Annotated in this window: 75 protein-coding genes, 3 tRNA genes and 1 riboswitch; of the genes, 51 read left to right on the top strand and 27 right to left on the bottom strand. The window is 52.4% G+C overall.

All coding sequences use genetic code 11. The annotated features are described in order from the left end of the window. The first annotated feature begins 286 nt into the window (after nucleotides 1-286). From metA to aceK, 4 genes are all read left to right on the top strand, one after another. A complete protein-coding gene (metA, locus tag BUB06_RS19985; protein WP_010309261.1) occupies nucleotides 287-1,216 on the top strand; it encodes a homoserine O-acetyltransferase MetA in 930 nt (309 codons plus the stop codon). 284 nt (nucleotides 1,217-1,500) lie between these two features. Then, on the top strand, nucleotides 1,501-3,099 hold the full coding sequence (gene aceB / locus BUB06_RS19980) for a malate synthase A (protein WP_039475718.1): 1,599 nt from the start codon (nucleotides 1,501-1,503) through the stop codon (nucleotides 3,097-3,099). 31 nt (nucleotides 3,100-3,130) lie between these two features. Beyond that, nucleotides 3,131-4,438, top strand: coding sequence for an isocitrate lyase (gene aceA / locus BUB06_RS19975; RefSeq protein ID WP_039475722.1), 1,308 nt, complete (start codon nucleotides 3,131-3,133; stop codon nucleotides 4,436-4,438). Between the two features lie 48 nt (nucleotides 4,439-4,486). Further along, a complete protein-coding gene (gene aceK / locus BUB06_RS19970; protein ID WP_039475724.1) occupies nucleotides 4,487-6,262 on the top strand; it encodes a bifunctional isocitrate dehydrogenase kinase/phosphatase in 1,776 nt (591 codons plus the stop codon). Between the two features lie 343 nt (nucleotides 6,263-6,605). Here aceK and iclR read toward each other — a convergent pair whose 3' ends face one another. Beyond that, a complete protein-coding gene (iclR, locus tag BUB06_RS19965) occupies nucleotides 6,606-7,436 on the bottom strand; it encodes a glyoxylate bypass operon transcriptional repressor IclR (RefSeq protein ID WP_039475727.1) in 831 nt (276 codons plus the stop codon). A gap of 385 nt (nucleotides 7,437-7,821) precedes the next feature. Between iclR and metH the strand changes: the two genes are divergently transcribed. The 3 genes from metH (at nucleotide 7,822) to foxA (ending at nucleotide 15,281) form a co-directional block, all read left to right on the top strand. After that, nucleotides 7,822-11,505: a methionine synthase gene (metH, locus tag BUB06_RS19960; protein ID WP_039475729.1), complete on the top strand. Its 3,684-nt coding sequence runs from the start codon at nucleotides 7,822-7,824 to the stop codon at nucleotides 11,503-11,505. Nucleotides 11,506-12,017: 512 nt separating this feature from the next. Beyond that, nucleotides 12,018-12,974: a helix-turn-helix transcriptional regulator gene (locus BUB06_RS19955; RefSeq protein ID WP_039475732.1), complete on the top strand. Its 957-nt coding sequence runs from the start codon at nucleotides 12,018-12,020 to the stop codon at nucleotides 12,972-12,974. Between the two features lie 204 nt (nucleotides 12,975-13,178). Then, nucleotides 13,179-15,281: a ferrioxamine B receptor FoxA gene (foxA, locus tag BUB06_RS19950; protein WP_039475735.1), complete on the top strand. Its 2,103-nt coding sequence runs from the start codon at nucleotides 13,179-13,181 to the stop codon at nucleotides 15,279-15,281. A 70-nt stretch (nucleotides 15,282-15,351) separates the two neighbouring features. On the opposite strand, the gene BUB06_RS19945 is transcribed toward foxA, so the two are convergent. Beyond that, nucleotides 15,352-16,806 (bottom strand): DASS family sodium-coupled anion symporter, encoded by a 1,455-nt coding sequence (locus BUB06_RS19945; protein WP_039475738.1) that lies wholly within the window; start codon nucleotides 16,804-16,806, stop codon nucleotides 15,352-15,354. A 306-nt stretch (nucleotides 16,807-17,112) separates the two neighbouring features. Between BUB06_RS19945 and BUB06_RS19940 the strand changes: the two genes are divergently transcribed. Beyond that, on the top strand, nucleotides 17,113-18,759 hold the full coding sequence (locus BUB06_RS19940; RefSeq protein ID WP_039475825.1) for a Na/Pi cotransporter family protein: 1,647 nt from the start codon (nucleotides 17,113-17,115) through the stop codon (nucleotides 18,757-18,759). Between the two features lie 42 nt (nucleotides 18,760-18,801). On the opposite strand, the gene lysC is transcribed toward BUB06_RS19940, so the two are convergent. Beyond that, nucleotides 18,802-20,178 carry a lysine-sensitive aspartokinase 3 gene (lysC, locus tag BUB06_RS19935; RefSeq protein WP_010295540.1) on the bottom strand — a complete coding sequence of 459 codons (1,377 nt, stop codon included), beginning with the start codon at nucleotides 20,176-20,178 and terminating at the stop codon, nucleotides 18,802-18,804. Nucleotides 20,179-20,293: 115 nt separating this feature from the next. Continuing rightward, nucleotides 20,294-20,486, bottom strand: a riboswitch (Lysine riboswitch). Nucleotides 20,487-20,687: 201 nt separating this feature from the next. Between lysC and pgi the strand changes: the two genes are divergently transcribed. After that, nucleotides 20,688-22,337 carry a glucose-6-phosphate isomerase gene (gene pgi / locus BUB06_RS19930; RefSeq protein WP_039475742.1) on the top strand — a complete coding sequence of 550 codons (1,650 nt, stop codon included), beginning with the start codon at nucleotides 20,688-20,690 and terminating at the stop codon, nucleotides 22,335-22,337. 43 nt (nucleotides 22,338-22,380) lie between these two features. Then, nucleotides 22,381-22,728, top strand: a complete 348-nt coding sequence (locus tag BUB06_RS19925) for a DUF4156 domain-containing protein (protein ID WP_015841893.1) — start codon at nucleotides 22,381-22,383, stop codon at nucleotides 22,726-22,728. A 62-nt stretch (nucleotides 22,729-22,790) separates the two neighbouring features. Here the strand turns inward: BUB06_RS19925 and epmB are convergent, their stop codons facing one another. Continuing rightward, entirely contained in the window at nucleotides 22,791-23,843 is a 1,053-nt protein-coding gene (epmB, locus tag BUB06_RS19920) for an EF-P beta-lysylation protein EpmB (protein ID WP_039317627.1), read from the bottom strand. Nucleotides 23,844-23,884: 41 nt separating this feature from the next. On the opposite strand from epmB, the gene efp reads away from it, so the two are divergent. The 3 genes from efp (at nucleotide 23,885) to BUB06_RS19905 (ending at nucleotide 25,155) form a co-directional block, all read left to right on the top strand. Further along, entirely contained in the window at nucleotides 23,885-24,451 is a 567-nt protein-coding gene (efp, locus tag BUB06_RS19915) for an elongation factor P (RefSeq protein WP_010295533.1), read from the top strand. 183 nt (nucleotides 24,452-24,634) lie between these two features. Continuing rightward, nucleotides 24,635-24,766: an entericidin A/B family lipoprotein gene (locus BUB06_RS19910; RefSeq protein WP_005972977.1), complete on the top strand. Its 132-nt coding sequence runs from the start codon at nucleotides 24,635-24,637 to the stop codon at nucleotides 24,764-24,766. A 140-nt stretch (nucleotides 24,767-24,906) separates the two neighbouring features. Continuing rightward, nucleotides 24,907-25,155, top strand: a complete 249-nt coding sequence (locus tag BUB06_RS19905; protein WP_080726811.1) for a DMT family protein — start codon at nucleotides 24,907-24,909, stop codon at nucleotides 25,153-25,155. Here the strand turns inward: BUB06_RS19905 and BUB06_RS19900 are convergent. The 5 genes from BUB06_RS19900 to frdA all read right to left on the bottom strand — a co-directional run bounded on the left by BUB06_RS19900 (nucleotide 25,149) and on the right by frdA (nucleotide 29,161). Next, nucleotides 25,149-25,733, bottom strand: a complete 585-nt coding sequence (locus BUB06_RS19900; RefSeq protein WP_039475747.1) for a lipocalin family protein — start codon at nucleotides 25,731-25,733, stop codon at nucleotides 25,149-25,151. The genes BUB06_RS19905 and BUB06_RS19900 overlap by 7 nt on opposite strands. 121 nt (nucleotides 25,734-25,854) lie before the next feature. Further along, entirely contained in the window at nucleotides 25,855-26,211 is a 357-nt protein-coding gene (gene frdD, locus BUB06_RS19895; protein WP_005972985.1) for a fumarate reductase subunit FrdD, read from the bottom strand. Between the two features lie 14 nt (nucleotides 26,212-26,225). Next, the gene (gene frdC / locus BUB06_RS19890) at nucleotides 26,226-26,621 is read right to left on the bottom strand and encodes a fumarate reductase subunit FrdC (protein WP_010295522.1); all 396 of its coding nucleotides are present in this window, start codon (nucleotides 26,619-26,621) and stop codon (nucleotides 26,226-26,228) included. Nucleotides 26,622-26,634: 13 nt separating this feature from the next. Continuing rightward, a complete protein-coding gene (locus BUB06_RS19885; RefSeq protein WP_010295519.1) occupies nucleotides 26,635-27,372 on the bottom strand; it encodes a succinate dehydrogenase/fumarate reductase iron-sulfur subunit in 738 nt (245 codons plus the stop codon). Continuing rightward, nucleotides 27,365-29,161: a fumarate reductase (quinol) flavoprotein subunit gene (frdA, locus tag BUB06_RS19880; protein ID WP_039475749.1), complete on the bottom strand. Its 1,797-nt coding sequence runs from the start codon at nucleotides 29,159-29,161 to the stop codon at nucleotides 27,365-27,367. The genes BUB06_RS19885 and frdA overlap by 8 nt, the downstream gene beginning before the upstream one ends. Before the next feature lie 474 nt (nucleotides 29,162-29,635). On the opposite strand from frdA, the gene epmA reads away from it, so the two are divergent. Beyond that, nucleotides 29,636-30,613 carry an elongation factor P--(R)-beta-lysine ligase gene (epmA, locus tag BUB06_RS19875; RefSeq protein WP_010295515.1) on the top strand — a complete coding sequence of 326 codons (978 nt, stop codon included), beginning with the start codon at nucleotides 29,636-29,638 and terminating at the stop codon, nucleotides 30,611-30,613. Nucleotides 30,614-30,664: 51 nt separating this feature from the next. On the opposite strand, the gene mscM is transcribed toward epmA, so the two are convergent. The 3 genes from mscM to rsgA all read right to left on the bottom strand — a co-directional run bounded on the left by mscM (nucleotide 30,665) and on the right by rsgA (nucleotide 36,271). Further along, the gene (gene mscM / locus BUB06_RS19870) at nucleotides 30,665-33,988 is read right to left on the bottom strand and encodes a miniconductance mechanosensitive channel MscM (RefSeq protein ID WP_039475751.1); all 3,324 of its coding nucleotides are present in this window, start codon (nucleotides 33,986-33,988) and stop codon (nucleotides 30,665-30,667) included. 57 nt (nucleotides 33,989-34,045) lie between these two features. Then, on the bottom strand, nucleotides 34,046-35,074 hold the full coding sequence (asd, locus tag BUB06_RS19865) for an archaetidylserine decarboxylase (protein ID WP_039475754.1): 1,029 nt from the start codon (nucleotides 35,072-35,074) through the stop codon (nucleotides 34,046-34,048). 147 nt (nucleotides 35,075-35,221) lie between these two features. After that, entirely contained in the window at nucleotides 35,222-36,271 is a 1,050-nt protein-coding gene (gene rsgA, locus BUB06_RS19860) for a small ribosomal subunit biogenesis GTPase RsgA (RefSeq protein WP_010295503.1), read from the bottom strand. A gap of 183 nt (nucleotides 36,272-36,454) precedes the next feature. Here rsgA and orn point away from each other — a divergent pair, with 183 nt between their 5' ends. From orn to BUB06_RS19840, 4 genes are all read left to right on the top strand, one after another. Continuing rightward, nucleotides 36,455-36,997, top strand: a complete 543-nt coding sequence (orn, locus tag BUB06_RS19855; protein WP_010283124.1) for an oligoribonuclease — start codon at nucleotides 36,455-36,457, stop codon at nucleotides 36,995-36,997. 216 nt (nucleotides 36,998-37,213) lie between these two features. Further along, nucleotides 37,214-37,289 (top strand) — tRNA-Gly (locus tag BUB06_RS19850). Between the two features lie 76 nt (nucleotides 37,290-37,365). Continuing rightward, nucleotides 37,366-37,441 (top strand) — tRNA-Gly (locus BUB06_RS19845). A gap of 472 nt (nucleotides 37,442-37,913) precedes the next feature. Next, a complete protein-coding gene (locus tag BUB06_RS19840) occupies nucleotides 37,914-38,459 on the top strand; it encodes a hypothetical protein (protein WP_010295501.1) in 546 nt (181 codons plus the stop codon). 94 nt (nucleotides 38,460-38,553) lie between these two features. On the opposite strand, the gene BUB06_RS19835 is transcribed toward BUB06_RS19840, so the two are convergent. After that, the gene (locus BUB06_RS19835) at nucleotides 38,554-39,159 is read right to left on the bottom strand and encodes a hypothetical protein (protein ID WP_048329389.1); all 606 of its coding nucleotides are present in this window, start codon (nucleotides 39,157-39,159) and stop codon (nucleotides 38,554-38,556) included. Between the two features lie 149 nt (nucleotides 39,160-39,308). Between BUB06_RS19835 and BUB06_RS19830 the strand changes: the two genes are divergently transcribed. After that, the gene (locus BUB06_RS19830; protein ID WP_072013047.1) at nucleotides 39,309-40,541 is read left to right on the top strand and encodes an MFS transporter; all 1,233 of its coding nucleotides are present in this window, start codon (nucleotides 39,309-39,311) and stop codon (nucleotides 40,539-40,541) included. After that, nucleotides 40,538-41,233 (top strand): YjjG family noncanonical pyrimidine nucleotidase, encoded by a 696-nt coding sequence (locus BUB06_RS19825; RefSeq protein ID WP_010295494.1) that lies wholly within the window; start codon nucleotides 40,538-40,540, stop codon nucleotides 41,231-41,233. Before BUB06_RS19830 ends, BUB06_RS19825 begins: the two co-directional genes overlap by 4 nt. 87 nt (nucleotides 41,234-41,320) lie before the next feature. Here BUB06_RS19825 and BUB06_RS19820 read toward each other — a convergent pair whose 3' ends face one another. Beyond that, nucleotides 41,321-42,976, bottom strand: coding sequence for a DUF1963 domain-containing protein (locus tag BUB06_RS19820; RefSeq protein WP_039475759.1), 1,656 nt, complete (start codon nucleotides 42,974-42,976; stop codon nucleotides 41,321-41,323). Nucleotides 42,977-43,313: 337 nt separating this feature from the next. On the opposite strand from BUB06_RS19820, the gene BUB06_RS19815 reads away from it, so the two are divergent. The 3 genes from BUB06_RS19815 to BUB06_RS19805 are packed head-to-tail and all read left to right on the top strand — an operon-like array spanning nucleotide 43,314 to nucleotide 45,928. Continuing rightward, nucleotides 43,314-44,333, top strand: a complete 1,020-nt coding sequence (locus BUB06_RS19815; protein WP_039475761.1) for an ABC transporter substrate-binding protein — start codon at nucleotides 43,314-43,316, stop codon at nucleotides 44,331-44,333. A gap of 15 nt (nucleotides 44,334-44,348) precedes the next feature. Continuing rightward, on the top strand, nucleotides 44,349-45,113 hold the full coding sequence (locus tag BUB06_RS19810) for an ABC transporter permease (protein WP_039475763.1): 765 nt from the start codon (nucleotides 44,349-44,351) through the stop codon (nucleotides 45,111-45,113). Beyond that, a complete protein-coding gene (locus BUB06_RS19805) occupies nucleotides 45,110-45,928 on the top strand; it encodes an ABC transporter ATP-binding protein (RefSeq protein ID WP_039475767.1) in 819 nt (272 codons plus the stop codon). Before BUB06_RS19810 ends, BUB06_RS19805 begins: the two co-directional genes overlap by 4 nt. A 71-nt stretch (nucleotides 45,929-45,999) precedes the next feature. On the opposite strand, the gene BUB06_RS19800 is transcribed toward BUB06_RS19805, so the two are convergent. Both BUB06_RS19800 and BUB06_RS19795 read right to left on the bottom strand, forming a co-directional pair. Next, entirely contained in the window at nucleotides 46,000-47,166 is a 1,167-nt protein-coding gene (locus BUB06_RS19800) for an MFS transporter (protein WP_039475770.1), read from the bottom strand. 18 nt (nucleotides 47,167-47,184) lie between these two features. Further along, nucleotides 47,185-48,069, bottom strand: a complete 885-nt coding sequence (locus BUB06_RS19795; protein WP_039475833.1) for a LysR substrate-binding domain-containing protein — start codon at nucleotides 48,067-48,069, stop codon at nucleotides 47,185-47,187. A 251-nt stretch (nucleotides 48,070-48,320) separates the two neighbouring features. Between BUB06_RS19795 and BUB06_RS19790 the strand changes: the two genes are divergently transcribed. From BUB06_RS19790 to ahpF, 13 genes are all read left to right on the top strand, one after another. Then, the gene (locus tag BUB06_RS19790; protein ID WP_039475772.1) at nucleotides 48,321-48,938 is read left to right on the top strand and encodes a LysE family translocator; all 618 of its coding nucleotides are present in this window, start codon (nucleotides 48,321-48,323) and stop codon (nucleotides 48,936-48,938) included. A gap of 139 nt (nucleotides 48,939-49,077) precedes the next feature. Beyond that, nucleotides 49,078-50,127, top strand: a complete 1,050-nt coding sequence (locus tag BUB06_RS19785; protein ID WP_039475775.1) for an NAD(P)-dependent alcohol dehydrogenase — start codon at nucleotides 49,078-49,080, stop codon at nucleotides 50,125-50,127. A 384-nt stretch (nucleotides 50,128-50,511) separates the two neighbouring features. Then, nucleotides 50,512-52,218 carry a DUF6138 family protein gene (locus BUB06_RS19780; protein ID WP_039475778.1) on the top strand — a complete coding sequence of 569 codons (1,707 nt, stop codon included), beginning with the start codon at nucleotides 50,512-50,514 and terminating at the stop codon, nucleotides 52,216-52,218. Nucleotides 52,219-52,287: 69 nt separating this feature from the next. Next, nucleotides 52,288-53,214, top strand: a complete 927-nt coding sequence (locus BUB06_RS19775; RefSeq protein ID WP_039475780.1) for a D-2-hydroxyacid dehydrogenase — start codon at nucleotides 52,288-52,290, stop codon at nucleotides 53,212-53,214. Between the two features lie 223 nt (nucleotides 53,215-53,437). Further along, nucleotides 53,438-54,913 (top strand): hypothetical protein, encoded by a 1,476-nt coding sequence (locus tag BUB06_RS19770; protein ID WP_039475782.1) that lies wholly within the window; start codon nucleotides 53,438-53,440, stop codon nucleotides 54,911-54,913. Nucleotides 54,914-55,212: 299 nt separating this feature from the next. Continuing rightward, a tRNA-Gly gene (locus BUB06_RS19765) sits at nucleotides 55,213-55,288 on the top strand. Between the two features lie 296 nt (nucleotides 55,289-55,584). Beyond that, nucleotides 55,585-56,286, top strand: coding sequence for an ABC transporter ATP-binding protein (locus tag BUB06_RS19760; RefSeq protein WP_039475785.1), 702 nt, complete (start codon nucleotides 55,585-55,587; stop codon nucleotides 56,284-56,286). Continuing rightward, nucleotides 56,279-57,526, top strand: coding sequence for an ABC transporter permease (locus BUB06_RS19755; RefSeq protein ID WP_039475789.1), 1,248 nt, complete (start codon nucleotides 56,279-56,281; stop codon nucleotides 57,524-57,526). The genes BUB06_RS19760 and BUB06_RS19755 overlap by 8 nt, the downstream gene beginning before the upstream one ends. Further along, nucleotides 57,519-58,985, top strand: coding sequence for a TolC family protein (locus BUB06_RS19750; RefSeq protein WP_039475792.1), 1,467 nt, complete (start codon nucleotides 57,519-57,521; stop codon nucleotides 58,983-58,985). The genes BUB06_RS19755 and BUB06_RS19750 overlap by 8 nt, the downstream gene beginning before the upstream one ends. Continuing rightward, a complete protein-coding gene (locus BUB06_RS19745; RefSeq protein ID WP_039475794.1) occupies nucleotides 58,978-60,246 on the top strand; it encodes an HlyD family secretion protein in 1,269 nt (422 codons plus the stop codon). Before BUB06_RS19750 ends, BUB06_RS19745 begins: the two co-directional genes overlap by 8 nt. Nucleotides 60,247-60,403: 157 nt before the next feature. Further along, a complete protein-coding gene (locus BUB06_RS19740) occupies nucleotides 60,404-62,068 on the top strand; it encodes a DUF4153 domain-containing protein (protein WP_039475796.1) in 1,665 nt (554 codons plus the stop codon). A gap of 94 nt (nucleotides 62,069-62,162) precedes the next feature. Next, entirely contained in the window at nucleotides 62,163-62,726 is a 564-nt protein-coding gene (ahpC, locus tag BUB06_RS19735; RefSeq protein WP_039475798.1) for an alkyl hydroperoxide reductase subunit C, read from the top strand. 143 nt (nucleotides 62,727-62,869) lie between these two features. Beyond that, nucleotides 62,870-64,432: an alkyl hydroperoxide reductase subunit F gene (gene ahpF, locus BUB06_RS19730; protein ID WP_039475800.1), complete on the top strand. Its 1,563-nt coding sequence runs from the start codon at nucleotides 62,870-62,872 to the stop codon at nucleotides 64,430-64,432. A 527-nt stretch (nucleotides 64,433-64,959) separates the two neighbouring features. Here ahpF and queG read toward each other — a convergent pair. Continuing rightward, a complete protein-coding gene (gene queG, locus BUB06_RS19725; RefSeq protein WP_039475802.1) occupies nucleotides 64,960-66,099 on the bottom strand; it encodes a tRNA epoxyqueuosine(34) reductase QueG in 1,140 nt (379 codons plus the stop codon). 142 nt (nucleotides 66,100-66,241) lie between these two features. On the opposite strand from queG, the gene nnr reads away from it, so the two are divergent. From nnr to BUB06_RS19670, 11 genes are all read left to right on the top strand, one after another. Then, entirely contained in the window at nucleotides 66,242-67,810 is a 1,569-nt protein-coding gene (nnr, locus tag BUB06_RS19720) for a bifunctional ADP-dependent NAD(P)H-hydrate dehydratase/NAD(P)H-hydrate epimerase (protein WP_039475803.1), read from the top strand. Between the two features lie 5 nt (nucleotides 67,811-67,815). Further along, nucleotides 67,816-68,298 (top strand): tRNA (adenosine(37)-N6)-threonylcarbamoyltransferase complex ATPase subunit type 1 TsaE, encoded by a 483-nt coding sequence (tsaE, locus tag BUB06_RS19715; protein ID WP_039475805.1) that lies wholly within the window; start codon nucleotides 67,816-67,818, stop codon nucleotides 68,296-68,298. Then, nucleotides 68,295-69,983, top strand: coding sequence for an N-acetylmuramoyl-L-alanine amidase AmiB (gene amiB, locus BUB06_RS19710; RefSeq protein WP_039475807.1), 1,689 nt, complete (start codon nucleotides 68,295-68,297; stop codon nucleotides 69,981-69,983). The genes tsaE and amiB overlap by 4 nt, the downstream gene beginning before the upstream one ends. Before the next feature lie 51 nt (nucleotides 69,984-70,034). Then, nucleotides 70,035-72,044 carry a DNA mismatch repair endonuclease MutL gene (gene mutL / locus BUB06_RS19705; protein WP_039475809.1) on the top strand — a complete coding sequence of 670 codons (2,010 nt, stop codon included), beginning with the start codon at nucleotides 70,035-70,037 and terminating at the stop codon, nucleotides 72,042-72,044. After that, nucleotides 72,037-72,978 carry a tRNA (adenosine(37)-N6)-dimethylallyltransferase MiaA gene (gene miaA, locus BUB06_RS19700; RefSeq protein WP_039475812.1) on the top strand — a complete coding sequence of 314 codons (942 nt, stop codon included), beginning with the start codon at nucleotides 72,037-72,039 and terminating at the stop codon, nucleotides 72,976-72,978. The genes mutL and miaA overlap by 8 nt, the downstream gene beginning before the upstream one ends. A gap of 113 nt (nucleotides 72,979-73,091) precedes the next feature. Then, on the top strand, nucleotides 73,092-73,391 hold the full coding sequence (hfq, locus tag BUB06_RS19695) for an RNA chaperone Hfq (protein ID WP_010285823.1): 300 nt from the start codon (nucleotides 73,092-73,094) through the stop codon (nucleotides 73,389-73,391). Between the two features lie 94 nt (nucleotides 73,392-73,485). Next, complete coding sequence (gene hflX / locus BUB06_RS19690; RefSeq protein WP_010295442.1) at nucleotides 73,486-74,766, top strand: ribosome rescue GTPase HflX; 1,281 nt, start codon at nucleotides 73,486-73,488, stop codon at nucleotides 74,764-74,766. 96 nt (nucleotides 74,767-74,862) lie between these two features. Then, nucleotides 74,863-76,122 carry an FtsH protease activity modulator HflK gene (hflK, locus tag BUB06_RS19685; RefSeq protein ID WP_010295440.1) on the top strand — a complete coding sequence of 420 codons (1,260 nt, stop codon included), beginning with the start codon at nucleotides 74,863-74,865 and terminating at the stop codon, nucleotides 76,120-76,122. Between the two features lie 3 nt (nucleotides 76,123-76,125). Continuing rightward, nucleotides 76,126-77,121, top strand: a complete 996-nt coding sequence (gene hflC, locus BUB06_RS19680; RefSeq protein WP_010295438.1) for a protease modulator HflC — start codon at nucleotides 76,126-76,128, stop codon at nucleotides 77,119-77,121. A gap of 125 nt (nucleotides 77,122-77,246) precedes the next feature. Then, entirely contained in the window at nucleotides 77,247-77,447 is a 201-nt protein-coding gene (locus BUB06_RS19675; protein WP_039475814.1) for a DUF2065 family protein, read from the top strand. 99 nt (nucleotides 77,448-77,546) lie between these two features. Further along, a complete protein-coding gene (locus BUB06_RS19670) occupies nucleotides 77,547-78,845 on the top strand; it encodes an adenylosuccinate synthase (protein ID WP_010295433.1) in 1,299 nt (432 codons plus the stop codon). A gap of 109 nt (nucleotides 78,846-78,954) precedes the next feature. Here the strand turns inward: BUB06_RS19670 and mpl are convergent, their stop codons facing one another. Further along, on the bottom strand, nucleotides 78,955-80,340 hold the full coding sequence (gene mpl, locus BUB06_RS19665; RefSeq protein ID WP_010295430.1) for a UDP-N-acetylmuramate:L-alanyl-gamma-D-glutamyl-meso-diaminopimelate ligase: 1,386 nt from the start codon (nucleotides 80,338-80,340) through the stop codon (nucleotides 78,955-78,957). 169 nt (nucleotides 80,341-80,509) lie between these two features. On the opposite strand from mpl, the gene fbp reads away from it, so the two are divergent. Beyond that, nucleotides 80,510-81,514 (top strand): class 1 fructose-bisphosphatase, encoded by a 1,005-nt coding sequence (gene fbp, locus BUB06_RS19660; RefSeq protein ID WP_010285800.1) that lies wholly within the window; start codon nucleotides 80,510-80,512, stop codon nucleotides 81,512-81,514. A gap of 81 nt (nucleotides 81,515-81,595) precedes the next feature. On the opposite strand, the gene ruvX is transcribed toward fbp, so the two are convergent. From ruvX to metK, 7 genes are all read right to left on the bottom strand, one after another. Beyond that, the gene (ruvX, locus tag BUB06_RS19655; RefSeq protein ID WP_010295429.1) at nucleotides 81,596-82,015 is read right to left on the bottom strand and encodes a Holliday junction resolvase RuvX; all 420 of its coding nucleotides are present in this window, start codon (nucleotides 82,013-82,015) and stop codon (nucleotides 81,596-81,598) included. Next, nucleotides 82,015-82,578: a YqgE/AlgH family protein gene (locus BUB06_RS19650; RefSeq protein ID WP_010295428.1), complete on the bottom strand. Its 564-nt coding sequence runs from the start codon at nucleotides 82,576-82,578 to the stop codon at nucleotides 82,015-82,017. Before BUB06_RS19650 ends, ruvX begins: the two co-directional genes overlap by 1 nt. An 83-nt stretch (nucleotides 82,579-82,661) precedes the next feature. Beyond that, nucleotides 82,662-83,621 carry a glutathione synthase gene (gene gshB, locus BUB06_RS19645; RefSeq protein WP_010285797.1) on the bottom strand — a complete coding sequence of 320 codons (960 nt, stop codon included), beginning with the start codon at nucleotides 83,619-83,621 and terminating at the stop codon, nucleotides 82,662-82,664. Nucleotides 83,622-83,632: 11 nt separating this feature from the next. After that, complete coding sequence (gene rsmE, locus BUB06_RS19640) at nucleotides 83,633-84,367, bottom strand: 16S rRNA (uracil(1498)-N(3))-methyltransferase (protein WP_010295427.1); 735 nt, start codon at nucleotides 84,365-84,367, stop codon at nucleotides 83,633-83,635. A 117-nt stretch (nucleotides 84,368-84,484) separates the two neighbouring features. After that, entirely contained in the window at nucleotides 84,485-85,183 is a 699-nt protein-coding gene (gene endA, locus BUB06_RS19635; protein WP_010295426.1) for a deoxyribonuclease I, read from the bottom strand. 96 nt (nucleotides 85,184-85,279) lie between these two features. Next, nucleotides 85,280-85,792 carry a SprT family zinc-dependent metalloprotease gene (locus tag BUB06_RS19630; protein ID WP_039475818.1) on the bottom strand — a complete coding sequence of 171 codons (513 nt, stop codon included), beginning with the start codon at nucleotides 85,790-85,792 and terminating at the stop codon, nucleotides 85,280-85,282. 123 nt (nucleotides 85,793-85,915) lie between these two features. After that, a complete protein-coding gene (gene metK, locus BUB06_RS19625) occupies nucleotides 85,916-87,067 on the bottom strand; it encodes a methionine adenosyltransferase (RefSeq protein WP_010295424.1) in 1,152 nt (383 codons plus the stop codon). Between the two features lie 558 nt (nucleotides 87,068-87,625). On the opposite strand from metK, the gene BUB06_RS22175 reads away from it, so the two are divergent. Next, nucleotides 87,626-87,784, top strand: coding sequence for a hypothetical protein (locus BUB06_RS22175; protein ID WP_165572335.1), 159 nt, complete (start codon nucleotides 87,626-87,628; stop codon nucleotides 87,782-87,784). Beyond that, entirely contained in the window at nucleotides 87,777-89,759 is a 1,983-nt protein-coding gene (gene speA, locus BUB06_RS19620) for a biosynthetic arginine decarboxylase (RefSeq protein WP_039475820.1), read from the top strand. Before BUB06_RS22175 ends, speA begins: the two co-directional genes overlap by 8 nt. A gap of 57 nt (nucleotides 89,760-89,816) precedes the next feature. On the opposite strand, the gene BUB06_RS19615 is transcribed toward speA, so the two are convergent. Then, a complete protein-coding gene (locus BUB06_RS19615) occupies nucleotides 89,817-90,362 on the bottom strand; it encodes a helix-turn-helix transcriptional regulator (RefSeq protein ID WP_010295421.1) in 546 nt (181 codons plus the stop codon). Between the two features lie 674 nt (nucleotides 90,363-91,036). Continuing rightward, nucleotides 91,037-91,789: a metalloprotease LoiP gene (gene loiP, locus BUB06_RS19610; RefSeq protein WP_039283589.1), complete on the bottom strand. Its 753-nt coding sequence runs from the start codon at nucleotides 91,787-91,789 to the stop codon at nucleotides 91,037-91,039. Between the two features lie 411 nt (nucleotides 91,790-92,200). Between loiP and BUB06_RS19605 the strand changes: the two genes are divergently transcribed. Then, nucleotides 92,201-92,376 (top strand): hypothetical protein (locus BUB06_RS19605; protein ID WP_175552176.1); only part of this gene is annotated, 176 nt, incomplete at its 3' end.

Below are 92,376 nucleotides of genomic sequence, written 5' to 3'. Positions count from 1 at the left end.
TGGTAGTGTGGGGCTTCCCCATGTGAGAGTAGGGAACTGCCAGGCATCAACTACGTGGAAAGCCCCTGTCGAAAGACAGGGGCTTTTTGCTATGGCTGTTCCCCTGAGTGATTCCTATGCGCTTGAACGTATTCAGCAGAAGTCGTGCTGATGGTATGCAGCGTGTTGTGTCTCGTGAAACATTTTCACCTTATGCGTTGAGCGCTCGACATTAGTACAAAAACTCGCTATCTTCGGGCATCTGGATGTCTAAACGTTTAAACGTATGCTTTGAGGATATAAGGTTATGCCAATTCGGGTTCCTGATGAGTTACCAGCCGTTAATTTTCTGCGTAATGAGAACGTCTTTGTGATGACGTCCTCGCGTGCTAAAACGCAGGAAATTCGCCCCCTCAAAGTGCTGGTTCTGAACCTGATGCCTAAAAAGATCGAGACTGAAAACCAGTTTCTACGCTTGTTATCCAATTCTCCCTTACAGATCGATATCCAACTGCTACGCATTGATAGCCGTGAATCAAAGAATACGCCAACCGAGCATTTGAATAACTTCTACTGCAATTTCGACGATATTCAGGACGAAAATTTTGATGGCTTGATTGTGACCGGTGCACCGTTGGGATTGGTCGATTTCTGTGATGTTGTCTATTGGCCGCAGATCGCACGTGTCATCGAGTGGGCAAAAGAGCATGTTACCTCCACATTATTCGTGTGTTGGGCTGTACAGGCTGCTCTCAATATCCTCTACGGCATTCCCAAGATGACCCGTAAGGAAAAGCTATCTGGTGTTTACTCGCATCACACGTTGCAACCTCACGCTTTGCTGACCCGCGGCTTTGACGAAACATTCCTGGCTCCACATTCGCGCTATGCAGATTTTCCGGTTGATGTGATTCGGGAGCATACGGATTTGGATATTCTGGTCGAGTCGGAGCAGGCTGGTGCTTACCTGTTTGCCAGTAAAGATAAACGTCTGGCGTTCGTTACCGGGCATCCAGAGTATGATGTCTTGACGCTCGCAGGAGAGTTTTTCCGTGATTGTGACGCTGGGCTGGATCCGACTGTTCCGGTTAACTATTTCCCCGATGACAATCCTGAGCTGGAACCGAAAGCGAGCTGGCGTAGCCACGGTCATCTGCTTTTTGTTAACTGGCTGAATTACTATGTTTACCAGATTACGCCTTACGATTTACGTAGGATGAACCCTACGCTGGACTAGCTCATCCCAATTCTTTTCTCTGAGGCACCTTTAAGGGTGCCTTTCTTTTTTTCTGCTGAACCATTCCATTCTCATTATTTGGTGAAAGTCATTTCTCTTCTTTTTTTATTTTAATCTTCATTTTTATCAAAATCTTACTTTTGTTTTTACATAAAAATGGAAATTGTTTTTGATTTTGTTTTTTCTTGTATTACGCTTAATTCTGTCGGCTAAGAAATGTACATACTGATTTGCCGATCTGGCGGTTGTTGATAAATGAAGCGGAATCTGAAAAGGAACCACGAATGATGCAGCAGACGATAAACAGAGAATTGGCGTTTAGTCAGCGTTTTGGCGAAGGTGAGAAGCAAATTCTTACGGAAGAAGCGATTGATTTCTTAACGGAGCTGGTCGCACATTTCACGCCAGCACGTAATCAATTACTCGCCGAACGGCAGGTACAACAGCGTAATATCGATCAGGGTAAGTTACCTGATTTTATTTCAGAAACAGCTTCCATTTGTGAAAAGGCATGGACAATACGCGGCATTCCCGATGACCTTCAAGATCGTCGCGTTGAAATTACCGGTCCGGTCGAACGCAAGATGGTGATCAACGCATTGAATGCCAACGTGAAAGTTTTCATGGCGGACTTTGAGGATTCGTTGTCACCAAGTTGGGAAAAAGTGATCGACGGGCAAATCAACTTGCGTGATGCCGTGCGCGGTACGATTTCCTACATCAATGAAACTGGAAAGATCTACCAGCTGAAACCCAATCCTGCCGTGTTGATTTGTCGTGTACGCGGTTTGCATTTGCCCGAGAAACACGTGTCCTGGCAGGGGGAAGCGATTCCCGGCAGTCTGTTTGACTTCGCGCTGTATTTTTTCCACAACTATCAGGAACTGCTGAAGAAAGGGAGTGGCCCTTATTTCTATCTGCCAAAGACGCAGTCATGGCAGGAAGCGGCCTGGTGGAACGATGTCTTCTGCTACACGGAAGATCGTTTTGATCTGCCGCGCGGGACGATCAAAGCAACGGTGTTGATTGAAACGTTGCCCGCCGTTTTTCAGATGGACGAGATCCTCTACCACCTACGCGATCATATTGTTGGGCTGAACTGTGGCCGCTGGGATTACATCTTCAGTTATATCAAAACATTAAAGAACCACAGCGATCGCGTTCTACCCGATCGTCAGTCGGTGACGATGGAAAAACCCTTCCTTAGCGCTTATTCGCGGCTGTTGATCAAAACCTGTCACCGTCGCGGTGCATTCGCCATGGGCGGGATGGCGGCGTTCATTCCGAGTAAGGATGCGGAACGCAATAATTGGGTGTTGGATAAGGTACGTAAAGACAAAGAGCTGGAAGCTCACAATGGCCATGACGGCACCTGGGTGGCCCATCCGGGGCTGGCCGATGCAGTGATGGAGGTGTTCAATCGGGCGTTAGGTGAGCGTAAAAATCAGCTCGATATCAGCCGTGAACATGATGCGCCTATTCGTGCAGAAGAGCTGCTAGAGCCTTGTCCGGGAGAGCGAACGGAAGTGGGGATGCGCGCGAATATCCGCGTTGCAGTGCAGTACATCGAAGCATGGATATCCGGTAATGGCTGCGTCCCGATTTATGGACTGATGGAAGATGCGGCGACGGCAGAAATTTCTCGCACGTCAATCTGGCAGTGGATTCGCCACGGCAAGACGTTGAGCGATGGTCGTGTGATCACCAAAGCGCTGTTCCGCCAAATGCTGGCCGAAGAGATGTTTGTGATTCAAGAGGAGCTCGGTGATGCCCGTTTCAGCGGAGGGCGCTTTGATGAAGCCGCTCGGCTGATGGAAAAAATTACCACGCAAGATGAGCTGATCGACTTCCTGACGCTACCCGGCTACGCATTGCTTGATTAATCCTGACTGATAATAAAAAGGAACCTCTGCTATGACGACCTCTCGTACCCAACAAGTCCAGCATATCGAAAAAGAGTGGAAAACCGCCCGCTGGGAAGGTATTACGCGCCCCTACAGCGCAGAAGATGTGATTAATCTACGGGGATCGGTGAACCCGGAATGCACGCTCGCGCAGCTCGGTGCGGCGAGGTTATGGAATCTGCTGCATGGTGATTCTCGCAAAGGCTACGTTAACTGCCTTGGCGCGCTGACGGGTGGGCAGGCTTTACAGCAGGCGAAAGCGGGTATTGAAGCGATTTATCTTTCCGGCTGGCAGGTGGCGGCGGATGCCAATCTGGCGTCCAGCATGTATCCCGATCAGTCGCTCTACCCAGCGAATTCCGTACCCGCGGTGATTGAACGCATCAACAACACCTTCCGGCGCGCCGATCAGATTCAGTGGGCGAACCGCATTGAACCGGGTGATAAGCGTTATACCGATTACTTTCTGCCGATTGTTGCGGATGCGGAGGCTGGATTTGGCGGCGTGCTTAATGCGTTTGAGCTGATGAAGTCGATGATTGAAGCGGGCGCGGCGGCGGTTCACTTTGAAGATCAACTGGCATCGGCGAAGAAATGTGGCCATATGGGCGGCAAAGTACTGGTGCCGACTCAGGAAGCCGTTCAGAAGCTGGTTGCAGCGCGTCTGGCTGCGGATGTTTTGGGGGTGCCCACCTTGCTGGTCGCGCGAACCGATGCGGATGCGGCAGATTTGTTGACCTCCGACTGCGATGAGTATGACCGTGATTTCATCACCGGAGAGCGCACGGTGGAAGGCTTTTACCGTACGCGTGCCGGGATCGAGCAGGCGATCAGCCGGGGTCTGGCGTATGCGCCTTATGCCGATTTGGTGTGGTGCGAAACTTCAACGCCGGATTTATCGCTGGCGCGTCGTTTTGCCGAGGCCATCCATGCGAAATTCCCCGGTAAGCTGCTGGCGTACAACTGCTCGCCTTCCTTTAACTGGAAGAAGAATCTCGATGACAGCACGATTGCGCGTTTTCAGGATGAGCTGTCGGCAATGGGCTACAAATACCAATTTATTACGCTGGCTGGCATCCACAGCATGTGGTTCAACATGTTTGATCTGGCGCATGCCTATGCACAGGGCGAGGGGATGAGGCACTACGTAGAAAAAGTACAACAGCCTGAATTTGAAGCGATTAAAGACGGTTATACCTTCTCATCGCATCAGCAGGAGGTCGGTACTGGCTACTTTGATAAGGTGACGAACATTATTCAAGGAGGCGAGTCTTCGGTGACGGCGCTGACGGGATCGACGGAAGAACAGCAGTTCTGATCCTGCCCGGTCAGCGTTTGGCTGGCCGGGTCTCATCTGGAGATCATGATGACGCGTGACCTTGAAAAGCTGGTGGCGCAAACGATCCTGCAAGGGTTTGATGCGCAATATGGACGTTTTCTCGAAGTGACGGCGGGTGCACAGCAGCGCTTTGAACAGGCTGACTGGCCCGCCGTACAACAGGCAATGAAACAGCGTATTCATTTATACGATCACCACGTTGGTCTGGTGGTCGAACAGCTGCGCTGTATTACCGGCATTCGCTGCGATGATGCGGATTTTTTGGCTCGCGTGAAGCATATCTACACCCGTTTATTGCCGGATTATCCGCGTTTTGAGATTGCAGAGAGTTTCTTTAATTCCGTCTACTGTCGGCTGTTTAACCATCGGGAACTGGCGCCTGACAAACTGTTTGTTTTCAGTTCTCAGCCTGAACAGCGATTTCGTGAGATTCCCCGGCCTATCGCCAAGACGTTTGTGCCCACTGACGGCTGGCAGAGCATGCTGGAAAAGCTGCTGGGTGACGTGCCGCTGCGTTTACCGTGGGAAGATTTGCCGCGTGATATTGGCTATATCACGGCGTATTTACAGCGCACTTTCTCAACGGAGCAGCTTGCGCACGCGACGTTACAGGTGGCGAATGAGCTGTTTTATCGTAACAAAGCGGCCTGGCTGGTGGGCAAACTGTCGCTCCCTGACGGTGTTTTCCCGTTCCTGCTGCCGATTCACCACAACGAACGCGGTGCGTTATTTATTGATACCTGCTTAACCAGCCAGGCCGATGCCAGCATTGTGTTCGGTTTCGCCCGCTCTTACTTCATGGTGTATGCTCCGCTGCCGTCTGCGCTGGTGGCCTGGCTGCGTGACATTTTACCGGGGAAGACGACAGCGGAGCTTTATCTGGCCATCGGCTGCCAGAAGCACAGTAAAACTGAGTATTACCGTGAATATCTGCACTACATTGCCGAATCAAAAGAGCAGTTTATTATCGCTCCCGGCGTGAAAGGTATGGTGATGCTGGTGTTTACGCTGCCTTCCTTCGATCGCGTATTTAAAGTCATCAAAGATCGTTTTGCGCCGCAGAAAGAGGTGAGCGCCGAGCGGGTTATGGCGTGCTATCAACTGGTGAAAGAGCACGATCGTGTGGGGCGCATGGCGGATACGCAGGAATATGAAAACTTCGTCATCGATAAGCACCGCATCAGCCCGGAACTGCTGGATGAACTCTGGCGGGAGGTGCCGGAAAAACTGGAGGATCTGGGCGATCAGTTGGTGATCCGACATTTGTATATGGAACGCCGGATGACGCCGCTGAACCTTTATTTGGAACAGGCAAACGCACAGCAACTGCACGATGTGATTGAAGAATACGGGAATGCCATCAAACAGCTGGCTGCGGCAAATATTTTCCCCGGCGACATGCTATTCAAGAATTTCGGCGTCACGCGTCATGGGCGAGTCGTCTTTTATGACTACGATGAAATTTGCTACATGACTGAGGTGAATTTCCGCAAAATACCGCCGCCGCGTCACCCAGAGGACGAACTGGCCGCAGAGCCGTGGTACAGCGTTGCACCGAATGATGTGTTTCCCGAAGAGTTTCCCCATTTCCTGTGCAGTGACCGTCACATTCGTACGCTGTTTGAGGAAATGCACGGCGATTTGTTTTGTGCGGACTACTGGCGAGCACTGCAGCAGCGTATTAGGGAAGGGCACATTGAGGATGTTTACGCCTACCGACGCCGCAAGCGTTTCAGTCAGCGTGTTGAGCCGCTATACACTACTACTGAGAATGATTCTGGCCTTTGCCATTATCCGGCGTAAAAAATTATGCTGAGGAGATAGCAGGCTTCGGATGAGCCGCAGGACGCGGCGAAAGCTTGCGCCACGTCGGACAAAACGTCAACGACGTTTTGAACAGCACTTGTGCTGGCCCGAAGGGCGAGGCCCATTTATGGGGCGAGTAAACGTGTCGCAAGCGGTCCGTTAAGCCTGATACCGACGAAGGCACCGCGTCAGCGGCATAATTCCCGCCGAAAGCCTGGGTACACAGGGCGGCGGCGACTGAGCGCCCTGTGTCGGGCGCGTGCTACGAGGTAGCATGAAATAACGGTATTATTGCGCACGAAACCTTCCCACAGTCTGCATAAACATGCGGCTAAAAGGCTCATAACCCGCTGTATTCCTGCATGACCTGCTTAGCGGCTTTGATCACCAGCGCGCCGAGTTCTGTGACACGGTCGTCCGTGATGCGCGACACAGGGCCAGAGATGGAAATGGCGGCGAAGGCTTCATGATGTTCATCCAGAATACAGGCTGCGATACAGCGTAGCCCCAGCGCGTGCTCTTCGTCATCAAACGAATAGCCCTGCTTGCGAATCAGAGACAGGTTTTCTTTCAGGGCTTGTGGCGAGCTAAATGTGTGTGGCGTATAGCCATGCAGCCCTTTCTTGTGCAGCAGTTGAGTGACCTGAGCATCGGGTAAATGCGCCAGAAACGCTTTCCCAGCCCCCGAAGCATGCATCGGCAATTTACCGCCGATGGGGGCGGACATGCGCATCAGCGCCGTACATTGAACCTGATCGATGATGATCGCCTGGCTATCTGTCTGATCGAGCACGGCCAGATTGACGGTTTCGCCAGAATCTTCCATTAGCTTGCGTAGTATCGGATGCACAATGGCCAGCAGGTTGCGGCTTTGCAGAAAGCTGCTGCCGACGATAAACGCGTGTGAAGCAATCGTCCACAGCCCCAAGTCGCCAACCTGACGCACAAAGCCCTGTTGCTGCATGGTGGTGAGCAGGCGGTGGGTCGTGGAATTCGGTAAACCGGCCTGTTGAGCGAGATCGGTTAGCGCCACGCTGCCGTTTGCTTTGGCGATATATTCAAGCAGCGTCAGGCCACGGGTCAGCGACTGAACCTGCCCGGTTGGCTGCGCGGTGGTGCCCGTACTGGCTCTGGGTTTCTTCCCGCGTTTGGTTGGCTCTGGTGGCGTCATGGCGTCGATTCCTTTTTAGGGTTATGGAATTGATTTTCGTTTTTTTACCACAGAATGCAACTCTTCTTTCTCTGCGCTTTTTATCGGCGAATGATCTGAAAAAGTCTCATGCTACACGGCGTTAGCGTGCTCATAACTTATGCTAGGATATACCCGTCATACTCCAAGCTACATGTGCGTTGGCAATACTCGGCTCTCTGAGCCTCGCTCTGAAGAGCCGCCGCAAGCGACGTTCAAATCGGCTTAGCCGATTTGTCCTTACTCACCCCAGTCACTTACTTATGTAAGCTCCTGGGGATTCGTGCGGTTGCCGCCTGCATGCAACTCGGATTATTTTGGGTATAGACACTACATATCGTATTTATTGGCCGGGGATGGGGTTCGCGTGAGTAATCGGGTAGACGAATTGCGGCGTCAGTTGGCGCAACGCATTATGGTACTGGATGGTGGTATGGGAACCATGATCCAGGGTTATCGCCTGCAGGAAGCAGATTACCGCGGTGAGCGCTTTGCTGACTGGCCGAGCGATGTGAAAGGAAATAACGATCTGCTAGTGCTGACCAAGCCGCAGGTGATTAGTGAAATCCATGACGCCTATCTGGAAGCCGGTGCCGACATTCTCGAAACCAACACCTTCAACGCCACCACCATTGCGATGGCGGACTATGATATGGAAGCGCTGTCGGCGGAAATTAACACCGTTGCCGCACAGCTCGCGCGTGCCAGCGCGGACAAATGGACTGCCTTAACGCCGGATAAGCCGCGCTATGTTGCCGGAGTGCTTGGTCCGACGAACCGCACCGCGTCGATCTCCCCCGATGTTAACGATCCCGCGTTTCGTAACGTGAGTTTTGATCAACTGGTGGAAGCGTATCGCGAATCGACACGTGCCTTGATCGCAGGCGGTGTTGATCTGATCATGATCGAAACCATTTTCGATACCTTGAATGCTAAAGCGGCGAGTTTCGCCGTCGAAAGTGAATTTGAAGCGTTAGGGATCGTACTGCCCGTGATGATTTCCGGCACGATCACGGATGCGTCAGGGCGTACGCTGTCCGGTCAAACGACGGAAGCCTTTTACAACTCCCTGCGTCACTCCCGTCCGCTTTCCTTCGGCCTGAACTGTGCATTGGGGCCGGATGAGCTGCGCCAGTATGTCGCCGAACTATCACGTATTTCAGAATGCTATGTGAGCGCACACCCGAATGCGGGGCTGCCTAATGCCTTTGGGGAATACGATCTGGATCCGGCTGATATGGCGAAACATATCGGCGAATGGGCGCGATCCGGTTTCCTGAATATCGTGGGCGGCTGCTGTGGATCGACGCCTGCGCACATTGCCGCTATGGCGAAAGTGGTGGAAGGCGTGCCGCCGCGTAAGCTGCCGGAGATCCCAGTGGCTTGCCGTTTATCTGGCCTGGAACCGCTGAATATCGATGCCAACACGCTGTTTGTTAACGTCGGGGAGCGGACAAACGTCACCGGCTCCGCACGTTTTAAACGTCTGATCAAAGAAGAGAAATACAACGAAGCGCTAGATGTCGCCCGCCAGCAGGTGGAAAGCGGCGCGCAGATCATCGATATCAACATGGATGAAGGCATGCTGGATGCGGAAGCGGCAATGATCCGCTTCCTGAATCTGATTGCCGGTGAACCTGATATCGCCCGTGTGCCGATCATGATCGACTCCTCAAAATGGGATGTGGTTGAGAAAGGGCTTAAATGCATTCAGGGCAAAGGGATTGTTAACTCAATCTCCATGAAGGAAGGCGTTGAGGCCTTTATCCATCACGCTAAGCTGGTGCGGCGCTATGGCGCCGCCGTGGTAGTGATGGCCTTCGATGAAGTCGGGCAGGCAGACACCCGTGCGCGCAAAATTGAAATTTGTAGCCGGGCGTATCGCATCCTGACGGAAGAAGTCGGTTTCCCGCCGGAAGACATTATTTTCGACCCGAATATTTTCGCCGTAGCAACGGGGATCGATGAGCACAACAACTACGCGGTGGATTTCATCGAAGCCTGTGCGGACATCAAGGCGCAACTGCCGCATGCGATGATCTCTGGCGGCGTCTCCAACGTGTCGTTCTCATTCCGTGGTAACGATCTGGTCCGTGAGGCGATCCACGCCGTCTTCCTGTATTACGCGATCCGCAATGGGATGGACATGGGGATCGTGAACGCCAGCCAGTTGGCGATCTATGACGATCTGCCTGTTGAACTGCGCGATGCGGTTGAAGACGTGATCCTTAACCGCCGCAGCGATGCCACCGAGCGCATGCTCGATCTGGCCGAGAAATATCGCGGCAGCAAAACGGAAGATGAAGGTAGCAAAACGCAGGCGGAGTGGCGCGGCTGGGACGTGAAGAAACGTCTGGAGTATTCGCTGGTTAAAGGCATTACTGAGTTTATCGAGCTGGATACCGAAGAAGCGCGCCAGCAGGCGACACGGCCGATCGAGGTGATCGAAGGCCCGCTGATGGATGGCATGAACGTGGTCGGCGATCTGTTCGGTGCAGGCAAAATGTTTTTGCCGCAGGTCGTGAAATCCGCCCGCGTCATGAAGCAGGCCGTGGCCTACCTCGAACCCTATATTGAAGCCAGTAAAGACAAAGGCTCGTCCGCCGGGAAAATCCTGCTGGCGACCGTAAAAGGTGATGTCCACGATATCGGCAAGAATATCGTCGGTGTGGTGCTGCAATGTAACAACTACGAAATTATCGATCTGGGCGTGATGGTACCGACGGATAAAATCCTGAAGACCGCGCGCGAAGAGAATGTCGATATCATCGGGCTGTCCGGGCTGATTACGCCGTCGTTGGATGAAATGGTCAACGTGGCGAAAGAGATGGAGCGTCAGGGCTTTACGCTGCCGCTGCTGATTGGCGGCGCGACGACCTCTAAAGCGCATACCGCTGTGAAGATTGAACAGAACTATAGCGGTCCGACGGTTTATGTGCAGAATGCCTCGCGCTCTGTCGGCGTGGTGTCGGCCCTGCTGTCCAGTACGCAGTATGACGACTTTGTTGCGCGTACTCGTAAAGAGTATGAAACCGTGCGTATTCAGCACGCGCGTAAAAAACCGAGAACACCGCCCGTGACGCTGGAAGCAGCTCGCGCTAACGCCTCCGATTTAGATTGGGAAAACTACACGCCGCCGGTTGCGCATCGTCTGGGTGTCCAGGAAGTAACGGCCAGCATTGAAACGCTGCGCAACTACATCGACTGGACGCCATTCTTCATGACCTGGTCGCTGGCGGGGAAATATCCTCGCATTCTGGAAGATGAGGTGGTGGGCGAGGAAGCGAAGCGCCTGTTTGCCGATGCCAACGTGATGCTGGACGACTTATCCGCACGTGGCGCACTGAATCCTCGCGGCGTGGTGGGGCTCTTCCCGGCGAACCGCGTGGGTGATGACGTGGTGATTTATACCGATGAACGGCGTGAAACGGTGCTGTCAGTGAGCCACCATTTGCGTCAACAGACGGAAAAAACCGACTTCCCGAACTACTGCCTGTCTGATTTTGTGGCACCGAAATCCAGCGGTAAACCGGATTATCTGGGAGCCTTTGCTGTGACCGGCGGGCTGGAAGAAGATACGTTGGCCGATCTGTGGGAAGCTCAACACGATGATTACAACAAGATCATGGTGAAAGCGATCTCTGACCGTCTGGCGGAAGCCTTTGCGGAATATCTACATGAGCGTGTGCGTAAGGTGTACTGGGGTTATGCGCCGAATGAGAACCTCAGTAATGAACTGCTGATCCGCGAGAACTATCAAGGCATCCGTCCTGCACCGGGCTATCCGGCTTGTCCAGACCACACGGAGAAAGTGCAAATCTGGCAGTTGCTGGATGTGGAAAAGCATACCGGCATGAAGCTCACTGAATCCTATGCCATGTGGCCGGGTGCGTCGGTATCCGGCTGGTATTTCAGCCATCCTGACAGCAAATATTTCGCCGTCGCGCAAATCCAACACGATCAGGTGGAAGATTACGCGGTACGTAAAGGGATGAGCGTGAGTGAAGTTGAGCGCTGGCTGGCGCCGAATTTGGGCTATGATGCGGATTAAGGAATTGAGTAAGTGACTTACTGATATTGTTGTCTGAATTATGTATTGCAGGGGGGCGTTTCGTGCGTGATAAGCCACATTTTTCTCTGTGACACTAGCGCCACGCCCGACATAGGGCAGCTCAAACGCCGCTTGCCCTATGTACCCAGGCTATTGGCTGAAATCCTGCCGCTACGCGGTGCCTTCGGAATCATTGAACGCTTATCGAGCCGCCAGTGACGCGTTCCCTACGCGGCACTGGCTTTCGCGACGTCCTGTCGCTCACTCGGCGTTCACTGATACCTCAGCATGATTTCTGATGCCAGCCAAAGAACCTTCCCTACGCTAGCTAAGGTGTTCAGGATTTAGAATGCATTTCAATGAGAATAGTTATCAGTCTTATTGATGCGCTCGCTACGCAATGATAAGGTGAATAACGATCTCTGTAGCGAATACGTCGCTGCGTCACGTCATTTCCACTAACCGCAGGCCTGATTCTGGGCGTTAAACAGGATGAGGGTATCTTCCCGCTCATGCTAAAACGACTCTTTTCCATTGAGGATTTCTTCGACATCGGTGAACGTTACGGGATTGATTACCACTTCCCGCAGCTGTCGTCCTGTCGTGAGCGCGCGAAAGAAAAGCGTATCGTGGTGCAGGGCGATGTCGAAGAGATGACGCTGTCCTCTGGGATTTGCCTGACAAATTCTAACGTGCGCGTGTTGCAGCCTTACGAATCGACGTCTTTGCACTGCTGTCCGTTCTATACGCTAGTGGTGCTGGAAGGTCGTGTCGCGCTGAGTCTGAACGGCAAGGAATTTGTTGTGCGCTCAGGTATGGCATTCAGCACCCGGCTGGGTGACCCGTTAGTCATGAACGCCAGCCACCTTGCGGACTGTCACCTTCGTACCGTGTCGCTGGGTATTTTTCCCACCACTTTCGCTTTGGATCCGCTGTTGGGCTCGCTGCTGAACGAGTGGGAACAGGGCGGTAATCCGACGTTTTTATGGCAGGTTCCCGGCTATTTATTATCTGGGTTGCAGCACGCGCTGGAAAACACCGTGCCGGGATTATCGCGCCAACTGATGCTGGAAGGTGTGATGCTACAGTTGCTAGGGCAAGGTCTGTCATTCGGGCAACGTGGGGGAGAACGGCGCGTATTGCCGCCGCCCGGCGAACAGGATCGGCTGGAGAACGTTCGGCGACTTCTGGCGCAACAGCCTGAAAAAGAGTACACCCTCAATGAACTGGCGCAGATGGCCGCGATGAGCACCAGTAGCCTGCGTACCAAGTTCCGTCAGGCGTATGGTCATTCAGTTTTTGACTACCTGCGCGATTGTCGGCTGGAACTGGCTCGGCGCTATCTGGTGCAGGGATACAGCGTTCAGCAGACGGCCTGGATGTCGGGTTACCAGCACGCCACCAACTTTGCCACGGCTTTCCGGCGGCGTTACGGTATGGCGCCGAGCGATGTGCGCATGGTCAGCTAACGTTTCCTTCCTTATCAACATCAATCCATATCAACTCATTGACCCTTTACGCCTGACTTTTCCACGGTGCTGCTAGTCTGGCGTTTTCTCGCTGAGTTCCCGTTTTGTCATTGCGCATACGTAAGCTGTCACTGCGCATAGCTATCGCCAGACCGAAAACGGTAATAATTCTTATTTACAATAATAAGGTCTGTGGAGATTCCCATGTTCAGAAAAACGCGGCTGGCGCTGGTAGTTGGCTGTTTCACCAGTGGATTGACGGTGTCGGCACTCGCGCAGGATACGCCATCTTCTTCTCAGGGCGAGACGCTAGTCGTGACGTCTCAAACACAACGTGGTGCAACCAAGCTGGAAACGCCCGATATTGAGACTCCTCAGGCCGTTTCTATCATTACGCGCGACCAGATTCAGGAGCAGGGTGCGACCAGCGTTCGTCAGGCGGTCGGTTATACGCCGGGCGTGTATAACAACCAAATCGGCGCGTCCAACCGCTTTGACTACATGGTGCTGCGCGGCTTTTCCGATGGCAGTCTCGATAACGTCTATCTCGACGGGCTGAAGATGATGGGGGATACCAACTCCCATAGCTCACTGGTTATCGATCCCTGGTTCCTCGACAGCATTGAAGTGGTCAGAGGCCCGGCGTCTGTACTCTACGGACGTTCTTCTCCGGGCGGGATTGTGGCGCTGAATTCCCGTCAGCCGTCGTTCGATCGCAGCGGGCAGATCAAACTGTTCGCAGGCAATAATGCGCAGCGTGGTGCGGCGTTTGACGTTACCGGCCCGCTGGATGATGACGAACGTTTTGCGTTCCGCCTAGGCGGGATGGTGCGTGAGGCGGATACCCAATTTGGGCCGCTGAAAGAAGAGCGCTATGCGATTGCGCCTAGCCTGCTGTGGCGGATTTCCGACAAAACTCGTCTGGAATTTATGGCTTACCTGCAACGCGATCCTGAGGGCGGTAGCCATTCGGGTTTACCGTATGAAGGCACCGTGGTGGCGCATAACGGGCAGAAAATCTCGAACACCTTCTATGAAGGGGAAGAGAATTATGAGAAATACGACCGTAAGCAAAACATGGTGGGATACAACTTTGAGCATGGTTTTGATAACGGCTGGGCGGTGCGTCAAAAAGTGCGTTATCTGCGTACCAAAGTGCACTTGGATCAGGTGTACGCCTATGGTTGGACGCAGCCGAACGCCGACACGCTGACCCGTTACTACTCAGGTTCCCGCGAGTCGCTGTCTGCGTTAACGTTAGATAATCAGCTCGATGGCAGCGTGGATACCGGTGCGGTGAACCACCGTCTGCTGGTGGGAATCGACTATCAGCAGCGTAATAATAATGTGGACTGGCCTTCGGGCTCCTTCCCAGCGATCGATGCGTTTAATCCCGTTTACGGCTCCGGTCCAACGGCCATGTCCGGTACGCTGGAAAAGCACAAGCTGCAACAGACGGGCATCTATCTACAAGATCAAATGAGCTGGGAGCGCTGGCGCTTAACGCTGGGCGGTCGTCACGATCGGGTAAAAGTGACTCACGTTAACCATACCAACGGCACGCACAGCGAGTTGGATAAAAACAACTTTAGCTCGCGTGCTGCCTTACTCTACCTGTTTGATAATGGTTTTGCGCCGTATGTCAGCTATTCCACGGCTTTTACGCCGACCAGCTTCGCCGATGATAACGGCAACGTACTGGAGCCGATGAAAGGCAAGCAGTGGGAAGCCGGGATGAAATATCAGCCTGAAGGTTCTCAGGATCAGTACAGCCTGTCGGTATTCCGTATCAATCAAAAGAACGTGGCGACCAAAGTGCAGCCTAACGATCCTTACCGCTCCGTGGGGGAAATCGAGTCTGAAGGGGTGGAACTGGAGGCAGTGAGCCATATTACCGACAATCTGCGTCTGCAAGTGGCCTATACCTATACGGATATTCGCTATAAGAAAAGCAGCGTAGCCGAGCAAGGAAAACGTGCGGTGTACGCGCCGCGCAATCAGGCCAGCGCCTGGGCCAGCTATGATGTCAAAAGCGGTCCGCTGGACGGCCTGACGCTTGGTTCTGGTGTGCGTTACGTGAACGGTGTGACTTCCGATCGCGCCAATACTCACACGCTGCCTTCTTATACGCTGGTGGATATGGCGGTGGGATACGATCTCTCGAAGGTCGGTCTGAAAGGGCTGAGTGCGCAGCTTAACGTCAACAACCTGACCGACAAACGCTACGTGGCGGCCTGCAACTCGCTGGAGTTCTGCTACTTCGGTGCCGAGCGCAGTGTCGTCGGCAGCGTCTCTTATTCGTTCTGATCGCGTGTTTTGCAGCAATAAAACGAAAGCCGGGTTTCCCCGGCTTTTTCACATCATGATTCGCTAACCATTAATACAGGCCAATCGCTTTCCACCACAATAGGCCGGCGCTCATGAAGATCGCCTGATTCACCAGACTGACGACGAAACCGGTGCGCCACCATACGGCGGTGGGCACGTAACCTGCGCCGAACAGGATTGGGCCGCGCGCGTGGGTATATTGCGTCAGTGAACAGTACAGGCTGCTGGTAAACGCCAGCATGAACGCCATTGGCACCGCTGGAATGTTCAGGTTGATCCCGACACCGAGGAATACGGCAAAAAGCGCGGCGATCTGTGCATTGCCGCTGGCGAAGAAATAGTGAGTGTAGAAATAAGCGGCGTTCAGCAGCAACAGCACCAATACCCAACTGGTTCCCTGCATTAAATGACCGATATTGCTGCCGATGAGATCGCCAAACCAGTTGGTGAAGCCGAGCTTTTTCAACTGATTTGCCATCATCAATAGGGCGGCGAACCAAATCAGCGTATCCCAGGCTCCTTTCTCACTCTTCACGTCTTCCCAGCTCAGTACGCCGGTTAACAGTAGGAAAGACAGACCGACGAACGAGGCCGTCGTGGCATCCACGCCTAGTTTATCGCCAAAAATCCACAGCACCAGCAGCAGGACAACGGTGAATGCCATCAGCCATTCACCGCGGCTCATGTGGCCCATCTTTGCCAGTTCGGCGACGGCCAGTTTTGGTGCATCCGGCGTATGGCGAATTTCCGGTTTGGTTAGCCAGTAGACGAGCAGCGGGACAACTGCCAGAGAGATTAAACAAGGCACGAGCGCCGCCAGAAACCAGCTTCCCCAGGTAATGGTTACGCCCGCATTGGCTGCGAGTTTCACCGCCAGCAGGTTGCCGGTGTAAGCGGTCATAAACAGCGCCGCCGTCACGTCGTTAACGTTACCGATGCAGGTAATCAGAAAGGTGCCAATCTTACTGCGCGAGGCATCTTCCGGTTTGGAATCGAAGCTGCGCGATAGCGAATCGGCAATGGGATAAATAATCCCGCCGCAGCGTGCGGTGTTGCTCGGCATCGCGGGGGAAAGCACCAGATCGGCAAAAGCCAGCCCGTAAGCCAGACCCAGCGTGCGTTTTCCCAACATGCGGATCATCTGCAAGGCGATGCGGCGACCCAGCCCCGTTTTGATAAAGCCACGTGCGATCATGAAGGCGACAACAATCAGCCAGATCAGCGAGCTGTTCAGGTCGCTGAGTGCCGTTTGTATCGCGCCGCTGGCCGTTTTATCCCCTGCGGCGTATGTCAGCGCAAAGAGCGTGATACTGATAATACCGATGGCCCCAATCGGGAGAACATTCGCGACAATACACACGATCGTGGCCACGAAAATGACGGCGGAGTGCCAGGCGGCGGGGCTTAGGCCGGTTGGGGGCTCCATGTGCCAAAAAAAAGCGGCGATGGCGAGAATAATGATTAGCGGGAGCCAGTTCAGTCCATATGAGGTTTTCGTCTTCATCCATTTTCCTTACTCGAGAGCAGCAAGATTCTGCAGAGTTATAACCCATAAGAGTTATAGGGATAAAAAGAGCATAGCGCTAACCGGGGAAGGTGTGAGGCAAAATTATCGGCTTATTGATTTGGATTCTGTTTTTTAAATATTGTCAGTTAATTAATTTTTATCAGTCCTTGATCGCTGGGCGATTTTGCTTTGACGCGGGCCGCCTCGCAGTACGGTCTGCCAACATCTGGTAAGATGGTCATTCATTACGTCATCAACACGTTTTATTTCATCAACACACGTTTAGCTGGAGGCGCGGACTTTTTGTTAACACTGCTGAATCTCCTTTCTGCGATTGCGTTACTGGTATGGGGCACTCACATTGTCCGTACCGGTATCATGCGGGTTTATGGCACCCAGTTACGGCGGGTTCTCAGCGATAGCGTTGAGAAAAAACCGTTGGCTTTTATGGCTGGCATCGGCGTCACTGCGCTGGTGCAGAGCAGCAATGCGACCGCGTTGCTGACGACCTCTTTTGTCTCACAGGGGCTGGTGGCATTAACGCCTGCGCTGGTGATTATTCTCGGGGCGGATGTCGGTACGGCACTGATGGTGCGAATTCTGACGTTCGACCTGTCCTGGCTTTCTCCGCTGCTGATTTTTCTGGGCGTGATATTTTTCCTCAGCCGTAAGCAGACGCGGGGGGGGCAGGTTGGTCGCGTGGCGATTGGGCTTGGGCTCATTTTGCTGGCGTTGGAAATGATTGTCGTGGCCGCGGCTCCTATCACGCAAACGTCGGGCGTGAAGGTACTGTTTTCCTCGTTGACGGGCGACGTCATGCTGGATGCACTGGCTGGCGCGCTGTTCGCGGTGATTACCTATTCCAGTCTGGCAGCCGTGCTGCTGACGGCAACCTTGACGGCAAGCGGTGTGATCTCGCTGGAAGTGGCGATGTGCCTGGTCATTGGTGCCAATCTGGGCAGCGGATTACTGACGATGATGAGCACCTCGACGCAGAATGCGGCAGGCCGACGCGTCGCGCTCGGTAGCATGCTGTTTAAGCTGATAGGCTGTTTGGTTGTGCTGCCGCTGGTTGAACCGCTTTCGCGCTGGCTGACGCGCATTCCGTTAAGCGCCGAAGAGCTGGTTATCTACTTCCACCTGTTCTACAACCTGATTCGTTGCCTGCTGCTGATCCCGCTTACCGGCGTGGTGGCGCGACTGTCCTGCGCGATGATTGCTGACTCGCCGCAGGTCGATCTCCAGATGAAACCGCGCCATCTGGACACCAGCTCGCTGGATACGCCAGCGCTGGCGCTGACCAACGCCGCACGAGAAACGCTGCGTATTGGCGATGTGCTGGAGCAGATGCTGCGTTTGTACCGTGAAGTCTTACAGGGCGACCATATGCAGCGGCGGGAGATTCGTCGACTCGATGATGATGTCGATATCCTTTACACCGCGATTAAGCTCTATCTGGCGCAGATTCAGAAAGACGGATTGGATGAGCGGGATTCCCGGCGTTGGGCTGAGGTGATCGAGGTGGCGCTGAATCTGGAACAGGCGGGAGACATTATCGAACGCATGGCAGATGACATTGCTAATCATTCCTCTGGCGTACGCATGGCGTTTTCCGCGCAGGGGCTGGAAGAGTTGAACCACCTGCATGAACAACTGCTGGCGAATTTGCGTCTGGGACTGTCGGTTTTCCTGTCGGAGGATGTCACCAGCGCAAAACGCCTGCGCCGTGCCAAGCACCGCTTCCGCATTATGAATCGCCGTTATGCCCATGCGCATGTCGATCGCTTACATCAGCACAACGTACAGAGTCTGGAAACCAGTTCGCTCCATTTAAGCTTGCTTGGAGACATGAACCGACTGAATTCACTGTTCTGTGCAGTAGCGTATAACGTCTTGATTGTGCAACAGGATGGGGAAGAGGAACGCGAAGAATCTCCGCTGACGTTGTGACAGAATCTTGTGGGGGTGTTTCCCCCACAAGATAGAAATAGCTTACTCGAACAGGCTGCGGTGCAGCGTTTGCACCACACGCTCGGCGTCATCACCCGGTACCAGGAAGCACAGGTTGTTGCTGCTGGCGCCGTAGCAGATCAGGCGAATACGGAAGGGTTCCAGTACGCCAAATACTTCCTTCCCGACGCCACAGGCCTGAGACAGATTGTTGCCGATCAGTGCGACCAGCGACAGATTCTCTTCAACCTCAACCCGACACAGCGATGACAGCTCAGTCAGCAAGGCGCTGGATAGCAGGCTGTCGCCCGTAGAGGTGGAGCCGGTTGTGTCGAGTGTCAGCGCGACGTTGACTTCTGACGTGGTGATCAGGTCAACGGAGATGTTGTGACGCGCCAGAATGCTGAACACTTCGGCCAGAAAACCGCGTGCGTGCAGCATGTTCAGGCTATACAGCTTAAGCAGCGTTTGTTTACGGCGCAGCGCCAGCGCGCGGAACAGCGGCGGATTTTCAGTTTTATTGCACACCAGCGTACCGCCAGCGGCCGGATCTTTGCTGGAACCGACAAACACAGGAATATCGCTACGCACCGCAGGCAGCAGCGTAGCTGGGTGCAGGACTTTTGCACCAAATGTCGCCATTTCGGCGGCTTCTTCAAACATGATTTGGTCGATGCGTTTTGCAGTCGGCACCACGCGTGGATCGGTGGTGTAGATGCCGGGAACATCGGTCCAGATATCAATCCGGCTGACGTTGAGCGCTTCGCCCAGCAGTGCCGCCGTATAATCGCTACCGCCGCGACCCAACGTGGTCGTGCGACCTTTCGCTTCGCTGCCGATAAAGCCTTGAGTGATCACCAGACCTTGCTCAAGACGCGGCTGCAACTGGCTGCGAGTCAGTTCACCTAAAACCTCGAAGTCTGGCTGTGCACGGCCAAAGTGATCGTCGGTACGCATGATTTTGCGCACATCGAACCATTCTGCAACGACATCACGCTGGCGCAGAATCTCGACAAACAGCAGGGTAGACATGAGTTCGCCGTGGCTGACCAGTTCATCGGTCAGGGCGTTAGATGTCGCGAGTGCCGCCGCTTCAGACAGCGTGGTGACGCTGTCCAGCATGCGATCAATCTCATCGCGAATCACGCTTTGGTTGGTCAGTTTGTCGATGATGGCGTATTGGATTTGGCGGATTTTCGCCAGATGCTCGGCACGCGTTTCGGGCGTTTGACCTTCCGCGAGCGCGACCAGTAAATTGGTGATACCTGCCGACGCCGACAGCACCACAACGCGCACATTCGGGTTGGATAACACCACATCGGCACTGCGATTCATGGCGTCAAAGTCCGCCACGCTGGTGCCGCCAAATTTGGCAATAACGGTAGAGTTCGCGTTTGCGGATACTTCAATTGCAGACATGTCAAAAAACCTCGTGTCAGGGGGTAGGCTGTTTTCAGTAAACAGCATTCCATTAATCAGCCTTGGCACAGGGGGAGAGCAAAAGTAGGGGGCAGGCGTAGAAAATCACTACGATACACCCAGAAGCGCTCCACCTTGCTGGACGTCCGTCAGGACTAATCCGGTGACAACCCAGAGGATTCAGCCTCTGTAGTCGATAGGGTGAAAGCCGTATTTCACCGCATCTCGGCGTCGCTCCCCCTCGGATATCATCAGCGGATTACGGTTCCTCCGATATCTTACCTGGGCGACGCGCCTCTTCTGGCTTGCACACCGAGTGTGCAAGTACGGTGTTAGAAATAACGGGTTATGCCGTTTCTGTCAATAAACAATCTGCCTGCAAACGACAAGCTGTCAGTAAACGACAGGGCATAAACCGCTTTTAGCAAGAAAAGGGATCTCAATCGGGATTTTAAGGGATACAATCGATTCAGTCACTTTGAACTCATGCTTAGAGAGAAAGTCGCATTATGAAAAATATTAATCCAAGCCAAACTGCCGCCTGGCAGGCATTACAAACCCATTTTGATACGATGAAAGAGGTGCAAATCAGCGAGCTGTTTGCACAAGATAGCGATCGTTTCGCGCATTTTTCCGCGACGTTCGACGATCAGATGCTGGTGGATTTCTCCAAAAACCGCATCACGGCAGAAACGATGGAAAAACTGCACGCGCTGGCACGGGAAACCGACCTGTCTGCGGCGATTCAGTCCATGTTTGCTGGTGAGAAAATCAACCGTACGGAAGACCGCGCGGTTCTGCACGTTGCCCTGCGTAACCGCAGCAACACGCCGATTCTGGTGGATGGCAAAGATGTGATGCCGGAAGTCAACGCGGTGCTGGCGAAGATGAAAGATTTCAGCGAGCGCGTGATTGGCGGTGAGTGGAAAGGCTATACCGGCAAAACAATTACCGACGTGGTTAACATCGGTATCGGCGGCTCCGATCTGGGCCCGTTCATGGTAACGGAAGCGCTGAAGCCTTATAAAAATCACCTCAATATGCACTTTGTCTCCAACGTTGACGGCACGCATATCGCTGAAACGTTGAAGCCGCTGAACCCAGAAACCACGCTGTTCCTCGTCGCGTCGAAAACGTTCACCACGCAGGAAACCATGACCAACGCGCACAGCGCTCGCGACTGGTTCCTGAAAACGGCGCAGGACGATAAACACGTTGCCAAGCACTTTGCTGCGCTGTCCACCAACGCGAAAGCCGTCGGCGAATTTGGTATCGATACCGACAACATGTTCGAATTCTGGGACTGGGTTGGCGGACGCTACTCCCTGTGGTCGGCGATTGGCCTGTCGATCATTCTCTCTCTGGGCTTTGAGAACTTTGAGAAACTGCTCAGCGGTGCGCACGCGATGGACAAGCACTTTGCTTCCACGCCAGCGGAGAAAAATCTGCCCGTGCTGCTGGCGCTGATCGGCATTTGGTACAACAATTTCTTCGGTGCCGAAACGGAAGCGATTCTGCCGTACGACCAATACATGCACCGCTTTGCCGCCTATTTCCAACAGGGAAATATGGAATCCAACGGGAAATCTGCCGATCGCAACGGCAATCCAGTGGATTACCAGACCGGGCCGATTATCTGGGGTGAACCAGGTACGAATGGTCAGCATGCCTTCTACCAATTGATCCATCAGGGCACCAAGCTGGTCCCGTGTGATTTCATTGCGCCGGCGGTTAGCCATAACCCATTAAGCGATCATCACAGCAAGCTGTTGTCGAACTTCTTTGCACAGACGGAAGCGCTGGCGTTCGGTAAGAGCCGTGAGGTGGTGGAAGCGGAATTTGCGGCGGCAGGCAAAAGTGCAAAAGAGGTGGAACACGTCGCGCCGTTTAAAGTATTTGAAGGCAATCGCCCGACCAACTCTATCCTGCTGCGTGAAATCACCCCGTACAGCCTGGGTGCGTTGATTGCGCTGTATGAGCACAAGATCTTCACTCAGGGCGCGATCCTGAACATCTTCACATTCGATCAGTGGGGCGTGGAGTTAGGGAAACAACTGGCGAACCGTATTCTGCCAGAGCTGGAAAATGACAGTACGATCGACAGCCATGACAGTTCTACCAACGGACTGATCAACCGCTTCAAGGCGTGGCGTAACTAATCGGGCCTGTGCCCTTTGGTTTTTCAATCGCAAGGAGGAAGACATGCAGGTTCGTATTTTGTTGGGACTAGCCGCGGCAGTGTTGCTGGCGGGATGCAGCAGTAGCAGTAGCCAACTCAGCGCCGCCGGGCAGGCCGTGACGTTCACGGATACCAAGCCAGGCAGCGAATGTCAGCTGTTGGGGCAGGCTAGCGGTAGCCAGTCTAACTGGCTGGCAGGCAACCATAGCGACGGCAGTTCTATGCGCGGTGCGGCAAACGATCTGCGTAATAAAGCGGCGGCGATGGGGGGCAATACGGTCTATGGCGCAACCAGTCCGAGTGAGACCTTCTGGTCAAGCTTTGCTCCGCTGGACAGCAAGATGAACGGCAGCGTCTACAAATGTCCTTAAGCTAAAGAAAAACCCGGTGAGAGTGGAGCAATCCGCTCTCACCGCATTATTTACTCACTCAGTTAACGTAATAGCCCAGCGTCATCCTGATGCTGCTTCATCCCTAAATCCAGCGGCGTTTTGCTGGCTTCCCCACCGATTTCCCGCGCCAGACGGGGCACCAGATAGCCGGATACCTTCTTCAGCAGCGCTTTAACTAAGATGCGCGCCTCGTTGTCATCTACCAGAAAATGCGCGGCACCCTGAACCTTATCCAGTACGTGCAGGTAATAAGGCAGAATGCCTGCGTCAAATAGCGCATTGCTGAGTCGGGCAAGTGTCTCTGCGTTGTCATTCACCCCGCGTAGCAGCACGCTTTGGTTGAGCAGCGTCACGCCTGCGCGGCGCAAACGCGCCATACTTTGTGTTAAATCAGGATCAATTTCCTGCGGGTGGTTAATATGCGTCACCAGCAGCACCTGAAGCGAACTGCGTGACAGGCGATCGCACAGTGCGTCGGTAATGCGCGCAGGGATCACCACAGGCAAACGGCTGTGAATGCGCAGGCGTTTCAGATGTGGGATGTGTTCCAGCTCGGTGATCAGCCAGTCCAGCTCGTGGTCTTTGGCCATCAGCGGGTCGCCACCGGAAAAAATAATTTCATCCAGTTCTGGGTGCTGGCGGATATAATCCAGCGCCTGACGCCAGTTTGCCTTGTTGCCCTGATTATCTTGATAGGGGAAATGACGGCGGAAGCAGTAGCGGCAGTTTACCGCACAGCCGCCTTTAACTAGCAGCAGGGCGCGGTTGTGATATTTGTGCAGTAGCCCCGGGACGACGCTGTGTTGCTCATCAAGCGGGTCATGAGTGAAGCCTGGGGTGGCGATAAACTCTTCACGCGCGGTCAATACCTGTAGCAGCAACGGATCGTCAGGATTGCCTTTTTGCATCCGTGCAGCGAATGCTCGCGGTACACGCAGCGCAAAAAGCCTGCGTGCATCACTGCCTTGCCGGAGTTTAGCGTGATCGTTCAGAGCCAAAAGTTGCAGTAATTCATCAGGATCGGTAATTACGTCCGCAAGTTGCTGCAACCAATCTTCTCTGGAAGGTATATTTAGGGTTACAATGTGTGCCATTTTTTGGCTTCGTACCAGTATTAAAATTGTAGAGGGCCTTTATGGCGACTTATTCTAGCAACGATTTCCGTTCCGGTCTTAAAATCATATTCGAAGGCGAGCCGTATGCCGTCGAATCCAGTGAGTTTGTTAAGCCGGGTAAAGGCCAGGCTTTTGCTCGCGTAAAAATGCGTCGCCTGTTGACGGGCTCTCGCGTTGAAAAAACCTTCAAGTCTACCGATTCTGCAGAAGGCGCAGATGTCGTTGATACCAACATGAACTACCTGTACAACGACGGTGAGTTCTACCACTTCATGCACCCTGAGACGTTTGAACAGCATCAGGTTGAAGAGAAGACTGTTGGTGATGCGGCAAAATGGCTGCAAGACAACGCCGAATGTATCGTTACCCTGTGGGATGGTCGTCCTATCGCTGTTCAGCCACCGAATTTCATCGAAGCTGAAATCACCGATACCGATCCAGGCCTGAAAGGCGACACTGCCGGTACCGGCGGTAAACCAGCAACGCTGAGCACTGGCGCAGTCGTTAAAGTACCATTGTTCGTGCAGATCGGCGAAGTTGTCAAAGTTGACACGCGTTCTGGCGAATACGTATCACGCGTTAAGTAATTAATGCGAAAAAGGCCGCCTTCTGTGAGGGCGGCCTTTTTAATTCGTTTTTTCTCACTCAAGTATTCCCCCTGTTTTGCTCCTCGTTCGAAAAAACCTCCACAAGAATTAAAATTGGCTACGCTTAAAAAGCAGTCACTTTCGTACCGTTGAAATCCTACTCTCATAAAGAAGGAATCGAGTATGTTGAAGAAAGCGTTTGTTGCCATTTTCTCTCTGGTTATTCTCTCTGCGGTGGTTGGGTGCAATACCACCCGAGGCGTTGGGCAAGATGTTGAAGCGGGTGGGAAGGCTATTCAGCGCAGCGCCCAATAGCCCAACGTGGGAAATAAATCGTAATAACTTTTCCGAGTGGAAGAAAATGCCGTGATGGTGTTTTCTTCCCTACGGAGAGATAACGTGAAAGTGGATCACTCGGAGAGGTAATTATATTGCCTCTTTTCATTACTGCCGGCATGCTGACGTTGAGTAATATATTTATGACGTTTGCCTGGTATGGGCATCTACGCTATTTCAGTGGCCGAACCTGGATAATTGCTGCGTTGATCGGTTGGGGGATCGCATTATTTGAATACCTCTTGCAGGTGCCAGCAAATCGGATTGGTTATCAGGTTGCCTCTGCCGGCCAATTGAAAATATTGCAGGAAGTGATCAGCCTTTCCGTATTTATCCCATTGTTGCGGTCGATATGCTCCGATTACTGATTGACCCAGATAAGTGCCTCTGTCGGGAAGCCGTAGCGTTTGGCTGTGGCGACCAGTTTTTCGCGTGTCGCCGCATCCAACGTTGGCGTGCGTGAGAGAATCCACAGGTAATCACGGTTCGGCCCGCAAATCAGGGCGTAGCGGTAGTCGTCGTCCAGTTCAATAATGTTGTAACCGCCATAGAACGGCCCGAAGAACGACACTTTTAGTGCGCCCCGCTGAGGTGAACCCGTGAAATACGCTTTCCCGATGCTTTCTTTCCATTCCTGTTTTTCGACGTTAAAGCCACGATTGATCACCTTGATGCCGCCGTCATCCCGCGGGCTGTAGGTTGCCGTCACACGTTCCATATTGCGTTCAAAGCGGTGGTCGAGGCGGGCGATCTCATACCATGTGCCGAGGTAGCGATTAACGTCAAAATTTTCCACGACGGTGACGTTATCGGGCGGCGTCACGCTACAGGCAACAGAAAAGAGTGCGACCAGCGCGGCAATGCACGTTTTCCCGCATCGTCTGATTTTGAAGAGAAGGTTTTTGAATAACGTGGTGTTAAAGCGAATAGCGTTAAAGGGCATCATATTGACATCTCATCGTTTTCATCTCTGTTCCAGTGTAGACGATGGATGTGGTCAGGTGGGGAAAATAAAACGGCCTGCAATATTGTGCAGGCCATTAAGCATTACATTTATAGCGCTGTATCTACAGCGTAACCACACCGATAACGGTAACCACGGTCAGGATTGCCGCCAGACCGTAGAACACCCACTTCCCGGCAGGAACGTGGATTTTCAGGTCATGCATCGCATGGTGGATACGGTGCAGGCCACACCAGAGCGGCAGCACAATCATCAGCAGTAAAAAGACGCGACCGATGAAGCTCTGGCTGAACGCGGCGATGCGCTCATAGGTTAACGCGTCCGGGAACAAGCCCAGAGGCAGCATCACACCGACCAGCAGGATGATCACCGGAGCGAAGAACGCGCTCCACATCCCACCAGCGCCGAACAGGCCCCAGAAAGGCGGTTCGTCAGAACGTTTTGGCGTTGGGTTAATCACATTATTTCTCCTGTTCAGAATAGTAAGGCGATCGCCAGAACGGCTACGGTTACCACCACGGTGACAGCCCACAGCCCTTTAATGATCGGCTCTGGCCCCATTTTTTCATCTTTAATCACGATGATGCTGGCCTTCGGTGCCAGTTCAAACCAGGTTTTGGTATGCAGCGCAGCAGCGAGCAGAGCAACGATATTAATCAGCAGTACCAGCGGGTTTTGCAGGAAGCTGACGAAGTTTGCCCAGCCTTCCGGCCCATTTTTCAGCGCGAAAACGCCAAACATCAGTACGATGCTGAACCAGACGGCAGGGACAGCAGTCCCTTCACGCAACATATAAAAGCGGTAGAACCCCAGCTTTTTCCACCAGGTCGGCGACATACCGCGAACATACGCTTTACGTTTAGATGTCATCATTGTCCCTCCCTTATTGTGGTTTCAGCATCGCGATCATGAAGTCTTTCGCACTTTCGACTTTGCCTTGCTGAATAGCTGCGGCAGGGTCGACGTGCTTCGGACACACTTCTGAGCAGTAGCCCACAAACGTACAGGTCCAGACGCCATTATTCCCGTTCAACTGCGCCATACGCTCTTTCTTGCCATGATCGCGGTTGTCTAGGTTATAACGGTGCGCCAGCGTAATTGCCGCCGGGCCGATGAACTCAGGGTTCAGGCCGAACTGCGGGCATGCCGCATAGCACAGACCACAGTTAATACAGCCGGAGAACTGGTGATACTTCGCCATTTGCGCCGGAGTCTGTTTGTTCGGGCCGTCAGCCGGTTTACGATCGTTGCCGATGATATATGGCTTGATGGCTTCCAGACTCTCGATAAAGTGGGTCATATCGACCACTAAATCGCGCTCGATGGGGAAGTTGCCCAGCGCTTCGACCTTCAGACCGTTCGTGTATTCACGCAGAAAGGTTTTACAGGCCAGTTTAGGGACGTTATTCACCATCATGCCGCAGGAACCACAGATCGCCATACGGCAGGACCAGCGGTAGGAGAGGTCCGGTGCCAGGTTATCTTTGATATAACCCAGCGCATCCAGCAGGGATGTCTGCGTGTTGTACGGGACATCGAACGTCTCAAAATACGGTTCGTTGTCCTGCTCAGGGTTATAGCGCATGACTTCCATTTTCAGGGTTTTGATCATCTCAGCCATTCGCCTGCTCCTTCTTGCTGCCTTCCTGCGTATCACCTTCTGCACCGTATACGCGTTTGGCCGGTGGAAGTTTGGTAATCTTCACATCGCTATACTCCAGATGAGGTGCGCCTTCCGGGTTATAGAACGCCAGCGTATGCTTCAGGAAGTTAACGTCATCACGCTCGGTGCAACCTTCATCCAGACGCTGGTGTGCGCCGCGGGATTCTTTACGGTTGATCGCCGAGTGCGCCATACATTCCGCCACATCCAGGCTATGGCCCAGCTCAACGGTGTACAGCAGGTCGGTGTTGAACACGCTGGAGCGGTCGGTGATTTTCACGCGTTTGAAGCGTTCTTTCAGCTCTGCCATCTTATCGACGGTTTTCTGCATCAGATCAGTGGTGCGGTAAATACCACAGCCTTCTTCCATCGACATGCCCATTTCGTCGCGGATTTTCGCCCAGCTTTCGGTGCCTTCCTGATTCATCAGGTCATGCAGACGCTGTTCGATGTCGCGCGTCTGTGCATCCAGCGCCGTGCCGTTGGCCGGTGCCGCCGCCTGTGCGCGCTGTACGGCATGCTCACCCGCAACGCGACCGAAGACCACCAATTCGGCCAGCGAGTTGGAACCGAGACGGTTCGCACCGTGCAGGCCAACCGAGGAACATTCGCCGACGGCAAATAGACCTTTGATGCGGGTTTCGCAGTTTTGATCGGTTTCAATGCCGCCCATCGTATAGTGCGCGGTAGGACGGATAGGAATCGGCTCTTTCACTGGATCGACGCCGACATAGGCTTTTGCCAGTTCACAGATGAACGGCAGACGTTCCAGAAGCTTCTTCTCGCCGAGGTGGCGCAGATCGAGGTAAACCACGTCGCCCAACGGGGTTGAGACGGTGCGGCCTGCACGCCATTCATGCCAGAACGCCTGCGAGACTTTATCGCGCGGCCCCAGCTCCATGTATTTGTTTTTCGGTTCGCCGAGCGGCGTTTCCGGGCCCATGCCGTAGTCTTGCAGGTAACGGTAGCCGTCTTTGTTGACCATGATGCCGCCTTCGCCGCGACAGCCTTCGGTCATCAGGATACCGGAGCCGGGCAAACCGGTCGGATGATATTGAACGAATTCCATATCACGCAGCGGAACGCCGTGGCGGAATGCCATGCCCATGCCATCACCCGTGACGATGCCGCCGTTGGTGTTGTAACGGTACACGCGACCTGCGCCGCCTGTCGCCAGCACCACGGCGTTAGCGCGGATCTGAATCAGCGAACCTTCCATCATATTGATGGCAACGAGACCACGCGCCTGGCCGTCATCGACCAGAACGTCGAGGACAAAGTGCTCGTCGAAACGTTGAATTTGCGGATATTTAAGGGAGGTTTGGAACAGGGTATGTAGCATGTGGAAGCCGGTCTTATCGGCGGCAAACCAAGTGCGTTCGATCTTCATTCCGCCAAAGCGACGCACGTTGACAGAACCATCCGGTTTACGGCTCCAGGGGCAGCCCCACTGTTCCAGTTGAATCATCTCTTCGGGGCACTGTTTGACGAAGTGCTCAACAACGTCTTGTTCACATAGCCAGTCGCCACCGGAAACGGTGTCGTTGAAGTGATAATCGAAGCTATCGTGTTCCTGAGTCACTGCTGCTGACCCACCTTCTGCCGCCACGGTATGGCTACGCATTGGGTAGACTTTTGAGATCAGCGCAATTTTCAGTTGAGGGTTAGCTTCCGCGGCAGCAATTGCTGCTCGTAGGCCAGCACCTCCGGCCCCGATAATGGCTAAATCGGCATTAAAGGTTTGCAATGCATTCCTCCAGTTACTTAAGTTAATTAAGTTAAAATAAAAAAATAATATCTATTCGTTTCTGTCTTTATATCCGAGCTTAATATCAAACCCGCTAAAAATTATGTGATAGATGTATAAAGAATAGATAAACCTATAATTTTTGTGTGGGAATGATTATACCGAATTATGGGTAGATGAAATTTGATGTGATCCTGCATTTTGTGGTTTTTTCAGCAGGTCGTGTATTTATTGATAAAAACGTGATCGAAAGGCTTATTTAGGGGGAAATAATGCTTTTATTTCTTTAATAACCCTTTTGAGGTGGATATAAGAAAATGATCCACTGGATATAATTGACGGCTGCTATCCTGACCGCGCCTTCTTAGAGGGTAGATCATGCGTTGCTGAAAAGCGCGTCTGGCCTTTTTTCTGCTGGAAATTTGGGCTGATGCGGGTAGACTGCACCCCCTGTTTGACTTTGGAGTAAGAACCATGAGCGAGACGACAAGTTGGCAACCTAGTGCTTCTGTCGCTAATTTGTTGAAACGAGCGTCGATCATTGCTGCTGTCCGACGTTTCTTCACCGATCGTGGTGTACTGGAGGTCGAAACGCCCGCGATGAGTCAGGCTACGGTAACGGATGTTTTCTTATACCCGTTCCAGACCCGCTTCGTTGGCCCTGGTGCTGCGGATGGCATGACGCTGTATTTGATGACCAGCCCGGAATACCACATGAAGCGCCTGCTGGCTGCTGGCAGTGGACCAATATTTCAGCTGTGCCGCAGTTTCCGCAATGAAGAATCAGGCCGACACCACAACCCAGAATTCACGATGCTGGAATGGTATCGCCCTCACTATGATATGTACCGCCTGATGAATGAGGTCGATGACCTGTTGCAGCAGGTTCTGGATTGTGAAAGCGCGGAAATGCTCTCCTATCAGCAGGCGTTTTTACGCCATCTGGAGATCGACCCTCTGTCTGTTGATAAAGCGCAACTGCGCGAAGCGGCAGAAAAACTCGGGCTGGGCGATATCGCCTGCCGTGAAGACGATCGCGATTCGCTGGTGCAGATGCTGTTCACCTTTGGCGTTGAGCCGCATATCGGGCGTGACAAACCCGCGTTTGTCTACCATTTCCCGGCAACGCAGGCCTCGCTGGCTGAGATCAGTTCGGAAGACCATCGCGTCGCCGAACGTTTTGAAGTCTATTTCAAGGGGATCGAGCTGGCGAACGGCTTCCGTGAATTGACCGATGCCGATGAGCAACGTCAGCGCTTTGAGCAGGATAACCGCAAACGTGCCGCGCGTGATTTGCCACAGCAGCCGATTGATGAAAACCTGCTGGCGGCGCTGAAACACGGTCTGCCGGAGTGTGCCGGTGTGGCGTTAGGTGTGGATCGTTTGATCATGCTGGCGCTGAATGCCGAGAGGCTGAGTGATGTGATCGCGTTCTCCGTCGATCGCGCATAATCCGTTTTAAGTCGGGCGGTGCCACATCTGGCCGTCGCCCGTTTTCCCTTCTTATAAACTGCCCGGCGTCCGCTGCCGCGGCGTCAGCGTTTTTCCACTGCGCGACAGATTGTCCATTTTCACCTGGAACGGTGGGAAAGGAAGCTCCAGATTGTGTTTGCGGTAGTTTTCCAGAATCAGCTGATGCAGTTCGTGGCGCAGCGGCATACGGTGCCCCATTTCGGCGGCGAACACGCGCAGTTCGAAAATCTGAATCCCCTGTTGCAGGTCAACGAGGAAGGCTTCGGGCTCTGGCGTATCCAGAATCAGCGAACAACGCTTCACTGCATCCATCAGCAGTTCCGTGACTTCCTGACTGTTCGCGTTCGCCGGAGCAGGCACCGTCATCACCACACGCGTGACTGAATCCGACAGCGACCAGTTGATAAACTGCTCGGTGATAAAGGCCTTGTTCGGCACGATGATCTCTTTGCGATCCCAGTCTGAAATGGTGGTGGCGCGGGTGTTAATTCGCATGACGCTACCCGTGAGATCGCGGATTGTGACCGTATCGCCGATGCGGATCGGTTTCTCGAAGAGGATGATCAGGCCGGAGATAAAGTTGGCAAAGATCTCCTGTAAACCAAACCCTAGCCCTACACCCAGTGCAGCAACCAGCCATTGCAGTTTCGACCATTCGATCCCGATCAGCGAGAAGCCCATCAGGCAGCCGATCAGCATCAGAATATATTTGCTGATGGTGGTAATGGCGTACCCGCTGCCCGGCGACAGATCCAGATGCTGTAGGATCGCCAGTTCCAGCAGGGCGGGCAGGTTACGTACCAGCTGTGCGGTAATAATGAAGATCAAAATCGCGATCAGTACCGATCCTAGCGTAATTGCCTGCACGCTCTCCACGCCCTTCACCGTGCTGGAGACATCCCACAGGCTGATATTTTCCAGAAATGCGAAGGCGGAATGAATTTCCGACCATAGTGCGATAACGGAAACCAGTGCGATCAGCGTCAGAATGGAGCGTACTAACTGCAGGGACTTGGCGCTGATGGCATCCAGATCGACGACGGGTTCTTCCACCGCTTCCGAACTGCTTTCATGGGACGACGCAGACGGCGTGTCTTCTTCACCTTTGGCGCGCTGCGCCAGAATTTCCGAACGTCGCTGTTTGGCGCGGTCGAAGGCGATGCGGCGGCGCTGAATTAACATCCAACGGCGAATAATGTGGTAAACCACCAGCAGGAAGAACCAGATAGAAACGGAGGTTTCCAGACGGGCTAACAGCGCCTGTGCGGTTGCCAGATAGCCGATGCAGGAGGCCAGCGCAGCAACGAGCGGCATGGCGATCAGGATGTTCCACATCGCACGGTTAACGGAGTTTTCCCCCGAGCCTTCTTTATCCAGATACAGCGGGATACCTGCGCGTTTTAATCCGGTTGTGACCAAACTCAACGCCATACAGAGCAAGATGAAGCAGAGCCGCCCGAGCGTGCTAGAGAACTCGCGATCGTTGAGCTTATCGAACGTAATCAGCGCCATAATCAGCGGCACGATAAAGGCGATGGAGAGACGATAGTAGCGCATCGCTCTGGCTACGCGCTCCGGCGACCAGCGGAAGTGGACAATGAACAGCCCCTGCGGATGCGAGAATGAGGCGCTGATCATCACCAGCCACATCAACGGCACGGTGGCGGTTACGCTATCGCCGATGGCGACAGCAATCGGGTAAGGCCAGGCGTTTTGCAGCCCGTATCCCAACGCGGCCCAGAGCACCGGCAGCGGCAGGGCGGTAAGGATGGACCAGAACACGGTACGCAGCGTCAGCATAAAGTGATCGAGCGTGACTTTGCCGACGCGGCTGCTGGCGCGCTCCATAAACGCATGATAGTGACGACGTGAGCTGATACTGAAGCCAACCAGCAGCAGTGCGCCCAGCAGCGGCAGCACGGTTTCCTGACTGGTCACCATCATGACCAGCGCGCTACCCAGCTGCGTCAGCGTATCCAGTGACAGCAGACGCGTCAGATCCTGTACCAGTTTGAGCGGATAGGCGAACGTTACGGGATCGACATCCGCCACCCAGAACAGGTCGCGATGGGCTGCTTCCCGTGTTTCGGTTAGCGCATCCGCCAATTGGTTATTGGCAACTTTGAGTTTGGTCAGTTCCAGTATCTGTGAATCGCAGCCGGAGATCAGTGAAGTCAGCAGGTCGCGCTGGGTACGCATCTGATCGGCCAGAATACGCTGCTGTGCGCTGGTCAGCGGATCGCCGTTATCCTGCTTGGCATTATCAAGATCTTGCGGTTTGTTGATCAGGTCTTCAAAGTGCAAGCGCTGTACGCGCAGCTGCGCCATGTCGCTATCCAACAACTGGGGCTTGGGCATTTCCGGCAGGCGGGCTATCTGTGCCCGTAACGTTTCACCCAATATCGGTGAGACGCCGAGCCATTGTGCCTGCTCGCGAATGGTGCTCAGCGCCTGACGAACCTGAATGGTGTGCGTGGCAGCCTGACGCTGCTGAGAGGCGATAAGATCCATCCGCTGCGCTTGTTGATTCAGCGCGACGGAGAGCTCGCGGTTAACCTGTAGCTGCTTGCTGATGACGCTGGGTAAATCGCCACTTTGTTCCGCGAGCAGCTCTGTGCGCTCTAATGCCTGTTCGGCTTCGCGCTGGCGCATATTGTTGAGTCTGCTGCGTAAATCCTGTTGCAGCAGATCCAGCCTATCGTGGCGCTTTTTATACAGTTCGACACGTAGCCGGGACAGCTCCTGACGATTGCTGGCTGACAGCTGTGCCAGTTCTAGCTCGTCGACCCGGCTTTTGCGCAGGGCGGATTCGGCTTGAAGCGCGACGAGCTGCGCTTGCCCCAGCGGGGTAGCAGGCGTACCGAGAGACTGAATACGGCGTTCCGCCTCGCTTTGCATGCGGCTGGCTTCAGTTTGCTGCTGCGGAAGCTGGCTCAGTGAGTCGCTGATTTCACGCAGCCGATCCTGTTCTTGCTGGAGCTGGCGAGCCTGTTCCAACAGCTGGCTGCTGGTTTGCAGTAGCTGCTGTTCGAGATCGTTGCTAGAGAGACTTTCTGAAATAGACGAGGGTTTGCCATCTTCGGCATTAAGCTGGCGGCGCAGTTCCTGAACTAGCTTGGGGAAATCATCGATAACGCGCTGATACTGTGTGGCGCGCTCCAGTGACTCTTTGCGATCCTGCAGGGTGTTCAGTGCAGCCTGATATTCCTCAACGATTTTCGCCTGATCGGCTGCACCTTTGTTGGCTTCCGCCTGCTGTAGCTGCTGGCGTAACTGCGCCTCATTGGGCGCAGTGGCAGCCAACGTAGCCGTTGATAATAAACATCCCAAAAGAAAAGTCAGAATCAGACGCACGTTAGCTACCTTTATTACAAACAACACTCTTACAAGCGACGAAAGTCGGACGTTATTTTACGGCGCGTCGGGTTTGTGGCCCGTCTGGCCGGCTGCATCAGTTGCAGGATGTTGTCCCTCAACTTGAACAGGCTCAGACGTTGCCGCGACAGGCGATGGTGCGGCATCGTTTTCTTCCAACTCGGTTCCTTCCGGGAAAACAACGGGCGCTTGTTCATCCTGACGGATTTCGGCAAACGGTTCGCCCATACGCGTCACGCTCATCGTATTCAGGTGTGCAGCAAACTGGAGATTATTGCCTGCGGCAAACAGGTTAATCACGGTTGAACCCAGCTTGAAGCGACCCATTTCCTCGCCTTTCGCCAGCACGACTGCACCTTCTTCACCCGCCTGTGGGTAAGTCCAACGCTTGATGATGCCTTCACGCGGTGGCGTCACTACGCCTGACCACACGGTTTCGATGCTGCCGACAATGGTTGCACCGACCAGAATCTGTGCCACTGGGCCGAATTCAGTATCAAACAGGCAGATGACACGTTCGTTACGTGCAAACAGATTCGGCACGTTATCGGCCGTCAGCAGATTGACGGAGAACAGGTCACCCGGCACATAAATCATCTCGCGCAGCACGCCATCGCACGGCATGTGGAGGCGGTGATAATCACGTGGAGAAAGATAAATGGTGGCAAACAGGCCGTCGCGGAACAGATCGGCCATCACATAGTTGCCAGCCAGCAGCGCTTCCAGCGTGTAGTCGTGGTTCTTCGCCTGAATCAGCTTGCCGTCGGTAATGGGGCCAAACTGCGACAGGACACCGTCAGCAGGCTGCACCAGACGGTGCGCATGAGGATCGACAGGGCGAATGCCTGGGCGCAGCGGGCGAACGAAAAATTCGTTAAACGTGCGGTAGGAGGCGGTATCCGGCTGCTGTGCTTCCTGCATGTTGACGTTGTATTGGCGGACAAACAGATCGATCACCAGCTTGGTGAGTTTTCCCGCACGCTTATTTGCTCCCCAGCCCGCTAAGCGGGTCAGCCAGATCTTGGGAAGCCAATACTGTAATTTGATTTTGATATTATCCAGCACTGTGAGCCTCTTGGATTAATAGTGCGCCATAAAACAAGCTTTCTGGGGAACACGCTTAGCTTAGCGCTGTCAGCGGTAGCCCAGAGAGAATAAGCGGATTCACTTATCCTCAAAGGGGGCGCATTGTAGCGACGGTTATGATAAATGTCAGTTATCTGTATCCGAAAAGCCTTTACGCGTTTTTACTTGCGCCATGCTTTCCAGAATCCGGTGATAGTTATCAAAGCGCTCTGTGGCAATCTCTCCGCGCGCAAGTGCGGCATTGATCGCGCAGCCTGGATCGTTTTCATGTTTACAGTCGCGGAACTTACACGAGCCGATGTGTTTACGTAACTCAATGAAACCACTCGTCACCTGTTCAGGCTCCAGATGCCACAGACCAAATTCCCGTACGCCCGGTGAGTCGATCACGTCGCCGCCGTGTGGGAAGTGATAAAGCCGAGAGGCGGTGGTGGTGTGTTGCCCCAATCCTGAGTTATCAGAAACCTCATTCACCAGAATGCGTTCTTCACCCAGTGCGAGCAGCGCATTAAGCAGGCTGGATTTCCCGACACCTGACTGCCCGGCGAAAATACTGATACGGTCAGTGAGTGCCTGCTCCAGTTCAGGGATACCCTGTTGAGTATGGCTGGAAACCATCAGCACGCGATAGTCGAGGGCGCGGTAGATATCCATTTGTTTATCAACAAACTGGCGGGATTTGTCATCCAGCAGGTCAATTTTGTTCAGCACGATCAGCGGATCTATCTCCAGCGTTTCGCAGGCGACCAGATAGCGATCGATAATGTTCAGCGACAGCTCAGGCAAGATCGCTGAAACGATCACGATCTGATCGATATTGGCGGCGATCGGTTTAATGCCATCGTAATAGTCGGGGCGAGTCAGGACGGAATGGCGAGGGTGAACGGCTTCCACGATCCCGCTGATGCCAGCGAGTGATTCATGGCCGGGGCGCCAGACGACGCGGTCGCCCGTGACCAGCGATGAAATGGTCCGACGAATGTTGCAGCGGTGCACCACGCCATCGGTGGCTTCCACATCGGCGTGCATACCGAATCGGCTGATGATAATACCTTCCTGCGCATCGCCCAGTTGGCTATCTTCCCATTCGACTTTGCTTTCCGTTTTTTTCAGGCGACGCTGGTGGTTTGCGCTAACCCGACGCTGCTGACCTTTCGACAGTTTCTTTTTGCTCACTGAGCCTCACTTAAGACGATTTATCGTTCACGACAGCGGATTGTCGCTCGCCGCGTTTGAACAGACTATAATACACCCTATTTGATTTTAATTAACTGATACCACCTTATCGGTATCAGCATTGAGATTGATACTGGTATCCTTGCCTCGACGACAGGGCACAATGCAACAGGAATTCCCACGATGGTAGATGAAAATAACCTGATCTGGATCGATCTCGAGATGACCGGTCTGAACCCGGATCACGATCGCATCATTGAGATCGCAACGCTGGTGACGGATGCAAACTTAAATGTGTTGGCCGAAGGACCGGTAATGGCGGTGCACCAGTCAGATAGCCAACTGGCACTGATGGATGACTGGAATGTGCGTACGCACGGTGCCAGCGGCCTGACGGATCGCGTCAAAGCCAGCACCACGGATGAACGCGCTGCCGAGTTGGAAACGCTGGCGTTTCTACAAAAATGGGTACCAGCGGGTAAATCGCCGATCTGTGGCAACAGCATCGGCCAGGATCGCCGCTTCCTGTTCCGCTATATGCCAGAGCTGGAAGCTTACTTCCACTATCGCTATCTGGATGTCAGCACACTCAAAGAACTGGCGCGACGCTGGAAGCCGGAAATCCTGACGGGCTTTAAGAAGCAAGGCACGCATCAGGCGATGGACGACATTCGCGAATCCCTGGCGGAACTGGCCTATTACCGTGAGAACTTTCTGCGACTGTAGTCGGTGATGCGAAACGGGCAGGGCGTGATGTCCAGCGATCTGCTGCTATTTACGCCATAACGTCTGTTTTCTCAGCGCATTGTTTTTTTTATCAGCAGTCAGACGGTTTTTCATTTTTGGGGGCTTGCGGTTAAACGGATTTCTCGTATAATGCGCACCCCATACCGATGAAGAATTTCAATTAAAGAACTTCAACATCGTGTAAAGATTTCCCGGGCGGGAATAGCTCAGTTGGTAGAGCACGACCTTGCCAAGGTCGGGGTCGCGAGTTCGAGTCTCGTTTCCCGCTCCAAGTTTTATTACTGTTTGTCACCATACAGGCAGTGTGCAGTAATCAGACGCAATGCCTGTTAGTGTCTGTCCGATATGCGGGAATAGCTCAGTTGGTAGAGCACGACCTTGCCAAGGTCGGGGTCGCGAGTTCGAGTCTCGTTTCCCGCTCCAATCTTTTAGTCTCTTTCTCTGATTCATTCTCCTTCTCCTTCTCCTTCTCTTTTTGATGCATGAAACTCGTTAAACGCTTTCTGCCTTCTTTATCGCGTAAGAAACACATGCTGTGCGCTGAATGATGCCTCTGGGTTGTGCCTTGATCGTTGATATCGTAGATAAATCATTTTATTAAATACTTAGCTTGGTTATATTTATTCTGATTCCTTTCTCTATTTTATTTTTTGTATCGATTGTATTTTGACGTAATATCAAAATTTGACTATGTTTATAACCAGAATGCATTTATAAAAATCACATCATTAAAATGACGAAAATTTTTATTGATTTTTCAGTGATTTTTTCTATTCGATTCTATCTGGGAAATATTATTTAAATTCCATGAGCAATTCCGATTATTTATTTAATAAATAACGGGTTTTTATCATGGATCATATGGTTATCCCTACAGATAAAAGAGGATGGAACAATGAATGCAATGAATAGCGCTATTTTACACGTTGTAGCAACGGCGACGCTGGTGATGAGTGGTTTTGCCCAAGCTGATGACATGGCAAAAGCACATACCGGAAAAGATCAAGTTGAATTAAAACATATTCATGCTGTCCTGCAAAATGGAACGCCCAGCCCGCAGCACGATGCGATGTGTGAGAAACAGCTGAATATGCCTGAATCCAAATACGTTGGCATGAAAGTAACAACAGAATATAACATTAATACCCAGTCAATGATGATGTCAGCAAAATCCATGTTCCCTTCGCCACACAGTACGCAACCCATGGAATTAACTGCCGACCTATCCCCTCTCGGTTTAGCTGATAGCTACTCATTTGGCGCGTTTAAACCTAGTTCCTTACCTAATGCTTATATTATTTTCTCTGTTGATAAAAAAATGAAAAACCCGGTGAGCACTTTTATGGTTATTAATGAAAGTGAAACGTATAACTGTGTTATTAGCAGCTCAATGCATGGGGTAAGCAAAGAGGCAATGAAAAGCCTTGAAATGAAGAAATAGTCATTTTTTATTTTCTATCGTAAATTGCAGGCGGTTGTCTGCAATTTACGTTTATACAACAGGGGGCGAACTTCACCATAGACATATAAAACGTTCAAGCCGACAGAAAGTTAACGAGTCGGCAAAACGCATGAGGTTTGCCTCTGGGGATCGGTTTTGAAAGCAGTAAACGATGGTCATAGGCGATCAGCGTTTTTTTCACGGCATTCGTTGAAACGTTACGAAATAGTGCCGATTTACTAAAATCGCTCTCAACAGTGACAAGCGAATATTGTCCTTTTGTACTCCACTGGTTGAAGCGAACGACGACGGAGTCCCTTAATATAACGGCACCTTCTTTCTTATCCTCTGAAAAATAAAATTCAAAAACAGGTTCAGCAATCCCATCAGCTAAACAAACGGCCTTATAGCATTTCAAAAGAGAAATAAGGCTCGCTCCCCGTCCTATGGAGAGACCGCTTCCGGCATTCTCATCGAGATAAAAATAGCGTTTAAAAACAACACTCAGTTTTTTATTATGGTAACCAACAGCATAGTCCTTCTCATAAAAATGAAAGTCGGTCGGATCGCCGACTAACTCGTACTCTTGAGAAACCAGTTCTATCGGCGAAAAATCCTTAAGCCCAAAAATGTCTGGATGCCGAATAGTGGATTCTTTTAAGTACCTAATAAAGAGAGTAAAGAAAGAGATTTTCAACATTGTTTGCCCACCACGTATTGCCCCCTGAGCACAATGTTACCTGTTTGTATAAGAATGTGATGGTATCATCTCTGTTCAGATGGCCAAATTTAGTGTGTTACTCCATTCCGTGTGTTACGACAGGCCAGCGTTACAGGTAAATAATTATTTTGAGTGCAAATCGAATCCAAACCCCGTCTCTCCCCGTGTTAAAGCTCCTCGCACTTGCGACAGCCGCGTTTCTGACCTTACTGACTGAGATCATGCCGGCAGGGCTTCTCAGTTCGATCGCAACGGGTCTTGATGTCTCTGAAAGTCTGGCCGGCCAGTTCATCACGGCGTTTGCTCTGGGGGCGTTGTTATCTGCGATCCCCGCGACAGCGCTGACGCGAGGACTGAGACGCAAGCCTCTGTTGCTCGTGGCGATTAGCGGATTTGCTGTTGTTAATGCGGTGACCGCCGTTTCAGACAACTACGTTTTATCACTGGCTGCCCGCTTTGTCGCTGGCCTGTTCGGCGGTGTGGTCTGGTCGATGCTGGCCGGGTACGCATCCCGTATGGTTCCCAGGTGGTTACTCGGGCGTGCAATCGCGATTGTCGGTGCAGGCTCTACGGCTGCGCTGGTCCTCGGCGTACCGATTGGCGGCCTTCTCGGCTCGGCGATTGGCTGGCAGGGCGCCTTTGGGCTCGTGTCAGTTGTCGCGGTGCTCCTTGTCGTCTGGATCGCGCTCTTTGCTCCCGATTTCCCAGGTGAATCAGCCGATAAACGGCTATCGCTGCCTCAGGTTGCTGCCAAGCGTGGCGTCGGGGCGACACTTGCGTTGATCCTCACCTACATCGTCACGCACAACATTCTGTATATTTACATCGAGCCTTTCCTCGTGGCTTCCGCCATGGGGGACTGGCTCAACGGCGTGCTGTTTATTTTCGGCGCAGGGGCGGTGTTTGGCCTTGTACTGTCAGGCATTATCGTCGATGGAAATCTCAAGCGTCTCGGCCCTGCTGAGGTGTTATTATTCGCCGCTGCGACGCTCCTTCTGGGCCTTTGGTCCGATGTACAGGCCATTCTGATTCTGGCAGTCTTTATGTGGGGCATCTCCTTTGGGGGATTCTCCGTCGTCACGCAAACGGCAATGACTCACCTTTCCTCTGATGCCGTGGACGTCGCACAATCGATGTCGACCACATCGTGGAACACCGCGGTGGCCTCAGGGGGCGTCATCGGAGGATTGCTCCTCAGCGGCGCAGGCCCGGGCGCGTTTCCGTGGGTGATGATTGGGCTATTGACGCTATCATTCCTCGTCGTGCTTCTGGGGGTTAACCGCGCGCTGACAGCAGCTAAGCCAGCGCAGTCCGTCCCTGTCAGAAGCGATTCCTTGATGCAGAGTAACCAACACTTATGAAATACCGCCATTTCCTGTTTGACCTTGACGACACGCTGTTGGACTTCAAAGCCTCCGAGCGTCTTTCGTTCGCGCGTACGCTGACGAACCTTGGTGTCGATATTGAAAATACGACCCTGTTCGCAGATTATCAGCGCGAGAATTCCCAGCTATGGAGCGAGTTTGAGAAAGGGGAAATCACCAAAGATCTCCTGAAAGTAGAACGATTCCGTCGCACTTTTTCTCTTCATGGCATCGATATCGATCCTCACAAAGCGAGCAATCTCTATCTGGAGTGCCTGCCTGAGACCGTGGTGCTGGTAGATGGCGCGGTTCAGATCTGTGAAGCGCTTGCCGAGATCGGTGAAGTTGGCATTATTACCAACGGCATCGAGTATGTGCAGGCGAAGCGAGTGGCGAACTCAGGTCTGGCAGATTGGCTCTCGTTTGTCGCTACCTCTGAAGCCTGCGGCTTCGCCAAGCCGGATGCGCGTTTCTTCGAGTTCTCAGCCAGCAAATTCAGCTCGTTCAAAAAAGCCGAGGCGGTCATTGTAGGCGATAGGCTCGATGCCGATATTCTTGGGGCGAACCTGTACGGCATAGACAGTTGCTGGTTCAATGCAGGTGGGGCCGCCAACGATTCGGACATCGCGCCAACCTATGAGGCTGCAACACTACAAGATGTCTTCACGCAGATCAGCGCCAGGTCTTGAGCCTGTACCACGCAACATCGACGACAATCACCATCATCAACTCGCTTTGGGTTGTCGTCGTACTTACCTGCTAATCAGCGCAAATTCTCAGTAATCGCAGACCATGAATATCCGATCGAAGCGTTGGGCTGCAAGGTCGGTACGATGGATGATGAAATTCAGCGTGCCTTCATCCCACTGAAATTGTCCATCCAGGCAGACCTGAAACAGCACCAGCCAGTCCTGCGCTTCGCCGCCCAATTTCTGTGCTGCCTGTAATTCTGGTAATTCATGCTGGCTGAAGCCACAGCCGTTGATTCGGGCAATACCCTGATACTCGGGCAATGGGACATCAGGCGGAAAGTTAGATGGCAGCATGTCCTTTTCGATCATCCAGGTGAATTGCTCTTTAGTCACTTTACTATCAGGCAACAGATTGAATGCGCCCAGCTGCCGTAACTGCCAGGCGTAATATTGTGCGAAGCCGAGATGGGATAACGCATCGTCGTATGCATCATCGTCCAACTCTACCTGCTGTTCCAGACTCAGGCGCGAGCAGAGTATCGAGCCAAGATGGGGGTTTTGACGCAATGCGTAAAAACTGGGTACGGTGACGCTGGCTCTGGGATGCAGTGTAAAGGCAGGCTTTTGCCCGAGCGTCTTCTCATCATTGAAAGCAAGGTCTGCAAAGCGCGTGCCGCTACACAGGCTTGCGACATCCTGCACATAAATTACCTTTCCTCTGGTCGTTAAAGGGCTGCTTCCACATTCCAGAAAGAAGAATAATGTGCCTTCGCGCGGTAAGTAATCTTGCAACGGTGCCAAAGCGCGGCAGTCTATCTGTGCAATAAATTCCAGCGGTACACGATAGGTCTGCGTAACGTCGTCCCAGGGGAAAATGCACACGTCTTTTTCGTCTTCACCTTCTTGCCAGCACTCCTCGTATTCGAGCAAGGTGTCTTCGGTGGTGCTGACGCAAGGGTAGGGGATATCGATAGGTAAATCCGGCAGGCCGCCCAGCCGATGATTGCCCAGCGCCGTGTGGTCGTCTTCTGCACCATGATAGAAATCGATACTACTGCGTAAGGTACCAGCCACGGCATCGGCGATGGGGGTGATGGCGTCAGCCGAGAGCAACGTGTTTATGAGATATTGTCGCTGCGGAGAATGCTCCGCCAGCAACGGGTGCAGGGCAGGATCTTGCATTATAGGGGGATAGGCTGGTGTCTCTGCGATGTTTACCTGCTTTGCTTTCATCTCGTTGTCTTGTGCGGTATCAGTCTCTGCCTCTGCTCCCTTCGCTTTTAGGTGGCTGTGCAATGCCGTTTCTGGTGTTGCAGTGACAATTCGCAAGCTGCGCAGCGCAGTTTCTATTGTGATGAAGTGCTCTTGTTGCTGTTCCTGCGGGCAGTATCCCCCAGCGAAAAGGCAAACTGTGTCAGTTAAGCGGATAAACGCGAACATGTATGAGAAGCCGTAAACCCCTTCGGCCGTCATTAACAATGCGCTGTAGTTTTCAAGGGCTAACGTTTTTTCTTCAAGCCAGGTGAGCTTTCCATAGATTTTTCCGCAGAAGGTGCGATATCGCTCGGACTGTCCCGTTTCTGTTTTGTGTAGCAATTCCCTGTCGACCGGATAAATATCCAGCACGACGAGACTGTCATCAGTGGAATACTGGCCGAGAGCACCTTGCCCGATTTGCTCAACGGAAGTGAAATTCGGGGGGAAATCGATGGATAAAACGTCCGTGTGCATGATTGGCATGGCGGTCCCTAACGTAGAAAAGAATATCGCCTCTGATGTGGTTTTTTATGATGCCACATTTGTCTGCTTCAGCAAGAAGACGATGTACTGACGGCTCGTCACTCTGCATCACTCGCAATGCATTTTTGTAACGTTTTGCTTTTTTTTGGTGCGCTAACGCTGCCGGAACAGCGTATTTACTGGGGTTTTACGGCGTCGATAAACATGGCACGGCCTGTGCTTAGTCTTACATACCATCTTGTGTACAAGATGGGGCGACTCAGGCAATCGACCTGATCGGTTTTTTCAGGCTGGTGGTTATCGGCTGTTGTTAGCTCACCGTTGAAGGGGGAATACAATGAAAAATAACAATGACAAGATCGATCGTAAACGCAGGCAGTTAATGCAATGGTCAGCGATTAGCGCGAGTGCGTTGACGCTAAGCAGCTTGCTGCCGGGAATGGCTTTTGCTGCCGAAGGTGAAGAAATCCGCATTGGTTACTGGCCGATTGTGGGCGGTTTGCCTTTATATGTGGGCGTTGAGCGGGGCTTTTTCAAAGAGGCTGGGTTGAATGTGCGAGCGGTGAAATTCGCCAGCCCGCAACAGATTGTCGAGGGGATGATCACGGGCCGTATACACGGATGCGCCAACGGTACGGCCACCGGCGCATTGGGATTAGGGGCGATTACCTCACCCGGCCTGTTCAAGATCATTTGCTCGAATCCTTCTAATCATCAGATGGTATTGGATGAATTTCTGGTGCCGTTAAACAGCGATGTAAAAAGTATCGCGGAGCTGAAAGGCAAACGTATCGCCTGTGGGCCGGGTATTCAGAATGTGGTGATGACCAAAATCATTCTGGAGAAAAATGGCTTTACGGCGGACGAGCTGCGCGTGACGGAATTGCCAGTCGGGCAGCACGTGGCTGCGCTGGCTGCTGGTCAGATTGACGGCGTTTATACGCTGGAACCGACGGGAACGGTGGGGCGGCTGAAAGGGCTGTCGCGGACCTTGGAAACGGGCGTGATCTCACGCTATGTGCTGGGTAACTCCGATGCGCCGTGGTTTGGTGGTGCAGCGGCGTTAAATAGCGGTTTTATTGAAAGTCGTGCGGCGGATGCCAAACGCTTCACGCAGGCCTATGCCAAATCGGTGCAGTTTATTCAACAGAACGCGGAGGCCGCTCGCGAACACATCACGGGTTACACCAGCATTGAGGCCGAACTGAGTAAAGAAGTGCCTTTGCCGGGGTTTGTCATGTACGACGAGCTAAAAGGCGACAATCTGGCGTGGTTCCAGAAGTTTTATGACGTGTTCACCGAAAGAAAAATCTTCCGGCAGCCGGTAGATGTCAGCAGCCTGATTTATCAGCCTTAATGGAGGGGCTCGATTATGCGCCAGCATTGGACGTCTAAATTATTACCCGCTGTCGGCCCGATTTTGCTGTTTCTCTTTTGGCAATTGGCTGTCAGCGCGAAATGGCTGAACCCCATTTTATTACCCTCGCCGGTCGAAACGTTGAGCTATATGTTCCAGTCTTTCGCGGATGCCAGCATGCGGACGGATATCGGCGCGACGCTATACCGTACGCTCGCCGCATTTGGTTTTGCCGCACTAATTGGCGTGCCGCTCGGCGTTATTCTGGGCAGTAATGAAAAAATCTACCGTAGTCTGGAGTTTCTGATCGATTTCTTCCGCTCTACGCCGTCGTCAGCGCTGATTCCGTTGTTTTTGCTGATTTTTGGCATAACCGACGCGAATAAGATTGCCATTTCGGCTTTTGCCGCCGTGCTGGTGATTCTGTTCAACAGCGCCTATGGCGTGATGAATGCAAAGAAAACCCGTCTGATGGCGGCGCAGGTTATGGGGATTTCCCGCTGGCATATTTTTAAAGACATCATGCTGCTGGAAAGTCTGGCGCAAACCTTTGTCGGCCTGCGCACCGGTGTGTCGATGGCGTTGGTGATCGTGATTGTCGCGGAGATGTTTATTGGTTCGGAAACGGGGTTGGGGCACCGCATCATTGATGCGCAGCAGGTGTTCAACATTCGGGATATGTATGCCTCTATCCTGATTACGGGCGCACTGGGGTATCTGCTTAACGTATTGTTTTTGTTGGTAGAAAAACGAATTGTTCACTGGAGTGGCAAAGCATGATGACACCTCGTACCGCACAAGTGGAAAAACCGGATACCGCGTTGCCGCCTTATCCGGCACCGAACACCCACGTCACCATTCGCGGCTTGAACAAGTCGTTTGCGGGTCAGCCGCTCTATACCGATCTGAATCTGGATTTACCGCGTGGCAAGATCGTGTCTATTTTCGGGCCGAATGGCTGTGGTAAATCGACGCTGATGAACATGATTGCTGGGCTGATTCCCGTTGATAGTGGCGACATCCTGTTTGATGGCAAAACGCTGTCAGAAACCAAGATTGGGTATGTATTTCAAAACTATCGTGATGCGCTTTTTCCCTGGATGAGCGCCTGGAAGAATATTGCTTATCCGCTGGTGCGTAGCGGGATGAGCAAACACGATGTGCAGACGCGGATGGATGAACTGATCGCGATGTTTGATATTCGCTTCGATCTTCAGCGTTATCCGTATGAGCTTTCAGGTGGACAGCAGCAGACGGTCTGTATCATGCGGGCGCTGGCGACGGGGCCGGAGGTGATGTTTTTGGATGAGCCGTTCTCCGCGCTGGATTTTGAAATGACGCTGTTCATCCGCGACAAGCTGCAAGAGGTTCAGTTGGCGACCGGCGTGACGATGGTCATCGTGTCACATGATTTAGAAGATGCGGTGTTTCTGGCGGATGAAATCCTGCTGCTGACGCGTCGGCCAACGACGGTGTCGGAGATTATTCCGTTTGATTTAGCGCGTCCACGTGGTGCGGAGGCGATGAGCGATCCTGAGTTTATTCGCGTCAAGGCGCACACGCTGGAGGTCTTCAAACGCGAAATGGCCGCATAAGCAGCCCATCTGCCGTATCTATTTCAGGCTCATCAAGCCGTCGCTGGCTTGGTGAGGCCTGATGCCTACATTCACTCTTCACCCAGCGAACGCGATACGCGTTCTTTTCTTAATACGCCCTGTATGCCAACAAACAGCACGCCGGTTAGCAACAAGATGGCGATGAGACCGTCGTAACCGTAAAACGTGATGGCTGCGCCAGAGAACAGCGGCCCGCTGATACTGCCCGCAGACCACACCAGCCCCAGAAGTGAATTCATCACAATGAGCCGCTGACCAGCAAATTTCTGACCTGCCCGCACCAGAGACAGCGTGTAAAGCCCGCCTGCCGCTGCGCCCAGTACGATACAGACGGGAACCAGAAGGGAAGGGGAGGAAAATGAGAAGGTGATCAATACCAGCATCACACAGAACAGAATGCCGCAGCTGATGTGGGTTTTGATGATGCCGCATTTGTCTGCCAGCCAGCCAATCGGCGTCTGAAAGACGGCATCGCCCAGAAAAATGAGTGTGACTAGTAATATCGCAGATTTTTCGTCTAAGCCCTGTTCCATACCGTAAAGCGGAAAGAGCGCAAGTATGCTGGCATCGAAGAAGGAGAAGCAGAGCACGCCAGAGGCGATTGCCGGGAGAAAAGGAATAAGATCTCGATAAGACGTCGAGGACTGTTCATCCGCTCGAACCATACTGGCGCAGTTCCTTAGCATGAACGCACACGCGGCGGATATCGCGCAAATCAGCCATAGCGCATAGGTTTGCACCGACTCACCAGCGGCAATAAGCAGCGGCCCTATTAGCTGACACCCTGTGAAAACGGCGGCATACAGCCCCGTCAGCGTCGCTTTGTGTTTGTCTGAAGCCCGGCTGGTGACCCAGGTTTCTCCCAGCACCACCAAAACCCCCGAGGCCAGCCCGGTTAACAGGCGAGGTAAAATAAGCGAGACAGGGTGTGACAGCAGGAATGAGGCAACGGTTGAGGCCGCCAGAATAATCAGGCTGCCTGATAACAGATAGCTAGCGTGCAGGTGGCGGCTGAGCCACGGCGTAACGAAGGAGGAGAGCATCATCCCCGCCGCCGGAAGAGCCGCCAGAATACCGAGCGTCGCCGTGCTGTGCCCGTGCTCGGCCAGCTTCAAGCTGATCAGCGGTAGCGTGTACCCTGTCACCAATCCCACGAGTGAGGCGGCGATAATCATGTACAGTGTCGTGAAATTGGATTCACGGGCATGTGCTGTCATTGTACTTCCAGTGTGGGTTTAACAAGCATTTTCGACCCCGGAAAGGCCGGTGGACACTTCCTGCATTAGCCAGGTATGAAATCGTACATACTTTTCATTTTGCTCAAGGGGGATGGGCGATAACAGATAATAAGCAGACCCATCCCGTGCAAATCCATAGGGTGCATGCAGTTGCCCGTTTGCAATCTCGTCCTGCACCATCAGGAAAGACGCCATTGCGATGCCTAATCCCGAAACGGCGGCCTGAATACACAGATAAAAGTGCTCATAGTCCGCTCTGGTGCTGCCTTTGAGTGACACATGCGTCTGCCGCTGCCAGGTTGCCCACGCTTTTGGTCGCGTTCCGGTATAGAGCAAACGCATCCCTTCCAGACTGTTTTTTCGCTCGGTTTTGTCGCGACTTACCGGCCCCATCCATTCGTCACACACCTTTACCGCATGCGTTTGCGGATCCCAGTGAAAATCGTCACGCCGCAGCGCGAGGTCAACGCCGCTACGCACAAAATCAATCGGCCCGCCCGCAGCCACCAGATGAAGTTTGATATCGGGATGCGCCTGATTAAAAGCCGGTAGCCGCGGAATCAGCCATTTCATGGCAATCGTGGGCTCGCATGACAGCGTCAGCACGTTATCCTGTGCACTTTGCTGTAGCCGATAGACCGCGCCTTCTAGCTGCTCGAAGACGGACTGCGTGACCGTATGCAAAGAACGCCCCGCTGCGTTTAAAAAGATCGCGCGGTTGCGTCGTTCAAATAGCTCAACCCCCAGCGCCTCTTCCAGCAATCTGATCTGCCTGCTGACGGCACCATGCGTGACATGCAGGGACTCGGCGGCTTTAACAAAGCTACCGGTTTGTGCGGCTGCTTCAAAGAAGCGAAAAGAGGCTAACGAGGGAATTTTCATATACACGATGAAATTTGACAGATTTATACCAAGATAAATCGCTTTTTTGGCATATGCAAACGCTGAATAATCACACTTCACTTCAGGTGAAGAAGGCCTAATAGCCTAAATCGTGAGGAAATATCGTGAGGAACGCATCTTTTCTCGTCGTATTACGTCAGTGATTTTTGCATTCCTCTTTTAGCCTGTTTGTTACCCATCTGTGCAAAATCATCGTGAAAGCGATAGCTTGCCGAACAAGGAAAACGTTAATGAATGAGTTAATTGCCGTCGCGACGATCACTATTTTGGCGGTGATCAGTCCGGGGCCTGATTTTGCTATGGTGACCCGCAACAGCTATGCCTTTGGTTCGCGTGCTGGTTTACTCAGCGCGTTTGGCATTGCCTGCGGCGTCCAGATCCATGTGATGTATACCGTTTTTGGCATCGCGGTATTTATTGTTAACTCTCCGATGATATTTATGGCGATGAAGGTTCTGGGAGCCTCATATCTGATTTGTCTTGGGTATAAGTCATTAACAAATAATACAAAAATAAAATTAGAAGAGGCGTCCGGCAATGCACCGTCATCGCTTGCTGCGTTTCGCATGGGTTTTCTCACCAATGCACTTAACCCAAAAACCATGCTGTTTGTCGTCGCTACCTATACCCAGGTCGTGCAGCCCGGTAGCCCAATGGGCCATAATTTTGGCTATGGGTTATTCATGTCGGTGGCGCACTGGGTTTGGTTCAGTATTGTTGCGCTGTTTTTTGCTGCACCGGCCATGCGTCGCCGGCTGATCGATCGTCAACATTGGGTCGACAAAGGTATCGGTGTTGCCTTGATTGCGTTAGGGGCGTCTCTGGCATTGACCAAAATTACTCTCTGATGAGGTGAGATTCATCGGATCGGGCAAGAAAACCATCGGAATGCTATACCTGTCTGCTGAGGGATTTAGGAAAATAGTCGATTTCTTAACATGATCGATTCTCAACATGATCGGTTTCTCAACAGAAAAGGAAATAGCCATGCTTGTACATGCGTATGGGGCCCATGCGGGCGATAAACCTCTTGAACCGTTGCAGATTGTCCGTCGTGCGCCGGGAGCCCACGATGTCCAGATTGAGATTGCGTACTGCGGTATCTGCCACTCGGACCTGCATCAGGTGCGTGCGGAATGGGCAGGAACACAGTTTCCCTGCGTGCCCGGCCATGAAATCGTCGGACGGGTGTCTGCGGTAGGGGCGCATGTCTCCGCCTTTAAGGCGGGCGATCTGGTGGGTATCGGCTGCATCGTAGACAGCTGTCGACACTGCGAAGAATGTGATGATGGCTTAGAAAACTACTGTGACGGTATGGTCGGCACGTATAACGGCCCGACTGCGGATGAACCCGGCTGGACGCTTGGCGGCTACTCTCAGCAGATCGTCGTGCATGAGCGCTATGTGCTGCGCGTCCGTCATTCCGAAGCGGAACTGGCTGCGGTCGCACCGCTGCTGTGCGCGGGGATTACTACCTATTCGCCGCTGCGCCACTGGAATGCTGGGCCGGGTAAGAAAGTCGGCGTTGTGGGTATCGGCGGGCTTGGCCACATGGGGATCAAACTGGCGCATGCCATGGGGGCTTATGTTGTGGCGTTCACCACGTCTGAATCCAAGCGTGAAGATGCCAAGGCGCTGGGCGCAAATGAAGTCGTGGTGTCTCGTAACGCGGAAGAAATGGCAGCACACGCAGGCAGCTTCGATTTAATCCTGAATACCGTTGCTGCGCCGCACGATCTGGATGCGTTTCTGGTTTTGCTGAAGCGCGATGGCGCGCTAACGCTGGTCGGTGCGCCTGCGTCACCGCATCCTTCTCCTAACGTGTTCAATTTGATCATGAAACGCCGTACGGTGGCGGGATCGATGATCGGTGGCATTCCTGAAACGCAGGAAATGCTGGATTTCTGTGCCGAGCACGGAATTGTTTCCGATATTGAGCTTATCCGCGCCGACGAAATCAATGAGGCCTACGAGCGGATGCTCAAAGGCGATGTGAAATACCGCTTCGTCATTGATAACGCCACGCTGAACGCCTGATTGGCCTGTTCCCACAGCACGGATCTCCCTGTGCTGTGGGACTACCATGACGTGATTTATCACGCCTTCTCTGCATCATGAGAAAAACCACACCATCGTAATTTCCTGTCACCAACGACGAGTGAATGCAGTACTATTTATCGTCATGTCTTTATGCCAATGCGTTGATTTTCCTTCTCTATCACAGTGAAAAGACAGTTTAAGATAAGCATTTATCCTGGTTTCGCCCTCCTGCTATGTTCGCTACATTTCACTGCTACAGAATGACGGGAAAGGCAAAAAATAGTGCTTTCGTGCTACCTTTTTGGCGGTTGGTAAATCTCATCAATACCGTGCTTTGGGGCAACGTTTCATCTGCGATAAATAATAAGGGAAAAGAGAAAAATGACGGACGGGCATTCAAACGAAACTGGGGTATCACTACAACACGATTTCCCTATGCGGGACGAGTCACTTACGGCAATCAACAACTGGTTCGACGCGCAGGAGCAAAGAGCTGGGCTTGATGAAATTATCTCGCGAACCACGCTGCAAGCAGGCATTCATAACGATGTGATACTGGATTATGCGCCAGGCCGTACGTCGATAGCCCCTGAATCAAAAAGCGATGCTGACGGGCTGTCTCCCGGTAGCCGGACGGGGGCGCTGAGTGTGGCGCAGATACAGGAAAATATCGTTCCTGTGCTGACTCAGGCTATCGCGCAGCGTGTTGAGAAACTGGCAGATACGGCGCTGATTGACTATCGGTTTTGCTTTCGAGCGGTGTTTCCAGCAACGGAAGGGCGCCTGCTGGTTACGCTGTTTACGTTCACCAACGAGGTGAAAAAACAGCGGCTACTTGAGTCTATTCACGCCTATATTGATCGCTATCTCACTCATGGCACTGCGCCGACAAAACCGCTGCAAACGTTCTTTCTGGTTCGCCACCTGTTCGATGCACATCTCTTTCCTGCGATGGATATCGACAACGTTATCACTCTGCTTGAGCAGATTCAGCAGCGAAACGCAGGGAGTGCGGAATTGTCTGAGCATCGACGCACGATTATCCGCGTGTTAAGAACGTGGGTTGATCAGCAGTTTTTGTTGCGCTACTGCGATGTGTCCCAGCCTGAGCATTTTTTTGAGCCGGATAGTTATACCCTCAAACTTGGCATCGCACTGGATGTGCAGGATTCACAAACGCTTCATCCCGTTGAATTAGTCCTCTATGCGGCCATCATGATTCTGCGTTATGAGCCTTCCTACAGTAAGTCTCAGGCGCTGGAATATCTGGATATCGCGAAGCAGTTGGGATACCCGCGGGCGCTAAGCATCATGGAAGAGGGAAGTGGTGCGTTTGAGAACGCGCAGATTAACCTGAAGAACGAATCGCTCGAATGCGTGGCGAATGATGTGTTTTCGACCATAACGGTACGTATTCGTAAGGAAAGCGCCGAAGCGTATGAGCAGGCGCTGCTTTTCATTACGCGCTTACTGACGCTCGGTTTTCCAAAGAGCTACAAGATCGTCCTGAAATCGTCGGCGCGACAGTATCTTCCCATCAAGGGACTGGCAAAATCGGATACCCACCGCTTTTTTGCTAACGCGTTGCAATATGCATCGAACTATCCGCTTCTTGAGGATTATGCGCGTACCGCGATTGAGGAATTTGAATGGTACGCGGATTCGGAAGGCGAAAAGTGCTGCATGCCGGGAAGCTATGCGGTATTCGGGCTGGGTCTGACCGATGCTGGGTATTTCCCACTCGTAAAAGAATATATGGAAAGCGTGGATGACGAACATCAATCGGTACAAGATGCCTTCATTCGTGCATTTTTCGATAAGCATGGTGTGACGGCGCAGAACGTGGCGACTTTGGTTGCTTGCCTGAGCCATGCGACGGAAAGGCTAAAGCTGAATATGCTGCCTGCGTTAGAGAATGATGCGCTGTTCGAACAGCTCGTCGAAGAAGTACGGATGCGAGAACCCGCCGTGATAGAACATATTTTGTATCTCATCTGGGGCAATACCAAGAAACTCGCTGCGTTGGTGAAAAAATCGGAAGCGAAGCGTGGCGCGCTACTGACGTCGCTCATTCAGGCTTCTGCCTAATCTTAAACGTAATGACGACAATCATCGGGATGAAGCCAAAGGTGCTTCACCCTATTAAGGAACATGCTTATGACCGCTATTCTGCTGCTGGACTCGCGTGCCGATGAGATTGGCTCTGTCTTACATCATGCTGCGCCAGAGCTTGAGCTGGTGCTTTCAAACGGTACGGCAGAGCAGGCCGCGAGCTGCCCGATTTGGCTGGGTGAACCTGATACCGCCGCTGCATTGCTGGCTCAGGGAGCTAAACCACAGTGGCTACAGTCGACGTGGGCAGGGTTCAAACCGCTGTTGGCCGATGGGCTACCGCGCGATTACCGTTTAAGTCGCGCCGTTGGCGTGTTTGGGCAGCCTATCGCCGAATACGTGATTGCCTACATGCTCAGGCATGAGCTTCGCCTGGGGGAACGGCAAATCAGTCAGGAAGAGCGGCGCTGGGATCACCGTTTACCGGGATCGCTGGCGGATAAAAAGGTGCTGATTGTCGGTGCGGGAGAGATCGGCTGCGAGGTTGCTGGCTTTTTACGGCCTTTTGGCGTTGAGCTATATGGCATCGTCAGTACGCCAAGACAGCAGCCTGATTTTAAACGGATCATGAGTTTAGCGGAACTGCCTGCCGCGGTGCCGGAGGCCGATTATGTGATCAACCTTCTGCCGGACACTTCGGCAACCACCGATATTTATGACGCGAGTCTGTTTGCCGCCATGAAGCCTTCGGCGCTGTTTATCAATGCCGGGCGCGGTAGTGCCGTGGTGGATGATGATTTACGGGCGGCGCTATGTGATGCGCAAATTGCGGGAGCGGTGCTGGATGTATTCAGGCAAGAGCCGTTGCCGTACAGCCATCCGTTCTGGAAAACGCCGAACCTGACGTTGACGGCGCACATTGCCGGACCGATGGTGCCGGGACTGATGGGGCGATTATTTCTGGAAAATCTTGCTCGCTTCCATGCTGATAATACGCTGCGTGGTGAGGTAGATTTTAGTCGCGAGTATTAAATAATTATTGAGTAAATTATCAATGAGCGAATTAATTATATTTAATAATAATTTCAATTCGCTCATTTAAAGAATTTCATTTTAAATATTTTTGTAAGATTTTATTGAGATTATACAGCATGTCGGTGTAATACTACGTCCGCTTCACGTTCAGTATTTGTTAATTATTAAATAATAAGTCTGCGCTCTATTTGAGAATACTCAAAGATAAGGAAATATTGGGATGAAATACCATCGTTTAAATGTATATCTTGCGGCTGCCGGATTGGCATTCTGCATGGGTTCAGCGATTGCTGAAACCAGCGTTTCTGTCGAAGTGAAGGATATTGGGAAACTGCAAAAGAAAGGCTCGGTTTCTGTATTTGAGGCCCCTAATAGCATACAGGCGCATGCCGCAAGTCATTATAAATTTCACAAGGCTGAAAATGAGGGAGTTGTCGTTATTACTCCCAATGCTCCCACTGCGCAGGCTGATGCAAATAACGCACAAAAAAAACCGTTATCCAGCACTCAACCTCTTGCTAATAACGCTGCATTTACCCCTTTGTGCCCAACCCTTGCCGTAAACACCATTTATACGCTGGACGGACTGCAAAGTGGAGGCAGCGCCTGTTATCACTTTGAAATCACTCAGCGTTCTAAAACAACCGCGTTCGTCGTAGGCATGAGCCCTGAAACCGATATTGCTCTTAGTTTGATGCGGGATGATGGTCAGAATAATGTGACAGCAATTAATTATTCAAATCAGGCGGGAAATGCTGATGAGGCTACGTTGGATTTAACTCCGCCAGGGCACTATTACTGGTTTATGGAGGCCAATACGGCAGATGGTTCTGCTTTTAATTTTGGCGCTATCGTTAATACGAATGTTGATGCCTATGAGCTGAACGATATTCCGTCTTTGGCCTATCCCTTGTCTGATAATTTGAGGGAAATTGAAGGTAACTCTGATAGTGATTCTGATGCGGATTACTACGTATTTACCGCAACCCGTGGCCAGCACGTTTTACTTCGCTTTGATGGCGTGACGAGCGGAACCAATAACAACTGGTTACTGGCGTCTTCCACTGATGGCGGTAATACCTGGACAACCCGTAATACCGGACAGGAAATTACCATCATTCCACCTCAGCCGAATGAAAAGGTTTTGGTGAGAGTGCTGCCTAATCCATCAAGATTACCTACAGTCTCTCAGAAATATAAATTAACGCTAGGCTCGAAAATTGCAAAACTTAGCCACTCTCTTTCGGGAGAAAGTAATGTTCTGCGTATTCCAAGCTCTGCACCGACAGCTTATGGTTTTATGACCACGCAAGCCTACCGGGATATTACCTGGAGTGTTCGTGTTACTGATTCAACTGGCGCGGGTATCCCAAATATCGTTGCGATTCTTCTGCTCGACCAACGAGAAAGTAATGGTCAGTTAGAGTTTAATGCTGCCAACGCCCACGGAATAATCACGGATTCAAACGGGAGTGCTTCTGGGGCTGTGAAATTGGATGCCTGTAATGCTGATTACACGACACAGTTCCAAGACTACGATTTAGGCTATATCAATACGTGGAGAACGACCTATGACATGGGGGCGTGGATTATTGATGTTCCAGCTCAGGACGGTATCGGTGTGGGCAGTGCGGGGACTTACGTCACATTTGGGCACATCTGCAAGCAAACCTTGTTGACTAGCGTCAGATCCTGATATTCCAGATCCTCATGACAGATCGGGCCGCCTTAAGTTAAGGCGGCTTTGTTGTGGAGGCGGGCTTATAGCTTTGATTCCATAGCGCGTAGCGGATTAAAACTGGACGGTAAAGTTTTCAGTGGAAAGGGCTTGCCACGTTAAGTTGATTGGTACATAATGCTGACCGTCGGATTACCTTGTTGGTAAATAGTGATTAGATTCATTAAGTTACATGTGATTTGACAGGGTTTAATCAGTTTTGGTTTCGGCGCATTTTGCTTTTTGCTGAAAGTAAAAGATAATAAATCCAATTCTCTGCGGGAATAGCTCAGTTGGTAGAGCACGACCTTGCCAAGGTCGGGGTCGCGAGTTCGAGTCTCGTTTCCCGCTCCAAAATTCTTCATCGTCTTCATTACTTCCCTCTTCTTTAACCTGACATGTGGTTTTATCGTTGTCTTGTACTCCGTTCATCCCTCTTAAACGTTATTTCCCACGATGAAACAGAATTCCTGCTATATCACCACTCATATTCTGAACCCTGTGCGCTAACGCTTGGCGGTTATCATATTAAAACCATTAAAGTCTTCGATTGTTGTGGTCGTTAAGCAATTAAGCGGCTTTTCCTAAAGCACAAACAGTAGGATAATTCGACTACTGTGATGCTTTCGGGGATCAGTAAAGAGGCAAGGATGTCTAATGAAAGAGTAACGGATCTGATCTGTTTACAAGGTATTTCACACACCTACAGTACCGGTGCTTCCTCTCAAGCGGTGCTGCACGATATTTCACTGTCCATTCCTGCTGGGCAAAGCTGTGCGATTGTGGGCGCATCGGGTTCTGGCAAAAGCACCTTGCTCAATATCATCGGTTTACTCGATCAGCCCGTTTCCGGGCGTTTATTACTTGCTGGGCAAGATATGGCTCAGGCGAGCGCTGATGAACGTGCGATCGTGCGTAATCAAGTCATTGGTTTCGTCTTCCAGAGTTTTAATTTACTGCCGCGCCTGGATGCGTTGGATAACGTCGCGCTTCCTCTGACCTACCGCGGTGTCTCGCGTCAGGCTGCTCGGCAAGCCGCTCAAGTACAGCTGGCGCGCGTTGGCCTTGCAGAACGAACCCACCATCGGCCAGCCGATCTGTCTGGCGGCCAACGCCAGCGGGTGGCAATTGCGCGAGCACTGGTTGGTGAACCCGCACTTTTGCTAGCGGATGAACCGACTGGCAACCTCGACAGCCAAACGGCCGATGACATCATCACACTATTGCTGGCATTGAACCGCGAACAGGGGACGACGCTCGTGATGGTGACGCATGACGAAAGCATGGCTTGCCGCATGACCCGACGCATTCAGGTGCAAGATGGTCGACTCTATGAGGTGAATCATGTCTGATCCTCGTTCACAGAGGGAAGATCGTCAGGTGCGCCGATGTCACTATGGCCCTTCACTGCAACAGCGTCTGCTTGAGCCGTTGAACAGCCTTATTCTTCTGGGACGACGTGCTGTTCTGGCCCTCCTTGGGATTGCGGTTGGATGTGGATCGGTTGTCGCTTTGCTTAACATCGGACACAACGCAGAAGCCGAAGCCATGGGCGTATTCCGAGGCATGGGCAGTGACCTGCTGGTTGCCACCGTTCAGAACCGGGTGGGGAGTCATGCAATTGGCTCGGCACCCGATGATTTGGATATCCCTGCTTTGCGACAGGCTTTGCCCGATATTAAAGCCGCAACGGCCTTAATTGTTACCTCGACTGAAGCACGGCTACACGGGCGTTCACAAAGCACCATGGTGGTGGGAAGCGGGGCTGAATTGTCGGACGTTTTAGGATTAAAGCTCGCGCAAGGCCGCTACCTGAGTGATTTTGATGAGCAAAGTACCTACATCGTGTTGGGGGCGAATGTTGCAGTACAGTGGGCATCGCAGGGTGGCGTAGCTGCCTTAGGTGAGCGTGTGCAGGTGAGTGGATACTTGTTTGAGATTGTGGGAATCCTTCAGCCACAGGGACACAACCCTCTGGTTCCCATCTCGGTTGATGACTCTATTCTGATGCCTATCTCAGGTATGCGCCGTGTCATGCCAACACCGCAGATCGTCAGTGTGATTGCGCGTAACGGCAACAGTGACACGCTGATGCAAACGGGAGCACAGTTAAAGGATTATTTGTCCCCCCTGATGCCGAAACTTGATATCGGTGTACAAATCCCACAGCAGCTACTGGAGGGAATGGCGCAGCAGTCCCGAATGTTTTCATGGCTGCTGGCGGGGCTAGGAGGGATTTCCCTGCTGGTGGGGGGAGTAGGGGTGATGAACGTCATGGTGATGAATGTGTCTGAGCGCCGTCGTGAAATTGGTGTTCGTATGGCGCTGGGCGCGCGACCGCGCGATATTGCGGGGCTGTTTTTGCTGGAGGCCGTCGTGCTGTCCGCCTGTGGAGCTCTGATTGGGGCGGTGTGTGGCGTTGTGGCGGCGTGGCTGTTTGTCTTTTTTTCAGACTGGTCAGCTTTTTCACTTTCGGCATTGTCACTTCCCCTTGGGATTGGCAGTTCATTGGCGATTGGTCTGTTTTTTGGACTTAACCCAGCAATGACTGCGGCTCGGCTCGAACCCGTACAGGCGCTACGCGATGCGTAAATCTATCCTGTGTTTACTGATTTTGTTTTCTGCCCATCAAGGGTATGCAGAAACGGATTTGACTCCTTCTCAGGCGATGCGACAGGGACAGGCGATAGTCAGCACATCGCTGAATGCACAAACTATCGATCTCACGCTGAGCGATGCTATTTATCTTGGATTGCGTGACAATCGCGCGATCCGTAGCGCCTATCTGGATCGTATCGCGCAGAAATTTGATCTTCGTGTTGCGGAGGATCGTTTTACTCCCAAACTGTCGCTGACGGGCAGCTACCTTTCCAATCGCAATCAAAGCGATCGTTATCGGCAGGGCAATCTAACGCCGACGTCGACACTGCTCACGCCGTATGGCACCCGTTTCAGCCTTGGCTGGACCTACCGCCACACGCAGGCTGATAGTGTGGGGCTGTCACGTAATGATGGAGCGAACATCACGGTAATTCAGCCTTTGCTTCGCGGTGCCGGTAAAGAGGTCACCACCGCCCCCGTTCATATTGCGCAGTTGACTGAGCAGTTAAATCGTCTGACGCTGAAATCCACCGTTTCACAGACGATTACCCAGATTATCTCCGCTTATCGTGAGCTGCTGCGCTCGCAGGAGCAACTGCAAATTGCTCGTGATGCACTGGCACGTGCGCGCCAACTGGTTGAGGTCAACCGCGCGATGATTGCCGCAGGGCGCATGGCTGAATTTGAAATTGTGCAAACCGAAGCTGAAGTTGCCACGCAGGAACTGGCGCATGAGGAAGCCAGAAACCAGCTGGATACCGCGCGCCTTGCGCTGTTGCAACTTCTGGCACTGGATTTAAATACGCTGATTGTGGCAACGGAATCGATGCAGGCACAGCGCGTTGATGTCAACGCTGCACAGGCATTGAAACAGGCCGAAGCCTCCCGGCCGGCTTATCTCGCCCAGCTCATCGCTAACGAGCAGGCTGCACTCGGTCTGGCGGTGGCACGTAACGATCGCCTGTGGGATGTCTCGCTAATCGGGGGGGCGAGTCAGGTGCGCGACCGCGCAGCACAGAGCAGTACCTCACGAACCTGGGAGAATTATGTTGGCGTGCAGGTGGAGATCCCTATCGGCGATCTGAGTACCCGTCAGGCGGAGGTGCAAGCGCGAGTCAATGTGCGTAACCAGCATATTCAACTGGATGAAGTCAGGCAGCAGCTTGAACGCGATGTTGCCAATGCGGTGCGTGATATCGGTACGCGCTGGCGGCAGTTCGAGATCTCCCAACGTGCGCGGGATTTATCGCGCCGCAAGCTGGAAATTGAACGAGAAAAGCTCACGGTTGGGCGTTCCAGTAACTTTCAGGTGCTGAGCTTCGAGAACGATTTACGCAACGCTGAAAACGCCCGTCTCAATGCGCTGATTGGCTACCTCAATGCGCAAGCTGAACTGGATGAGACGCTGGGCACCACATTACAAAGCTGGGATATCGCACTCAATGATTAGGCATCACTTTTGGTCTCAACTGCGCCGGCGTCACCTTATTGTATTGCTGTTGATTGTGGCGTTCGGCATGCTCACTTGGCTGCTGGCAGGGCGCGCGAATGAACAGGAAAGCGCGCCTCAGGGGCAATGGTTCCCTGCCCAACCCCAATTATTGGAGAATCAATTAGGATTGGTTGGACGCATTCAGGCCGCGAAGCAGACAACGCTGGCGGCTCCTTTTGAAGGCACTATCCGCGAGGTATTGGTGCGTGAGGGACAACGAGTCGAACAAGGGCAAACGTTACTGATACTGGATCCCGGGCAAATTGAGATTCAGCTACGTCAGGCGCAGGCGGAAGTGCTCAAGACGCAGCGCGAGGTACAATCGCTCAGGCAGTGGGAGCAAAGTGCTGAGGTATCACGTGCGCGGCGTGCGGTAAGCTCCGCTCGGTCTACTTTTAGCAATACGCAAGCCAATCTTCGGGATACACAGGCGCTGTTCGAACGTGGCATCGTCGCGCGTATGGAGGTTGATACGTTAAAGCAGCAAATTCGTTCGCAGGAGCAGGACCTGAGCGCCGCACAAGAGGAGTTGCGAACGGTGCTGGCGCGTGGGAACGGTGAAGATCGTAAGATTGCGGAGATGGAGTTGACTAACGCACAGGTACGCTATCAGATGCTGGCTACTCAGGTTGAACGGCAGACCGTCAAGGCACCGTTTAGTGGTTTTGTGGTGCGCCCGGCTACGCCTGATAACGGCAAACCTGTGGTCATCCAATCTGGTTTGCTGGTCAGCCAGGGAACGCCGCTGTTTGGTGTCATTGCTCAGGACCGTTTTCAGGTGGCGACTCGGGTCGAAGAGACAGATCTGCATCAGCTGCGAGAGGGAATGCCAGTTAACGTAAGCGGGGATGGCTTTGCCGGACAGATCCTGACAGGAAAGGTTGCTTCGATTGATATGCAGGCCGATGCTGCTGAGATGTCGGGCAGCGGTGCTTACTATGATGTGGTAGTGTCACTTGATACGCCGTTGGCGGATTTAAGGCAAAATATTCGACTGGGTATGAGTGCCCGGCTGGCTATTATTGTCTATCGTAATGAGCACGGTATCGCGGTGCCTGCACAGGCTGTGCATACCGATGAGAATGGTCATGCCTATGTGATTTACCGTTCGACTGCTGGCACACCGTCAAAGAAAATCAACGTGACGTTAGGGAAAACGGTGGCGCAGGGCGTAGAAATCTCCGGGCTGGAGGCGGGTGAAGTACAGATCCTTCACTGATTGGCTTAAGGATATAGCCTGGTATCAATGTGATACCCGAAGCGTTTGTCTGTAGACTGCACACATCATTTATCTTGCGATCTCACAGCATCTGAGTGGTGAATACGTTTGTACACCACCGCCTAACATGTGATGTACGTCGACAAAAGGATTTGCCATGTCCGCCCATTCTCCATCGTTAAAGTTTTATCTAACTATTGGCCTGCTTCAGGGGCTGCTTCTTGTCGCGGCGCTTGAAATGGAAGAAGGTGCTCTTCAGGCAATGTTGATAACGATGGCGACGGTTGGTGGAATCAGCCTGCAACTGCTGGAACGCACTCTCTTTGTGAAAAAGACGTGGCTGTTTGCCAGCGCGCTGACCGTGCTGATGACGGCAATCAGTGGCTGGGTTCTCTCCGAAAGTGGATTGTTCCGGTTGCTGGACTCCTGGGTGCTATGTGGCATTCTCCTCGGTTATATCGGCTGTACGTTCATTTGCTGTTGGCCTGTCCGTGAAGGGCGATGGCCGTCCTATGACTCACTCTGTAAACACGCCTGGATCAATATTTTTACTGTGCTACTGGCCTGGTTATTAGTTTTGGTGGTCGTGTTGCTGCTTGTGCTGTGCGGCATGCTGTTCAACATGTTGGGATTCCGGCAGGTGAGTAAAGTATTCAGTCATTACCGATTCTATATGCTGCTCTTGCCGGTGGTGTTTTCTATCGGCATGTATATCGGAATGACCAAAGAAGCGGTAGTCGGACTGCTGCGTGGAATTCTGCTGTCGGCCTGTCGTTTCCTGCTGCCGTTTAGTGCACTGATCACGGTGGTGTTCACCTTGACGCTGCCTTTTAGCGGCCTGGAACCGATATGGAATACCGGTCGTTCCACCGTCATTCTGCTATGCCTGATGGGCGTGAACTTATTTTTGATTAACTGTGCGTCTCAGGATGATAACGAGGGCCGCACTTATCCGACGGTGCTACGTGGGCTGGTTAGCGCCAGTGTGCTGTGCCTGCCGATTTTGGTTGGATTAGCTGGCTATTCCAGTTGGCTGCGCATCGAACAGTATGGTCTTACTCCTTTCCGTTTTCAGTCGATCTTCGTCGTGGCGATCGCGATGCTTTACAGTCTGGCGATGGTATGGGCCGTCATTCGTCGTTCTGGCATCTGGCTGGGAAATTTGCGCACGAGCAATCCGCTGCTCGCTGCCGTCATCTGTGTTCTGGTGATATTGCTGCATACGCCGTTATTAAACCCAGAGGCATTTAGTGCGAGAAATCAGGTTCAGCGCTTGCTTAGCGGGAAAACGCCGGTCGATGAGTTCGACCTGTGGGCGCTGCGCGATGACTTAGGGACCGCGGGTAGGCAGCAGTTTACCTGGCTGGCTGAAGAATTGCAGCATGACCGCATACTTGACGCTACCGCGCGTCAGGTACTGCTCGATCGGTTGCAGGGGCGCCCTGCAAAGGTACGTCCTGTTCAGGTTGAATGGGTTGGTCCGTTGGAAGACGGGATAGAAAGCATGTTGCAGGGCGATAATCTGGGCAATCAATGTAGAGAAGCAGCTTGTCTGCTCTTCGCGATTGATTTAACTGGCGATGGCCATAACGAAGTGCTTGTTTTTCCTCGGGTGGAATGGGGAATCGGTGCGAAGATCCTTGCGCGTAATGATAAAGGACAATGGCAGCCTGTGGGCAGACTGTTTGGTTCAATGGGGACGGAAAAGCTGATTGATCTGATTAAAGAAGGCAAGGTTGAGGTTGTTACGCCACGCTTCAAGACGCTCAGAATTGGTGGCAAGGACATGCAGATTGATCCCCTTGAAGTTGAATCAAATTAGGTATTACTTATTGATTCGATAAAGACAACGGATTGGTGATGGTGGTCACATTTCTGTACTTTAGCCACATGCGAAAACACATGAGGATAAAGTGATGTCAGTAATTAATACCCAAGTTAAACCATTCAAAAACATGGCTTTCAAAGACGGTCAATTCATTGAAGTGACTGAGAAGAACATCGAAGGCAAATGGAGCGTGTTCTTCTTCTATCCGGCTGACTTTACGTTTGTCTGCCCGACCGAACTGGGTGATGTCGCTGACTACTACGACGAATTCCAAGAGCGTGGCGTGGAAATCTACTCTGTTTCCACCGACACCCATTTCACGCACAAAGCGTGGCACGGCAGCTCTGAAACCATTGGCAAAATCAAATACACCATGATCGGTGACCCAACCGGCCAACTGACGCGTAACTTTGAAAACATGCGCGAAGCAGAAGGTCTGGCCGATCGCGGTACGTTCATCGTTGATCCACAGGGCATCATTCAGGCGGTAGAAATCACGGCAGAAGGTATTGGCCGTGATGCCTCTGACCTGCTGCGCAAAGTGAAAGCGGCGCAGTACGTGGCTTCTCACCCGGGCGAAGTGTGCCCAGCCAAGTGGAAAGAAGGCGAGGCTACGCTGGCTCCGTCTCTGGATCTGGTTGGCAAAATCTAAGCTGACACCTCGGAAAACATAGCTATAGAAAACATGGCCTTTTTTGTCGGGTGCGTTGCACCCGATTTTTCTGGCCCGGCTTTTGGGGCCAGCACCCTGCACGATTTTGCCTTTGTACTTACTTGCCTAATTAAGGACGACCGATGCTCGACAATACGATGAAAGTCCAGTTGAAAGCCTATCTGGAAAAATTAACCAAACCTGTTGAGTTGATTGCGACTCTGGATGACTCCGCTAAATCTGCTGAAGTCAGAACCCTGCTGGCTGAGATTGCTGAGCTGTCCGATCGGGTAAGTTTTATTGAAAAGAATGATCTGGCAGTACGTAAGCCTTCATTCCTGATTACCAATCCAGGTTCCCAAAGCGGCCCACGTTTTGCCGGTGCGCCAATGGGACACGAATTTACTTCTTTGATTCTGGCGTTATTGCAGGTGGGCGGTCATCCGTCGAAAGAAGCAAAAGAATTGCTCGATCAGATCCGTCATCTTGACGGCTCATTCCACTTTGAAACCTATTACTCGCTGTCCTGCCACAATTGCCCGGACGTGGTGCAGGCGCTGAATTTAATGGCGGTGTTGAATCCGAATATCACCCATACCGCAATTGACGGCGGCGTGTTTCAGGATGAGATCCAAAGCCGTAATGTCATGGGGGTTCCGACCGTTTTCCTGAACGGTGAACACTTCAGTCAAGGGCGGACGAGTCTGGCTGAGATTGTGACTAAAATCGATACCGGCGCGGGCGCTAAACAGGTTGAGAAGCTGAACCAGCGTGACGTCTACGATGTGTTAATTATCGGTAGCGGCCCAGCGGGAGCAGCAGCGGCGGTCTATTCGGCGCGTAAAGGCATCCGTACCGGTTTGGTTGGTGAGCGTTTTGGTGGTCAGGTACTGGATACCGTCGATATCGAAAACTACATTTCCGTGCCGAAAACGGAAGGTGCCAAGCTGGCGACCGCGCTGAAGAGTCATGTTGATGACTACGATGTCGACGTGATTGACGCGCAGAGTGCAGAGGCTCTCATTCCTGGCGGTGAACCGGGTAAACCGCATCAGGTGATTACTGTATCTGGTGCGACGCTGAAAGCGCGCAGTGTGATCATTGCGACCGGTGCACGCTGGAGAAACATGAATGTACCCGGCGAAGATCAGTACCGTACGCGTGGCGTAACGTACTGCCCGCACTGCGATGGCCCGCTGTTTAAAGGCAAGCATGTCGCGGTGATTGGCGGCGGAAACTCCGGTGTAGAAGCAGCTATCGATCTGGCTGGTGTGGTGAAACATGTCACGTTGCTTGAGTTTGCTCCAGAACTGAAAGCAGATTCTGTATTACAGGAAAAAGTGCGTAGCCTGCCGAACGTTGACATCATCCTGAATGCGCAAACCACAGAAGTGAAAGGCGATGGGCAGAAGGTGACGGGGCTGAGCTATAAAGATCGTATTACCGATACGGTACACGATTTAGCGCTGGAAGGGATCTTCGTACAGATTGGCCTGCTGCCTAACACCCACTGGCTGGAAGGTACGGTAGCCAGAAACCGCATCGGTGAAATTGAGATCGATGCCAAGTGTGAAACCAGCGTGAAAGGGGTCTTTGCTGCCGGCGACTGTACGACGGTGCCGTACAAGCAGATCATCATCGCGACGGGTGAAGGCGCAAAAGCGTCCTTGAGCGCCTTTGATTATTTGATCAGAACCCGTGCATAACATCGGCCTGCTGAGGATGAAGGTGGATATATTTGCCATTCTTCTGCTTCTATGACGACGATCTTAACGTTCCGCGCGGCGATGCCTCATCAAGAGGTGTCGCCGCGTTTTTGCTTTTTATCGTAGAATTTTTCTTTCGATCGTAAAAATTAGATCTCAGCCCTTGCTAAAGGACGATAAGAAATTCATAATGCACGCCGCTTTGTGCTGTTGCCCGTTTTTTACTGTCTACACAGCATCATATTTCGAGCACAAGCGTTACCTCAATCCACATCATTTTTTATCAGTTAATACAAAAAATCATATTCTTCTTAACAGACTTATCCACAGGCTGTCTGTTGGTTATTTATTAATCACGCTATGTTATTGATAAAATACTGTAGAGTATCTTATTGATATCTATTCATAAATTTTACTTATAAAACGTTATAACGATCGCTTGTACTTTTTGTGACAGTTGATTGGCAACGGTTTTTTTTATTTATTCACAGCGCGTGCGACAAACTGATGACAAGAGTTTGAGCGGCTCACGCATCACGCGGTAATCCTTTCTCTACTGCACGAATAAGTCGTTTTTTCTGTGTGGATTGGACGTCAATTTCCAGTGACGCGCGACGTTCCAACTGCTGATGAACTGCCCAGTGGATATGTTCATCCAACAGTTCGCTTTCACCCAGACGGGCTTGCAGCGCCAGTACGATACTATCCTGATAGGGGGCATTCCCCAGTGCGACGGCAATATTGCGTAGCCAGCGGAGATGGCCGATGCGCCGGATCGGAGACCCTTCCGTAATTCGCAGAAATTTCTCTTCATTCCAGCCGAATAGCGCCAGCAGCTCTGGCGTATGCAGTGCGGCTCGCGGGCTGAAATCCGCCTCTTCGGTAAGCTGTGAAAACCGATTCCACGGACAAATCAGCTGACAGTCATCGCAGCCATAGATGCGATTGCCCATGAGCGGACGAAATTCTTCAGGAATCGGACCTTCCAATTCGATGGTGAGATAGGAAATGCAGCGACGGGCATCAACGGTGTAAGGGGCGACAATCGCGCCAGTTGGGCAGGTGGTCATGCAGGCGACGCATCGGCCGCACTGTTCTTCCTGTGGGCGATCGACGGGCAGAGGTAAATCGATCAGCAGTTCACCAAGAAAGAACCAGGAGCCAGCTTCTCTGTTCAGAATTAGTGAGTGTTTACCAACCCAGCCAAGCCCGGCTTTTGCAGCCAAAGGACGTTCCATAATGGGAGCTGAATCGACAAAGGGACGAAAATTCAATTCACCGCAGTATTCCTGAATCTGGTCGCCGAGCTTTTTCAGACGCTGGCGCAGCAGCTTGTGGTAATCGCGACCCAGCGCATAGCGGCTAACGTAGCCGAGTTCTGGGTTTTTTAAGGTACTGGCGAATGCGGCTTTGGCGGGAAGATAATTCATACGTACGCTGATGACGCGCAGTGTCCCAGGCAGCAGCTCATGTGGACGCGCCCGCAGCATACCGTGGCGCGCCATCCAGTCCATTTCCCCGTGGTATTGCTTATCCAGCCAATCCTGAAGTCGAGGCTCTTCTGCGGACAAATCGGTGTCGCAGATGCCGACCTGCTGGAACCCCAATGCCTGTCCCCATTGTTTGATGTGTTGCGCTAATTCGTTGAGATCGTAGGGGTATGACATGATGGGCCACAGAAATAAACAAGACGTGCTGATGTTACCATATTCGTGCCGCAGAGCCGATGCCTGCTGAGATGTGCGGAATGCTGGCGGTCGTTTAGGTTGCTTGCTAATTTTAAGTCATTGTAATGAAAACTAAGAGCAGATGATGACGGGTCACGACCAAAAGCGAGAGGATGATTTGCCTGATTCGGTGTTTTACGCCGAGTGGGTACGCCGTGAAGAAGCCAGAGCGGCCAGCGAGTCGGGGCTTTCGCTGTGGGAACTCATGCAACGTGCGGGAGAAGCCGCATTTCAGGTGGCCCGTCAATGCTATCCCTTGGCTCGACGCTGGCGAGTGCTGGCCGGACACGGCAATAACGGCGGCGATGCATATGTGGTCGCCAGTTTGGCGCTGGCGGCGGGCATTGAAGTCGATGTTGTTGCTTGCGCCAGTGATAAGCCGCTGCCTGACGAGGCTCATCTCGCCCGGCAGCGCTGGCTGGAGCAGGGTAGCCGTGTTCAAGAAGTCAGTGCGCAGGATAGCGATACGCCGTGGCCGGACGGGATCGATCTCATTGTCGATGGTCTGCTTGGCACAGGGCTTTCCGCTGCACCGCGTGCGCCTTATGCTGCGTTAATGACGCAGGCGAATGCCTATCCCGCCCCCATCGTTTCACTGGATATTCCCTCTGGCTTACATGCCGAAACTGGCGCTTGTGCGGGTGTAACGATCTGTGCGGCGCAGACGGTGACGTTTATCGCGCTGAAACCGGGGCTACTGACCGGTCACGCCCGTGAGCACGTCGGAACATTACGTTATCATTCGTTAGGGTTGCAGGCGTGGCTGGACGATCAAACCGCGCCGATACGGCGGCTGACTGCGGCGCAGCTGCCCGAATGGCTGTCGCCTCGTCCGGCTGGACAACATAAAGGTGATAACGGCAGGTTACTGGTGGTAGGCGGCAACGCTGGCTTAGGTGGTGCGGTATTGATGGCTGCCGATGCGGCGTTACACAGCGGTGCAGGGTTGGTGCGAGTACTTACTCACAAACAGTATCAGTCGGCGTTTTTGACGGCCCGGCCTGAGTTGATGGTGCAAGAATTGACGACAGAGACGCTGCGGCAGGGGCTGGAATGGGCCGATGTCGTGGTGATTGGACCCGGTTTAGGGCAGGATGACTGGGGTAAAAGTGCACTGCGTCTGGCAGAAAATTGTAACAAACCCATGTTATGGGATGCGGATGCGCTTAACCTGCTGGCAATCAATCCGCATAAGCGGCAGAATCGCGTGCTGACACCTCACCCCGGCGAGGCGGCACGTTTACTGAATTGCCGCGTCTCTGATATTGAAAGTGATCGCTTACTTGCGGCCACAAAGTTGGTAAAACGCTATGGTGGCGTTGTCGTATTGAAAGGTGCGGGAACGGTGATTGTCAGCGAGCGAGACGAGGTTGCCATTGCTGATGTGGGAAACCCCGGCATGGCGACAGGCGGTATGGGTGATGTGCTGTCGGGTATCGTTGGCGGTTTGCTGGCACAAAAGCTCTCGCTGTATGATGCTGCCTGTGCAGGATGTGTCGTACACGGTGCGGCGGCCGATTGGTTGGCAGCGCGACGCGGCACCCGAGGTATGCTGGCAACCGATTTACTGCCTGTGTTGTTCCGATATGTTAATCCCGAGCGGATGTTTCTAGAGCCGATGTTTTTAGAACCGATGTTTTTAGAACAATAGATAGAATGAAAAAAATAGTCTTACTTCTGCCGGATGAGGCAGCAACGATCTCTTTAGGCACGGCGCTGGCGAAAGCCTGTGACGGTGCTTGTGTTATCCACCTTTATGGCGACCTCGGTGCGGGGAAAACGACGTTTAGTCGCGGGTTCCTACAGGCGCGCGGTCATCAGGGCAATGTCAAAAGTCCCACTTATACGCTGGTCGAGCCTTATGCGTTATCGCCGCTGGCGGTCTACCACTTTGATCTCTATCGACTGGCCGACCCGGAAGAGTTGGAGTTTATGGGGATCCGCGATTATCTGACGCAGGATGCCATTTGCCTGATTGAATGGCCGCAGCAGGGGGCTGGTGTGCTGCCTGAGGCGGATATCGAACTGCATTTGCGCTATCAGGATCAGGGCCGACAGGCTGAACTGTTCGCTGTCTCTGCGACGGGAGACGCGATGTTACAACGTTTTTCTCTTCAGCCAGGAACAACAGAATCATGATGAGTCGTATGGTTAAGCTGTTCATCGGCGTATGGCTGTTGCTGGCAGGAACGGCGTGGGCAGCCAATCTGTCGGATATCAAGGTGGACAATGCGTCAGGTCAGGCCACGGTGCGCCTGAGCTTTAGCGGTCAGCCTATTTATGCTTTTTTCCCGCTCAGTAACCCCGCCAGAGTGGTCATCGATATTCGTCAGACTGGCGTCATTCAGGGACTGCCGTTGGATTTCAGCGGGCAAAATCTGATTAAGCGTGTGCGAACCAGCAACGCGCAGGACGCACAAAGCCTGCGTTTGGTGCTGGATTTAACCCAGGCGGCGAAAACGCGGGCGGTGACGCAAAAAGAAGGCTCAGGCTACGTTGTTGTCTTCACCATCACGGGTGATAAAGCGAAAACGGTACAAGCCTCAGCGCCTCCGGCTTCACGGCAGCAAAATAGTGCGCCGGCAGAACCCGCCAAAAATCCGTTTACCAACAAGCCTACTGTTGTCGTGAATAGCAATGCGTCGTCTACTACGCGAGTGCCAGCCCGACAGGGTAATGAACGGATTGTTGTGGCGATTGATGCCGGTCACGGTGGACAAGATCCTGGTGCGATTGGGACGAACGGGCTGCGGGAGAAAAATGTCACCATTTCTATCGCGCGTAAGTTACAAGCCTTACTGAATAGCGATCCGGCCTTTAAAGGCGTGCTGACGCGCGACGGCGACTACTTTATCTCCGTCATGGGGCGTTCGGACGTGGCGCGTAAGCAGGGCGCGAACCTGTTAGTGTCGATTCACGCAGATGCTGCACCGAACCGCAATGCTAAAGGCGCCTCTGTCTGGGTGCTGTCCAACCGCCGCGCAAACAGCGAAATGGCAAACTGGCTTGAACAGCATGAGAAACAGTCTGAACTGTTGGGCGGCGCGGGCGATCTGCTGGCGAACAGCAGCGCGGATCCTTACCTCAGCCAGGCGGTGCTGGACCTGCAATTTGGTCACTCCCAGCGCGTTGGGTATGACGTCGCGACCAAGGTGCTGCGTGAGCTCCAGCGTGTTGGAGGGTTGCATAAACGACGCCCTGAGCACGCCAGTCTGGGGGTATTGCGCTCGCCAGATATTCCTTCTCTGCTGGTGGAAACCGGGTTTATCACCAATGTCTCGGAAGAGCGGCTTTTGGGAAGTAACGACTATCAGGAAAAACTCGCCAATGCGATTTATCAGGGGCTGAGAAGTTATTTCCAAACACACCCGATGCAATCCGTTCCCAAAAACACTCTCCCAAAGCAGGAAAGCCGCCCACTACAGTCGGCGGCAAGTGATACAGAAACGTCGGGTGGTAACGTAACGGAGGCAAAAGCGAGCGCGGGTAGCACGCGTCATACCGTTGCGCGTGGCGAAACGCTCTCTTCTATCGCACGACGCTATGGCGTCAGCCTCGCAGCCATGCGTGATGTGAATAAGCTAAACAAGGACATCGTCTGGGTTGGGCAGCGCTTGAATATTCCGGCGACAGGAACGAAGCAGACGGCATCAACGCCCGCGCCCAAAAAGGCAGCACCAGTGAAGCATAAGGTCGTAAAGGGTGATAGCCTGAGTGCGATTGCTGCCCGTTACGGTGTCAGCATGAAAGAGATCCAACAGGCGAATAATATGCGCTCTGGCACGGTACAACTGGGACAAACGCTGGTTATTCCGTCTGCCTGATTCTTCATGCTGACGATGTCGATAGATTGAGGATAGTAAGAGGGATACGCTATGCCGATTCAGGTGTTGCCACCGCAACTGGCTAACCAGATCGCTGCCGGAGAAGTGGTTGAGCGTCCGGCTTCGGTCGTGAAGGAACTGGTGGAAAACAGTCTGGATGCAGGGGCGACCCGGATTGATATCGACATAGAACGCGGCGGCGCGAAGTTGATCCGTATTCGTGACAATGGCTCGGGTATCGGAAAGGATGAATTAACGCTGGCGTTGGCGCGTCATGCGACCAGTAAAATTGCCACGCTCGACGATCTGGAAGCGATCGTCAGTATGGGGTTCCGTGGCGAAGCGTTGGCAAGTATCAGTTCCGTCTCCCGTTTAACGCTGACATCACGCACCGCCGAACAATCTGAGGCCTGGCAGGCCTACGCCGAAGGGCGCGACATGGCGGTGACAGTCAAGCCAGCCGCCCATCCTGTGGGCACCACGCTGGAAGTGTTGGATCTGTTTTATAACACGCCCGCCCGCCGTAAATTTATGCGCACGGAAAAAACCGAATTCACTCATATTGATGAGGTGGTGCGCCGCATCGCGCTGGCGCGTTTTGATGTTGCCATCACGCTGCATCATAACGGTAAGCTGATGCGGCAGTATCGTGCTGCGCCGGATAAAAGCCAGTATGAGCGCCGGTTGGGTAGCATTTGTGGTGCGACATTCTTACAGCATGCGCTCGCGGTGTCATGGCAACACGGCGATCTTACCATTCATGGCTGGGTTGCCGATCCGGTTGGCGCCAAGCAACTGCCTGATATGCAGTATTGCTACGTTAACCAGCGCATGATGCGCGATCGGCTGATTAATCATGCCATCCGGCAGGCCTATCAAGATCAGCTCAGTGACGATCAGCAGCCCGCGTATGTGCTGTATCTGGAGATCGACCCGCATCAGGTTGATGTCAATGTGCATCCTGCCAAGCATGAGGTACGGTTCCATCAGGCTCGGCTGGTACATGATTTTATCTATCAGGCGGTGATGTCCGTTCTGCAACAGGCATCCTCACCGGCGCTTGGCATGACAGAGCCGGAGACCGGGAAACCTGTGCAATGGCAGCAGGAAAACCGCACCGCCGCAGGTGAAAACCACTTTGCCCAGCCATCACGTACCGATAGTTCTCCGTCGTATGGTGGGAAAACGCCGCGCGCGGGTCATTCCGGTCAGGCGCGAGAATCGGCCTATTCCGGCTATCAGCCAGAGAATCCGTACCAGAAAAAGCAGGGTGAGCTGTATAAAACATTGCTGCAACCGACGGATAACGCAGCAAGTGTACCGCCGCCGTCTGGCGAGCGTATTTCTGTACCGTCGAATCACGTGATGTCGTCGGATAGGGTTGTTCCATCCACGGTATCGCATGACGCACCACCAAATCGAACCGCGGCGAACACCGCAGCCAGCAATAATAAGCAACGTGCTCCGGTTGAATCACCGCTGGAAAGCCAATCGAACGGCTTTGGGCGAGTGTTGACGGTTTATCCGCCGTGCTACGCGCTGTTGGAGTACCATAAGGGCTTGGCGATGCTGTCGCTTTCCGTGGCTGAACGTTATCTGAAAGCGGTGCAGTTGACGCCGTCGGAAGAGGGATTGCGGGCGCAGCCGTTACTGATTCCGCAGCGCCTGACGTTGAGTAAATCTGAGCTGGGCGTTTTGTCTGCCCATCACGCTTTGCTGGCGCGTTTTGGTATTGATGTCGTGGTTGAGTCACAGCGTGCCACATTGCGTGCCGTACCTTTACCATTGCGCCAACAAAATTTACAAAACTTGATCTCCGAACTGATAGGCTATCTGGCCGACTATCAGACGGTTGAGACACAGCAGGTGGAACCTGGCGAATTGGCGTCGTGGATGGCAACGCGATTGCAGAGTGAGCAGGAAAGCTGGAGTCATTCTCAGGCCATACAATTACTGGCGGATGTCGAGCGGCTTTGTCCGCAGTTGGCGAAAGCGCCGCCGTCTGAACTTTTATCGATGATGGACATCCAGGATGCCATCAAGGCTTTAAAGCATGAGTGATGTAGAAAACGCGCCGTTGCCGCCCGCTATTTTTATCATGGGGCCGACGGCGTCAGGAAAAACGGCATTGGCAATGGCGTTACGAGAATATTTGCCGGTAGAGTTGATTAGCGTAGATTCCGCCCTCATCTATAAAGACATGGATATTGGGACGGCGAAGCCGAGTGCGGAAGAGCTGGCACTGGCACCGCATCGGTTAATCGACATTCTCGATCCGACAGAATCCTATTCTGCGGCGGATTTTCGCCGCGATGCGTTACGTGAGATGGCGGACATTACCGCTGCCGGGCGCATTCCCCTGTTAGTCGGGGGGACGATGCTGTATTTCAAGGCGCTGCTGGAGGGACTTTCTCCTCTGCCGTCAGCCGACCCTGCCGTGCGCCAACGCATTGAAGAGCAGGCAAAAGAAATCGGCTGGGAAGCGATGCATCGGCAGCTCAGTGAGATCGATCCGGTAGCAGCAATTCGGATTCATCCAAATGATCCGCAGAGACTCTCGCGAGCACTGGAAGTTTTTTTCGTTTCAGGTAACACTTTAACTGAACTGACAAAAACGTCTGGCGACGCGCTGCCCTATCAGGTTCATCAGTTTGCTATCGCCCCGGCGACGCGTGAATTGTTGCATGAGCGGATTGAACAGCGTTTTCATCAGATGTTGGCGGCAGGTTTTGAGACAGAAGCCCGGACATTGTTTGCCCGGCATGACCTTCATACGGATATGCCCTCTATTCGTTGCGTTGGTTATCGCCAGATGTGGTCATATTTATCCGGTGAAATTGATTACGATGAGATGGTTTATCGGGGAATTTGTGCGACGCGTCAGTTAGCGAAGCGGCAAATGACCTGGCTGCGCGGTTGGGATGATGTCTGCTGGCTGGATAGCGAAAAACCGACTGAAGCACTGGACAAGGTGATACAGGTTGTTAGTGCATAGGTTGAGTGATTGTGTACAATCGGTGAGTCTCAGCGTGCAAGTTTTTTTACACCGTTATTTTAGAGCCGTAGGGTTCTTTGTTACAAACAACATACAAATAAGGAAAATATAGAATGGCTAAGGGGCAATCTTTGCAAGATCCGTTCTTGAACGCTTTGCGTCGTGAACGTGTTCCGGTTTCGATTTATTTGGTGAACGGTATTAAGTTGCAAGGTCAGATCGAATCTTTCGATCAGTTCGTGATTTTGTTGAAAAACACGGTAAGTCAGATGGTTTATAAGCACGCCATCTCTACAGTTGTTCCCTCTCGCCCAGTCTCTCACCATAGCAACAATCCAGGCGGCAGCAACAACTATCACGGTAGTAACACGACTGCTCAGCAGCAGTCGCAGGAAGCTGATGACGCCGAATAAGGCGTATTGTCAATTCACCACGGCGCGGGAGAGCTGGACGCATCGCTCGGCTCCTTCGCTGTGGTGTTTTTTGCTCGTTTGAGAGGTTACTCGCTTGTTTGACCGTTATGAATCAGGTGAACGGGCCATATTAGTTCATATTTTCTTTTCGCAAGATAGAGATACAGAAGATCTACTGGAGTTTGAATCTCTGGTTTCTTCTGCCGGTATTGAGTCCTTGCAGGTTGTTACTGGCAGCCGTAAGGCGCCTCACCCCAAGTATTTTGTCGGGGAAGGCAAAGCTGAAGAAATTGCTCAGGTAGTAAAAGAAACGGGCGCGTTTGTCGTGCTGTTTGATCATGCGTTGACGCCAGCTCAGGAACGTAACCTGGAGCGTTTGTGCGAGTGTCGGGTGATTGACCGTACCGGACTGATTTTAGATATTTTTGCCCAGCGTGCGCGTACGCACGAGGGGAAATTACAGGTAGAACTGGCACAGCTGCGCCACCTTGCGACCCGACTGGTTCGCGGCTGGACGCACCTTGAGCGTCAGAAAGGCGGTATCGGTTTACGTGGCCCGGGTGAAACCCAGCTTGAAACCGACCGTCGTTTATTGCGTAACCGTATCACGCAGATATTATCGCGTCTTGAGCGGGTAGAAAAACAGCGTGAACAGGGGCGGCGTTCGCGGGTCCGTGCTGATGTCCCTACCGTTTCGCTGGTGGGCTACACCAACGCCGGTAAATCCACGCTGTTTAACAAGATTACATCGGCGGGCGTTTATGCCGCCGATCAGTTATTTGCCACACTGGATCCAACATTGCGCCGCATTGAAGTGGATGATGTGGGTGATACAGTGCTGGCGGATACCGTAGGTTTTATCCGGCAGTTGCCCCACGATTTGGTGGCTGCGTTTAAGGCTACATTACAGGAAACACGTCAGGCCTCGCTGCTGCTGCACGTTGTTGATGCCGCCGATCCTCGTCTTGACGAGAACATCGACGCGGTTCATGACGTATTGGCGGAAATTGAGGCGGACGAAATACCTGCGCTGTTGGTAATGAACAAGATTGATATGCTGGATGATTTCGTTCCGCGTATCGATCGCAACGAAGAGAATCTACCGGTACGGGTCTGGCTTTCAGCACAGACCGGCGACGGTATTCCGTTGCTATTTCAGGCATTGACTGAGCGGCTTTCCGGGGAAATCGCACAACATACCTTGCATCTTCCCCCGCAGGCAGGACGCTTGCGTAGTCGTTTTTACCAGCTTCAGGCAATAGAAAAAGAATGGATTGAAGAGGATGGGCAAATTGGTTTGGTTATTCGTATGCCGATTGCTGACTGGCGCCGCCTCTGCAAAAAAGAGCAGGAACTGATGGACTATATTGTCTGATTTGACTGGTATAAACAGTCTGAGCGGTGAAATAGTCTGACGGACTCTGGGATATTGAACCTGAAGAACACCTATCATAAAGAATGGAGCTAAAACATGGCGTGGAATCAGCCCGGTAATAACGGACAAGACCGCGACCCGTGGGGGAGCAGCAGCAATAATGGCGGCAACTCTGGCGGAAATAACAATAAAGGTGGCCGAGATCAGGGGCCTCCGGATCTGGACGACATCTTCCGTAAGCTGAGCAAAAAACTCGGCGATCTGGGTGGCGGTAAAGGTTCAGGCTCAAGCAACAGCGGAAATTCTGGCGGCCCAGCACTGGGTGGCCGGATCGTCGGTATCGCTGCCGTCGCTGCGGTTGTCATCTGGGCTGCTACTGGTTTCTATACCATTAAAGAAGCGGAACGCGGTGTCGTCACGCGTTTTGGTAAATTCAGCCACTTGGTCGGACCCGGTCTTAACTGGAAACCGACCTTCATCGACTCAGTTCGCGCGGTGAACGTTGAATCGGTGCGTGAATTGGCGACGTCGGGCGTGATGTTGACGTCAGATGAAAACGTCGTGCGCGTTGAAATGAACGTGCAGTATCGTGTCACGCAGCCAGAACAATATCTGTTCAGTGTAACCAATGCTGATGACAGCCTGCGTCAGGCAACTGACAGCGCGCTGCGCGGCGTTATTGGTAAGTACACGATGGACAAAATTTTGACGGAAGGCCGTACCATTGTGCGTACGGATACTCAGCGTGTACTGGAAGAAACCGTTCGTCCGTACAACATGGGTATCACGCTGCTGGACGTCAACTTCCAGACCGCGCGCCCGCCGGAAGAAGTAAAGGCTGCGTTTGATGATGCGATTGCCGCACGTGAAAACGAACAGCAATATATTCGTGAAGCGGAAGCCTACGCGAACGAAGTGCAGCCGCGTGCTAACGGTCAGGCGCAGCGTATTCTGGAAGAGTCTCGCGCTTATAAAACCCGTACCATTCTGGAAGCTCAGGGTGAAGTTGCCCGTTTTGCCAGAATATTACCGGAATATAAAGCGGCACCGGAAATCACCCGTGAACGTCTGTATATCGAAACGATGGAACGCGTACTGAGCCATACCCGTAAAGTTCTGGTCAATGACAAGGGGGGCAACCTGATGGTGCTGCCGTTGGATCAGATGCTGCGTGGACAAGGCGGTGAAAATACGCAAAGCAATAACAGTAGCAGCGCTAACCCACTGCGTCTGCCCACTGGCAGCAGCGGTGCAGCGAATAGCAACCAGACGCGCAGCAGTAATAATGGAAATATCATGGATCAGCGCAGAGCAAATGCGCAGCGTGATGACTTCACTCGAGTAGGGAGAGAATAATCGATGCGTAAGCCCTTACTATTTATCCTGATCCTGGTACTGATGGTGGTCTATGCGTCACTGTTTGTGGTGCAGGAAGGCCAGCGCGGCATTGTGATGCGTTTTGGCAAAGTATTGCGTGATGACGACAACAAACCGCTGATTTATGCGCCGGGATTGCAGTTCAAGATTCCGTTTATCGATTCAGTGAAAATGCTGGATGCGCGTATTCAGACCATGGAAAACCAGGCTGACCGCTTTATCACTAAAGAGCAGAAAGACCTGATTGTCGATTCCTACCTGAAATGGCGTATCAGCGATTTCAGCCGCTACTATCTGGCAACGGGCGGTGGTGACATCTCTCAGGCGGAAGTGCTGCTGAAACGTAAGTTCAGTGACCGTCTGCGTTCTGAGATTGGTCGTCTGGATGTGAAAGGCATTGTTACCGACTCGCGCGGTCAACTGATGTCTGACGTACGTGAAGCACTGAATACAGGTACCGGTGAAACGACCGAGGCCGATAATGCGATTGCTTCTGCGGCTGCACGCGTCGAGAAAGAGACGACGAGCAACGAACCTCACATCAACCCTAACAGTATGGCTGCGCTGGGTATTGAGGTTATCGATGTGCGAATTAAGCAAATCAACCTGCCAACTGAAGTGTCTGACGCGATTTACCAACGTATGCGTGCAGAGCGTGAAGCGGTAGCACGTCGCCATCGTTCACAAGGTCAGGAAGAAGCTGAAAAACTGAAAGCGGCGGCAGACTATGAAGTCACCCGTACGCTGGCAGAAGCGGAGCGTCAGGGCCGAATGTCCCGCGGTGAAGGGGATGCTGAAGCCGCGAAACTGTTTGCTAACGCATTCAGTGAAGATCCTGATTTCTACGCTTTCGTTCGTAGCCTGCGCGCGTACGAAAACAGCTTCAGTAATAATCAGGACGTCATGGTTCTCAGCCCGGATAGCGACTTCTTCCGCTACATGAAGTCACCGGACAGCAGCATGGTACCACGCCGCTGATAGTCATTAACTGACGTCTCACCAAGCCCGGGTTCTTTCTCCGGGCTTTTTTTTGCCGTTTTCTGGCAGAGAGATATCCAAAGGGTTGGTCCTGCTCGAACCTGATGCGGGGAAAAGGGGTTGTTATGAATTCAACGATTTGGCTGGCGCTTGGGCTGGTTTTGGTGCTTGAAGGGCTGGGGCCGCTGCTGTTTCCTCGTCTCTGGCGACGTATGATTTTGGGAATAGCGCTGTTGCCGGATAATATTTTGCGCCGTTTTGGCGGCGGAATAGTTGTTGTAGGGTGCGTGATCTACTACATGTTGCGTACCCGGATGGGTGGCTAAAATTAAGCGGAAAAATGTGCGCAATCGTGTGCTAAAAGTACTGAAAGCATCCAAATGAGATGGTAGAATCCTTTTTTAAGCAACCTGGTGATTCTTGAAATGGGTAAGAACGTCGTCGTACTGGGCACCCAATGGGGTGACGAAGGTAAAGGCAAGGTCGTTGACCTGCTGACTGAACGGGCTAAATATGTTGTGCGCTATCAGGGTGGACACAACGCTGGCCACACGCTGGTTATCAACGGTGAAAAAACCGTCCTTCATTTAATTCCTTCTGGCATTCTGCGTGAAAATGTTGTCAGCATCATCGGTAACGGTGTTGTGCTGGCGCCTGACGCATTGATGAAAGAAATGACGGAGCTTGAAGCGCGTGGCGTCCCGGTACGCGAACGTCTGCTGCTTTCTGAAGCCTGTCCGTTAATCCTGCCTTATCACGTCGCGTTAGATAACGCGCGTGAAAAAGCGCGTGGTGCGAAAGCAATTGGTACGACTGGCCGCGGTATCGGTCCTGCGTATGAAGATAAAGTTGCTCGCCGTGGCCTGCGCGTTGGCGATCTGTTTGATAAAGAAACCTTTGCTGTCAAACTGAAAGAGATCGTCGAATACCATAACTTCCAGCTGGTTAACTACTATAAAGCGGATGCCGTCGACTACCAAAAAGTGCTGGACGACGTGTTGGCGATTGCCGATATTCTGACCGCAATGGTTGTTGATGTTTCCGATCTGCTGTACAAAGCGCACCTGCGTGGCGACTTCGTCATGTTTGAAGGCGCGCAGGGTACACTGCTGGATATCGACCACGGTACTTATCCGTACGTGACCTCCTCAAACACCACTGCGGGCGGCGTTGCTACCGGTTCTGGTCTGGGTCCACGCTATGTAGATTACGTACTGGGTATCGTTAAAGCTTATTCTACTCGTGTAGGTGCAGGTCCATTCCCGACTGAACTGTTCGAAGACGTGGGCGAGCACCTGTCTCAGAAAGGTAACGAGTTTGGCGCGACAACGGGTCGTCGTCGTCGTACTGGCTGGCTGGATGCGGTTGCCGTACGTCGTGCAGTACAGATCAACTCGCTGTCTGGTTTCTGCCTGACTAAGCTGGATGTTCTGGACGGCCTGAAAGAAATTAAAATCTGCGTAGGCTATCGTTTGCCGAATGGCAGTGAAGTGGATACCACTCCGCTGGCTGCTGAAGGCTGGGAAGGTCTTGAGCCGATTTACGAAACGATGCCAGGCTGGTCTGAAAGCACGTTTGGCGTGAAAGATCACAGCAAACTGCCGCAGGCTGCGCTGAACTACATCAAACGTATCGAAGAAATCACGGGTGTGCCGATTGATATTATTTCTACCGGCCCAGACCGTAGCGAAACGATGGTGTTGCGCGATCCGTTCGACGCTTGATTTTGCCACCCTTAATGGGTGATGCGAATATGAAAAAGGACGGGATTCCCGTCCTTTTTGCTATCTACTGTTTAACCGTTGCGATGTGCACGACAACGGCTTCCACCTGTTATTCCTGAACTGCCTTCGCCTTCTGCGCTTTGTTCTTCAGGCCATCCAGCAGCTTATTGTGGATGTTGCTGAACCCGCCGTTGCTCATCACCAGAATATGGTCGCCAGGCTGTGCGGTCTTGACGATATTTTCTACCAATGTGTCAATATCCGCGCTCCAGTGAGCGGGCTGTACGCAGGCTTCCGCGACTTCTACGACCTGCCACGGAATATGTGCGGGCTGGAATAGGAAAACTTCATCGGCGCGACCTAATGACGGCGCCAGTTCATTTTTGCACATTCCCAATTTCATGGTGTTCGAACGAGGCTCAAGTACGGCCAGAATACGAGCCGTGCCGCCAACCTTGCTACGTAGCGCTGACAGCGTCGCCAGAATCGCAGTCGGATGGTGCGCAAAATCGTCATAAACGGTGACGCCATGCTCTGTACCTCGTAATTCAAGGCGGCGGCGCGCGTTGATAAACCCACCCAGCGCGCGGCAAGCATCAGCGGGTAGCACGCCGACGTGGTGCGCGGCAGCGATGGCCATCAGCCCGTTATGCATGTTGTGTTCACCCACCAGCTTCCAGTGGACTTCACCGACGAGTTCTTTATTCAGGTAAACCTGATATTGGCTGGCATCGGTCGACACTTTTTGTGCCCGCCATGTGCCTTCTTCGCCGACCAGTTCCTGTTCACTCCAGCATCCCATTCCCATCACCTGTTTGAGGTTAAGGTCGTTGGTTGGCAGGATGATTTTCCCGCTGCCCGGCACCAGTCGCACAAGGTGATGGAACTGTTTCTGAATGGCTTTCAGATCGTCAAAGATGTCGGCGTGATCGAACTCAAGATTGTTGAGCACCAGCGTTCTTGGGCAGTAGTGTACGAATTTGGAACGCTTGTCGAAGAATGCACAATCATATTCATCGGCTTCGAGCACCATGAACGGGCTGTCACCCAAGCGTGCGGAAACGGTGAAGTTGCCGGGAACGCCACCGATCACAAAGCCGGGCTGGTAGCCGCAATCTTCCAGAATCCAGGTGACCATCCCCGCCGTGGTGGTTTTGCCATGCGTTCCTGCAACGGCAATCACCCAGCGATCGCGCAGCACATAATCATGCAGCCACTGTGGACCAGAAACATAAGGTAATCCCTGTTCCAGTACGGCCTCTACACACGGGTTTCCGCGCGTCATCGCATTACCGATGATGACCAAATCAGGCGCGGGGCTAAGCTGTGCCGGATCGTAGCCCTGAATCAGCGTGATTCCCTGTTCTTCAAGTAAGGTACTCATGGGGGGATAAACATTTGCATCTGAGCCTGTGACGTCATGCCCCAGCGAACGAGCAAGCAGGGCAAGGCCACCCATAAAGGTGCCGCAGATACCTAAAATATGAATACGCATACATTTTCCATCTTCACAGTGAGTCTGCGTCACATTCTAACGCTATGAATCCGCCATAAGAAATGGATTTGACTAGGTACTCACTTTCTCTTTGGGCTACACTGCATGCGCAAACGTTGGCGGTGCAGAAATGAAACCGCTTTTCATCCGTAGATTCTGGAATAGTGTTATGAAAACGTTAGGCGAATTTATCGTCGAAAAACAGCACGATTTCTCTCACGCCACAGGTGAGCTTACCGCGCTGCTGTCTGCTATTAAACTGGGTGCCAAGATTATTCACCGTGATATCAATAAAGCGGGTTTGGTTGATATCCTGGGAGCCAGCGGTATTTCTAATGTTCAGGGCGAAGTACAGATGAAGCTCGATCTGTATGCCAATGAGAAACTGAAAGCTGCATTAAAAGCGCGTGGTGAAGTGGCAGGTATCGCCTCCGAAGAAGAAGACGAAATTGTTATCTTTGAAGGTGATAAGGCGGAAAATGCCAAGTATGTGGTTCTGATGGATCCGCTGGACGGCTCATCGAATATTGATGTGAACGTCTCCGTCGGTACGATTTTCTCTATTTATCGCCGTATTACGCCGCTGGGAACGTCAGTCACGGAAGCTGACTTCTTACAGCCGGGTAGTCAGCAGGTTGCTGCGGGCTACATCGTTTACGGTTCTTCTACCATGCTGGTGTACACCACGGGTCACGGCGTTCACGCCTTTACCTACGATCCGTCGCTCGGTGTATTCTGTCTCTCGCATGAAAAAGTTTGCTTCCCGGAAAAAGGGAATATGTATTCCATCAACGAAGGGAACTACATCAAGTTTCCTGTCGGCGTGAAGAAATACATCAAATACTGTCAGGAGCAGGATGAAGAGACGCAGCGTCCTTATACGTCGCGTTACATCGGTTCACTGGTGGCGGATTTCCACCGCAATCTGCTGAAAGGCGGGATTTACCTGTACCCGAGCACGGCGAGCTATCCGAAAGGCAAACTGCGTTTGCTGTACGAATGCAACCCGATGGCGTTTCTGGCGGAGCAGGCGGGCGGCAAGGCCAGCGACGGTAAAAACCGTATTCTGGATATCACGCCAGAGAAACTGCATCAGCGTTCACCGTTCTTCGTAGGAACAGAATCCATGGTTGATGACGTCGAACGTTTCATCCGTGAATTCCCAGACGCCTAATTACATTAATTAGTCGTTAATGCTAATTAGTCATCAATATAGTCCCGTGTGGTCGGATCCTCGGCTACACGGGATTGTCTTTTAAAGCTGTGCTTCGAACCAGCTCTCCAGAATAATCACTGCAGAAGCCGCGTCTACGCTACCTTTATCCAACGCTTTAAAGCCACCGCGCTCGAAGAGATCGGCACGCGCTTCCACCGTACTCAAGCGTTCATCGTGTAACTCAATAGCGACGCCAAAACGGCCATGCAGCCGGTTCGCGAACTTCCGCGCCCGTGCTGTCAGCGGTTGCTCTGTGCCATCCATGTTGAGGGGCAGGCCGACGACGACCAAATCGGGCTGCCATTCTGACAACAGCTTCTCCACTTTTTGCCAGTCGGGTATTCCTTCCTGCGCCTTGAACGAGGTCAGTGCGCGTGCCGTACCGGTAATCTCCTGACCGATAGCGACACCGATACTTTTTGTCCCAAAATCAAAGGCAAGAATGGTTCTGCTGGCCATCAGGCATGCCCTGCTTCGGTGGAGATATTATGAATATCGATGCCCAATTTTCTAGCCGCCGCCCGCCAGCGTTCGGCAATCGGCGTGTGGAACAGAATCTCTTTATCGGCTGGCGTCGTCAGCCAGGCGTTCTCCAGCAGTTCTTCTTCCAGTTGGCCGTTCTCCCAGGCGGAATAGCCTAAGGCGACCAGCGTATTTTTTGGCTGGTTAGGCGTACCCAACGTTTCCAGCACGTCTTTGGACGTGGTGATCATCGTGTCCTCAGAAATACTGATGCTGGAACCAAAGCCGGGGCAGGGCGTATGCAGAATAAAGCCACGATCGTCCGCCAGTGGACCGCCTATGAAGACGGGTTTATCCAATCGAATGGCAGGATCGCGCGGTGTCGGGTCTATTTTTAGCTTTTTCAGCACATTTTCCACGGAAAACTGATCCATCGGTTTGTTGATGATCAGCCCCATGGCTCCGTCTTCATTATGTTCGCAGATATAGACCACCGAACGTTTAAATACAGAGTCCTGTAGTGCTGGCATAGCAATGAGGAAGTGATGCTGTAAATTCATTGTGTATTTTAATCGATATCCGTCAGCGTTGGAGAAACGGCCCGTATTGCGCGGGCCGGGTGGCGTGTCAGGTGTCTCTGGTCTTAGCGAGTACGTGCAGCCAGACGTTTTTCAATGGCGTCCATCAGCATGCCAGTGATGGAAACATCTGGGTAAGCCGCTTCGATTTCACGCACGCAGGTTGGGCTGGTGACGTTAATTTCTGTCAGGCGGTCGCCGATAATATCCAGACCGACGAAAATCAGGCCTTTGGCTTTTAGCGTCGGAGCAACGTCTCGGGCAATTTTCCAGTCGCTTTCGGTCAGCGGACGCGCTTCGCCGCGCCCACCGGCTGCCAGATTGCCGCGTGTCTCACCACTTTTCGGGATACGCGCCAGGCAGTAAGGCACGGGTTCGCCATCAACCACCAGTACGCGTTTGTCGCCATCTTTAATTGCAGGCAGATAGTTTTGCGCCATGCAGTAGCGGGTCGCGTGTTCGGTCAGCGTTTCGATAATGACCGAGACGTTAGCATCATCCTGCTTCAAACGGAAAATAGACGCACCGCCCATGCCGTCCAGCGGTTTGAGAATGACGTCGCCGTGTTTTTCATGGAACTGACGCAGTTTGTCTGCACGACGCGTAACCAGCGTATCAGGAGTCAGATGCGGGAACCAGGCGGTGAACAGCTTCTCGTTGCAATCACGCAGGCTCTGCGGCTTGTTGACAATGAGCGTGCCTTTCTCTTCCGCTCGTTCCAGAATATAGGTGGCGTAGATGAACTCCGTATCGAACGGCGGATCTTTACGCATCAGCACCACATCCAGCTCTTCCAGCGCGATATCCTGCTCGCCGGAGAAATCGTACCAGCCGTCGTAATCGTACTGGACGCTCAGGCGACGCGTTGTTGCACGCGCTACGCCCGCATGCATATAGAGATCGTTCATCTCCATATAATGCAGTTCCCAACCACGGCGCTGTGCTTCCAGCAGCATGGCAAAGCTGGTGTCTTTCTTGATATTGATGGTGTCAATCGGGTCCATCACGATACCGAGTTTGATCATTCTTTTCTCCTTTACCCCAAATCGCCGAAACGTACCTGTAAGGCGGTCATGGCGGTGAGTGCAGTGGTTTCTGTGCGCAAAACGCGTGGCCCCAACAGGATATCAGTGAATCCGTGTTCTGAGGTCATGGTAATTTCACCGGCGGTGAGTCCGCCTTCCGGGCCAATCAGTAGCCTGACCCGAGCGACCGGCAGTGGTAACGTATTGATACTCTGTGTGGCGCGTGGGTGCAGATTCAATTTCAACGCGTCGTCTTGTTCCGCACACCAGGCTTCCAGCGTCATCGCTGGCCGCACCAGCGGCACACAATTGCGGCCGGACTGTTCACAGGCGGCAACCGCAATTTTCTGCCACTGGCTAATTTTTTTCTCCATACGCTCGGCATCCAGTTTGACGCCACAGCGTTCAGAAAGCAGCGGAGTAATCACATTGACGCCCAGCTCGATGGATTTCTGAATGGTAAATTCCATCTTCTCGCCGCGCGACATCACCTGTCCCAGATGTAAATGTAGGGGCGATTCTTTATCTTCCAACTTACCTGCTGTGAAGCGAACGCGCACACTCTTTTTGCCAGCCGCGATGATTTCTGCATCAAAGACATGATTGCTGCCATCAAACAGCTGCAATGACTGACCCGTCGTCATGCGTAACACGCGACCCACATGATTGGCGGCATCGTCACTCAGTTCGGCTTCACCGCCGTTAAGGGAGAGTGTTTCGGGATGAAAAATGCGTGGTACTCGCATGCTGAATTAAGACCTTTGAATAAAATAGAGCGGCGCAGAAACGCCAGAAATAGGCAAAACCACCGTCATCTGACGGCGGTTACGCTGGAAACCGATTCGCTATAGTAGGTAGAGGAACTAGCGCTGGCAAGCCTGTTGAACGTAGGGATTTGGGTTTCCCTGTTTTGCGGCGATGCGCTGATTGCGGGTACATTCCCACTGGGTGACCGGGTATTGCTTATCCCAGGCTTCGAACAGCTGGGTTTGCTGGCTGGAAAGGCGTAACTGATAGCGGTCACGCATGTAGAAATAGGTGCGAGCGATCTGGCCGCGAGCGCGAGCGGGCGGTTCTGCCAGATTGTTTTTGAAATCGACCTTCATCTCGCATTGACCATACTGAGATGCGCCACCGTTCCATTGTCCATACATGGCATTGCCGCGATCGCCATTTACCTCGCCGATAGCAGGTTGCAGGTTATGCAAATCGGTTTCCATCTCGCGGTAGACAGGGTCGCTGTTACAGTTTTTTCTGCCGCCATCCTGCCAGCACTGACGCTGGTGGCCGAACTGCCAGGCCGGTACAACGTGCTCCCACTCGATACGGCTGGCACGCTGCTCATTTTTCCTCACCTGATAACCACAGGATTCAAGGTCGGGCGTGCCTTTCTTGCCCTGCCACGTAATCTTGCAGCCACAGTAGAACGAACCCGGCGCATCGCGATTAATATCGACAGCGGCGGCCTTTGCCTGCGAAAAATTATTGATGTTTTGACCCAGCGCGGCAGCCGAAAACAGACCCGCGCCTACGGCGGCGATAGCGAGAATTTTGCGTAGCATATTCCAAATAATCCACAGGCTGTAAAGTTGGCAGACTACCGGATGTCTCGTCGACAGGCAAATGCAAAAGCAGTTTTTAAAACTGGAAATTCCCTTTTAAATAGAACTTTTTACATCATGACGTAAGGTTTTCCCGCAACGACGGCAGCGATATTCTGTTTCGCCGCGTAGCACCCGATTGTGCCGGCGGATCGTTAGCTCATGCTGTTGGCAATCGCACAGGTAGGTGAAGGTTTTCCCCTGTACGGATTGCACCGCAAACCGATGCGTACGTTTTGCCGGGACGTGCAGGACGTTTTCCATCATCCAGCGCCATTCCTTGCCATGCGGTGCGACACGGCCAAAGCGGGCGTAGACCAGCAGATGGGCCAGTTCATGGGGAACCACTTCATCGATAAAGGCCTGCTGATTTTCCTGCAACAAGACGGGATTCAGTCGAATTTCCCAGTGTTGCAGCCAGGCCGTTCCTGCCGTTGAACCGCGTTGTTGGTAATTTACTGCTGGCTCGGTGTAGTTCGTTTGCAAAGTGAGGTTAGCCTGCTGCAATTTATCACGCAGGCAGCGCATCACAGCCTGATGGCTGGCAATGGGGATTCGGGGTGTGTTCATTACTGTGAGCATAAATTGAGTGGCGGGGATACGCAATAGGGAAACTGGGGCGAAATATTCAGGGTGCTAGAATGAAAAACGGCGAATTTTCATTCGCCGTTTGGTGTTTATTGAGTCGCCAAATTACAGGCCAGCAGCTTCGCGCAGCTCTGCGGCTTTGTCCGTTTTTTCCCAAGGGAAATGTTCGCGGCCAAAGTGACCATAGGCTGCTGTTTCCTGATAAATCGGATGCAGCAGATCCAGCATTTGGATTAAGCCGTAAGGACGCAGATCGAAGAATTCACGCACCAGCAGCGTCAGTTGCTCGGTGGACACTTTCTCTGTGCCGAAGGTTTCGATCATGATAGAGGTGGGTTCTGCCACGCCGATAGCGTAGGACACCTGAATCTCGCAGCGATCGGCCAGGCCAGCCGCAACGATATTCTTGGCAACATAGCGCGCAGCATAGGCAGCAGAACGGTCTACTTTAGACGGATCCTTACCGGAGAACGCACCGCCACCGTGACGTGCCGCGCCGCCGTAGGTATCAACGATGATTTTACGACCCGTCAGGCCGCAGTCACCCATTGGGCCGCCGATAACAAAGCGTCCGGTTGGGTTGATGAAATATTTGGTATTGGCAGACAGCCACTCTGCAGGCAGAACCGGTTTGATGATCTCCTCCATCACCGCTTCATGCAGATCTTTCTGGCTGATGTCCTCTGAATGCTGGGTAGACAGCACCACGGCATCAATGCCAGCAATCTTGCCATCGTCGTACAGGAACGTAACCTGGCTTTTCGCGTCCGGGCGCAGCCACGGCAGAGAGCCGCTCTTGCGGACTTCTGATTGGCGCTGAACCAGACGGTGCGCATAAGTCACAGGTGCGGGCATCAGGACGTCGGTTTCGTTGGTCGCGTAGCCGAACATCAGACCCTGATCGCCTGCGCCTTGTTCCAGCGGATCGCGGCGGTCAACGCCCTGATTGATGTCAGGAGACTGCTTGCCAATCGCGCTCAGTACGGCGCAAGAGTTGGCATCAAAGCCCATTTCGGAATTGACATAACCGATATCACGCACGGTACGGCGGGTAATTTCTTCAATATCGACCCAGGCGCTGGTGGTAATTTCACCACCGACTAACACCATGCCGGTCTTTACATAAGTCTCACAAGCGACACGCGCTTTTGGGTCTTGCTCCAGAATGGCGTCGAGAACCGCATCAGAAATCTGGTCAGCAATTTTATCAGGATGTCCTTCAGAGACTGACTCGGACGTAAAAAGGTGTTTAGCCATGAGTTTCTTTACCTTCAAATCAAAGCCGTTAAGCAGTGTATCAGTTAATCGGTATAGACGGATTAACATCTGGATGGCTATTTTAGGTCACCTTTTGGTCTCAGTGCCAGTAGTTTTTCGCATTAGCGAACCATCGTCCTTTTATCATCGGCCGTTTTTTCTTTTACAAGAGATGACTAGCGGTAATTTTCATTTTGCTTTTCCAGCAGCATGTAGGTATAAACGGCGAGCGGTGATGCAACCCGCGACATCTTGAATTTTTTATTGATAGCTGACCGCATAGCCTGCGGCGCACGTGGAGGTGGTAGGATTAATGATCCGTTGTTTACTGAGTATATTGCGTTCGCAATATGTCCCTTTTGACGCTACCGCGTCCGCGACTCAACCCTTCTTTTCCGTTTCTCGACGTTGCCTGTCTTTAAATTCGACACAGGACTCCAGGGCTGGTTAACCTGCCTGTTATTCTTTCTGCCAGAAGCGTTTAACGTTTTTCTGGTCACGTTCGCCCGGTGATTTTCACAACGAGTTTTATCGACCCGTAACACGGAGCCTGACAACGTGTTTTACACTAATAAGAGTAATAAAGTGACGGCATACTTCACTACGCCGGTTTTTTCACTGTCGATGCCGCATGTTGCAGGTATGCTCATGTGGGCTGTTTATTCAGGTACTGATGTGATCCGCAGTCCAGAAAAAGAAGAGGTTCGTTATGTCTGACGACATGATTCATCACGGCTCGTCAGCGACGGGTAAACATGAAAATTTGCGCTCTATGCAGGAGGTTGCCATGAATGACCGTAATGCCAGCGAAATGCTTCGTACTTACAATATTGCCTGGTGGGGCAATAATTACTATGACGTCAATGAACTCGGCCACATTAGCGTGTGCCCAGATCCTGACGTACCAGAAGCTCGCGTCGATCTGGCCAGATTGGTCAAAGATATGCAGAAAGATAATCATCAGCGCCTTCCTGCGCTGTTCTGCTTTCCGCAAATCCTTCAGCATCGCCTGCGTTCTATTAACGCTGCGTTTAAACAGGCCCGCGAATCGTTTGGTTATGAAGGCGGGTATTTTCTGGTTTATCCGATCAAGGTTAACCAGCATCGTCGCGTCATTGAGTCATTGGCTAATTCCGGTGAACCGTTAGGTCTGGAAGCCGGTTCAAAAGCGGAACTGATGGCAGTACTGGGCCACGCGGGCATGACCCGCACGGTGATTGTATGTAACGGCTACAAAGACCGTGAATACATCCGTCTGGCACTCATCGGTGAAAAGCTGGGCCACAAGGTTTATTTGGTCATCGAGAAGATGTCCGAAATTCGGCTGGTGCTGGAAGAAGCTGAGCGCTTGAATGTGGTGCCGCGCCTTGGTGTCCGTGCGCGTCTGGCTTCTCAGGGATCGGGCAAGTGGCAATCCAGCGGCGGTGAAAAATCCAAATTTGGCCTAGCGGCGGTCCAGGTGCTGCAACTGGTTGAGATGCTGCGTGAAGCAGGGCGGTTGGATAGCCTGCAACTGCTGCATTTCCATCTGGGATCGCAGTTGGCGAATATCCGTGATATCGCGACGGGCGTACGTGAATCCGCGCGCTTCTACGTTGAACTGCATAAGTTGGGTGTAAATATCCAGTGTTTCGACGTCGGTGGTGGATTGGGCGTGGATTATGAAGGCACGCGCTCTCAGTCCGATTGTTCAGTGAACTACGGCCTGAACGAATACGCCAACAACGTGATTTGGGGCATCGGTGATGCCTGTAATGAAAACGGGTTGCCACACCCGACGGTTATCACCGAATCTGGCCGGGCGGTAACCGCGCACCATACCGTGTTGGTTTCCAATATTATCGGGGTTGAACGCAACGAGTTCAGTGAACCTACAGAGCCGGAAGAAGGCGCTCCGCGTGCGCTGGAGAGCCTGTGGTCAACCTGGAAAGAAATCAAGCAGCCGGGAAAACGTCGTTCACTGCGTGAATGGCTGCACGACAGCCAGATGGATTTGCATGATGTACATACCCAATACACGCACGGCATGTTGGATCTGACGCAGCGCGCGAAAGCAGAGCAGCTTTATCTGAGCATCTGTCAGATGATTCAGGAACAGCTGGATCCGAGCAACCGTGCGCATCGGCCGGTAATTGATGAATTACAGGAGCGGATGGCTGACAAGCTGTATGTCAACTTCTCGCTGTTCCAATCCATGCCGGATGCATGGGGGATCGATCAGTTGTTCCCGGTAATGCCGTTGGAAGGGCTAAACAAGCCGCCTGAGCGTCGTGCTGTCGTGCTCGACATCACCTGTGATTCCGACGGCACGATCGATCATTATGTCGATGGTGACGGGATCGCGACGACGATGCCAATGCCGCCTTACGATCCAGAAAATCCGCCGCTGCTGGGCTTCTTTATGGTCGGTGCCTATCAGGAAATCCTGGGGAATATGCATAACCTGTTCGGCGATACGTCGACCGTTGACGTGTTTGTCTTCCAGGATGGCACCGTTGAGATTGAAGAGTCTGACGAAGGGAATACGGTTGCCGACATGCTGGAATATGTGCAGCTTGACCCCAAAGTGCTGATGACCCGTTTCCGCGATCAGGTCAAAGAAACCGACCTGGATACCGAACTTCAGGCGCAGTTCCTGGAGGAGTTTGAAAGCGGACTGTACGGCTATACTTATTTGGAAGATGAAGAATAAGCGTTGCTGAGTGAGTAAAAAGGGATGCGAGTGAGCATCCCTTTTTTCGTCTATCGCTTAGATAAGCGAATTACTCATATTGATATCGGCTGCTGGTTTTGGAAGGGAATCAAATTCTTCAATGACGCTGTCTTTGAAGATAATTTTGGCAATAAGCAGTAAAGAGTTTTTATCCTGAACGCCATATTTATTCAGTAATCGTGATTTGCTGTTCAGTACTGACTTCTTATTTAATCCGATGATATCGGCAATCGCTTCCGCTGTGTAGCCCGCACACCAATGCTGGAATACGGCATATTCAGATTTTGACAGTCTGACGGGACTGAATAAACGACGGTCGTGAAGGTGGACGAAATCGAGTAATTTATAAAAAGAATCGATGGCTGCTGACTTTGAAATAAGAATCGTTTTTTCGTCAATGCACACGGGAGGGTGATTGGGGGAATTATTGATGATAACGAACGACGACGCCATATTATAAAAGTGAGTTCTTATCGACTCGTAGTATTCCTCAAAGCCCTCGCTGCTACCGTCAATGATGAAAATACATTTCTTTTTTCCTTGCTGCAGCGTAAACCGGTTGACGGGTTTTATCGAGAGCATAGGGATACTCGATAGGATTTCCCGTAATCCTACCGTGGTAAAATTGCATTTACTGAAAATTCTCACATCCATGATTTTTAACACATATGAGTTTATTGTCTGAAAGTGGCCATAAACCAATAATCGCTGCTGATGTTATCCAGTTATTAAGAAATCGCGATCCTGAAATGCCTTTAAATCGCTAAAAGGTGGAGCCTCTAGAGAAACCTGCGGGCGCGACAACAGGTTTTATCATATATCTATATGATCAAACTGGAAAAATTTTTATTGGTTTAACATAGTATGCTTGATTTACTGGTTTATTTCTATCTTTAAATACAGGGGGTTACTCCATCATCCTTGTTTATTGCGACGTATGTCTCTGTACTAATCACGATGGCCTGTTTTTCCCTATGCCGCCACATTCGCGGAGTGCTGCTTCCAGCATCTGGAAATCTGCTGAGATTCGTTTCTTAAAAAGAGAACGGAAAGTAAATACGATTGAAAATAGCTATCTGTTTATATCTATTAATTCTTAAATCCTATCATTGTGAGGATAGAGGCGATTGGAGATAGCGGTTATGTAGCAGCTTACCGTGAATATGATGAGGATGATAGTGGTCGGATGACTAGCGGGCAATTGAGATTTTTTCAATTGCCCCAGTGTGTTCTTTGCGAGTAATCAGCGTGTGTGCTTATTTCTCGGCAGCGATACGCTCACGAATGTGTTTGGCGCGCCCTTCCGATGAAGGATGGGAATCGAACATGCTGCTCTCACGACCGGCATCAAGTTTGGCCAGTTTTTCAAAGCTGCTTGCCAGACCTTCCAGCTTGACGCCACGTTTCTTCAGCAGATCGAAGGAATAGTCATCTGCCTGCGTTTCCTGAGTTTGAGAGAATTGGGAATTAACCAGTTTTTCTCCCAGATCGGCGAGTTGAGACTGTGACAGGGACGCCGCTACGCCACCCGCAGAGCCAATGGCAGTACGTGCAGCCGTCGCCGCATAGGCAACCTGCATAGCTTTACGCGTGTGGCCCAGCGCAACGTGGCCAATTTCGTGGCCGAGAACGCCTTCCACTTCGTTGTCATTCATCATATCCATCAGGCCGCTGTATACGCGGATGCAACCGTTAGCCATTGCCCAGGCGTTGACGTCTTTTGTCAGATAAACCTTATAGTTGGCTGGTGTACCGTTGATGTCATGACCCAGAGCATCTGCAATTTTATTCAGGCGCTGTGTGTATTTGCTGTCGGCAGGGGCAATTTTTGCTTCTTTATCCATTTGCTCACAGGACTGGTTGCTGAGTGATTTAACATCAGCATCGCTGAGCGTTGCCGCTTGAAACGCCTGTGCGCCGGATTGCATTAAGGTATTGGTGTTTAAGTTCTGGCAGCCAGTCAGCAAGGTTGCTACACACAGCGCCAGTACAGAAGAACGAATAGCCATAAAAATCATCTCCATACGATTAATGTTTATTTTTTTAATACCAAAAAAGCGGCTATTAAGGTACTCGAAAACGACATTGATAAATAGATCGGAAAATCTGATTTGTATGCCTTCCTATATCTCGTCGACGATGAATTTTTGTTTTGGTGCGTTCCAAAAAGGCGCGGTTGATAGAGGTGAACCTGCTAGAAAACACGGCGTATAGCGCTGTAATCAACTGCATAATTGGCAAAAGAACCGCCATTGATTCGTCAGCCGATAAATCCCTGTTTTTTGCTCACGGTTCCATGTGCATTCCCTCTGCTTTTCATGTACATTTGTAATCATATTTATTTTGTCATTCTTGTTTAACTTGTTGATTTTAATGGTTATGCAAGAAGGGCAGTCGTTCAATCCGATCTGGAGTCAAGCATGTCCTCTCGTAAAGAACTTGCCAATGCTATCCGCGCGCTGAGCATGGATGGGGTGCAGAAAGCCAAATCCGGTCACCCGGGCGCACCGATGGGCATGGCCGATATCGCCGAAGTGCTGTGGCGCGATTATCTCAACCATAATCCGGCCAACCCTAACTGGGCCAACCGTGACCG

Source organism: Pectobacterium carotovorum (assembly GCF_900129615.1).
In the GTDB taxonomy this organism is placed as follows: domain Bacteria; phylum Pseudomonadota; class Gammaproteobacteria; order Enterobacterales; family Enterobacteriaceae; genus Pectobacterium; species Pectobacterium carotovorum.
This window is presented reverse-complemented; position numbering and strand designations above follow the sequence as displayed.

Bases quoted from the DNA above. Each gene is read 5' to 3' on its own strand.
- BUB06_RS19945 (WP_039475738.1), bottom strand. From the start codon at position 16,806: ATGAAGACGAAAACCTCATATGGACTGAACTGGCTCCCGCTAATCATT.
- BUB06_RS19815 (WP_039475761.1), top strand. From the start codon at position 43,314: ATGAAAAATAACAATGACAAGATCGATCGTAAACGCAGGCAGTTAATG.
- aceK (WP_039475724.1), top strand. From the start codon at position 4,487: ATGACGCGTGACCTTGAAAAGCTGGTGGCGCAAACGATCCTGCAAGGG.
- amiB (WP_039475807.1), top strand. From the start codon at position 68,295: ATGATGAGTCGTATGGTTAAGCTGTTCATCGGCGTATGGCTGTTGCTG.
- BUB06_RS19910 (WP_005972977.1), top strand. From the start codon at position 24,635: ATGTTGAAGAAAGCGTTTGTTGCCATTTTCTCTCTGGTTATTCTCTCT.
- BUB06_RS19905 (WP_080726811.1), top strand. From the start codon at position 24,907: ATGCTGACGTTGAGTAATATATTTATGACGTTTGCCTGGTATGGGCAT.
- mpl (WP_010295430.1), bottom strand. From the start codon at position 80,340: ATGCGTATTCATATTTTAGGTATCTGCGGCACCTTTATGGGTGGCCTT.
- orn (WP_010283124.1), top strand. From the start codon at position 36,455: ATGGTAGATGAAAATAACCTGATCTGGATCGATCTCGAGATGACCGGT.
- BUB06_RS19740 (WP_039475796.1), top strand. From the start codon at position 60,404: ATGTCCGCCCATTCTCCATCGTTAAAGTTTTATCTAACTATTGGCCTG.
- BUB06_RS19650 (WP_010295428.1), bottom strand. From the start codon at position 82,578: ATGAATTTACAGCATCACTTCCTCATTGCTATGCCAGCACTACAGGAC.
- hfq (WP_010285823.1), top strand. From the start codon at position 73,092: ATGGCTAAGGGGCAATCTTTGCAAGATCCGTTCTTGAACGCTTTGCGT.
- nnr (WP_039475803.1), top strand. From the start codon at position 66,242: ATGATGACGGGTCACGACCAAAAGCGAGAGGATGATTTGCCTGATTCG.
- fbp (WP_010285800.1), top strand. From the start codon at position 80,510: ATGAAAACGTTAGGCGAATTTATCGTCGAAAAACAGCACGATTTCTCT.
- mutL (WP_039475809.1), top strand. From the start codon at position 70,035: ATGCCGATTCAGGTGTTGCCACCGCAACTGGCTAACCAGATCGCTGCC.
- frdC (WP_010295522.1), bottom strand. From the start codon at position 26,621: ATGACATCTAAACGTAAAGCGTATGTTCGCGGTATGTCGCCGACCTGG.
- ahpC (WP_039475798.1), top strand. From the start codon at position 62,163: ATGTCAGTAATTAATACCCAAGTTAAACCATTCAAAAACATGGCTTTC.
- pgi (WP_039475742.1), top strand. From the start codon at position 20,688: ATGAAAAATATTAATCCAAGCCAAACTGCCGCCTGGCAGGCATTACAA.
- BUB06_RS19760 (WP_039475785.1), top strand. From the start codon at position 55,585: ATGTCTAATGAAAGAGTAACGGATCTGATCTGTTTACAAGGTATTTCA.
- BUB06_RS19790 (WP_039475772.1), top strand. From the start codon at position 48,321: ATGAATGAGTTAATTGCCGTCGCGACGATCACTATTTTGGCGGTGATC.
- epmB (WP_039317627.1), bottom strand. From the start codon at position 23,843: ATGGCACACATTGTAACCCTAAATATACCTTCCAGAGAAGATTGGTTG.
- BUB06_RS19900 (WP_039475747.1), bottom strand. From the start codon at position 25,733: ATGATGCCCTTTAACGCTATTCGCTTTAACACCACGTTATTCAAAAAC.
- speA (WP_039475820.1), top strand. From the start codon at position 87,777: ATGTCTGACGACATGATTCATCACGGCTCGTCAGCGACGGGTAAACAT.
- BUB06_RS19805 (WP_039475767.1), top strand. From the start codon at position 45,110: ATGATGACACCTCGTACCGCACAAGTGGAAAAACCGGATACCGCGTTG.
- ahpF (WP_039475800.1), top strand. From the start codon at position 62,870: ATGCTCGACAATACGATGAAAGTCCAGTTGAAAGCCTATCTGGAAAAA.
- BUB06_RS19955 (WP_039475732.1), top strand. From the start codon at position 12,018: ATGCTAAAACGACTCTTTTCCATTGAGGATTTCTTCGACATCGGTGAA.
- gshB (WP_010285797.1), bottom strand. From the start codon at position 83,621: ATGATCAAACTCGGTATCGTGATGGACCCGATTGACACCATCAATATC.
- efp (WP_010295533.1), top strand. From the start codon at position 23,885: ATGGCGACTTATTCTAGCAACGATTTCCGTTCCGGTCTTAAAATCATA.
- hflK (WP_010295440.1), top strand. From the start codon at position 74,863: ATGGCGTGGAATCAGCCCGGTAATAACGGACAAGACCGCGACCCGTGG.
- BUB06_RS19820 (WP_039475759.1), bottom strand. From the start codon at position 42,976: ATGCCAATCATGCACACGGACGTTTTATCCATCGATTTCCCCCCGAAT.
- BUB06_RS19755 (WP_039475789.1), top strand. From the start codon at position 56,279: ATGTCTGATCCTCGTTCACAGAGGGAAGATCGTCAGGTGCGCCGATGT.
- BUB06_RS19785 (WP_039475775.1), top strand. From the start codon at position 49,078: ATGCTTGTACATGCGTATGGGGCCCATGCGGGCGATAAACCTCTTGAA.
- BUB06_RS19925 (WP_015841893.1), top strand. From the start codon at position 22,381: ATGCAGGTTCGTATTTTGTTGGGACTAGCCGCGGCAGTGTTGCTGGCG.
- BUB06_RS19835 (WP_048329389.1), bottom strand. From the start codon at position 39,159: ATGTTGAAAATCTCTTTCTTTACTCTCTTTATTAGGTACTTAAAAGAA.
- BUB06_RS19775 (WP_039475780.1), top strand. From the start codon at position 52,288: ATGACCGCTATTCTGCTGCTGGACTCGCGTGCCGATGAGATTGGCTCT.
- foxA (WP_039475735.1), top strand. From the start codon at position 13,179: ATGTTCAGAAAAACGCGGCTGGCGCTGGTAGTTGGCTGTTTCACCAGT.
- lysC (WP_010295540.1), bottom strand. From the start codon at position 20,178: ATGTCTGCAATTGAAGTATCCGCAAACGCGAACTCTACCGTTATTGCC.
- aceA (WP_039475722.1), top strand. From the start codon at position 3,131: ATGACGACCTCTCGTACCCAACAAGTCCAGCATATCGAAAAAGAGTGG.
- iclR (WP_039475727.1), bottom strand. From the start codon at position 7,436: ATGACGCCACCAGAGCCAACCAAACGCGGGAAGAAACCCAGAGCCAGT.
- BUB06_RS19670 (WP_010295433.1), top strand. From the start codon at position 77,547: ATGGGTAAGAACGTCGTCGTACTGGGCACCCAATGGGGTGACGAAGGT.
- BUB06_RS19840 (WP_010295501.1), top strand. From the start codon at position 37,914: ATGAATGCAATGAATAGCGCTATTTTACACGTTGTAGCAACGGCGACG.
- loiP (WP_039283589.1), bottom strand. From the start codon at position 91,789: ATGGCTATTCGTTCTTCTGTACTGGCGCTGTGTGTAGCAACCTTGCTG.
- BUB06_RS19800 (WP_039475770.1), bottom strand. From the start codon at position 47,166: ATGACAGCACATGCCCGTGAATCCAATTTCACGACACTGTACATGATT.
- BUB06_RS19615 (WP_010295421.1), bottom strand. From the start codon at position 90,362: ATGCTCTCGATAAAACCCGTCAACCGGTTTACGCTGCAGCAAGGAAAA.
- BUB06_RS19810 (WP_039475763.1), top strand. From the start codon at position 44,349: ATGCGCCAGCATTGGACGTCTAAATTATTACCCGCTGTCGGCCCGATT.
- tsaE (WP_039475805.1), top strand. From the start codon at position 67,816: ATGAAAAAAATAGTCTTACTTCTGCCGGATGAGGCAGCAACGATCTCT.
- BUB06_RS19750 (WP_039475792.1), top strand. From the start codon at position 57,519: ATGCGTAAATCTATCCTGTGTTTACTGATTTTGTTTTCTGCCCATCAA.
- BUB06_RS19885 (WP_010295519.1), bottom strand. From the start codon at position 27,372: ATGGCTGAGATGATCAAAACCCTGAAAATGGAAGTCATGCGCTATAAC.
- metA (WP_010309261.1), top strand. From the start codon at position 287: ATGCCAATTCGGGTTCCTGATGAGTTACCAGCCGTTAATTTTCTGCGT.
- miaA (WP_039475812.1), top strand. From the start codon at position 72,037: ATGAGTGATGTAGAAAACGCGCCGTTGCCGCCCGCTATTTTTATCATG.
- epmA (WP_010295515.1), top strand. From the start codon at position 29,636: ATGAGCGAGACGACAAGTTGGCAACCTAGTGCTTCTGTCGCTAATTTG.
- hflC (WP_010295438.1), top strand. From the start codon at position 76,126: ATGCGTAAGCCCTTACTATTTATCCTGATCCTGGTACTGATGGTGGTC.
- metK (WP_010295424.1), bottom strand. From the start codon at position 87,067: ATGGCTAAACACCTTTTTACGTCCGAGTCAGTCTCTGAAGGACATCCT.
- aceB (WP_039475718.1), top strand. From the start codon at position 1,501: ATGATGCAGCAGACGATAAACAGAGAATTGGCGTTTAGTCAGCGTTTT.
- BUB06_RS19770 (WP_039475782.1), top strand. From the start codon at position 53,438: ATGAAATACCATCGTTTAAATGTATATCTTGCGGCTGCCGGATTGGCA.
- rsmE (WP_010295427.1), bottom strand. From the start codon at position 84,367: ATGCGAGTACCACGCATTTTTCATCCCGAAACACTCTCCCTTAACGGC.
- ruvX (WP_010295429.1), bottom strand. From the start codon at position 82,015: ATGGCCAGCAGAACCATTCTTGCCTTTGATTTTGGGACAAAAAGTATC.
- BUB06_RS19795 (WP_039475833.1), bottom strand. From the start codon at position 48,069: ATGAAAATTCCCTCGTTAGCCTCTTTTCGCTTCTTTGAAGCAGCCGCA.
- BUB06_RS19630 (WP_039475818.1), bottom strand. From the start codon at position 85,792: ATGAACACACCCCGAATCCCCATTGCCAGCCATCAGGCTGTGATGCGC.
- BUB06_RS19825 (WP_010295494.1), top strand. From the start codon at position 40,538: ATGAAATACCGCCATTTCCTGTTTGACCTTGACGACACGCTGTTGGAC.
- queG (WP_039475802.1), bottom strand. From the start codon at position 66,099: ATGTCATACCCCTACGATCTCAACGAATTAGCGCAACACATCAAACAA.
- BUB06_RS19675 (WP_039475814.1), top strand. From the start codon at position 77,247: ATGAATTCAACGATTTGGCTGGCGCTTGGGCTGGTTTTGGTGCTTGAA.
- BUB06_RS19780 (WP_039475778.1), top strand. From the start codon at position 50,512: ATGACGGACGGGCATTCAAACGAAACTGGGGTATCACTACAACACGAT.
- BUB06_RS19745 (WP_039475794.1), top strand. From the start codon at position 58,978: ATGATTAGGCATCACTTTTGGTCTCAACTGCGCCGGCGTCACCTTATT.
- endA (WP_010295426.1), bottom strand. From the start codon at position 85,183: ATGCTACGCAAAATTCTCGCTATCGCCGCCGTAGGCGCGGGTCTGTTT.